The 110,813-nt window shown below is 73.1% G+C and carries 107 protein-coding genes, 2 tRNA genes and 1 pseudogene (2 of these 110 cut by a window edge); 53 read left to right on the forward strand and 57 right to left on the reverse strand.

Translation table 11 applies throughout. The features are described 5' to 3' along the window. Together purM and purN are read left to right on the forward strand one after the other, a co-directional pair. Window positions 1–668, forward strand: partial view of a phosphoribosylformylglycinamidine cyclo-ligase gene (gene purM / locus QA634_RS25975; protein WP_012334875.1) — the 3' portion only. It extends 400 nt beyond the left edge of the window; the window shows 668 of its 1,068 coding nt (coding positions 401–1,068); the start codon falls outside the window, past its left edge; it ends in the stop codon at window positions 666–668. Next, window positions 665–1,321: a phosphoribosylglycinamide formyltransferase gene (gene purN, locus QA634_RS25980; protein ID WP_012334876.1), complete on the forward strand. Its 657-nt coding sequence runs from the start codon at window positions 665–667 to the stop codon at window positions 1,319–1,321. Before purM ends, purN begins: the two co-directional genes overlap by 4 nt. 59 nt (window positions 1,322–1,380) lie before the next feature. Here purN and QA634_RS25985 read toward each other — a convergent pair whose 3' ends face one another. Together QA634_RS25985 and QA634_RS25990 are read right to left on the reverse strand one after the other, a co-directional pair. Continuing rightward, window positions 1,381–2,628, reverse strand: a complete 1,248-nt coding sequence (locus QA634_RS25985) for an adenosylmethionine--8-amino-7-oxononanoate transaminase (RefSeq protein WP_012334877.1) — start codon at window positions 2,626–2,628, stop codon at window positions 1,381–1,383. A 30-nt stretch (window positions 2,629–2,658) separates the two neighbouring features. After that, window positions 2,659–3,603 (reverse strand): bifunctional helix-turn-helix transcriptional regulator/GNAT family N-acetyltransferase, encoded by a 945-nt coding sequence (locus tag QA634_RS25990; RefSeq protein ID WP_012334878.1) that lies wholly within the window; start codon window positions 3,601–3,603, stop codon window positions 2,659–2,661. Window positions 3,604–3,796: 193 nt separating this feature from the next. Between QA634_RS25990 and QA634_RS25995 the strand changes: the two genes are divergently transcribed. Beyond that, window positions 3,797–4,936, forward strand: coding sequence for an aminotransferase class I/II-fold pyridoxal phosphate-dependent enzyme (locus tag QA634_RS25995; protein ID WP_012334879.1), 1,140 nt, complete (start codon window positions 3,797–3,799; stop codon window positions 4,934–4,936). Next, entirely contained in the window at window positions 4,933–5,610 is a 678-nt protein-coding gene (gene bioD, locus QA634_RS26000; protein WP_012334880.1) for a dethiobiotin synthase, read from the forward strand. The genes QA634_RS25995 and bioD overlap by 4 nt, the downstream gene beginning before the upstream one ends. A gap of 135 nt (window positions 5,611–5,745) precedes the next feature. Here the strand turns inward: bioD and QA634_RS26005 are convergent, their stop codons facing one another. The 6 genes from QA634_RS26005 to QA634_RS26030 form a co-directional block, all read right to left on the reverse strand. Further along, window positions 5,746–7,812 (reverse strand): response regulator, encoded by a 2,067-nt coding sequence (locus tag QA634_RS26005; RefSeq protein WP_012334881.1) that lies wholly within the window; start codon window positions 7,810–7,812, stop codon window positions 5,746–5,748. 38 nt (window positions 7,813–7,850) lie between these two features. Continuing rightward, entirely contained in the window at window positions 7,851–13,277 is a 5,427-nt protein-coding gene (locus QA634_RS26010) for a HAMP domain-containing protein (RefSeq protein WP_236728901.1), read from the reverse strand. Between the two features lie 364 nt (window positions 13,278–13,641). Continuing rightward, window positions 13,642–14,031 (reverse strand): response regulator, encoded by a 390-nt coding sequence (locus QA634_RS26015; RefSeq protein WP_012334883.1) that lies wholly within the window; start codon window positions 14,029–14,031, stop codon window positions 13,642–13,644. 4 nt (window positions 14,032–14,035) lie between these two features. After that, window positions 14,036–15,541, reverse strand: coding sequence for an RAD55 family ATPase (locus QA634_RS26020; RefSeq protein WP_012334884.1), 1,506 nt, complete (start codon window positions 15,539–15,541; stop codon window positions 14,036–14,038). An 18-nt stretch (window positions 15,542–15,559) separates the two neighbouring features. Further along, on the reverse strand, window positions 15,560–16,381 hold the full coding sequence (locus QA634_RS26025) for a sensor histidine kinase (protein ID WP_012334885.1): 822 nt from the start codon (window positions 16,379–16,381) through the stop codon (window positions 15,560–15,562). A gap of 219 nt (window positions 16,382–16,600) precedes the next feature. Further along, window positions 16,601–17,212 carry a hypothetical protein gene (locus QA634_RS26030; protein ID WP_012334886.1) on the reverse strand — a complete coding sequence of 204 codons (612 nt, stop codon included), beginning with the start codon at window positions 17,210–17,212 and terminating at the stop codon, window positions 16,601–16,603. Between the two features lie 349 nt (window positions 17,213–17,561). Here QA634_RS26030 and QA634_RS26035 point away from each other — a divergent pair, with 349 nt between their 5' ends. Continuing rightward, complete coding sequence (locus tag QA634_RS26035) at window positions 17,562–19,490, forward strand: putative bifunctional diguanylate cyclase/phosphodiesterase (protein ID WP_012334887.1); 1,929 nt, start codon at window positions 17,562–17,564, stop codon at window positions 19,488–19,490. Window positions 19,491–19,539: 49 nt separating this feature from the next. Here the strand turns inward: QA634_RS26035 and QA634_RS26040 are convergent, their stop codons facing one another. Further along, window positions 19,540–20,553 carry a class I SAM-dependent methyltransferase gene (locus QA634_RS26040; RefSeq protein WP_150108727.1) on the reverse strand — a complete coding sequence of 338 codons (1,014 nt, stop codon included), beginning with the start codon at window positions 20,551–20,553 and terminating at the stop codon, window positions 19,540–19,542. A 913-nt stretch (window positions 20,554–21,466) separates the two neighbouring features. Here QA634_RS26040 and QA634_RS26045 point away from each other — a divergent pair. The 3 genes from QA634_RS26045 to QA634_RS26055 all read left to right on the forward strand — a co-directional run bounded on the left by QA634_RS26045 (window position 21,467) and on the right by QA634_RS26055 (window position 26,167). Further along, the gene (locus QA634_RS26045; protein WP_012334889.1) at window positions 21,467–23,200 is read left to right on the forward strand and encodes an MFS transporter; all 1,734 of its coding nucleotides are present in this window, start codon (window positions 21,467–21,469) and stop codon (window positions 23,198–23,200) included. Window positions 23,201–23,441: 241 nt separating this feature from the next. Next, on the forward strand, window positions 23,442–24,965 hold the full coding sequence (locus tag QA634_RS26050; RefSeq protein ID WP_012334890.1) for a DUF1800 domain-containing protein: 1,524 nt from the start codon (window positions 23,442–23,444) through the stop codon (window positions 24,963–24,965). A 14-nt stretch (window positions 24,966–24,979) separates the two neighbouring features. Continuing rightward, entirely contained in the window at window positions 24,980–26,167 is a 1,188-nt protein-coding gene (locus QA634_RS26055; protein WP_012334891.1) for a DUF1501 domain-containing protein, read from the forward strand. 3 nt (window positions 26,168–26,170) lie between these two features. Here QA634_RS26055 and QA634_RS26060 read toward each other — a convergent pair whose 3' ends face one another. Next, the gene (locus QA634_RS26060) at window positions 26,171–26,434 is read right to left on the reverse strand and encodes a hypothetical protein (protein WP_012334892.1); all 264 of its coding nucleotides are present in this window, start codon (window positions 26,432–26,434) and stop codon (window positions 26,171–26,173) included. Window positions 26,435–26,844: 410 nt separating this feature from the next. Beyond that, a complete protein-coding gene (locus QA634_RS26065) occupies window positions 26,845–27,117 on the reverse strand; it encodes a hypothetical protein (RefSeq protein WP_012334893.1) in 273 nt (90 codons plus the stop codon). A 223-nt stretch (window positions 27,118–27,340) separates the two neighbouring features. On the opposite strand from QA634_RS26065, the gene QA634_RS26070 reads away from it, so the two are divergent. After that, entirely contained in the window at window positions 27,341–28,030 is a 690-nt protein-coding gene (locus QA634_RS26070; RefSeq protein ID WP_012334894.1) for a DUF4142 domain-containing protein, read from the forward strand. Window positions 28,031–28,127: 97 nt separating this feature from the next. Here the strand turns inward: QA634_RS26070 and QA634_RS26075 are convergent, their stop codons facing one another. Further along, the gene (locus QA634_RS26075; protein ID WP_012334895.1) at window positions 28,128–28,508 is read right to left on the reverse strand and encodes a hypothetical protein; all 381 of its coding nucleotides are present in this window, start codon (window positions 28,506–28,508) and stop codon (window positions 28,128–28,130) included. 254 nt (window positions 28,509–28,762) lie between these two features. Continuing rightward, window positions 28,763–29,320 carry a MucR family transcriptional regulator gene (locus QA634_RS26080; RefSeq protein WP_012334896.1) on the reverse strand — a complete coding sequence of 186 codons (558 nt, stop codon included), beginning with the start codon at window positions 29,318–29,320 and terminating at the stop codon, window positions 28,763–28,765. A 320-nt stretch (window positions 29,321–29,640) separates the two neighbouring features. Here QA634_RS26080 and QA634_RS26085 point away from each other — a divergent pair. Beyond that, window positions 29,641–29,716 (forward strand) — tRNA-Asn (locus QA634_RS26085). A gap of 618 nt (window positions 29,717–30,334) precedes the next feature. On the opposite strand, the gene QA634_RS26090 is transcribed toward QA634_RS26085, so the two are convergent. The 6 genes from QA634_RS26090 to QA634_RS26115 all read right to left on the reverse strand — a co-directional run bounded on the left by QA634_RS26090 (window position 30,335) and on the right by QA634_RS26115 (window position 38,800). Further along, window positions 30,335–31,771: a mannose-1-phosphate guanylyltransferase/mannose-6-phosphate isomerase gene (locus tag QA634_RS26090; RefSeq protein ID WP_012334897.1), complete on the reverse strand. Its 1,437-nt coding sequence runs from the start codon at window positions 31,769–31,771 to the stop codon at window positions 30,335–30,337. Between the two features lie 181 nt (window positions 31,772–31,952). Beyond that, window positions 31,953–33,458 (reverse strand): phosphomannomutase/phosphoglucomutase, encoded by a 1,506-nt coding sequence (locus QA634_RS26095; RefSeq protein ID WP_012334898.1) that lies wholly within the window; start codon window positions 33,456–33,458, stop codon window positions 31,953–31,955. A 274-nt stretch (window positions 33,459–33,732) separates the two neighbouring features. Then, entirely contained in the window at window positions 33,733–34,701 is a 969-nt protein-coding gene (locus QA634_RS26100; RefSeq protein ID WP_012334899.1) for an NAD-dependent epimerase/dehydratase family protein, read from the reverse strand. A 22-nt stretch (window positions 34,702–34,723) separates the two neighbouring features. Continuing rightward, window positions 34,724–35,707, reverse strand: coding sequence for a GDP-mannose 4,6-dehydratase (gmd, locus tag QA634_RS26105; RefSeq protein WP_012334900.1), 984 nt, complete (start codon window positions 35,705–35,707; stop codon window positions 34,724–34,726). A gap of 197 nt (window positions 35,708–35,904) precedes the next feature. Further along, window positions 35,905–37,920 (reverse strand): glycosyltransferase, encoded by a 2,016-nt coding sequence (locus QA634_RS26110; RefSeq protein WP_012334901.1) that lies wholly within the window; start codon window positions 37,918–37,920, stop codon window positions 35,905–35,907. A gap of 43 nt (window positions 37,921–37,963) precedes the next feature. Next, window positions 37,964–38,800, reverse strand: coding sequence for a hypothetical protein (locus tag QA634_RS26115; RefSeq protein WP_012334902.1), 837 nt, complete (start codon window positions 38,798–38,800; stop codon window positions 37,964–37,966). A 478-nt stretch (window positions 38,801–39,278) separates the two neighbouring features. On the opposite strand from QA634_RS26115, the gene QA634_RS26120 reads away from it, so the two are divergent. Then, window positions 39,279–40,601: a UDP-glucose dehydrogenase family protein gene (locus QA634_RS26120; protein ID WP_012334903.1), complete on the forward strand. Its 1,323-nt coding sequence runs from the start codon at window positions 39,279–39,281 to the stop codon at window positions 40,599–40,601. Between the two features lie 24 nt (window positions 40,602–40,625). Here QA634_RS26120 and QA634_RS26125 read toward each other — a convergent pair whose 3' ends face one another. Then, window positions 40,626–41,510: a metallophosphoesterase gene (locus tag QA634_RS26125; protein ID WP_012334904.1), complete on the reverse strand. Its 885-nt coding sequence runs from the start codon at window positions 41,508–41,510 to the stop codon at window positions 40,626–40,628. A 179-nt stretch (window positions 41,511–41,689) separates the two neighbouring features. On the opposite strand from QA634_RS26125, the gene croR reads away from it, so the two are divergent. Then, window positions 41,690–42,154: a 3-hydroxybutyryl-CoA dehydratase gene (gene croR, locus QA634_RS26130; protein ID WP_012334905.1), complete on the forward strand. Its 465-nt coding sequence runs from the start codon at window positions 41,690–41,692 to the stop codon at window positions 42,152–42,154. Between the two features lie 18 nt (window positions 42,155–42,172). Further along, window positions 42,173–42,982 (forward strand): TrmH family RNA methyltransferase, encoded by an 810-nt coding sequence (locus QA634_RS26135; protein ID WP_012334906.1) that lies wholly within the window; start codon window positions 42,173–42,175, stop codon window positions 42,980–42,982. A 111-nt stretch (window positions 42,983–43,093) separates the two neighbouring features. Here QA634_RS26135 and QA634_RS26140 read toward each other — a convergent pair whose 3' ends face one another. After that, window positions 43,094–43,531, reverse strand: a complete 438-nt coding sequence (locus QA634_RS26140) for a hypothetical protein (RefSeq protein ID WP_012334907.1) — start codon at window positions 43,529–43,531, stop codon at window positions 43,094–43,096. Between the two features lie 175 nt (window positions 43,532–43,706). On the opposite strand from QA634_RS26140, the gene crtI reads away from it, so the two are divergent. The 3 genes from crtI to QA634_RS26155 all read left to right on the forward strand — a co-directional run bounded on the left by crtI (window position 43,707) and on the right by QA634_RS26155 (window position 46,503). Next, window positions 43,707–45,284, forward strand: a complete 1,578-nt coding sequence (gene crtI / locus QA634_RS26145; RefSeq protein WP_012334908.1) for a phytoene desaturase family protein — start codon at window positions 43,707–43,709, stop codon at window positions 45,282–45,284. Further along, window positions 45,281–45,727: a DUF2141 domain-containing protein gene (locus QA634_RS26150; protein WP_012334909.1), complete on the forward strand. Its 447-nt coding sequence runs from the start codon at window positions 45,281–45,283 to the stop codon at window positions 45,725–45,727. The genes crtI and QA634_RS26150 overlap by 4 nt, the downstream gene beginning before the upstream one ends. Window positions 45,728–45,798: 71 nt before the next feature. Then, the gene (locus QA634_RS26155; protein WP_012334910.1) at window positions 45,799–46,503 is read left to right on the forward strand and encodes a Uma2 family endonuclease; all 705 of its coding nucleotides are present in this window, start codon (window positions 45,799–45,801) and stop codon (window positions 46,501–46,503) included. 114 nt (window positions 46,504–46,617) lie between these two features. On the opposite strand, the gene QA634_RS26160 is transcribed toward QA634_RS26155, so the two are convergent. The 3 genes from QA634_RS26160 to QA634_RS26170 all read right to left on the reverse strand — a co-directional run bounded on the left by QA634_RS26160 (window position 46,618) and on the right by QA634_RS26170 (window position 48,269). Beyond that, the gene (locus QA634_RS26160) at window positions 46,618–46,884 is read right to left on the reverse strand and encodes a DUF2312 domain-containing protein (RefSeq protein WP_012334911.1); all 267 of its coding nucleotides are present in this window, start codon (window positions 46,882–46,884) and stop codon (window positions 46,618–46,620) included. 120 nt (window positions 46,885–47,004) lie between these two features. Further along, complete coding sequence (locus QA634_RS26165; RefSeq protein ID WP_012334912.1) at window positions 47,005–47,310, reverse strand: DUF1244 domain-containing protein; 306 nt, start codon at window positions 47,308–47,310, stop codon at window positions 47,005–47,007. A gap of 206 nt (window positions 47,311–47,516) precedes the next feature. After that, on the reverse strand, window positions 47,517–48,269 hold the full coding sequence (locus QA634_RS26170) for an N-formylglutamate amidohydrolase (RefSeq protein ID WP_012334913.1): 753 nt from the start codon (window positions 48,267–48,269) through the stop codon (window positions 47,517–47,519). A 219-nt stretch (window positions 48,270–48,488) separates the two neighbouring features. On the opposite strand from QA634_RS26170, the gene QA634_RS26175 reads away from it, so the two are divergent. The 5 genes from QA634_RS26175 (at window position 48,489) to pyk (ending at window position 53,732) form a co-directional block, all read left to right on the forward strand. Further along, entirely contained in the window at window positions 48,489–49,283 is a 795-nt protein-coding gene (locus QA634_RS26175; RefSeq protein ID WP_012334914.1) for a fumarylacetoacetate hydrolase family protein, read from the forward strand. 142 nt (window positions 49,284–49,425) lie between these two features. Further along, a complete protein-coding gene (locus tag QA634_RS26180) occupies window positions 49,426–50,403 on the forward strand; it encodes a DMT family transporter (RefSeq protein WP_012334915.1) in 978 nt (325 codons plus the stop codon). A gap of 62 nt (window positions 50,404–50,465) precedes the next feature. Beyond that, the gene (locus tag QA634_RS26185; protein WP_283027523.1) at window positions 50,466–51,731 is read left to right on the forward strand and encodes a glycerate kinase type-2 family protein; all 1,266 of its coding nucleotides are present in this window, start codon (window positions 50,466–50,468) and stop codon (window positions 51,729–51,731) included. Continuing rightward, window positions 51,703–52,155, forward strand: a complete 453-nt coding sequence (locus QA634_RS26190; protein ID WP_083784733.1) for a DUF1036 domain-containing protein — start codon at window positions 51,703–51,705, stop codon at window positions 52,153–52,155. The genes QA634_RS26185 and QA634_RS26190 overlap by 29 nt, the downstream gene beginning before the upstream one ends. A 140-nt stretch (window positions 52,156–52,295) precedes the next feature. Beyond that, entirely contained in the window at window positions 52,296–53,732 is a 1,437-nt protein-coding gene (gene pyk / locus QA634_RS26195) for a pyruvate kinase (protein WP_012334918.1), read from the forward strand. A gap of 48 nt (window positions 53,733–53,780) precedes the next feature. Here the strand turns inward: pyk and QA634_RS26200 are convergent, their stop codons facing one another. The 4 genes from QA634_RS26200 to QA634_RS26215 all read right to left on the reverse strand — a co-directional run bounded on the left by QA634_RS26200 (window position 53,781) and on the right by QA634_RS26215 (window position 57,287). Then, window positions 53,781–54,821 (reverse strand): alpha/beta fold hydrolase, encoded by a 1,041-nt coding sequence (locus QA634_RS26200; RefSeq protein ID WP_012334919.1) that lies wholly within the window; start codon window positions 54,819–54,821, stop codon window positions 53,781–53,783. A gap of 78 nt (window positions 54,822–54,899) precedes the next feature. Beyond that, entirely contained in the window at window positions 54,900–55,502 is a 603-nt protein-coding gene (locus tag QA634_RS26205) for a tetratricopeptide repeat protein (RefSeq protein ID WP_012334920.1), read from the reverse strand. 135 nt (window positions 55,503–55,637) lie between these two features. Continuing rightward, window positions 55,638–55,763 carry a type B 50S ribosomal protein L36 gene (gene ykgO, locus QA634_RS26210; protein WP_012334921.1) on the reverse strand — a complete coding sequence of 42 codons (126 nt, stop codon included), beginning with the start codon at window positions 55,761–55,763 and terminating at the stop codon, window positions 55,638–55,640. Between the two features lie 204 nt (window positions 55,764–55,967). Continuing rightward, window positions 55,968–57,287 carry a globin-coupled sensor protein gene (locus QA634_RS26215; RefSeq protein WP_018261107.1) on the reverse strand — a complete coding sequence of 440 codons (1,320 nt, stop codon included), beginning with the start codon at window positions 57,285–57,287 and terminating at the stop codon, window positions 55,968–55,970. Window positions 57,288–57,650: 363 nt separating this feature from the next. On the opposite strand from QA634_RS26215, the gene QA634_RS26220 reads away from it, so the two are divergent. Together QA634_RS26220 and QA634_RS26225 are read left to right on the forward strand one after the other, a co-directional pair. Next, complete coding sequence (locus tag QA634_RS26220) at window positions 57,651–58,232, forward strand: YqaA family protein (protein WP_012334923.1); 582 nt, start codon at window positions 57,651–57,653, stop codon at window positions 58,230–58,232. A 28-nt stretch (window positions 58,233–58,260) separates the two neighbouring features. Beyond that, the gene (locus QA634_RS26225; protein ID WP_283026913.1) at window positions 58,261–58,863 is read left to right on the forward strand and encodes a disulfide bond formation protein B; all 603 of its coding nucleotides are present in this window, start codon (window positions 58,261–58,263) and stop codon (window positions 58,861–58,863) included. A 40-nt stretch (window positions 58,864–58,903) separates the two neighbouring features. Here QA634_RS26225 and QA634_RS26230 read toward each other — a convergent pair whose 3' ends face one another. The 4 genes from QA634_RS26230 to cpdR form a co-directional block, all read right to left on the reverse strand. Continuing rightward, window positions 58,904–59,380 carry a DUF1178 family protein gene (locus QA634_RS26230; RefSeq protein WP_012334925.1) on the reverse strand — a complete coding sequence of 159 codons (477 nt, stop codon included), beginning with the start codon at window positions 59,378–59,380 and terminating at the stop codon, window positions 58,904–58,906. A gap of 94 nt (window positions 59,381–59,474) precedes the next feature. Further along, a complete protein-coding gene (locus QA634_RS26235) occupies window positions 59,475–60,323 on the reverse strand; it encodes a carbon-nitrogen hydrolase family protein (RefSeq protein ID WP_012334926.1) in 849 nt (282 codons plus the stop codon). Between the two features lie 69 nt (window positions 60,324–60,392). Continuing rightward, window positions 60,393–60,650, reverse strand: coding sequence for a glutaredoxin 3 (gene grxC / locus QA634_RS26240; protein WP_012334927.1), 258 nt, complete (start codon window positions 60,648–60,650; stop codon window positions 60,393–60,395). Between the two features lie 70 nt (window positions 60,651–60,720). After that, window positions 60,721–61,077: a cell cycle two-component system response regulator CpdR gene (gene cpdR, locus QA634_RS26245; protein ID WP_012334928.1), complete on the reverse strand. Its 357-nt coding sequence runs from the start codon at window positions 61,075–61,077 to the stop codon at window positions 60,721–60,723. A gap of 181 nt (window positions 61,078–61,258) precedes the next feature. Between cpdR and QA634_RS26250 the strand changes: the two genes are divergently transcribed. The 4 genes from QA634_RS26250 to QA634_RS26265 all read left to right on the forward strand — a co-directional run bounded on the left by QA634_RS26250 (window position 61,259) and on the right by QA634_RS26265 (window position 64,676). After that, entirely contained in the window at window positions 61,259–62,176 is a 918-nt protein-coding gene (locus QA634_RS26250; RefSeq protein WP_012334929.1) for a rhamnosyltransferase, read from the forward strand. Between the two features lie 120 nt (window positions 62,177–62,296). Further along, entirely contained in the window at window positions 62,297–63,187 is an 891-nt protein-coding gene (locus tag QA634_RS26255) for an N-formylglutamate amidohydrolase (protein WP_012334930.1), read from the forward strand. A 129-nt stretch (window positions 63,188–63,316) separates the two neighbouring features. After that, entirely contained in the window at window positions 63,317–64,201 is an 885-nt protein-coding gene (locus QA634_RS26260) for an HpcH/HpaI aldolase/citrate lyase family protein (protein ID WP_012334931.1), read from the forward strand. Window positions 64,202–64,328: 127 nt separating this feature from the next. After that, window positions 64,329–64,676 carry a hypothetical protein gene (locus QA634_RS26265; protein ID WP_012334932.1) on the forward strand — a complete coding sequence of 116 codons (348 nt, stop codon included), beginning with the start codon at window positions 64,329–64,331 and terminating at the stop codon, window positions 64,674–64,676. Window positions 64,677–64,728: 52 nt separating this feature from the next. Here QA634_RS26265 and QA634_RS26270 read toward each other — a convergent pair whose 3' ends face one another. Next, window positions 64,729–65,130 (reverse strand): hypothetical protein, encoded by a 402-nt coding sequence (locus QA634_RS26270; RefSeq protein WP_012334933.1) that lies wholly within the window; start codon window positions 65,128–65,130, stop codon window positions 64,729–64,731. 402 nt (window positions 65,131–65,532) lie between these two features. Here QA634_RS26270 and QA634_RS26275 point away from each other — a divergent pair, with 402 nt between their 5' ends. Further along, on the forward strand, window positions 65,533–65,991 hold the full coding sequence (locus tag QA634_RS26275) for a hypothetical protein (RefSeq protein WP_043701614.1): 459 nt from the start codon (window positions 65,533–65,535) through the stop codon (window positions 65,989–65,991). A gap of 232 nt (window positions 65,992–66,223) precedes the next feature. On the opposite strand, the gene QA634_RS26280 is transcribed toward QA634_RS26275, so the two are convergent. The 10 genes from QA634_RS26280 to QA634_RS26325 all read right to left on the reverse strand — a co-directional run bounded on the left by QA634_RS26280 (window position 66,224) and on the right by QA634_RS26325 (window position 75,622). After that, window positions 66,224–67,660 (reverse strand): pilus assembly protein TadG-related protein, encoded by a 1,437-nt coding sequence (locus QA634_RS26280; RefSeq protein ID WP_012334934.1) that lies wholly within the window; start codon window positions 67,658–67,660, stop codon window positions 66,224–66,226. Beyond that, the gene (locus QA634_RS26285) at window positions 67,645–68,367 is read right to left on the reverse strand and encodes a TadE/TadG family type IV pilus assembly protein (protein WP_012334935.1); all 723 of its coding nucleotides are present in this window, start codon (window positions 68,365–68,367) and stop codon (window positions 67,645–67,647) included. The genes QA634_RS26280 and QA634_RS26285 overlap by 16 nt, the downstream gene beginning before the upstream one ends. Before the next feature lie 229 nt (window positions 68,368–68,596). Further along, window positions 68,597–69,922 (reverse strand): TRAP transporter large permease, encoded by a 1,326-nt coding sequence (locus tag QA634_RS26290; RefSeq protein ID WP_012334936.1) that lies wholly within the window; start codon window positions 69,920–69,922, stop codon window positions 68,597–68,599. Beyond that, window positions 69,919–70,506 carry a TRAP transporter small permease gene (locus QA634_RS26295; protein ID WP_012334937.1) on the reverse strand — a complete coding sequence of 196 codons (588 nt, stop codon included), beginning with the start codon at window positions 70,504–70,506 and terminating at the stop codon, window positions 69,919–69,921. Before QA634_RS26295 ends, QA634_RS26290 begins: the two co-directional genes overlap by 4 nt. Window positions 70,507–70,796: 290 nt before the next feature. Beyond that, a complete protein-coding gene (locus tag QA634_RS26300) occupies window positions 70,797–71,837 on the reverse strand; it encodes a TRAP transporter substrate-binding protein (RefSeq protein WP_012334938.1) in 1,041 nt (346 codons plus the stop codon). A 102-nt stretch (window positions 71,838–71,939) separates the two neighbouring features. Then, a complete protein-coding gene (locus QA634_RS26305; protein WP_012334939.1) occupies window positions 71,940–72,779 on the reverse strand; it encodes an FAS1-like dehydratase domain-containing protein in 840 nt (279 codons plus the stop codon). Then, window positions 72,779–73,933 carry an acyl-CoA dehydrogenase family protein gene (locus QA634_RS26310; protein ID WP_012334940.1) on the reverse strand — a complete coding sequence of 385 codons (1,155 nt, stop codon included), beginning with the start codon at window positions 73,931–73,933 and terminating at the stop codon, window positions 72,779–72,781. Before QA634_RS26310 ends, QA634_RS26305 begins: the two co-directional genes overlap by 1 nt. A 28-nt stretch (window positions 73,934–73,961) precedes the next feature. Continuing rightward, window positions 73,962–75,164 carry a CaiB/BaiF CoA transferase family protein gene (locus QA634_RS26315; protein WP_012334941.1) on the reverse strand — a complete coding sequence of 401 codons (1,203 nt, stop codon included), beginning with the start codon at window positions 75,162–75,164 and terminating at the stop codon, window positions 73,962–73,964. Between the two features lie 61 nt (window positions 75,165–75,225). Continuing rightward, window positions 75,226–75,423: a hypothetical protein gene (locus QA634_RS26320; RefSeq protein ID WP_012334942.1), complete on the reverse strand. Its 198-nt coding sequence runs from the start codon at window positions 75,421–75,423 to the stop codon at window positions 75,226–75,228. Window positions 75,424–75,448: 25 nt separating this feature from the next. Further along, window positions 75,449–75,622, reverse strand: coding sequence for a hypothetical protein (locus tag QA634_RS26325; protein WP_283026916.1), 174 nt, complete (start codon window positions 75,620–75,622; stop codon window positions 75,449–75,451). A 433-nt stretch (window positions 75,623–76,055) separates the two neighbouring features. Between QA634_RS26325 and QA634_RS26330 the strand changes: the two genes are divergently transcribed. Next, window positions 76,056–78,092, forward strand: a complete 2,037-nt coding sequence (locus QA634_RS26330; protein WP_012334944.1) for an elongation factor G — start codon at window positions 76,056–76,058, stop codon at window positions 78,090–78,092. Between the two features lie 115 nt (window positions 78,093–78,207). Beyond that, the gene (locus QA634_RS26335; protein ID WP_150108730.1) at window positions 78,208–78,525 is read left to right on the forward strand and encodes a hypothetical protein; all 318 of its coding nucleotides are present in this window, start codon (window positions 78,208–78,210) and stop codon (window positions 78,523–78,525) included. A gap of 245 nt (window positions 78,526–78,770) precedes the next feature. Here QA634_RS26335 and QA634_RS26340 read toward each other — a convergent pair whose 3' ends face one another. The 4 genes from QA634_RS26340 to QA634_RS26355 all read right to left on the reverse strand — a co-directional run bounded on the left by QA634_RS26340 (window position 78,771) and on the right by QA634_RS26355 (window position 81,202). Continuing rightward, window positions 78,771–79,031, reverse strand: coding sequence for a hypothetical protein (locus tag QA634_RS26340; protein ID WP_012334946.1), 261 nt, complete (start codon window positions 79,029–79,031; stop codon window positions 78,771–78,773). An 11-nt stretch (window positions 79,032–79,042) separates the two neighbouring features. After that, window positions 79,043–79,666, reverse strand: a complete 624-nt coding sequence (locus QA634_RS26345) for a phasin family protein (RefSeq protein ID WP_043701617.1) — start codon at window positions 79,664–79,666, stop codon at window positions 79,043–79,045. Window positions 79,667–79,970: 304 nt separating this feature from the next. Then, complete coding sequence (locus QA634_RS26350; RefSeq protein ID WP_012334948.1) at window positions 79,971–80,342, reverse strand: phasin family protein; 372 nt, start codon at window positions 80,340–80,342, stop codon at window positions 79,971–79,973. A 200-nt stretch (window positions 80,343–80,542) separates the two neighbouring features. Beyond that, a complete protein-coding gene (locus tag QA634_RS26355; protein ID WP_012334949.1) occupies window positions 80,543–81,202 on the reverse strand; it encodes a hypothetical protein in 660 nt (219 codons plus the stop codon). Between the two features lie 177 nt (window positions 81,203–81,379). On the opposite strand from QA634_RS26355, the gene QA634_RS26360 reads away from it, so the two are divergent. Both QA634_RS26360 and QA634_RS26365 read left to right on the forward strand, forming a co-directional pair. Then, entirely contained in the window at window positions 81,380–81,679 is a 300-nt protein-coding gene (locus QA634_RS26360; RefSeq protein WP_012334950.1) for a hypothetical protein, read from the forward strand. Window positions 81,680–81,810: 131 nt separating this feature from the next. Further along, a complete protein-coding gene (locus QA634_RS26365) occupies window positions 81,811–82,002 on the forward strand; it encodes a hypothetical protein (RefSeq protein WP_012334951.1) in 192 nt (63 codons plus the stop codon). 22 nt (window positions 82,003–82,024) lie between these two features. Here QA634_RS26365 and QA634_RS26370 read toward each other — a convergent pair whose 3' ends face one another. From QA634_RS26370 to QA634_RS26385, 4 genes are all read right to left on the reverse strand, one after another. Then, on the reverse strand, window positions 82,025–82,378 hold the full coding sequence (locus tag QA634_RS26370) for a hypothetical protein (RefSeq protein WP_012334952.1): 354 nt from the start codon (window positions 82,376–82,378) through the stop codon (window positions 82,025–82,027). Further along, window positions 82,375–82,560, reverse strand: a complete 186-nt coding sequence (locus QA634_RS26375; protein WP_012334953.1) for a hypothetical protein — start codon at window positions 82,558–82,560, stop codon at window positions 82,375–82,377. The genes QA634_RS26370 and QA634_RS26375 overlap by 4 nt, the downstream gene beginning before the upstream one ends. A gap of 116 nt (window positions 82,561–82,676) precedes the next feature. Continuing rightward, window positions 82,677–83,306, reverse strand: a complete 630-nt coding sequence (locus QA634_RS26380; protein WP_265576423.1) for a hypothetical protein — start codon at window positions 83,304–83,306, stop codon at window positions 82,677–82,679. Window positions 83,307–83,446: 140 nt separating this feature from the next. Further along, window positions 83,447–83,523: transfer RNA gene (locus QA634_RS26385), tRNA-His, on the reverse strand. Between the two features lie 194 nt (window positions 83,524–83,717). On the opposite strand from QA634_RS26385, the gene QA634_RS26390 reads away from it, so the two are divergent. Together QA634_RS26390 and QA634_RS26395 are read left to right on the forward strand one after the other, a co-directional pair. Continuing rightward, on the forward strand, window positions 83,718–85,538 hold the full coding sequence (locus tag QA634_RS26390; RefSeq protein ID WP_012334955.1) for a chloride channel protein: 1,821 nt from the start codon (window positions 83,718–83,720) through the stop codon (window positions 85,536–85,538). A gap of 73 nt (window positions 85,539–85,611) precedes the next feature. Then, entirely contained in the window at window positions 85,612–86,691 is a 1,080-nt protein-coding gene (locus tag QA634_RS26395) for a tartrate dehydrogenase (RefSeq protein WP_012334956.1), read from the forward strand. A 131-nt stretch (window positions 86,692–86,822) separates the two neighbouring features. Here the strand turns inward: QA634_RS26395 and rnhA are convergent, their stop codons facing one another. After that, window positions 86,823–87,494, reverse strand: coding sequence for a ribonuclease HI (gene rnhA / locus QA634_RS26400; RefSeq protein WP_012334957.1), 672 nt, complete (start codon window positions 87,492–87,494; stop codon window positions 86,823–86,825). Window positions 87,495–87,654: 160 nt separating this feature from the next. On the opposite strand from rnhA, the gene QA634_RS26405 reads away from it, so the two are divergent. The 7 genes from QA634_RS26405 to QA634_RS26435 all read left to right on the forward strand — a co-directional run bounded on the left by QA634_RS26405 (window position 87,655) and on the right by QA634_RS26435 (window position 94,579). Next, window positions 87,655–89,055, forward strand: a complete 1,401-nt coding sequence (locus tag QA634_RS26405; protein ID WP_012334958.1) for a nucleobase:cation symporter-2 family protein — start codon at window positions 87,655–87,657, stop codon at window positions 89,053–89,055. Between the two features lie 150 nt (window positions 89,056–89,205). After that, window positions 89,206–90,045: a factor-independent urate hydroxylase gene (gene pucL / locus QA634_RS26410; RefSeq protein WP_012334959.1), complete on the forward strand. Its 840-nt coding sequence runs from the start codon at window positions 89,206–89,208 to the stop codon at window positions 90,043–90,045. Window positions 90,046–90,166: 121 nt separating this feature from the next. Further along, window positions 90,167–90,910 carry a 2-oxo-4-hydroxy-4-carboxy-5-ureidoimidazoline decarboxylase gene (uraD, locus tag QA634_RS26415; protein ID WP_283026918.1) on the forward strand — a complete coding sequence of 248 codons (744 nt, stop codon included), beginning with the start codon at window positions 90,167–90,169 and terminating at the stop codon, window positions 90,908–90,910. Window positions 90,911–91,174: 264 nt separating this feature from the next. Continuing rightward, window positions 91,175–91,570: a VOC family protein gene (locus QA634_RS26420; RefSeq protein WP_012334961.1), complete on the forward strand. Its 396-nt coding sequence runs from the start codon at window positions 91,175–91,177 to the stop codon at window positions 91,568–91,570. Between the two features lie 39 nt (window positions 91,571–91,609). Next, the gene (locus QA634_RS26425; RefSeq protein WP_012334962.1) at window positions 91,610–92,158 is read left to right on the forward strand and encodes a twin-arginine translocation signal domain-containing protein; all 549 of its coding nucleotides are present in this window, start codon (window positions 91,610–91,612) and stop codon (window positions 92,156–92,158) included. 90 nt (window positions 92,159–92,248) lie between these two features. Then, window positions 92,249–93,817 carry a GMC family oxidoreductase gene (locus tag QA634_RS26430; RefSeq protein ID WP_012334963.1) on the forward strand — a complete coding sequence of 523 codons (1,569 nt, stop codon included), beginning with the start codon at window positions 92,249–92,251 and terminating at the stop codon, window positions 93,815–93,817. Window positions 93,818–94,060: 243 nt separating this feature from the next. Next, entirely contained in the window at window positions 94,061–94,579 is a 519-nt protein-coding gene (locus QA634_RS26435; RefSeq protein WP_012334964.1) for a phenolic acid decarboxylase, read from the forward strand. 10 nt (window positions 94,580–94,589) lie between these two features. Here QA634_RS26435 and QA634_RS26440 read toward each other — a convergent pair whose 3' ends face one another. Together QA634_RS26440 and QA634_RS26445 are read right to left on the reverse strand one after the other, a co-directional pair. Beyond that, window positions 94,590–95,486: a LysR family transcriptional regulator gene (locus tag QA634_RS26440; RefSeq protein WP_012334965.1), complete on the reverse strand. Its 897-nt coding sequence runs from the start codon at window positions 95,484–95,486 to the stop codon at window positions 94,590–94,592. 133 nt (window positions 95,487–95,619) lie between these two features. Then, complete coding sequence (locus tag QA634_RS26445) at window positions 95,620–95,922, reverse strand: ribbon-helix-helix domain-containing protein (RefSeq protein WP_012334966.1); 303 nt, start codon at window positions 95,920–95,922, stop codon at window positions 95,620–95,622. A gap of 207 nt (window positions 95,923–96,129) precedes the next feature. Here QA634_RS26445 and hisC point away from each other — a divergent pair, with 207 nt between their 5' ends. From hisC to QA634_RS26485, 8 genes and pseudogenes are all read left to right on the forward strand, one after another. After that, entirely contained in the window at window positions 96,130–97,242 is a 1,113-nt protein-coding gene (gene hisC / locus QA634_RS26450) for a histidinol-phosphate transaminase (protein WP_012334967.1), read from the forward strand. Then, window positions 97,235–98,158 (forward strand): prephenate/arogenate dehydrogenase family protein, encoded by a 924-nt coding sequence (locus QA634_RS26455; RefSeq protein ID WP_012334968.1) that lies wholly within the window; start codon window positions 97,235–97,237, stop codon window positions 98,156–98,158. Before hisC ends, QA634_RS26455 begins: the two co-directional genes overlap by 8 nt. 175 nt (window positions 98,159–98,333) lie before the next feature. Then, complete coding sequence (locus QA634_RS26460; RefSeq protein ID WP_012334969.1) at window positions 98,334–99,521, forward strand: patatin-like phospholipase family protein; 1,188 nt, start codon at window positions 98,334–98,336, stop codon at window positions 99,519–99,521. Between the two features lie 63 nt (window positions 99,522–99,584). Continuing rightward, window positions 99,585–99,851 carry a hypothetical protein gene (locus tag QA634_RS26465; RefSeq protein ID WP_012334970.1) on the forward strand — a complete coding sequence of 89 codons (267 nt, stop codon included), beginning with the start codon at window positions 99,585–99,587 and terminating at the stop codon, window positions 99,849–99,851. 87 nt (window positions 99,852–99,938) lie between these two features. Further along, on the forward strand, window positions 99,939–102,632 hold the full coding sequence (gene mdeB, locus QA634_RS26470) for an alpha-ketoglutarate dehydrogenase (protein ID WP_012334971.1): 2,694 nt from the start codon (window positions 99,939–99,941) through the stop codon (window positions 102,630–102,632). 196 nt (window positions 102,633–102,828) lie between these two features. Then, window positions 102,829–104,120 (forward strand): annotated as a pseudogene (locus QA634_RS26475) (2-oxo acid dehydrogenase subunit E2). A 9-nt stretch (window positions 104,121–104,129) separates the two neighbouring features. After that, window positions 104,130–104,978, forward strand: coding sequence for a 23S rRNA (adenine(2030)-N(6))-methyltransferase RlmJ (locus tag QA634_RS26480; RefSeq protein ID WP_012334973.1), 849 nt, complete (start codon window positions 104,130–104,132; stop codon window positions 104,976–104,978). A 234-nt stretch (window positions 104,979–105,212) separates the two neighbouring features. Further along, window positions 105,213–105,434, forward strand: coding sequence for a hypothetical protein (locus tag QA634_RS26485; protein WP_012334974.1), 222 nt, complete (start codon window positions 105,213–105,215; stop codon window positions 105,432–105,434). Window positions 105,435–105,606: 172 nt separating this feature from the next. On the opposite strand, the gene oxlT is transcribed toward QA634_RS26485, so the two are convergent. Then, window positions 105,607–106,815, reverse strand: coding sequence for an oxalate/formate MFS antiporter (gene oxlT, locus QA634_RS26490; protein ID WP_026190573.1), 1,209 nt, complete (start codon window positions 106,813–106,815; stop codon window positions 105,607–105,609). Between the two features lie 332 nt (window positions 106,816–107,147). On the opposite strand from oxlT, the gene QA634_RS26495 reads away from it, so the two are divergent. Beyond that, on the forward strand, window positions 107,148–107,939 hold the full coding sequence (locus QA634_RS26495; RefSeq protein ID WP_012334975.1) for a class II glutamine amidotransferase: 792 nt from the start codon (window positions 107,148–107,150) through the stop codon (window positions 107,937–107,939). A 48-nt stretch (window positions 107,940–107,987) separates the two neighbouring features. Here the strand turns inward: QA634_RS26495 and QA634_RS26500 are convergent, their stop codons facing one another. Continuing rightward, complete coding sequence (locus QA634_RS26500; RefSeq protein WP_012334976.1) at window positions 107,988–108,206, reverse strand: hypothetical protein; 219 nt, start codon at window positions 108,204–108,206, stop codon at window positions 107,988–107,990. A 117-nt stretch (window positions 108,207–108,323) separates the two neighbouring features. Next, the gene (locus QA634_RS26505; RefSeq protein WP_012334977.1) at window positions 108,324–109,001 is read right to left on the reverse strand and encodes an HD domain-containing protein; all 678 of its coding nucleotides are present in this window, start codon (window positions 108,999–109,001) and stop codon (window positions 108,324–108,326) included. 182 nt (window positions 109,002–109,183) lie between these two features. On the opposite strand from QA634_RS26505, the gene QA634_RS26510 reads away from it, so the two are divergent. From QA634_RS26510 to QA634_RS26520, 3 genes are all read left to right on the forward strand, one after another. Then, entirely contained in the window at window positions 109,184–109,903 is a 720-nt protein-coding gene (locus QA634_RS26510) for a sigma-70 family RNA polymerase sigma factor (protein WP_018261163.1), read from the forward strand. A 151-nt stretch (window positions 109,904–110,054) separates the two neighbouring features. After that, entirely contained in the window at window positions 110,055–110,468 is a 414-nt protein-coding gene (locus QA634_RS26515) for a DUF1236 domain-containing protein (RefSeq protein ID WP_012334979.1), read from the forward strand. 133 nt (window positions 110,469–110,601) lie between these two features. Next, window positions 110,602–110,813, forward strand: the 5' portion of a protein-coding gene (locus QA634_RS26520; protein ID WP_012334980.1) for a hypothetical protein. 190 nt of this gene lie beyond the right edge of the window; the window shows 212 of its 402 coding nt (coding positions 1–212); its start codon is at window positions 110,602–110,604; the stop codon falls past the right edge of the window.

Consider the following 110,813-nt stretch of genomic DNA (forward strand, 5'->3'; position numbering starts at 1 on the left):
CGGGCTGCGCGCTGATCGGCGGCGAGACCGCCGAGATGCCCGGCCTCTACGACGGGTCCGACTACGACCTCGCGGGCTTCGCGGTCGGCGCGGCCGAGCGCGGGGCGCTGCTGCCGACCGACGGCGTCGCCCCCGGCGACCTCGTGCTCGGGCTCCCCTCCTCGGGCGTGCACTCGAACGGCTTCTCGCTGGTGCGCCGGATCGTCTCGGCCTCGGGCCTGCCCTGGGACGCGCCCGCGCCCTTCGCGCCGGGCCGGAGCCTCGGCGAGGCGCTGCTGACCCCGACCCGGATCTACGTGCGCCCGCTCCTCGCGGCGCTGCGGGCGACCGGCCGCGGGGCGATCAAGGCGCTCGCCCACATCACGGGCGGGGGCTTCCCCGACAACCTTCCCCGGGTGCTGCCGGAGGCGGTCGGCATCGCCCTCGACCTCGACGCGGTGGCGGTGCCGCCGGTCTTCGGCTGGCTCGCCCGCACCGGCGGCGTCGCGGTGCCGGAGATGCTGCGCACCTTCAATTGCGGCATCGGCATGGTGGTGGTGGTGGCGCCGGAGCGGATCGAGGCCGTCGAGGCGGCGCTCCGCGCGGCCGGCGAGGCGCCGGTCCGGCTCGGGACGGTCACGCCCCGGGGCGAGGCCCCCGTCAGCTTCGCGGGCAGGCTCGGCCTGTGACGGCGCGCCCCCGCACCGCGATCCTGATCTCGGGGCGCGGCTCCAACATGGTCTCGCTGCTGCGGGCGGCGGAGGATCCGGCCTATCCGGCGCAGTTCGTGCTCGCGGCCTCGAACCGGCCCGACGCGCCCGGCCTCGCCCACGCGGCGGCGGCCGGCCTCGCGACGCTCGCCCTCGACCACCGGGCCCATCCGGACCGGGCGGGCTTCGACGCCGCCCTCGACGCGGGGCTGCGCGCCCACGGGATCGAGCTCGTGGTGCTGGCGGGCTTCATGCGCGTGCTGACCCCCGGCTTCGTCGAGGCCTGGGCGGGCCGGATGGTCAACATCCATCCCTCCCTGCTGCCGCTCTTCCGCGGCACACACACCCACGCGCAGGCGCTGGCGGCCGGGGTGCGGCTCCACGGCTGCACGGTGCATTTCGTGGTGCCCGAACTCGATGCGGGCCCGATCATCGCGCAGGCCGCCGTGCCGGTGCGCCCGGACGACGACGCCGACAGCCTCGCGGCCCGGGTCCTGGTGCAGGAGCACCGGCTCTACCCGGCGGCGGTCGCGCTCGTCGCCGCGGGCCGGGCGCGGCTCGACGGCGACCGGGTGGCGTTCGCGCAGGGGAGCGCCCCGCCCGAAGGGGCGCTGCTGTCGCTGGCATCCTGAAGGGTCGCGGCGCGGGACCGGGCGGCCGACCCGGTCGCGCCCCCGCCGCGGCCGGCCCCTCAGCGGGCGCCCAGCACCTCCCGCATCGCGGCGAGGAGGAGGCCGAGATCCTCCTCGCCGATGGTGAGGCACGGGGTGAGGTAGACGATGTCGCCGAAGGGCCGCACCCAGACGCCCCGCTCCAGGAAGGCGGCCTTGAGGCCCGCGAGGTCGAGGGGCGGCGCGAGCTGCACCGCCCCGATCGCCCCCAGCACCCGCACGTCCACGATGCCGGGCCGGCCCCGCAGCGGGGCGAGCCCCTCCTCCAGCCGCGCCGCCAGGGCCCGCGCCTGGGCGAGGCGGGGCTCGCGGGCGAAGAGGTCGAGGCTCGCATTCGCCGCCGCGCAGGCGAGCGGGTTCGCCATGAAGGTCGGCCCGTGCATCAGCGCGGCGGCGGGATCGTCGGACCAGAAGGCGGAGAAGATCTCGGTGGTCGCCACCGTGGCGGCGAGCGGCATCGTGCCGCCCGTGAGCGCCTTCGAGAGGCAGATCAGGTCCGGCACCACCCCCGCCTGCTCGCAGGCGAACAGGCTGCCGGTGCGGCCGAAGCCGGTGAAGACCTCGTCCAGGATCAGGATCAGGCCGTGGCGGCGAGCGAGCCGCGCGATCCGCGCCAGCACCTCGGGCGGATGCATGCGCATGCCGCCGGCCCCCTGCACCAGCGGCTCCACGATCACCCCGGCGAGCCCGTCGCGGTGGCGCGCCAGCCCGGCATCGAGGGCGGCCTCCCGCGCGCGCGTGTCGGGGAGGTCGAAGAAGACCTGCTCGGGCAGGTAGCGGCCGAAGCGGCGATGCATCCCCTCCTCGGGGTCGCAGACCGACATCGCCCCCATCGTGTCGCCGTGATAGCCGCCTCGGAAGGCGGCGAAGCGGGAGCGGCCCGCGACGCCGCGGTTGAGCCAGACCTGGGCCGCCGCCTTCAGGGCGACTTCGACCGCCACCGAGCCCGAATCCGAGAAGAAGACGTGGTCGAGATCCCCCGGCAGGAGGCCGGCGAGGCGCCGCGCCAGGGTCTCGGCCGGGGCGTGGGTCAGGCCGCCGAACATCACGTGCGGCATCGCGTCGAGCTGCGCGGCCACCGCCCGGGCAATCTCCGGGTGGTTGTAGCCGTGGCAGGCCGTCCACCAGGAGGCGATGCCGTCGACCAGGGAGCGGCCGTCCTCGAGCAGGATGCGGCTGCCCTGCGTGCGGGCGGCCCGCAGGGGCGGGGCGGCCGTCTTCATCTGCGTGTAGGGGCGCCAGAGGGCGTGGTCGCGTGGCTCGCTCATGCGGCCAGTCGGCGCGCGGGCGCGCCGGTGTCAAGCGGCGCGATCGCGGCCCGCGAGATCGAGGCTCCAGGTCTCGCCGACGAGGTCCCGCCCGAAGGAGCGGTGCGGCGCCCGCTCGGCGAGGCGGAACCCCGCCCGCTCGTAGAGGCGCCGGGCCGGGGCGAGCACGTCGTTCGTCCACAGCGTCACCTGCCGGTAGCCCGCGCCGCGCGCGAAGGCGAGGCAGGTCTCGACGAGCCGCCGGCCGGTGCCCGAGCCCCGCGCCGCCGCCTCGACGTAGAGGAGCCGCAGCTTCGCCACCGCCTCCGATTGCCGGACCAGGAAGACGCTGCCGACCGGCGAGCCGCCGCTCTCCGCCACCCAGCCGCCCTCGCGGGCGGGATCGTGCCCCGCCACGAAACCCGCGAGGATGCCCGCGACGAGGCCCTCGAAGCTGTCGTCGAAGCCGTATTCCTCGGCGTAGAGGCGGCCCTGGCGGTGGATGATCCAGCCGGTATCGCCCGCCCGGAAGGGGCGGATCGCCACCGGAGCGGGGGCCGGGGCCGGGGTGAGGAGGCCCTGGACCCGCTCCATCGCCCGCACCAGCTCCGCCCGGTCCGGCGGCGCGAGCCGCGCCAGCATCGCCTCGACCTCGCCCCGCGAGGCCGCGTCGAGGGGGGCGAAGGCCGCCCGCCCGGCCGCCGTCAGCGTCAGTTCGTGGCGCCGCGCGTCGCGCGCCGAGGGCGTCCTGGCGACGAGGCCCCGGGCGACGAAGCGCTTGAGCAGGCGGCTGAGATAGCCCGCGTCGAGGCTGAGATCCTGGCCGAGCTCCGCCGCATTGGGCCGGTCGCGATGCGCCAGTTCGTAGAGCACCCGCGCCTCGGTGAGCGAGTAGGGGCTGCGGTGCAGGCCCTCGTCGAGGAGGCCGATCTGGCGCGTGTAGAAGCGGTTGAACGCGCGCACCGCGGCGACCGCGTCGGATGGGGGCTCTGCCATGGCTCCTCCTGAACGCGCGGAGCTTGGCGCAATCACTTGACTGAGTCAATTAATTCGAGGCGGGCACCGCGGCGTACCGGCGCGGCGGCCGCACCGGCCGAGGCGGCCGTCCGGCCCCGTCCCGGCGGGCGCGCGGTCGGTCGCAGATTCGTCCGGCTTGACACCCTGCCGGCCGCGGGCCCACAGCCCCGCCATGCCGGTTCCTCCCACCCTCAGCCTCGACGCCTTCGCGGCCGCCAAGCTCGCCGGGCTCGACGCGGCGGGCCTGCGCCGCCGCCTCGTGCCGACCGCCCGCACCGGCGGCGCCCGGGCCGAGCGGGACGGCCGGGCGGTCGTCTCCTTCTCCTGTAACGACTATCTGGGCCTCGCGACCCATCCCGAGGTGGTGGCCGCGGCGCACGCCGCCCTCGACCGCTACGGGGCGGGCAGCGGCGGCTCGCGCCTCGTCACCGGGAGCCACCCGATCCTCGCCGAACTCGAAGCGGCCCTCGCCGCCCGGAAGGGCCACGAGGCGGCGCTGGTCTTCGGCAGCGGCTACCTCGCTAATCTGGGCGTCACCCCGGCCCTCGTCGGGGCGGGCGACCTGATCCTGATCGACGAACTCGGCCATTCCTGCATGTGGGCGGGGACGCGCCTCGCGGGCGCCCGCGCCCTGCCCTTCCGCCACAACGACCTCGGCCACCTCGAGGACCTGCTGGCGCGCGAGCGCGCGCGCGCCCGCCGCGCGCTCATCCTCACCGAGCGGGTCTTCTCGATGGACGGCGACCGCGCCCCGGTCGCGGAGATCCTCGGCCTCGCCCGGGCCTTCGACGCCTGGACCCTGGTCGACGACGCGCACGGGCTCGGCGTCGTCGGGCCGGACGCGACCGCGCCGCTGGAGATGGGCACCCTGTCGAAGGCGCTCGGCAGCTACGGCGGCTATCTCTGCGCCTCGCGGCCGGTGATCGACCTCCTGACCTCGCGGGCGCGCAGCTTCGTCTACACGACCGGCCTGCCCCCGGCCTCCGCGGCCGCGGCCCTGGCCGCCCTCCGGCTGATCGAGGCCGAGCCGGCCCGCGCCGCCCGGCCGCTCGCGCTCGCCCGCCGCTTCACCGCCCGGCTCGGCCTGCCGGAGGCGCAGAGCGCCGTGGTACCCGTCCTCGTCGGCGAGGCCGAGGCCGCGCTCGCCCTGTCGCGGGCGCTGGAGGCGCGGGGCTTCCTGGTGGTGGCGATCCGGCCCCCGACCGTGCCGCCCGGCACCGCCCGCCTGCGCGTCGCCTTCTCGGCGGCGCACGAGGAGGCGGAGGTCGACGCCCTGGCCCAGGCCCTCCTCGATCTCGGGGCCGCGGCGTGAGCGCCCTGTTCGTCGCGGGCGCCGGCACCGAGATCGGCAAGACCTACGTCACCGCGGCGCTGACCCGGGCGCTGCGGCAGGACGGCCGGCGCGTCCTCGCCCTCAAGCCCGTCGCGAGCGGCGTGCCGCGCCTCGCCGATCCGGATTTCGCGGAGAGCGACACGGCCCGGCTCCTGGCGGCCCAGGACCTGCCGGTGACGCCCGAGACCGTGGCGGCCACGACGCCCTGGCGCTTCGCCGCGCCCCTGGCGCCGGACCTCGCGGCCGCCCGCGAGGGCCGCCGCCTCGCCCTCGACGACCTCGCGGCGTGGTGCCGGACCGTGATCGCGGCGGCCGCGCCGGGGACGGCCGTGCTCGTCGAGGGCGTCGGCGGGCTGATGAGCCCGCTCACCGCGGAGGCGACGGGCCTCGCCTGGCTGAAGGCCCTCGGGCTCCCGACGCTCCTCGTGTCCGGCAGCTATCTCGGGGCGATCAGCCACGCGCTCACCGCGGTCGAGACCCTGCGCCACCACGCGGTCGCGCTGCGGGCCGTGGTGGTGAGCGAGACGCCAGGGGCCCCGACCCCGCCCGAGACCGTCGCGGAGGCGATCGGCCGGCACGCGGGCGCGCGGGTGCTCTGCGTGCGGCGCGGCGGCGGCTTCCCGGCCGAGGGGCTCTCGGTGGTGCCGGGCTGATCCGGAGGTCCGCTGACCGGTGCGGCCTCGCAGCGGGGCGTGGCCGCGATCGGCGGCACGGATCATCCGCTGTCCGGACGATCACTTCCCGTCAGCGGATGATCCGGGATCCACTTCGATCAACCGGATCCCGGATCAGGCCGCCGTCACCACCGCCAGCACCGCCGCGAGCTGCAGCGCCAGCTCATCCTGGCTGAAGGGCTTGGCGAGGCGGGGCAGCGCCAGCTCGTCCTCGCTCGGCAGTTCCGCGTAGCCGGTGGCCAGGATCACCGGCAGGCCGGGATGCGCCGCGCGCAGGGCGCGGGCGAGGTCGAGGCCCGTCATGCCCGGCATGGCGTGGTCCGTCACCACGGCGTCGATGCCGGCCCTCCCCTCGATCAGGGCCAGCGCCTCGGCGGCCGAGGCCGCCTCCAGGGCGACGTGGCCGAGATCCTCCAGCATCGCCGCGGTGCCGAGCCGCACCAGCGGATCGTCGTCCACCACCAGAACCGTCGAGGGCGGGATCTCGGCCAGACCCGGCAGCGCCGCCCGCGCCGGGTTCTCCCGCGCCTCGACCGGGGCGGCGGCGGGCAGCCAGAGGGCGACCGTGGTCCCCTGCCCCGGCGCGCTCGACACCCGCAGCGTCCCGCCCGACTGCGCCATCAGCCCCTGCACCATCGACAGGCCGAGCCCGGTGCCCTTGCCCGGCCCCTTGGTGGTGAAGAAGGGCTCGGTCGCCTTGGCCAGGGTGGCCGCATCCATGCCCGTGCCGGTATCGGCGAGGGCGACCCGCACGTAGGCGCCGGGGGGCAGGCCCGGCGCCGCCGCGACGCTGCCGCCCTCGAGCGTGATCGTGCCGCCGGTCGGCATGGCGTCGCGGGCATTCACCGCGAGGTTGAGGAGCGCGAGTTCGAACTGGTTGGCGTCGATGCGCACCGGCGGCAGGTCGGCCGGCAGGCGGGTCTCCAGGGCGACGCTCGGCCCGAGCGCCCGCTCCAGCAGGCCCCGCATCCCCTCGACGAGGTCGGCCACCGCCACGGTCTCGGGGCGCAGCTCCTGGCGCCGGGCGAAGGCGAGGAGCCGCTGCGTCAGGGCGGCGCCGCGCTGCGCCCCCTGCACGGCGTTGCCGAGGAGGCGCCGGGCGAGGTCGTCCTGCGGGTCGAGGCGCTTCTCCAGGAGTTCGAGCGAGCCCAGCACCGCCATCAGCAGGTTGTTGAAATCGTGCGCCACGCCACCGGTGAGCTGGCCGATCGTGTCGAGCTTCTGCGCCTCGAAGAGCTGGGCGAGGGCCGCCTCCCGCTCGCGCGTGCGCTCCTCGATCCGCCCCTCCAGCTCGCGGTTGAGGTCGATCAGCGCCTCCTCGGCGCGCTTGCGCGCCGTGATGTCGTAGGTGACGCCGCTGAGCCGCCGCCCGGCGGCGTCGAGGGTCGTCGCCGCGGAGGCCGCGCACCAGCGCGTCTCCCCGTCCGGCCGCAGGATCCGGAATTCCGCGTCGAAGGGCTCGCCCGTGCGCGCCGCGTGGCGGCCGAGCGCCCGCAGGCGCTCCCGGTCCTCCGGGTGGATCAGCGCCTCGACCGCCTCCGGCGTCGGCACGAAGGCCGCCGGATCGACCCCGAACAGCCGGTACTGGCCCGCGTCCCAGCTGTAGCTGCGGGTCGCCGGGTCCCAGTCCCAGGCGCCCATGCGGCCGGCGGCCAGCGCGAGGCTGCGCCGCTGCTCGCTCTCGCGCAGGCGCGCCGTCGAGGCCTCCAGGGCGGCCGTGCGCTCGGCCACGTGCTGCTCCAGCTCGGCGTTCAGCCGCTCCAGCTGCCGGGTCTTGCGGTAGAGTTCGGCGAAGATCCGGACCTTCGCGCGCAGCACCGCCGGCACCACCGGCACCGGCACGTAATCGACCGCCCCCGCCTCGTAGCCGCGCAGGTGGTCGAGGTCGCTGATCTGGATCGCCGAGACGAAGATGATCGCCACGTGCTGGTAGCGCGGGTGCTCGCGGATCATCGTGGCGAGCTCGATCCCGTCGAGTTCGGGCATGCAGACGTCGATCAGCACCACGGCGATCTCGGTGCGCAGCAGGTGCTCCAGCGCCTCCCGGGCCGAGCTGGCCTTGATCAGCCGGTCCCCCAGCTCGCTCAGGATGACCTCGTAGCTGAGCAGCTTGGCCGGCTGGTCGTCGACCAGCAGGATGTTGACGCGCTCCTCCTCCGGCCGCGGGGACGGGGCGGCCATCGGGGGGGCGACGCCCTGGGGAGCGCCGGGCAGGGAGGTCACCGGTGGAGCCATAGGCGGAGCGCCGAGAGGAGCTGTTCGGTGTTGACGGGCTTGGCGAGGTAGTCGGAGGCGCCGGCCTCCAGGCACTTCTCCCGGTCGCCCTTCATCGCCTTGGCGGTCAGCGCCACGATCGGCAGGCGCCGGAAGGCCGGGTTGGCGCGGATGACCTGCATGGTCTCGTAGCCGTCCATCTCCGGCATCATGATGTCCATGAGCACGATGGCGATGTCGGCGCGCGCCTCGATGATCGAGATCGCCTCGCGCCCCGTCGTCGCGGTCAGGACCCGCATGCCGCGCCGCTCCAGCACGCTCGACAGGGCGAAGATGTTGCGCGCGTCGTCGTCGACGAGGAGCACGGTGCGCCCGACCAGGTCCTCGTCGGAGCGGTGCAGGCGCTCCAGCATCCGCTGCTTCTCGGGGGGCAGGTCCGCCACCACCCGGTGCAGGAACAGGGCGGTCTCGTCGAGGAGGCGCTCGGGCGATTCCACCCCCTTGACCACCACGGAGCGGGCGAGCGCGTGCAGCCGCGCATCCTCCTCCGGCGAGAGGGCGCGGCCGGTGAAGACCACGACCGGCAGGTCGGCCAGCGCGTGGTCCTCGCGCAGGCGCTCCAGCACCTCGAAGCCCGACATGTCGGGGAGCTTCAGGTCGAGGACGACGCAGTCGAAGGCGCCGGCCCTGAGGGCCGCCAGCGCCTCCTCGCCGGTCTCGGCGGTGACGATGGCGATGTCCTCGTGGCCGAGCAGCGTCGCCACGCTCATGCGCTCGGCCGGGTTGTCCTCGACGATCAGGAGCCGCCGCTGCCGCGGCTCGGCGAAGCGCTTGATGCGCCGCAGCGCCGCGCCGAGATCCTCCGAGGTCGTCGGCTTCGACAGGAACGCGTAGGCGCCGCGCGCGAGGCCGTGGCGGCGATCCTCGTCGAGGGTGACGATCTGCACCGGGATGTGGCGCGTCGCCGGATCCTGCTTGAGGTGGCTCAGCACCGTCCAGCCCAGCATGTCGGGCAGGAAGACGTCGAGGGAGATCGCGGTCGGGCGGTGGCGCCGCGCCAGCGCCAGCGCGTCGGCGCCCCGGCTCGCGATCAGCACCTTGAAGCCGCCGTCGCGGGCGAGCTGGGCCAGGACGCGGGCGTAGTGGGGGTCGTCCTCGACGATGAGCAGCACCGCGTCGCCCGGCTGCAGGCTCTCGCGGTCGTCGCCCTGTCCGCCCTCGACCACCGCCAGCGTCCACTCGCCCGCCCTGGCGGCCAAACCCGCTCCGGCGGCCAAACCCGTCCCGGCTGACAAGCCCGTTCCGGCGGACAGGCCCGTTCCGGCGGGCGCCGCCGGGACGGGCGCCGGGGACGGGGAGGCCGCCGGGATCGTGCTCGCCGCGCCCCCGTAGGCGAGGGGCAGGTAGAGGGTGAAGGTGCTCCCCACCCCGGAGGCGCTGCGCAGCTGGATCTCGCCGCCGAGCAGGTTGGCGAGTTCGCGGCTGATGGCGAGGCCGAGGCCGGTGCCGCCGTACTTGCGGCTCGTTCCGGCATCGGCCTGCTGGAAGGCCTCGAAGATGATCTTCTGCTTCTCGGGCGGGATGCCGATGCCCGTATCCGAGACCTCGAAGGCGACGACGGCCGGCGCGTTCTTGAGCACCGGGTGGTCGGCGCTCCAGCCGCCGGCGGCGGGCGCCACGCGCAGGCGCACGCCGCCCTGCTCGGTGAACTTGAAGGCGTTCGACAGGAGGTTCTTGAGCACCTGCTGCAGGCGCTTCGAATCGGTGACGAGGGTGCCGAGCTCCGGCGCCATCTCGACGTCGAAGGACAGGCGCCGGTTCTCCGCCTCGTGCCGGAACGGGCGGGCCGTGGTGGCCAGCAGGTTGGCGAACGAGATCTCCTCGGCCTCCACCGAGACCGTGCCGGACTCGATCTTCGACAGATCGAGGATGTCGCTGATCAGGTTCAGCAGGTCGGTGCCGGCGCCGTGGATCGTGCGGGCGAACTCCACCTGCCGTTCCGACAGGTTGCCGTCCGGGTTCTCGCTCAGCTGCTGGCCGAGGATCAGGATAGAGTTGAGCGGCGTGCGCAGCTCGTGGCTCATGTTGGCCAGGAACTCGGACTTGTACTTGGAGGTGAGCGCGAGCTCCGCCGCCTTCTCCTCCAGCGCGCGGCGGGCCTGCTCGATTTCCTGGTTCTTCGCCTCGACCTCGTCGTTGCGGTCGGCGAGCTGCTGGGCCTTCTGCTCCAGCTGCTCGTTGGTCTGCTGCAATTCCCGCTGGCGGATCTGCAATTCGCTGGCGAGCTGCTGGGATTGCGTGAGCAGCCCCTCGGTCTGCATCGTCGCCTCGATCGAGTTGAGCACGATGCCGATGCCGCTGGTGAGCTGCTCCAGGAAGGAGATCTGCAGGTCCGTGAACGCGGTGAGCGAGGCGAGTTCGATCACCGCCTTCACCTGCCCCTCGAACAGGACCGGGAGCACGATGGCGGTGCGCGGCACCGCCCGGAACAGGCCGGAGACGACCGGGGTCGCGGTCGCGGGCACCTCGGTGACGAGCAGGCGCCGCGCGTCCCGGGCGCATTGCCCGATCAGCCCCTCGCCGAGCGCGAGGCGCTCCTTGTGGCCCACGATGGCGTCGTCCGCGTAGGCCGAGAGCAGGCGCAGGGAGCCGGCGCCGGCCTCCCCGGTCTCGACCCGGTAGATCACGCCCTGCTGCGCCTCGACCAGCACGGCGAGTTCGGACAGGAGCGTGCGCCCCACCGTGGTCAGGTCGCGCTGTCCCTGCAGCATGTTGGTGAAGCGGGCGAGATTGGTCTTGAGCCAGTCCTGCTCGGTGTTGCGCTCCGTCGTGAGACGGAGATTGCCGATCATCGTGTTGATGTTGTCCTTGAGCTCGGCGACCTCGCCGCGGGCCTCGACCTGGATCGAGCGGGTGAGGTCGCCCTTGGTGACGGCGGTGGCGACCTCCGCGATGGCGCGCACCTGGGTGGTCAGGTTGGCGGCGAGCAGGTTCACGTTGCCGGTGAGGTCCTTCCAGGTGCCGGCGGCGCCCGGCACGTTGGCCTGACCGCCGAGGCGGCCCTCGACGCCGACCTCGCGCGCCACCGTGGTGACCTGGTCGGCGAAGGTCGCCAGCGTCCGGGTCATGTTGTTGATCGTCTCGGCGAGGGCCGCGACCTCGCCCTTCGAGGCGACGGTGAGGTTCTGGGTCAGGTCGCCGTCCGCCACCGCGGTGACGACCTTGACGATGCCGCGCACCTGCTCGGTGAGGTTGGCCGCCATCACGTTCACGGTGTCGGTGAGGTCCTTCCAGGTTCCCGCCACGCCGGGAACCTGCGCCTGGCCGCCGAGCTTGCCCTCGGTGCCGACCTCGCGGGCGACGCGCGTCACCTCCCCGGCGAAGGCGTTCAGCTGGTCCACCATCGTGTTGATGGTGTTCTTGAGTTCCAGCATCTCGCCCTTCACGTCGACCGCGATCTTGCGCGAGAGGTCGCCGCGGGCCACCGCCGTGGTGACCTCCGCGATGTTGCGCACCTGCGCGGTGAGGTTGCCGGCCATCGAGTTGACGTTGTCGGTGAGGTCCTTCCAGGTTCCCGCCACGCCCGGCACCTGGGCCTGGCCGCCGAGCTTGCCCTCGGTGCCGACCTCGCGGGCGACCCGGGTCACCTCGCTGGCGAAGCGGTTGAGCTGGTCGACCATCGTGTTGAGGGTCTCCTTCAGCTCCAGGATCTCGCCGCGCACGTCGACCGTGATCTTGCGCGACAGGTCCCCGTTGGCGATGGCGGTCGAGACCTCGGCGATGTTGCGCACCTGGGCGGTGAGGTTGCCGGCCATCGAGTTGACGTTGTCGGTGAGGTCCTTCCAGGTTCCCGCGACGCCCGGCACCTGCGCCTGGCCGCCGAGGCGGCCCTCGGTGCCGACCTCGCGGGCGACGCGCGTCACCTCCCCGGCGAAGGAGCGCAGCTGATCGACCATCGTGTTGATGGTCTCCTTCAGCTGCAGGATCTCGCCCGAGACGTTGACGGTGATCTTCTTCGACAGGTCGCCCTGCGCCACCGCGGTCGCGACCTCGGCGATGTTGCGCACCTGGGCGGTGAGGTTCGAGGCCATCGAGTTGACGTTGTCGGTGAGGTCCTTCCAGGTCCCGGCGACGCCCCGCACGGTCGCCTGGCCGCCGAGCTTGCCCTCGGTGCCGACCTCGCGGGCGACGCGCGTCACCTCGCTGGCGAAGGCGTTGAGCTGGTCGACCATCGTGTTGATGGTCTCCTTCAGCTCCAGGATCTCGCCCGAGACGTTGACGGTGATCTTCTTCGAGAGGTCGCCGCTGGCGATGGCGGTCGAGACCTCGGCGATGTTGCGCACCTGCGCGGTCAGGTTCGAGGCCATCGAGTTGACGTTGTCGGTGAGGTCCTTCCAGGTGCCGGCGGCGCCCGGCACCTGGGCCTGGCCGCCGAGGCGGCCCTCGGTGCCGACCTCGCGGGCGACGCGCGTCACCTCCCCGGCGAAGGCGTTCAGCTGGTCCACCATCGTGTTGATGGTGTTCTTGAGTTCGAGGATCTCGCCCGAGACGTCGACCGTGATCTTGCGCGAGAGGTCGCCGCGGGCCACCGCGGTCGTCACCTGGGCGATGTTGCGCACCTGGGCGGTCAGGTTGCCGCACATGGCGTTGACCGAGTCGGTGAGGTCCTTCCAGGTTCCGGCAACGCCCGGCACGATGGCCTGGCCGCCGAGCTGCCCCTCGGTGCCGACCTCGCGGGCGACCCGGGTCACCTCCGAGGCGAAGGAGCGCAGCTGGTCGACCATCGTGTTGATGGCCTCCTTGAGCTGCAGGATCTCGCCGCGGACGTCGACGGTGATCTTCTTCGAGAGGTCGCCGTTGGCGACCGCGATCGTCACCTCGGCGATGTTGCGCACCTGGGCGGTGAGGTTCGAGGCCATCGAGTTGACGCTCTCGGTGAGGTCCTTCCAGACCCCGGTCACCTCGCGCACCTGGGCCTGACCGCCGAGCTTGCCGTCGGTGCCGACCTCGCGGGCGACGCGGGTCACCTCCGAGGTGAACACGCTGAGCTGCTTGATCATCGCGTTGACGATGGTGGCCGAGCGCAGGAACTCGCCCTGGAGCGCGCGCCCGTCGACGTCGAGGGGCACGGTCTGCAGGAGGTCGCCGCGGGCCACCGCGGTGATCGCCCGCGTCACCGCGGTGGTCGGCCAGAGCAGGTCGTCGATCAGGGTGTTGACGGAGGATTCCATCTCGCCCCAGGCGCCCTGGGTGAGGTCGAAGCGCACGCGGGTGCGGGTGCGGCCCTCGCGGCCGACCACCTGCCCGACCCGCTCCAGCTGCCCGGCCATGCGCTCGTTGGCGGCCACGATCTCGTTGAAGGTGTCGGCAACCTTGCCGGAGCGGCCCGTCAGGTTGCCGGGCAGACGCACGCTGAAATCCCCCGCCCGCATCGCCTGGAGGGCGGCGAGCAGCTGGTCGAGGTCGAGCTCCGCGGCGGAGGCCCCGCCCTCCGCCGCGGTCCGCCGCGCGAACAGGGCCGGTTCCGCCGCGGCGATCCCGTCCCCGTCCTGCCGCGCGGCGCTGCCTTCCGGCTCCATGGCTAAGCTCCCCGGGGGTATGTTCCGAGGGAACCATATCCGCCGAGCCCGCAAAGGTCTAACGCGCGGGGGGCTCACGCGCGGGTTCTCACGCGCGCGTGAGGTGGCGCTGTGGAAAGCGCGGCCGTCGGCGCCGTCGGATCCTCCGCGCGCCGATCCCGGCGCAGGGTCCGGGCGGGACGCCGGCCCTGCCCGCCGCCGGAAGCGGGGCGGGACCTTAACCGTCGCGGCCGGGCGGGTCTCCCCCCGCCCCCGCCAGGGCCGCCGCCACCGCCGCGCGCGCCTCCTTGAGCCGGAAGGGCTTGCGCAGGAAGGCGGTGTAGCCGCGGCAGCGCTCCCGCACGGCGGTCTCGGGCATCGAGCTCATCAGCACGACCGGGATGCGGGCCGTGGCGGCGTCCTCGGCGAGCGCCCGCAGCATCGCCGGCCCGTCCATCACCGGCATCATGAAGTCGAGGAGGATCAGGTCGGGCCGCGCCTCGGCGAGGCGCGCGAGGCCGTGGCGGCCGTTGGCCGCGGTGAGCACCGTGTGACCCTCATCCGTGAGAACCGAATCCAGGAGCTCGGCGATGCCGAACTCGTCGTCCACGATGAGCACCGTCGCCACGCGCTCACTCCCCGCCGCGCCGTCCCGCGGGGGACTGGAGCTCGGCCAGGATGGCCTCGGCGCGGTCGGGTCCGTCCTCGACGACGAGGCCGCCGGCCCGGATGGCGAAGCAGCGCAGGCGCTGGTCGATGGCGCTGTCCCGTGCCTTGATCACCGACACCATGCGGTGGAGCGCGGAGCGCTGCTCGACGAAGCGCATGAGCAGGATGTTCTCGGTGATGGCGGAGGCCCCCCTGAGCGACACGCCGCTGAGCGGGAAGCCGGCGGCGAGCCCGGTGAGATCGGTCTCCATCGTGACGATGCTGGTCACGTTGAGGGCCCGCAGCTCCGCCGTCAGGGCGGCGACGATGCGGATGATCCGGTCCCCGTCCTCGGCCAGACGGCTCATCGCGTCGAGTCCGTCGAGGAACACGCGCCGCACGCCGCGGTTCCGCACGGTCGCGAGGAGCTGGTCGCAGACCTCGTCGATCAGTCCCTCGGTCGCCGGCTGCCACATCAGCCCGACCTCCCCGGCGGCGATCGCCGCCGCCGCGGCCAGCCCGAGGGCTTCCGCCTTGGCCTTGAGCGATTCCGCGCTCTCGTGGAAGCCCACGAGGAGGCCCGGCTCCGCCCCGGACCCCAGGAATTGCAGGCCCAACGTGGTCTTGCCGATGCCGGAGGGGCCCGCCAGGAGCGTCGTCGAGTGGAGCGGCAGGCCGCCGTCGAGCATCCCGTCGAGGGCGGGTACGCCGAGCGGAACCTTGGGCCCGCGCAGGTGGTCGCGCCGGCTCGGCTCGCGCAGGCGGGCCTCGGTGCGGGGATAGACCGCCACCCCCGCATCCGTGATGCGGAAGACGTGGCGCCCGCGCAGGAATCCGCTGCCGCGGAACTTGCGCACCTCGAGGTCCCGCTCGGACCGGCGGCCGTAGGGGCGGCTCGACAACTCGATCAGCCCGTCCACCATCGTGTGCTCGGCCGCCACCATCTCGGCGCCCGTGGCCGCGCTGGTGAGCAGCAGGATCGTGGCGCCGGTGGCCGCCGCCTGGGTCTGCAATTCGTGGATGAACTTCTTGAATTCGATGGCCGAATCCGCGGTTTCCTCCGCCGCCATCACGCCGTCGAGGACGATCAGGCTCGCCTCCCGCCCGGCCGCCTCCCGGCGCAGCAGCGTCAGGAGCCCGGACAGGCCCTCGTCCTGCAGGGTGCGGAAGGCCGACAGGTAGGTCAGGCGATCGGGGATGGCGCCGGAATCGAAGAAGCCCAGGGGCGCGATGTGCCCGAGCATCCGGGCGTGACTCTCGGCCAGGAGGGTCACGTAGAGCGCCCGCCTGCCGCCCGCCGCCGCGTGGGTGAAGCAGACTTGGTTGGCCAGGATGGTCTTGCCGCTGCCCGGCGTGCCCTGGACGATGTAGACGCCGCCCTCGAACAGGCCGCCGCCCAGGATCTCGTCGAGCCCGGCGATCCCCGTCGGGACGCGCTCCAGCCCGCCGTAGCCGCCGACCCGCGTCGTGCTCGCACCCGCCCCGGTCATCGTGGTCTCGGTATCCGTCTAGAGATAGAGGGGGAGAGTTACCGTGAAGGTCGCGCCTTCACCAGCCCCGCTCCGCACGCTCACGCTCCCCTCCATCGCCTCGGCGAGGCGGCGCACCAGCCAGAGCCCGACCCCGAAGCCGCTGCGCAGCTCGGGATCCGGCAGCGCCGCCCGCTCGAAGCGCTCGAAGATCCGCTCCTGGTCGGCCTGCGGGATGCCGTGCCCCTCGTCGCGGACGCGGATCGCCGCCCGCGCCCCGATCCGCTCGGCCTCGATCGCGATCGGCTTGGAATCCCCGTACTTGATCGCGTTCGTGACGAGGTTGTCGAGGATCTGGTCGAGGGCGACCCGCTCGCAGCGCAGGACGAGCTCCTCCGGCACCGCCACCGTGAGGCGGCTCCCCGCATGGGCCGCGAGGGGCTCGACGCCCCGCGCCACCTCGCGCACCACCTCGGCGAGGACCACCGGGGCGGGATCGAGGACGAGGCGCCCGGCCTGGGCGCGCGAGACGTCGAGGACCGTCGTCGCCCGCCGCACGTAGCGCTCCACGAGCCAGTGCAGGCGGGACAAGCCTTGAGCGAGGCGCGGCCCCGCCGCCTCGTCCTCGGCCGCGTCCCGCAGGCGCTCGACCTGGCCGAGGATCGGGGTCATCGGGTTGCGCAGCTCGTGCGCCATGGCCGCCAGGAACGCGTCGCGCTCGTGCAGGGCCGCCTGCAGGGCCGCAACCTCGCGGCGCAGGGCCGCCGTCTCGGCCAGGAGGGGGCCGGTGAGGTCGGTCCCGGGTTCGGGCGGCGCGGCGTCGCGCCGGACGCCGCCTCGCCGGGTCTCCGGCTCGCTCATCGGATCTCCCCGCGAACGGGGTCCCTGCGGACGGGCACGGGGTCCGGATCCCGGCGCCGGAGAGGACCGCCCCGGAGCCGGACCGTATCTAGAGGCTGCACGGAGCGCAGACAGGTCCCGGGCCGGGTCGGCGACGTCCGGCCAGGAGGCCCGGCAGGAGGCCCGTGTCGGGCGCCGGGTGCGGCGCCGAGCTCGGCCGATTGCGTGGGGCGGTTCCGCTCAGCGCCGCGGCACCGCGATCTCCACCACGCGGGCGCCGCCCGCGCGCCGGGCCGCGGGGCGCTCGACCGTCCCGGCCGCCAGCCAGGACCCGTCCCGGCCGCGGCGATAGACGGCCGGCCCGGCCGCACCGGGCTCGCCGGCCCGCGGTCGCGCCGCCCCGACCCCGTCGATGACGTAGACGACCGGCTCGGCCCGCGGCGGGCTCGGAATGCCCGCCACCGTGGGAACGCCGTAGGTGCCGTAGCCCCAGGCGGTCGGCACGAGTTCGGCGGGCCGCGGCAGGGTGAGGAGCGGCCCCTCCGTGACGATGGGCGGAACGGCCTCGCCGCCGGCCACCACGCCGCCCGCGAAACCGTAGGGGTCGGCCGCGAAGCGGCCGCCGCGGTGTCCGGCCCGGCCGTCATGCCGCGGCGCGCGCGGCGACGCCGCAGGCCCGTAGGCGCCCCCCCGGGGCGGCCCGTAGGCGGACCGCTGCGGCGGTCCGTAGGCGGACCGCTGCGGCGGTCCGTAGCCGGCACCCTGGATCGGGGCGGAGGGCCGCGCCGCGGCGGGCCCGGCGAGGAGACCCGCCAGGGCGGCGAGCCCGAGGCCGATCAGGTCACGACGCATAATCCCACGCTCCCGCTCACATCCGCTCGTCAATCGCACATGCCGCATGGTCGTTCCCGCCCGGCAGCCGCGCCAGCCGTGGCAGAGTGCGTAATGCCCCGGCGGATCCCCGCCCCGCCTCCTCCGGCGCGCAGAATTCGCAAGCTCTCGTTCTCGCTCTCGCGCCCGCGGGCCCGTGCACCTGCCCTCGCGTCAGAGGTCGAGCCAAGATGCAAAGCTTGTCGCTCGATCGTTAACGGTTTCGGAGATCGGCACTGCTATCGTGCAGGCGATGATGGGTCACGCAATGCAAGCAGACTTCGCCAAGTTGCTCGATGCAGAGATCGCAAAGACTTGGAGCGATCGACGGATGAGCGTGCTCAAGCGGCTGTACGAGGCGCAGCAGCGGCAGGCGCAGCGGCAGGATGCGCGCAGCGCGATCTGGTTCGTCGGCGCGCTCTACATCCTGTTCTCGATCACGGACGCGATCCTGATCGGCGACGTGATCGTGTACGCAGTCCTGCTGCGGCTCGCCATCGGCACCGTCTACATCGCCTGCATCGGCCTGCAGATCAGGCGCGACGTCGACGCCCGCCTGATTGAGCTGCAATGCGCCCTCGGCGTCGTCGTCGGCTACGCATCCTGGTTGCTGCTGACCTACTTCAGCGACCACAGCGCCAACGTTTCCTACTATCTTGCCTACGGCACCGTCTTCATGATGGTGGCCAATCTGTTCTTCAACTTCCGCTTCCGAGTCGCGCTGCTCACCTCCGGCCTGATCACTCTGATCTTCTTCGTCTCGGCCTTTCTGTGTTTCGATTTCCCGTTCCACTATTACGCCGCGATCGGGTCGCTCTACGTCCTGAGCTTCGTTCTGACGATCTTTATCAACTGGAAATTGAACCTGGAGCGTTATCGCGTGTTCCTCAACGCGATGCGGGCGGAGATTCGCCAGCGGCAGGCGGCGGAGCGCGGCGAGGAACTGCTGAAACTGTCGACGACCGACGCGCTCACGGGTCTCGCCAACCGGCGGGCCATCGACCAGGAGCTGCACAGCCTGTGGAAGGCATGGCGGGAGGGGGGCGCGGCCTTCGGGGTGGTCCTCATCGACATCGACTATTTCCGGATGTTCAACGACTATTACGGTCACCAGCGGGGCGATGCCGGCCTGGTCTCGATGGCGCGCGCCATGGCGGCCGTGGCGAGGCGGCACGGCGGGCGGATCGGCCGCTTCGGGGGCGAGGACTTCATCCTGCTCCTGCGCTGCGAGGAGCCGGAGGCGGTCGCCGCCGTCGCCGAGGAGGTGCGGCGGGAGGTGGAGGCGCTGGCGATCCCTCACGAGGCGCGGATGGACCACCTCGCCGCCGTGACGGCCAGCATCGGGGCGGCCTTCTGCCGGGGGATCGCGGCCGACAAGCCGGAGCGCATCGTCACCGCCGCCGAGCGCGCCCTGCTGCTCGCCAAGGACAGCAACCGCAACTGCGTCAAGCTGTTCGACGGCCGGCTGTTCGACCGCGTCAGCAGCCAGGACAGCGTCGCCGAGGCGGTGCGCACCGCGGTGGAGCGGGGGCGGGTGTCGCTGGTCTTCCAGCCGATCTGGGACGTGTCGGCCGGCCGGATCCTGGCGGCCGAGGCCCTGATGCGGCTCACCGCCCCGGACGGCACCGCGCTCTCGCCCGCGACCTTCATCCCGGTGGCCGAGCGGACCGGGGCGATCGTGGAGCTCGGCGCCTTCGCGTTCCGGGAGGCCTGCCGCCAGCTCGCCGCGACCGAGGCGATCCCGATGGTCAGCGTGAACGTCTCGGCGGTGCAGCTCGGCCGCCCCGACTTCGTCGAGACGGTCGCGGCCCTGCTGCGCGAGACCGGCGTCGCGCCGGCCCGCCTCGCCGTCGAGATCACCGAGGGGCTGGAGATCGACACCGATTCCCGCGTCGCCGAGGCGATCGGCGCGCTCTCGCGGCTCGGCGTGCAGATCTGGCTCGACGATTTCGGCACCGGCTTCGCCGGCCTGTCCTGCATCAGCCGGATCAGCTTCGACACGATCAAGGTCGACAGGCTCTTCGTCCAGGCCAGCGACACGCCCCGCGGCGCCAAGATGCTCAAGGACATCGTGACGCTGGTGCAGAATTCCGGGCAGCGGATCGTGGTCGAGGGCGTCGAGACGGCCGACCAGGTCGAGCTCCTGAAGCAGTACGGGGTGGCCCTGCTCCAGGGCTACTACTTCAACCGGCCGATGTCGGCGGAGGCGCTGCGGATGCTGGCGGCCAAGGGCGGACGGCTGGCGTCGTCCGCCGGCTGAGCGGCGCGCCTGGCGCGGGCGGCGCCTCGCGCGCCGCCGGCCGGGCCGCTCAGCGGCGCTCGATCTCCAGGTAGCCGATCAGGCCGCTCTCGTCCTCGAAGTAGCGGAATTGCGCGACCTCCTCGGGAGGGATCTCGGAGGCGAAGGCCTCGATCTCCGCCCGGGAGCGGTAGAGGAGGTGCCAGTCCATGTAGGCCTCCATGTAGGCCTCCTCCCGGACCCCGGTGCGGAAGTTCGGCACCAGCAGCCGCCCGCCGGGCCTGAGCCGCGCGAACAGGGCGCGGGTGAGCCGCGCCGCGAGCCTTTCCTCCAGGTAATCGTAGAGGCCCGCCGCGTAGACGAGGTCGAAGAGGCCGAGATCGTGCCGGGCGGCCAGGACCTGGCGCACGCTGAGCGGGCGGGTCTCGATCGCCGCCGAGACGGTCTCCCGGTAACCCGCGACGGTCCCCAGGCTGACCGGATCCTGGTCGGTGGCGACGAGGCGGCCGATGCGCCCCTCCCGCAGGGCGAGGCTGCTCTCCGCCTCCCGCAGGTGGCCGCAGGCGATGGCCAGCACCTCCGCCCCCGGGCGGCGGCGGGCGGCCTCGTCGATCCGCCCCGCCAGGATCTCCCGGCGCTGGCGCACCGCCTCGCAGGCCGTGACGTTGACCGTGTGGGCCATCACGGCCCGCCCGCCCGCCGTGGCGGCCTCCTCCGCGGCGCGCGCGGCCGGATGCCGGTAGACGAAGTCGAGCAGCCCCGCATCGCCCGGATAGCCCCGCGGCCGGGCGAAGGAGTGACGGGTGAACGGGTCCTCGTGCACGAGGGCCGCCACCCCGTGGCCGCGCGCCGCCGGCACGACCGCCTCCCGCCACGTCCCGTCGCGGAAGGAATCCCGCATCACGCCGAGGAAGTCGATGAGCTCGGCGATGAAGGGATCGTAGCCGTCCGCCAGCGCGATGGCGTGGACTTGGTCGAGGGCGCGCCTCACGTCGCGCGCGACGTCGGCGTAGTGCCGTTCCCGCGATCGGACCGGCAGCCGGTGGGAGGCGGAGCCCGACGGGGCGGCCCGTCCCGGCGCCACCGCGGCGATCGACGCGGCCGGAGCCCGCGACGTCTTCCGCGTCGTCCGGGTTGTATCCCGCCAGGCTGAGGAGGATGTGCGGCTCATGCGATCAAATCCCGCGTCGTGCTGTCTTCGTCGGCAGGATCGCCCCCGCATCCGCCGACGGAGGAAAGTTAACGGGCGTTTAATCGGAACGCACCAATTCGAATGGTTAACGTCCTGTGAAAAGCGGGTATAAATCCTGGCCGGAAATGTTGCCGAGACATAAAATTCAGAAACGGAGTGAAACGATCTGCGATCGAATGTTGACCGATCGCGTCACAAATAACGTGCGAATAGCCTGGACATCGGAACTGGTCGAGGCGCGTGATTCAACTCAAAGTCGCAAAATACAACTTGTGATACGGGATTCCGGCGAGCTGCGAATCGGGGCCGGAAGCTCGGCGCGGAGGAGTGGGCCGGCGATCCGCCACGATCGGAAAGTCGCGCGGAGCAGAGAGCCGGGCGCCGGATTGCCGGAATGCTTGCCGGGCGGAGGATCGTCTCTCCCTCCGGCGCTCGGACCGCGGCGGATCCCCGGCACTGCCGGGTTCGCCCCGCGGACCGCCTGCTTCGCTTCACGAGCCGCCCGGTTCGCCCCGCGAGCCGCCCGGTTCGCCCCGCGAGCCGCACGGTTCGCCCCGCGAGCCGCACGGTTCGCGCCGCGAGCCGCAGGATGATCCGAAAGTCTGACGACGAACGGAGCATTGGGTTCGGTCCCCGGCCGGGCTAACCCTAAGGCTGCGGCCGTGACGGGACGCGCAGCGGAGGCCGGAGCGCACCGGCCCCGACCGCGCCCGCTCGGATCGAGATCGCGCGGCGACAGAGCCGCCCGGCGGGACGCGCAGGCGCCCCGGCGGATAGGCGGCTCGCACGACAGAGGAACGCCCCCATGGCAACAGCAACCGCGGTCGGTCAGGCGGTCGATGCCGCCCGTCCGATGAGCCGGGAGGAGAAGCGGGTCATCCTGGCTTCGTCCCTCGGCACCGTCTTCGAGTGGTACGATTTCTATCTCTACGGCTCGCTCGCCGCGGTGATCGGCGCGCAGTTCTTCTCCGCCTACCCGGAGGCGACGCGCAACATCTTCGCGCTGCTCGCCTTCGCGGCGGGCTTCCTGGTGCGGCCCTTCGGCGCCCTGGTGTTCGGGCGGCTCGGCGACATGGTCGGGCGCAAGCACACCTTCCTCATCACCATCCTGATCATGGGCCTGTCGACCTTCTGCGTCGGCCTCCTGCCCTCCTACGGCGCGCTCGCCGCCTACGGCATCGGCTGGCTCGCCCCGGTGACGCTGCTCGCCCTGCGCATGCTGCAGGGCCTGGCGCTCGGCGGCGAGTACGGGGGCGCGGCCGTCTACGTGGCCGAGCACGCGCCCCGCAACCGGCGCGGCTTCTACACCTCCTTCATCCAGACGACGGCGACGCTCGGGCTGCTGCTCTCGCTGATCATCATCCTGTCGACCCAGGGCTACGTGAACGCGGCCTACCCGCCGACCGTGACGCAGAACCCGGACGGCACCACGACGACGCTCACCGCCTTCCAGGTCTGGGGCTGGCGCATTCCCTTCCTGGTCTCGGTGGTGCTGCTCGCCATCTCGGTCTGGATCCGCCTGCAGATGCAGGAGAGCCCCGCCTTCAAGAAGATGAAGGAGGAGGGCACCCACTCGAAGGCCCCGCTCTCGGAGGCGTTCGGCCAGTGGCGCAACGCCAAGTGGGCGCTCCTCGCCCTGCTCGGCCTCACCGCCGGCCAGGCCGTGGTCTGGTACACGGGCCAGTTCTACGCCCTCTTCTTCCTCCAGAGCATCCTCAAGGTCGACCAGTACACGGCGAACGTGCTGATCGCCTGGTCGCTGGTTCTGGGCACCGGCGGCTTCCTGTTCTTCGGCGCGCTGTCCGACCGGGTCGGCCGCAAGCCGATCATCCTGGGCGGCTGCCTGATCGCGGCGATGACCTACTTCCCGCTCTTCAAGGTGCTGACCGCCAACGCCAACCCGAAGCTCTACGCGGCGCAATCCAGCGTCGAGGTCGTGGTCAGGACGAACCCGGACGAGTGCTCGTTCCAGTTCAACCCGGTCGGCACGGCCAAGTTCACCAAGGAGTGCGACGTCGCCAAGGCGCTGCTCGCCCGCAACGCGGTGAACTACCGGACCGAGGCGGTGCCGGCGGGCACGCCCACCAGCGTGACCGTGGCCGGCAAGTCCTTCGCGGTGAGCGACCCGGCCTTCGCCAAGGCAGTGCCGGCCGCCCTCGCGGAGGCGGGCTATCCGGGCGCCAACAACCCCGAGATCGTGAGGGCCCAGCACCCGGTCGACATCTTCTCGGGCCAGAAGCTGACCGTGGTGGCGGTGCTGACCGTCCTCGTCCTCTACGTGACGATGGTCTACGGCCCGATCGCCGCCGCCCTGGTCGAGCTGTTCCCGACCCGGATCCGCTACACCTCGATGTCCCTGCCCTACCACATCGGCAACGGCTGGTTCGGCGGCCTCCTGCCCGCCACCGCCTTCGCCATGGTGGCCCAGACCGGCGACATCTATTACGGCCTCTGGTACCCGATCGTGATCGCCATGATGACCTTCGTCATCGGCCTCCTGTTCGTGCCCGAGACCAAGGACCGCGACATCCTGGCCTGACGCGCCCCGGCGCGGAGAGCCCCGCCCCCGCGAGGGGGCGGGGCTCTCGTCGTTGCCATGCGCCGCGGCGGCCGGGGATCGAGGGGAGGCGGGGATCCTCCGCCGCGTCCGGCGCGGGGCCGTCCCCGCGCACACGGGATCGTGAGGATCGCGGCGGCCGGATGCCGCAATGTGACCGTTCTTTGCCTCAGGGTCAGGATCTCGGGCCGCCCCCGGGCGGCCGGCCGCGCGGAGGATGGCCATGGTGCGGGCGGGGCAGCGGAACCGGGTCGCGGCGGGCCTCTGCGTCGCTCTCCTCCTCCTCGCCGGGGCGGCGCCCGCGCGCGCCGCCTCCCCGGACGAGGACGCGGCCTTCCTCAACGCGCTCACCTGGGGCGTGACCCCGTCCGGCTTCGCGGAGCTGCGCGCCCTCGGCCGGGCCCGCTGGCTCGCCGCGCAGCTGCACCCACGGGCGGAGCCCCGGCTGCCGCCGGCCGCCCAGGCGCAGGTTGAGGCCCTCACCCCGCGGCAGCCGCTGCGCGAGCGGATCGTCGCCCTCGACGCGCAGCAGAGGGCGGCGGGCGCCCTGCCGGACGCGGAAGCCCGCAAGGCGGCGCTGCAGGCCTACCAGGAGGCGCTGAACGCGGCCCTGCGCGACGCCGTCGCGGCGACGCTGCTGCGCGCCCTCTCCAGCCCGGACCAGCTGCGCGAGCGGCTGACCTGGATCTGGTTCAACCGCTTCAACGTCCACCAGGGCAAGGCGAACCTGCGCGCCATGGTGGGCGACTACCTCGACACCGCGATCCGCCCCCACGCCCTCGGCCGCTTCCGCGACCTCCTCGGGGCGACGCTGCGCCACCCGGCCATGCTGCGCTACCTCGACAATGCCGAGAACGCCGCCGGCCGCCTCAACGAGAACTACGCGCGCGAGCTGATGGAACTCCACACGATGGGCGTCGGCTCCGGCTACACGCAGGCGGACGTGGAGGCCCTCGCCCGCATCCTCACCGGAATCGGCCTCGACGCGCGCCCCGAGGACCCGAAGCTGCCGCCCGAGCGCCGCGCCGACCTGATCCGGGACGGAGTGTTCATCTTCAACCCGGCGCGGCACGATTACGGCGACAAGGTCCTGCTCGGCCACACCATCCGGGGCCGCGGCTTCGCCGAGGTGGAGGAGGCCCTCGACCTCCTGGCGGCTCAGCCGGCGACGGCCCGCCACGTCTCGCGGATGCTCGCCGCCGCCCTGACCGGGGCGGAGCCGCCCGACGCCCTGGTGGAGCGCCTCGCCGCCGTGTTCGTCCGGACGCGGGGCGACATCGCCGCGACGGTCGCGGCCCTGGCCGAGTCGCCCGACCTCACCCGCGCGGCCGCGCCCTTCAAGGACCCGATGCGCTACGTGCTCTCGGCCCTGCGCCTCGCCTACGACACCCGGGTGATCCTCAATACCGGCCCCGTCCAGGGCTGGCTCACCCGCCTCGGCGAGGGCCTGTTCAACCGCTCGACGCCGGACGGCTACCCGCTGGCGGCCGCGGCCTGGAACGGGCCGGGCCAGCTCGTCGCCCGATTCGAGGTCGCGCGCCAGATCGGCTCCGGCCCGGCCGGGCTGTTCCGGCCGCCCGGCCCGGACGCGACCGAGGAGCCGGCCTTCCCCCTCGTGCAGAACGCCCTCTACTTCTCGACGCTCGCCGGGATGCTCGGCGAGCCGACCCGCGCGGCGCTGGCCCGGGCCGTCTCGCCCCAGGAGTGGAACACCCTGTTCCTGTCCTCCCCCGAATTCATGCGCTGAGCCGGGAGCCGCCCATGCACCGCCGCGACCTCCTGCGCGCCGCCCTGGCCCTCGGCACCGCGACCGTCGCCGGCCGGGTCTGGGCGGCGCCGAGGGCCGATGCGCGCCTGCTCGTCGTCTTCCTGCGCGGAGCCTACGACGCCGCCGGCGTGGTGATCCCGACCGGCAGCGACTTCTACTACCGGGCCCGGCCGACGCTCGCCCTCGCCCGGCCCTCGGCCGCGGATCCCGCCGCCGCGCTCCCCCTCGACGCGGAGTGGAGCCTGCACCCGGCCCTGCGCGACACGATCCTGCCGCTCTTCGCCAGGGGGCAGGCCGCCTTCGTGCCCTTCGCGGGCACGGACGACGTCACGCGCAGCCATTTCGAGACCCAGGACACGATCGAGATGGGCCAGGCGGCCGGGGCGGCGCGGGACTACACTTCGGGCTTCATGGCCCGGCTCGCCGCCGAGCTGACGCGGGCGCGGCCGGTCGCCTTCGCGGAGCAGATGCCGCTGATCTTCCGGGGCGGCGAGCCGGTGCCCAACGTCGCCATCCACCAGGTCGGCAAGCCCGGCATCGATGAGCGCCAAGCGCGGCTGATCGCGTCGATGTACCGGGAGAGCCCGCTCGCCGGCGCCATCGAGGAGGGTTTCCGCGTGCGCGACGCCGTCTACCAGACGGTCTCGGAGCACGCCATGCAGGCGGACCGGGGCGCCGTCTCGCCCAAAGGCTTCGAACGGGCGGCGCGGCGCATCGGCCGGCTGATGCGCGACCAGTTCACCCTCGGCTTCGTCGATGTCGGCGGCTGGGACACGCACGTGAACCAGGGCGGGGCGAGCGGCTACCTCGCCGACCGGCTCGGCGAGCTCGGGCGCGGGCTGGCGGGCTTCGCCCAGGAGATCGGCCCGGGCTGGGCCGACACGGTGGTCGTGGTGCTGTCGGAATTCGGCCGCACCTTCCGGGAGAACGGCAACCGCGGCACCGATCACGGCCACGGCAGCGTCTACTGGGTCCTGGGCGGCGCCGTGCGGGGCGGGCGGATCGCCGGCCCGCAGGTGCCGGCCGACGAGGCGCACCTGTTCCAGAACCGGGACTACCCGGTGCTCACCGATTACCGGGCGCTGCTGGCGGGCCTGCTCGCCCGCCTCTACGGGCTCGACCAGGCCGCCCTGCGCCGGGTCTTCGCGGGGGTCGCGCCGGCCGATCTCGGCCTGCTCTAACCCTCAGCGGCAGGTCGTGACCCGGCGGACGATCCAGCCCTCGCCCTCGACGAACAGGCGCTTGCGCGAGGTCGTGCAGGTGGCGTCGTCCGCGCCCTCCTCGGGAGCGGTCGCGGTGACGGTCACGTCGCGCACCGCCGCGCTGCGGCCCTGGGCCTTCGGCGCCTTGTCGACGGCGGGGGCCGCGAGTCCCGGACCGGCGCCGAGACACGCACCGGCGATCAGGGCGGCGAGCAGGGTCAGCCGGGCGCCGAGGAGCGCGCGCATGGGAGGCATCCTGTTCCTGAGAGGGTGTCGGCGCGGCGAGCAGCTTCGCCGCCGCACCGCGCTCCTGCCATAGATAAGTCGCGAGGGTCCGAAGGGTTGCCGCGGGCCAAGCGTGTCCGTTCGAATTTCGGTAAACCGCCGGACGCGCCGGCCGCTGTGCGCTGTCGCACGCGGCGCGCCGAAGGGCGAGGCCCTTTCGCTCCCGTCAACAGCGATCAACAGCGGGCGGCCGTGCGCGGTTCCGGACCTGTGCGGAGCGGCGGGCCGCAATCTCGCACGGGCTCTTGCCCGCACGGGCTCTTGCCCCCACGGGCTCTTGCCCCCACGGGCTCTTGCCCCCGCATCCTACCTGCCGGCGAGCCCGCGATCGCTTCGGCGCATGGTGCCGGGCGGCGGAACGGCGGGACGCGTCACCGGCCCGCGCCCGGAACCAGCCGCAGGCCCTGCCGGGCCAGCTGATCCGGGACGCCGCGGCGCACCAGGCGGGTGCGCCGCTCCTGCTGCGTCCGCCAGGTGCGGCAGGCGTCCTGCGCCTCCAGGACGGCCCGCATCCAGGCGTCGAGCCACGCCGCCTGGAGCGCGACGCCGAGCAGCACCGAGTGCTGGGCGAGCGCCACGGAGGCCGCCAGCACGCGCTGGACCTGCTCCTCCACCGGGGCGAAAGGCGACGTCCGATCCCTCATCGCCGCATGTCTCCCGCTCTGCTGCGCGCCCGCTCCCGGTCCGCCACGGGGCCGAGCCGGCCCCTCCGGCCCGGTCGACCGCGATGCAAGATCCGGGCACCCGGCCCGGATCGCCGTCGCGATGCGAGGAACAGGCGCGACCCCGGCAAGATTATGTCGGCGAACGCTCGGCCCCGGACAACCGGCTGGGAGCACGGAAGCGTCGCCCCATCCCGGAGGTTCCATGCACCGCCGCGACGTCCTGGTCAGCCTGCTGTCGGCGACCGCCGCCCTCGCCGTCACCCGCACCGCCCTCGCCCAGCCCCTCCCGGGGGGCGCCGTCCCCACGGGGGCCTACCTGGCCATGGCGACGAAGGGCGGCCTGTTCCTGGAGAGCACCGCCCGCGACGCCTTCGCCAAGACCGGCAACCCGCGGGTCAGGAAATTCGCCCGGGCCGAGGTGGTCGAGCAGGTGAACCTCGCCAACCGGATCGACGCCTACACGGGTGGCGCCGGGGCCGCCGTCGCGGCCGGCGGTCCGCCGCCCGGGCCGGGCGGCCTCGTCGGCGGCCTCGTGGCGGCCCCGCTCGCGGTGGCGGGCGCGGCGACGGGGGCCGCGGCCGGCGTGGCCGCGGGCGTCCTCGGGGCGCCGGGCGCGGGCGGGGCGGCCGGCGCCCCGATGACCAGCGACGCCCAGAAGGCCGCCATCCAGGCGCAGCTCGCCGGCATGCAGGGCGGGCCGCAATACGACGCGGCCTTCGTCGGCGCCTCCCTCCAGGGCCACCGCGAGGCCTTCGCGATCCACGGCTCCTACGCCGAGGCCGGCGAGGATCCGGCCCTGCGCCGCATCGCCCGCGGCGCCCTGCCGCTGATCCGCCTGCACATCGCGCAGCTCACCCAGATGCAGGCGATGATGGGCGGCCCGCAGGGCTGAGCCGCTCCGGGCCGGCGCCCCGGTGTCGGCCCGGCCATTCGGCCCCCATGGGTCCCCCGCGGCCCCGCATGGGTCCCCGGCCCTCGCCGGGCCCGCCTCAGCGGTCGGTGGTGGGCCAGGACGGTTCCTCGGGCAGGCAGCCGGCGCGGCAGCGCATCTGCTCGACCTTGATCACCTGCGGCTTGCTGCCGACGGTCTCGATCTCGATCTGGGTCTGGTTCTTGTTCCAGAGGAAGAGGCAGCGCGAGGGCGTGGTGCGCTGGCAGCTGATCGTCTCGGCGTAGGTCTCGCAGATCCGGGTCCGGCCGCTCACGCATTTCTCGCGCGCCTTGGCCTGCCGGTCGGGCTTCCAGCCTTGCAGCGCCAGGGCGATGCGGAATTCCGAGTAATCCGTGCGCGACTCGACCGCGGGCAGCGGTTCGGTCGCGGCGGCGCCATGCGTCCAGAGGACGAGGATCGGAAGGATCGCGGCGCGCATCGCCCCCCTCGGACGCCGCCACCCCGCATCGCGGCGACCACGTTGTCGGCCAAAGCCGCAGCGGCCGTCAAGGTGGAAGCGGGCGGCCGGTCCAGTCCTGCCGAGGAGAGATCAAGGTCGGCGCGGCCGATGATCAGTCGAGCCTGCGGGGATACAGGGCCGCGGGGGGGGTCCGCGTGCAGTCCCGCCTCCCGGGCCCGCTCTCTCGGACGCGCCCGAGACGGCGGCGCGGCGCACCCGCCGCGCGCCGGGTGCTACTCGGCCGCCGCCTTGGCGGCGCGGGCGCGCCGGGGCTTCTTCCCCGAAGCCTCCGCGGCGGAATCCGGGTTCGCGGGCGCGACGTCCTGCGGCGCCTCGACCGGGTCCGGCGCGGGCGCCTCGGCCTTCGCCCGGGCCGCGCGGTCGCGCCGGATCTGGCCGAGGCCCAGGGTGCGGGCGAGTTCCGAGCGCTGCTTGGCGTAGCTCTCGGCGACCATGGGGTAGTCGCGCGGCAGACCGTACTTGACCCGGTACTCCTCCGGCGTGAGCCCGTGCTTCGTCAGGTGCCGCTTCAGGGACTTGTAAGGTTTGCCGTCGACGAAGCTCACGAGATGATCGTAGCTGATCGATTTGCGAATCTGCGCGGGCGTCGCTTTCGCGCTCTCCTGGGTGCTCGGTGCCGGCGCCTTCCCCGTACTGACGAGGGCGTCGTAGATGCTGCGGATCAGCGCCGGCAGCTCCGCGCTCGGAACGCTGTTCCTCGACACGTAGGCCGACACGATATCGCTCGTCAGGCCGCTGAGGTCGATGGCTGCTGCCCCGGTCTCGCTCATGAATCTGTTCCTGTGCTTGCGCCCGACACAGCAGTGTAGTGTTTGTCGCGGAACGTCAACAGGAATTCTCGCATATTCACATCGGAGCGCAGCAGAGCGATACGGCTGTTCCAAATCGCTGGCGGCTTCGGACAGGTTTCCGTGTCAATCACCGGCCCCGCGCGGGGCAATGACGGGCGGACGCGACCCGTTATTGGTGACCGGGTGGGAGGAGTACAGGGGCATCCCGGCGGCCAGGGGGCGGGGCGGATGGGGCGCTCCGACCGCGGGATCGATTTGACGGGGCCGCGTGTTTCGCCTACAGAGGCGCCCCGGCGTGATCCCCGATAGCTCAGCTGGTAGAGCAGGCGACTGTTAATCGCCTTGTCGCAGGTTCGAGTCCTGCTCGGGGAGCCATCCTTCCCTCCGCGCCGCATCCCCCCGATCCGCAGCCAGGCGCTCCGCGCCGCCGGTCGAGGCGTCGATCCCGTCCGGCCATGTGGGCGCCTGTCATCCTCTGTCCGCACGTGATCGTCCGGACAGCGGATGACAGGCCCGCGCGGCGCGTGAGCGACGCCGGCATCCGCATATTGCGACGCAATCCGTCGGACGCCGTACGACGCGGGCCGGGCGTCCGGCACCCGGCGAGCCCGTGGAGAGCGACGCGCGGACCAAGGCAGGCCCGCGCGACGCCGCGACCCGGCGGGCCCGCGGCGAGGTCGGACCCGCGCGGAGCCGGGCGGGGGCGGGCCCGATCAGCGCGGCGGCGCGATCTCGATCCTGGCCAGCGTCTCGCCCTGCCGGAGGATCAGCACCGTCCCGGTGATGGTCAGGCAGGCGGCGCTGTCCCTCCGCCGCGCGACGCCGCGCAACGTCTCGTGCCGAGCGGACCGGCATGGTGGGCGGATCCGCTCGGCCTCTCATCCCCCATCCGCCAGATCCCTTCGGGATGGCGGCTGGGGGCCTCGCTCACGCGCCGCGCGGGCGCGTGATCCGGTCCGCGGCCCGGCCGGTGACCGGTTTCGCGCGTGCCGCTCAGCTCTGGCGGCCGTAGACATCCTCGATGCGGATGATGTCGTCCTCGCCCGTGTAGCTGCCGACCTGCACCTCGATCAGTTCGAGCGGGATCTTGCCCGGATTGACGAGGCGATGGACGCAGCCGATCGGCAGGTAGATGGCCTCGTTCTCGTGGACGAGGGTCACGGCGTCGTCCACGGTCACCTCGGCGGTGCCGTGCACCACGATCCAGTGCTCGGCCCTGTGGTAGTGCTTCTGCAGCGACAGGCGCCCGCCCGGCTTCACGGTGATCCGCTTCACCTGGAAGCGGTCGCCGATGTCGATGCGCTGGTAGGAGCCCCAGGGCCGGTACATCAGGCGATGCGCGTCGGCCTCGGGCGCGCCCTTGGCCCGCAGATCCTCCACCAGGGCCTTGACCCCGGCGCCGGCCTCGCGGGAGGTCACCAGCACCGCGTCCGGGGTCGCCACCACCACGACGTCGTCGAGGCCCACCACCGTGGTCAGGATCTCCTCGGGGCTGTGCACGAGGCTGTTGCGGGTGTCGCGCACCGCCACGCGGCCGCGCAGGGCGTTGCCGGAGGCGTCCCGCTCCGACACGTCCCAGAGGGCGCCCCAGGTGCCGATGTCCGACCAGGGGAAGCGCACCGGCAGCACGCCCGAGCGGGCCGTGTGCTCCATCACCGCGTAGTCGATCGAGATCTGCGGCGCCTGCCCGAAGGCCTCCGGGTCGAGGCGGATGAAGTCGAGGTCGCGGCGGGCCTTCTCCAGGGCCTGCTCGGCGGCCTCCAGGACGGCCGGGGCGTGGGCGCGCAGCTCCTCGATCATCACGTCGGCCCGGAACAGGAAGTAGCCGCTGTTCCAGAGGGCTCCCTCGGCGATCAGGCCGGCGGCCCGGGACGCGTCGGGCTTCTCCAGGAAGCGGGCCACGTGGCAGGCCCCCTGCGCCCCGGCCTCGCCGGGCAGCCTCTCGCCGGGCTGGACGTAGCCGTAGGCGGTGGCGGGCGCGGTCGGCGTGATGCCGAGGGTCATGATGTAGCCCGCCCGCGCCGCCACGGCGGCGGCCTTGGCGGCGGCGACGAAGGCCGGGGTGTCGCCGATCACGTGGTCGGCCGCAAGGATCAGCACCAGCGCCTCGGGCTCGCTCTGCGCGGCGCTGAGCGCCGCCACCGCCACGGCGGCGGCCGAATCCCGGCGCTGCGGCTCGAGCAGGATCTCGGCCGAGAGGCCGACGGCGGCGAGTTGCTCGCCGACGATGAAGCGCGCGTCCTGCGCGGTGATGACCGTCGGCCGCGCGAAGACCGCGCCGTCGGCGACGCGCAGGGCGGTGGCCTGGAAGGACGAGCGCTCGGCCTCGGCCAGGGGGATGAACTGCTTGGGATGGCTCTCGCGGGAGGCGGGCCACAGCCGTGTGCCCGATCCACCGCAGAGGATCACCGGATGGATGAGGGTGGTCATGGCGTCACCGTCTCCGTATCGATCAAGGGAAGGGCCCGCGGCGCGGTGGGCGCCGACGGGTCGATGTCTCGCGGGCTTGCGGCCTTCATAGGTCGGAAGCGCGCGCCGAGGAACCTGCCGGCCCGCATGCGGGCCCGCGCCGGCGCGCGAGACCGCCGCCGGCGCGGGCCCGGACGCGGCGTCAGATGGTCTGATTGTAGGCGCCGACCTCCGGATTCTCGCGCAGCACCCCGTCGACGCCCTCGAACATCGCGCGCAGGCGCGCCTCCGAGACGGGGCTCTCCACCACGACGACGAGTTCCGGCTTGTTCGACGAGGCCCGCACCAGGCCCCAGGTGCCGTCCTCCGTCACCACGCGCACGCCGTTCACGGTCACGAGGTCGGTGATGCGCGCGCCCCCGATCGGCTCGCCGCGCTCCATCATGGCCCGCACCCGGGCCGTCACCTTCTCGACCACCCCGTACTTCACCTCGTCGGCGCAGTGCGGCGACATCGTCGGCGAGCCCCAGGTCTTCGGCAGCGCCCGGTACAGGTCGGCGAGGCTGCGGCCCGGATTGCGGTCCAGCATCTCGATGACCGTGATCGCCGTCATCAGCCCGTCGTCGTAGCCGCGGCCGATCGGCGCGTTGAAGAAGAAGTGTCCCGACTTCTCGAACCCGGCCAGCGCGCCCAGCTCGTTCACCCGCCGCTTGATGTAGGAATGGCCGGTCTTCCAGTAATCCGCCTTGACGTCGCGCGCCCGCAGCTCCGGATCCGAGGCGAACAGGCCCGTCGACTTGACGTCCACGACGAAGGTCGCGCCCGGGTGCAGTTGCGAGAGGTCGCGGGCGAGCAGCACGCCGACCTTGTCGGCGAAGATCTCGTGGCCCTCGTTGTCGACCACCCCGCAGCGGTCGCCGTCGCCGTCGAAGCCCAGCCCCACATCGGCGCCGGTCTCGCGCACCGTGTCGGCGATCGCGTGCAGCATCGCCATGTCCTCGGGGTTGGGGTTGTAGCGCGGGAAGGTCGCGTCGGCCTCGGTGTCGAGGGGCACGACCTCGCAGCCGAGCGCCTCCAGCACCGCCGGCGCGAAGGCGCCCGCCGTGCCGTTGCCGCAGGCGGCCACGACCTTGAGCTTGCGGCCGATCGTCTTGGTCCGCGAGAGCAGGTCGGCCTGGTAGCGGGCGGCGAAGTCCGGCACGAAGGCGTAGGCGCCGCCGTCGCGGTACTTGAAGGCGCCCGCCAGCACGATCTCCTTCAGGCGGCCCATCTCGGCGGGGCCGAAGGTCATGGGCCGCTCGGCGCCCATCTTCACGCCGGTCCAGCCATTGTCGTTGTGGGAGGCCGTGACCATGGCCACGCAGGGGCAATCGAGGGCGAACTGCCCGAAATAGGCCATGGGCGAGAGGGCGAGCCCGATATCCTTCACGCGCAAGCCCCCCGCCATCATGCCGGCGATGAGGGCGAGCTTGATCGAGGCCGAGTAGGCGCGGAAATCGTGGCCGGTGACGATGTCGGGCCGCACGCCCATCTCGTGGATGAGCGTCCCGAGGCCCAGCCCCAGCGCCTGCACCCCCATGAGGTTGAGGTCCTTGGGAAAGAGCCACCGCGCGTCGTACTCGCGAAAGCCGGTGGGGGCCACGAGCGGAAGCGACTCGAACGCGAAGCTGTTCGGGGCCAGCGATGCATGCGGCTTCGGAAACGTCATCACTCTCATCCTGCCGTTCAAGGGCGGGCCCGAGGGCCCTGCCGGTGAGCCGATTCCCCGGGAGGCTCCCGTTCGTCGTAAGGTAATTGAAGGGTTCATTCCGGCGAAGCGGATTTCGGTTCGCCGGAAAGCGCTTGCAAATCAGAGGCCTGGTCCGATCCAGGGACTCTCCCGCGAGGGCGGTTCGGGCGCCGCTCCCGCTCCATCGTCTCCGGCGATCCGTCCCGCCGGATCCACTCCTCGCCCGCGGCGCCGCCCCGTCGGCCCGCGATGCTCAGCCGTGGCGGACCTCCGCCCGCGCGTGGTCGAGAACGGAGGCGAGCGTCTCGGTGAGGGAGCGCTTCGGGGCCCAGCCGGTGCGGGCGGCCAGCGCCGAGGCGTCCCCGCAGGCGGTCGGGATCTCGGAGGGGCGCAGCCGCTCCTGCGCCACCCGCACCTCGAAGGGCCTGCGCGAGAGGGATGCCAGCGTCTCCAGCAGGCTGCCGATCGACCGCGCCTGGCCGGAGGCGATGTTGAAGATGCTGCATCGGTCGAGCGTGTCGGCGGCCGCGACCAGACCCGCATAGGCCTCGACGACGTCGCGGACGTCCAGGAAGTCGCGACGGGCCGAGAGGTCCCCGACCTCCAGCACGGGCGGAACCAGCTGCGCCTCGATGCGGGCGATCTGCGCGGCGAACGAGGCGACCACGAACCGCTCGCTCTGGCCCGGGCCGATGTGGTTGAGCGGCCTCAGGATCACCAGGCGCGACCCCGCCCGGCCCAGCACGTCCGTCAGGATCTGCTCGCCGACGAGCTTCGTCTTGGCGTAGGTGCTCGCCGGCTCCGGCCGGACCGCCTCGCCGACGGGCTGTCCCGACAGGAAGGCCCGACCGTACACCTCCCCGGAACTCACGAAGAACAGGTTCGTCCCGGGCAGGTGGTCGACCAGCGCCGATGCGAGGCTCAGCACCGTGCCGACGTTCTCGCTCCAGGCCCGGACCGGCCGCGCGGCGGCGTCCGAGACGGAGGAGAGGGCGGCGAGGTGGAGGATGTCCGTCGGCGCGACCTCGCGCAGGCACTCCGCCGTGCGGCGACCGTCCGACAGGTCGGCCGCGACGTAGCCGATCCCGGCGGAAAGCGCCGCCGGCCTGGCCTCGCGGCCGAGACCGACGATCTCCGCGCCGGCGCCGAACCGGTCGAGGAAGGCGGCGGCCGCGTGGCGGCCGACGAAACCCGTCGCGCCGGTGATCAGGATGCGCTTCACGCCAGAGCCTCGGCAGGGCGGCTCAGACGGAGGCGCGCAGGCGGGCGAGGTCCGCGTCGACCATCTCGGTGATCATCTCCTCGAGCGAGATCTCCGGCTTCCAGCCCAGAATGCGCTCGGCCTTGGCAGGGTTGCCGAGGAGCACGTCGACCTCGGCCGGGCGGAACAGCTTCTCGTCGATCCGGAGGTGGTCGTCCATGGTCAGGCCCACGTGGTCGAAGGCGATCCGGCACATGTCGCGCACGGTGGTGGTGCGCCCGGTCGCCACCACGTAGTCGTCCGGCGCGTCCTGCTGCAGCATGAGCCACATCGCCCGGACGTAGTCCTTGGCGTGGCCCCAGTCCCGCTTCGCGTCGATGTTGCCGAGCCGCAGTTCCGTCTCGAGGCCGAGCTTGATGCGCGCGACGCCGTCCGTGACCTTGCGGGTCACGAACTCGACCCCGCGCAGCGGGGATTCGTGGTTGAACAGGATGCCGTTCGAGGCGTGCAGGCCGAAACTCTCCCGGTAGTTGATCGTCATCCAGTGCGCGTAGAGCTTGGCGACGCCGTACGGGGAGCGCGGGTAGAAGGGGGTCTGCTCGCTCTGCACCTGCTCCTGGATCAGGCCGAACATCTCCGACGAGGAGGCCTGGTAGTAGCGCGCCTGCGGGGCCATGATGCGGACCGCTTCGAGCAGGTTGGTCGCCCCGAGGCCGGTCACCTGCCCGGTGAGGATCGGCTGCTGCCAGGACGAGGTGACGAACGACTGTGCGGCGAGGTTGTAAACCTCATCGGGCCGGACCTGCTGGACGATGCGCAGCAGGCTCGACAGATCGATCAGATTGCCGTCGATGAGGTGAACGTCCTTGGCAACGCCGAGCCACTTCAGCCTGTGATCATAAACACCAGCATGGCTCGACCGACGGACAATACCGTAGACTTCGTAGTCTTTTTCAAGCAGAAGCTGCGCCAGGTAGGCCCCATCCTGGCCGGTAATTCCGGTGATCAAGGCACGTCTGCGTGTCATCTCAGTTCCCCTTGCCGCTATTCGGGCCCTCGGTATGGAGGGCTCCCGATGAAGTCAAGTGCAATGGCTAAGCTCGTCTGCGGGCTTGCCGCGGCCGTCATCTCGTCCTCGTACCGGCCCCGCAAGAGCGCCGGCCTCTGCGTCAGAGGCCCCTTGCCCCGGTCGGGACCAATGCGCGACCCGCCCGCTGCGGCCCGTCACGAGGCGGCCAGGCGGCGAGCGGGCGCGGCGCGGATCTCCTCCAGCCGCGCGCCGTAGCGCTTCGCGATCGCCGGGATGCTGAAACGCGCCTTGACGAGACGGGCCGCGCTCACGCCCTTGGCGCGCGCCGCGGCCTGGTCGGTCGCGACGTGGCGCATGGCGGCGGCGGCCTGCCGGAGGTCGGCATCGGCCCAGACGCTGCCGCGCTCGACGAAGATGTACTCGTCCCTCTGCACCCCGACGAGGTCGTACCCGATCAGGTAGGCGCTCTCCTCGCTGCAGAAATCCATGTTGCCGCCATAGGCCGTCGCGATCACCGGCCGCTCGAGCTGCATGGCCTCGATCATGCCGAAGCCCCAGCCCTCGGACCGATGCAGCGAGACGTAGCAGTCGCAGGCCTTCTTGAGGGCGAGGAGGTCCCTGTACTTGAGCGTCTCGTCGACGATCAGGATCCGCGGGTCCGCCCTGCAGGCGTCGTCGATCTTCCTCCAGATCGCCACTTGGTGCGGATCGCCGACCCGGGTCCTGTTCTGGGTCTTGATGACGAGGGCGACCGCCTCGGTGCCGAGCGGAAAGGCCTGCCGGAACGCCTCGACGGCGGCCAGCGGGTTCTTGCGCTCGATGAAGGAGAAGGAGTCGAAGGTGGTGAGGAAGATTGTCGCGTCGCGCTCCAGCCCGAGGCTGCCGAGGTCCATCGCCTCCACCTCGGGCAGCGGCTCGACCGCCATGCCCACGTTCACCACCGGCTTGTCGGTGAACCGGGCGTAGATCTCGCGGTTGTACTCCGAAGAGACCCAGATCTCATCGAGCAGATCGAGCGCCAGATTATGGCACTTCGGGATCTGATTCAGCTCCCAGAAGAAATATCCGATATTGTAACTGTTGGCCACGATCTCGCGCTGCTCGAACGCGTAGACCAGGGGAATCGATTCGGCGTTGAGGTGGATGAGGTTGATCTCGCGCGGAGCGGTGAAGGTCTCGAAGTTCAGCTCGGTGGCGAAGCCGATGGGCGCCGGGTTGTCGAGGCCGAAGGGCAGCGCGGTGGGACGCACGCGCTCGGCGGCCGTCAGGATCTCGTAGGAGATGCGCGTCGCCTGGCCGAGGCCCGACGTCTGGAGGAGCGGACCGATCAGGGCGACGCCGGGTTCGGGGTGGGAGCGCGGGAAATCCCGCTTCGGCAGCAGGAACTCGCCGTAATCCCGAACCTCGGCCGTGCTCTCGCCGGCCCCCTGCCTCGCCAGCTTGGCCGCGAGGGCCTCCGCCTGCCCGCGCAGGGCCGCCACGCGGGAGGGCGGCGCGCCCGGCGGCAGGGCGACGGCCGCGATGATCTCGTCGAAGAGCGAGGCGGCCTCCGCCCTCGCCCGCAGCAGCTGCCGGACCTGACTGCCCGGCAGGAAGCTCCTGAGGTAGGGCCGCGTGTAGCTCGACAGGATCAGGTAGCAGAGATAGGCGGCGCGGTCCGAGGCCTTGTCCCTGGTCAGGTCGAGCTTGGCCCGGTCGCGCTCGAACTGGATCTCCATGAAGATGTTGAAGGGGAAGTCGGCGTACGGCGCGCTCGACGGCGCCTGCAGGACCGCGATCTGCTCCCGCGTCACGAGCGCGCGATGCAGCTTGGCGTCGATCGTCCGCTCGAAGCACCACCAGTAGACGGCTTCGCGCAGCACGCGCACATCGGCCAGGTTGAGGTGGCTCGGCAGTTCCCGCACGACGGAATTGTAGAGGGCGACGGTCACGGCCGGCGACAGGCCGGCGAGCGGCATCGGCCGGTTCAGGAACGCCACCTGCGCGCGCGACAGCGGCATCTCGAAGCGCGTGCCCTGCGCCTTGCGGTGCGCCTGATAGTCCGTCAGGTACCACATCAGGACCTTGAGCCGATCCTGCAGCGAGCCGGTCATGTCGTCGAGGTGGTGGTCCCGCACGAGGCGGAAGCTCTCGAACTGAACGTACTTCGTGATGAGACCTTCCGGGTCGCGCTCCGGATTGGCGACCTGGAGGATGGGGGAGCTGCTCATCGGGTGCCTGCGGGTTGATCGGTCGTCGGAGGGCGGCGGGGGCTCAGTCGCGGGACGCCGCGGTCTCGATGCCGTGGTCTCGCGCGAGCGCGGCGATCTCGACGAGCGCCATCCGCAGCTGCACCTTCATCTGGTCCGAGATCCCGCCGCTCTTGACGACCGCGACGGCGCTCGTCGGAATCGGCGCGGGGGTGAGGGGCTCGCCCGTCTCGGCGATGAGGAGGGTGACGGCGTTCCGCGCGCCGACCTCGGCGAGGTTGACCTCGAAGCCGTGGCGGCCGTCGCCGATCCCGGCCTCCTCCAGGTCGGCGCGGTAAAGGTCGGCCGTGATCAGGACCGACCTGCCGGTCTCCCCGAGGGCCTGCAGCAGGACGGCGCCGGAAGGGCTGCGCGTGTCCTGGATCCAGCCCAGGACCGACCGCGAATCGACCCGGTCGATGTTCCACCGCCAGCGGGACGCCGGCGCGGACTCCTCCCGCCGGGCGGGCGAGGCGGGAAGCGGGCCCGTGTCGAAGGGGAAGACGCCGAGGACGTCCTGCGTCTCCACCACCCGGACGGTCACCTCGCCCGCCTCCTGCGTCCACCCGCCGAGGTCGATCTCGAAGCAATGGGCACCGTTGCCGATGCCGGCCTCCCGCAGATCCTGCCGGAAGATGTCGGCGGTGGCGCGCGCCCGCTGGCCCGCGGAGGAGGTCGCCTCGACGGTCAGGGCGGCGTGGGCGCGCGAGCTGTCATAGGCCCAGCCCGCGATGCGCCGGCCCTCGACGACGTCGATATTCGACCTGACGGCCGATTTCGGCGTCCTGCCGCGCGCGTAGACGGTGGTGACCCAGCCGGCGACGCGCTTGCGCTGAGGGGGAGCGGTGTCGTTCGTCGTCATGTCTGGCCTCGGGAGGGAATCGCGACGGGGCTGGCGGGGCTCGCCCGGATCGAACCGGGTCCCGCGATGGCAGCCGTCAGGCGGCCGGGAGGGCGCGCGCCGGCAGGAGCATCGCTCGAGCGGCGTCGCCCGGCCGGCCCGCCGCGTCGCTCCGGGATCGACAAGTTGCGAGGCCGGCACGCCGTGTGACCGGATCCTGAAGGACCCGGATGCGAGGGGTGCGCCGGGGCGTCCCATTCGGTCGTTGCTGCATTGCGTCGGACGATTTCCTTGCGTCGCGCGACGGGCTGACTTCGGTGCAGGGGGCCGGTCAGCGAGGAGCGCGGCCGTCTCCTTAGCCGAGTTGATCCGGCGCGCCAATTCGCCGGGCCCCGATGATCGCCCCGCCCCGCGCGGCGGCCGCCGGGCCGCCAGCCTTGAGTCGGACCCGGGAGGGCTGCTATCCGGCGTCTGCAACGCCTACCAAAGGAATGGGGCCATGCGGGTCGCGATGGTTGGGTCCGGCTATGTCGGGCTGGTCTCGGGGGCCTGTTTCGCCGATTTCGGCCACGCGGTCGTCTGCGTCGACAAGGATCCCGACAAGATCGCCGCACTCAACGCCGGCCGCATCCCGATCTTCGAGCCCGGCCTCGACGCCCTGGTGGCCGAGAACGTCCGCCAGGGCCGCCTCTCCTTCACCACCGACCTCGCCCAGGGCGTCGCGGGCGCCGACGCCGTCTTCATCGCCGTCGGCACCCCCTCGCGCCGCGGCGACGGCTTCGCCGACCTCACCTACGTGCATCAGGCGGCCCGCGACATCGCCCGAGCCCTCGACGGCTACGCGGTCGTGGTGACGAAATCGACCGTCCCGGTCGGCACCGGCGACGAGGTCGAGCGCATCATCCGCGAGACCCGGCCCGAGGCCGATTTCGCCGTGGTCTCCAACCCGGAATTCCTGCGCGAGGGCGCCGCCATCGCGGATTTCAAGCGGCCCGACCGCATCGTCATCGGGGCCGAGGAGCCCCGCGCGGCCGAGGTGATCAGCGAGCTCTACCGCCCGCTCTACCTCAACCAGGCCCCCATCCTGGTCACCTCCCGGCGCACCGCCGAGCTCACCAAGTACGCGGCCAACGCCTTCCTGGCCACCAAGATCACCTTCATCAACGAGATGGCGGACCTGTGCGAGAGGGTCGGGGCCGACGTGCAGCAGGTGGCGCGCGGAATCGGGCTCGACAACCGCATCGGCGCGAAGTTCCTGCATGCCGGCCCGGGCTACGGCGGCTCGTGCTTCCCCAAGGATACGCTGGCGCTGGTCAAGACGGCGCAGGATGCGGGCAGCCCGGTGCGCCTCGTCGAGACCGTGGTGGCGGTCAACGACCAGCGCAAGCGCGCGATGGCGCGCAAGGTGGTGGCGGCCTGCGGGGGCTCGGTGCGGGGCAGGACGATCGCGGTGCTGGGTCTGACCTTCAAGCCCAACACCGACGACATGCGCGACGCGCCCTCGCTCTCGATCATCGCGGGGCTGCAGGATGCCGGGGCGCGGGTGCGGGCCTACGACCCGGAGGGGATGGAGCAGGCGCGCCCGCTTCTCACGGACGTGGATTACGCGAGCGACCCCTACGGCTGCGCCGACGGCGCGGACGCGCTGGTGCTGGTGACCGAGTGGGACGCGTTCCGGGCGCTCGACCTCGCGCGGCTGCGCGGGGTGATGGCGGTGCCGGTGCTGGTGGACCTGCGCAACGTCTACCGGCCGGAGGACGCGCGCAAGCACGGCTTTTCCTACACCAGCGTCGGACGGGCCGGGCAGCCGCTCCCCGCCTGACCCGGCCGGGGCGGCGGCCCCCGCTCACACGGCGACGACCGTGCGGGGATCGAAGGTCCCGCCCTCGACCGGATTGGCCACGCAGCGCGTGCCGTAGAGGGCGAGGTCGTGGCCGGCATGGAAATGGCCGGAGACCCAGAGCGCCGGGCGATGGGCGGGCGCGAGGTCGGCCAGCACCGTCGTGGCGTAGAAGGCTGGCACCCACCAGGGCACGCCCGGCGCGTCGCGGTAGCGGTCGGCGGCCTCGGCGATCGGCGGGTGATGGGTGACCGCGACGGTCGGCCCCGCATGCGGCCGCGCGAGGGCGGCCGCCAGCAGGGCGCGGTCCCGCGCGTGGGCCTCCATCGCCGCGGCGGGCGTCCAGGCCGCCCCGTCCGCGAGCCGAATCGCCCGGAACTCGCGCGAGCCGGTGAGCGGGTCGGTCATGCGCGCCGCCGCGTAGGCGGCCGGGTCGGCGGGCCGGCCCGGCGCGTCGGGGGCGAGCCAGCGCCCGGCCAGCGCCCAGTCGCTCCACAGGGTCGCGCCCACGAAGCGCACGCCCGCGATCACCGCGGCCTCCCCGGCCCGCAGCAGCGCGATGCGGGTCCGCCCGGCCGCGGCGTTGATCCGCTCCACCTCGGCGGCGAGGGCGGCGAGGAGCGCCGGGGCGGTGCGCGGATCGCCCGCCGGGGCGTAGTGCTCATGGTTGCCGGGCACCAGCACCGCGGGGCGCTCCCCCGCGAGGCCGAGCAGCACCGCGAGCCCCCGCTCCGGCTGACCCTCCCAGACGTCCCCCGCGCAGACGAGCACGTCGAAGGGCTCCGCCGGGGGCGGGATGGCGGCGGGGTCGCGCCGCTCCAGGTGCAGGTCGGAGAGCACGAACAGGCGCAGCGGCCCGGGCGCGTCGTCGGCGGTGGCGTGGCGCGGCATCGCGTGGCTCCGTCGCGGGATCGGGCCGCGTCTATGCCCCGCGCCCGACCGCCGCGCCAAGCCCGCCGCACCAAGCCCGCGGCGGCGGGCCCGGCCCCGACCTTCGGGCACTGGATTCGGGTCGGATCCTGTGCGAGGCCGCAGCGGGCGCAAACCTTGCGCGAGTGGGAGAGACGCCGATGCTGCCCGAACTGCGCGTTCTGTACTTCGAGGATCTCGCCGTCGGGATGTCCGAGACGCTGTCGAAGACGATCTCGTCCTCCGACGTGGTCGGCTTCGCGGAGATCACCGGCGATCGCAACCCGATCCACCTCTCCGAGCACTTCGCCGCCCGCACGCCGTTCGGCACCCGCATCGCCCACGGCCTCTACACGGCCGGGTTGATCTCGGCCGTGCTCGGCACGCGCCTCCCCGGGCCGGGGGCGGTCTACATCAGCCAGAGCCTGAACTTTCGCGCGCCCGTGCGCATCGGCGACACGGTCGAGGTCACGGTCGAGGTGGCCGAGCTCGTCCCCGAGCGCCGCCGCGCCCGGCTCACCTGCACCTGCAGCGTCGGCGGCGAGACCGTGCTGGACGGCGAGGCGCTCGTGAAGGTGCCGACCCGGGCCGAGGCCGATCCGCTCGCGGCCCGCGCCAAGGGCTGACCGGCGCGAGCCGACCGCGTGCCCGAGCCCATCCCGATCGAGGATCCGGCCGACCCGCGGCTCAGCGCCTTCGCGGCGATCCGCGAGCGCGACCTCGTCGGGCGCCGGGGCCGCTTCGTCGCCGAGGGCGAGGTGGTGCTGCGGGTCCTGCTCTCGGGCCGCGCCCGGTTCCGGATCGAGTCGGTCCTGCTCTCGCCCGAGCGCCTGGCCTCCCTGCGGCCGGCCCTCGCCGCCTTGACCGACGCCCCGGTCTACCTCGCGCCGCGCGCGGTGATGAGCGCGCTCGCCGGCTTCCCGATCCACCGCGGCGTGCTGGCGATCGGGCGATCGGGCGAGACCCCGCCGGCCGAGTCGCTGGTGCCGCCGGGGCCCGCCCTGCTGCTCGGGCTGGTGGGCCTTGCCAACCACGACAATGTCGGGGGGCTGTTCCGCAACGCCGCCGCCTTCGGGGCCGACGCGGTGCTGCTCGACGCGGCCACCTGCGACCCTCTCTACCGCAAGGCGATCCGGGTCTCGGCCGGCACCTGCCTGACCCTTCCCTTCGCCCGGCTGCCGGACGGCGAGGCCCTGCTCGCCCTCTGCGAGCGGCACGGGATCGTGCCGCTGGCCCTCACCCCCGGCGGCGGGGAGGAGATCGCGCAGCTGCCGCCCCTCCCCCGCGCGATGCTCCTGCTCGGCACCGAGGGGACCGGGCTCCCGGACGCCCTGATGGCGCGGGCCCGGCGGGTGCGGATCGCGATGGCGCCGGGCGTCGATTCGCTCAACGTGGCGGCGGCGGGAGCGGTGGCGCTGCACCGGATCGCGGCGCCGCGCCTCTCCGGTCCCTGACGGGCCTCACACGACATCCGACGGATTGCGTCGCCGTGCGGATGTCGGCCGCGCTCACGCGCCGCGCGGGCTTGGCATCCGCTGTCCGGACGTGATTGTCCGGACAGCGGATCACCGCCCCGGCAGCGCCTCCGGGACGGTCTCGGCGTCGGCGGCGTCGCCGTAGACCGCCTCGCGGATCAGCCGCTCGGTGGTCTCCTCGAAGAAGGCCAGCATCTCCTCGTGCAGGGCGGTGAACTGCGCCCAGACCACCGCGTCGAAGACGGAGCGCGGGGCCCGCACCATCACGGTGGTGCGGCGCTGGCGCGGATAGCGGTAGGGGCGCAGGCCGTAGCGCCGGCACAGGGCGATGAGCAGCCGGGCCGACCACGCGTCCGGCACCGTGAGCTTCAGCTCGATGGGCGGCTCCGCCCGCGCGGTCTCGGCGAGCCGCACCCGCAGCCGCCGCACCGCCGCCTCGGCGGCATCCCGCTCGCCGGAGGTGGCCGCCCCCGCGAACAGGCTCTCGGCCTTGCGCAGCCGCTCGCGCAGCCTCTCCTCGATGTCCATCGCCGCCCCGCCGGTCCCCGGAGGCGATGATGCGCCCCGGCCACTGGCGCGCAATCCTGTCACGCCCCCAGCATGCGCGACAAAGAGCGGCAATTGCCGCGCTCGTCCGGCGCGCCAAACTAGGCCGTAGGGGAAACGGCCGGTGCATCCGGACCAGACGCTCAGGAGCGAAGGATTGCTTCAGCCGCGTGAAGGCTACCGCACCCTGTCGGGGCGGCGTGCGGTGGTGGTGGGGGCGGGGCCGGGCGGACTCGCGGTGGCGCTGCTCCTCGCCCGGGAGGGCGTCCACGTCACCGTCGTGGAGAAGGACGACTGCGTCGGCGGGCGCACCCGCACCGTGACGGCGCCGGGCGGCTACCGATTCGACATCGGGCCGACCTTCTTCCTCTACCCGCGCATCCTCGCCGACATCTTCGCCTCCTGCGGCGAGCGGCTGGAGGACCACGTCCGGCTGGAGCGGCTCGATCCGCTCTACCACCTCGTCTTCGAGGGCGGCGGCGAGATCCGCGCCACCTCGGACGTAACCCGGCTCCAGGCCGAGATCGCCCGCATGGCGCCGGCCGACGCCGCCAACGTGCCGCGCTACCTCGCGGACAACCGCGCCAAGCTCGAGGCCTTCCGGCCGGTGCTGGAACAGCCCTTCGACAGCCTGCGCAGCCTGGTCTCGGCGCCGATGCTGAGGGCGCTGCCGCTCCTGCGCCCGCACGCCACCGTGGACCGCGACCTGCAGCGCTACTTCGCCGACCCGCGGGTGCGCCTCGCCTTCTCGTTCCAGACCAAGTACCTCGGGATGTCGCCGTTCCGCTGCCCGAGCCTGTTCACCATCCTGAGCTTCCTCGAATACGAGCACGGGGTCTTCCATCCCGTGGGCGGCTGCGGCGCGGTCTCGGAGGCGATGGCGGGGCTCGCCCGGCGGCTCGGCGTCGACATCCGCCTGGGCACCGCCGTCGACCGGGTGCTGTTCGAGGGAGACCGCGCGGTCGGGGTCGAGGCCGGGGGCGAGCGCCTGCCGGCCGATTCGGTGGTGGTGAACGGCGATTTCGCCAAGGTGGTGCGCGCCCTGGTGCCCGAGCGGCACCGGCCGCGCTGGCGCGACGCCAAGCTCGACCGGGCGCGCCTCTCCTGCTCGACCTTCATGCTCTATCTGGGCCTGGAGGGGCGGATGCCGGAGGGCCTCGGCCACCACACGATCCTGCTCGCCGAGGAGTACCGGCGCAACATCGCGGAGATCTCGACCGGTATCCTGCCGCGCCAGCCCTCGCTCTACGTGCAGCATGCCGGCTTCACGGATGGCGGCATGGCGCCGCCCGGCCATACCAGCCTCTACGTGCTGGTCCCGGTGCCGAACCTGCGCGCCGACATCGACTGGGCGACGGTGCGGCCCCAGTATCGCCGCCTCGTCCTCGACCGGCTGAAGCTGCTCGGCCTGACCGACATCGAGCGGCGCATCCGCTACGAGCGCATCGTCGATCCGACCGACTGGCGCGACGCGTTCGCGGTCAACGAGGGGGCGACGTTCAACCTGTCGCACGATCTCGGGCAGATGCTGTATTTCCGGCCGCACAACCGCTTCGGCCGCGGCCTGTACCTGGTCGGCGGCGGCACCCATCCGGGCTCGGGCCTGCCGGTGATCTACGAGGGCGCGCGCATCACCGCCCGGCTCCTGCTGGAGGACCTCGCCCGGCAGGGCCGGCGCTCCCTGCCCGACCTCGCGCCGCCGCTCGAAGTCGCGCCGAGCGGGAAGGCGACGTGAGGGCGGGCGCGCCGCGCGCGGCCCTCGCCGCCCTGCTCGCGGCCCTCGTCCTGCCGTCGGGGGGCGCGGCCGCGGCCGAGCTCACGGTGGACGTCGAGGGGGTGCAGCCGGGGGCCGGGGAGGTCTACGTCGCCCTGTGCACCGGCGGGCTCTCGGAGGGCTCGTGCCGCATCGGCCAGAACGCTCCGGCGCGGGCGCCCGCCCTGCGCTTCGCCTTCACGCAGGTGCCGCCCGGGACCTACGCGGTCGCGGTGTTCCAGGACCTCGACGGCGACGGGCGGCTCGCCCGCACCCCGCTCGGCCTGCCGCGCGAGCCCTACGGCTTCTCGAACGGGGCGGGCCGCGGTGGCCGGCCGGATTTCGCCGCGGCGGCCTTCCCGCTGGCCGAGCCGGGGGCGGCGATCCGCGTGCGGCTGCAGCGGGCGCTGCCGGCGGCGCGGTGATCATCGGGGGGGCAGCGCCCGCCTTGGGGCATGGCCGCGGAATGGGGTAGCCTGGACCCGTGGAGGGCACCATGGCCGACGCGGCTCACCGATTCCCGGCGCTGACGATCGCCGACTACGACGCGTTCGTGGCGGCGCAACGCGACGAGCGCGAGTGGGAACTCGTCGCCGGCGAATTCGTGATGATGAGCAACCCGACGGAGGATCACGAGCAGATCGCCGGGAATATCGGGGCCTCTCTCAAGCTCGCCATGGATGCCGCAGGATGCCGCAGCTATCAGGGCGGCATGCGCGTGCAGCGCTCCGACGACGGACGCGGCCGCGACAAGACCAGGCCCGACATCGTCGTCCGATTGGGGCCGCGCCAGAACCAGACCTACGTGACCGATCCCCTCGTCGTGGTGGAGGTGCTGTCGCCCTCGACGATGGACCACGACTGCGGCGGCAAGCTCGCGTTCCACAAGTCGCTGCCCACCCTGCGGCACCTCGCGCTGGTCTACCAGGACCAGATGCGCGTCGAACATTATCAGCGCACCGAGGAGGGTTGGCGCCTGGAGGTGCTGATCACGCCGCAGGACGTGCTGCGCTTCGACGCGGTCGATTTCGAGATCGACCTCGACCGGATCTATTTCGGCGTGCCGGTGTCGCGGCCGCTCGCCCGGAGCGGGCCGGATCTCCGAGCCGCACGCGCCGACGCGCAGACCGCTTCGGCGCCGGACGCAACGCCGGGACGCCCCCTCGGTGGAATGGCCGCGGGCGTGTCCGGCGAGGGGTGACCGCGCCGCGGCTCCGGGTCGCCCGCGCCGTGCGGGACGCGGCTGGCGAACCCGACGCCGTTGCCGGGCCGTCCATCCGTCCGGAGAACCGGCGCTCGCGCCTCCCGGACCTTTCTAGACCATGCCGAGGGCCTGCATGTAGAGTTCGAGGATCGCCTCCTCCTCCTGGCGCTCCTCGTGGTCGCGCTTGCGGATCGAGATGATCTTGCGCAGGACCTTGGTATCGAAGCCGTTCGCCTTGGCCTCGGCGTAGACGTCCTTGATGTCGCCCGCCAGCCCGGCCTTCTCTTCCTCCAGGCGCTCGATGCGCTCGATGATGCTCTTGAGCTGGTCGGCGGCGACCGACGAGTTGTCGACCGCGAGCACGGGGGATGCAGCCATGGCTCGAATTCCTCTGCCGGATCGGCGCTCCGCGAGGCGCGCCCTCGCCAGGGTTGATAGTCTCTCAACCTTACCGAGTTCTTGCCGCGGGCTCGCCCGGCCGGGGCCGGGCGAGGCGCCTCAATGCCCCGGGTTGCGCGCCGAAAAGGCGGCCTGCTGCTCGGCGCTCGCCTCCTTCTGGTGCTTGGCCTTCCATTCCTCGTAGGGCATGCCGTAGACCTGCTCCCGGCTCTCGTCCTTGCTGAGGGGCAGGCCGCGGGCATCCGCCTCCTCCTTCATCCAGTTCGACAGGCAGTTGCGGCAGAAGCCGGCGAGGTTCATCAGGTCGATGTTCTGCACGTCGGTGCGCCCCCGCAGGTGCGCCACGAGCCGGCGGAACACCGCGGCTTCGAGTTCGGTGCGGGCGGTCTCGTCGATCTGCGTCATGTCCCGGATCCCTGGCGGCGTGGCCCTCGCGGCGGGATGTAGGCGCGCCGGGCCCGCCGCCCAAGCCCATCCGGCGATCCGCCATCGGCGCAGGGAACGTCCCGCGGCGTCGCGGCGGGCTCCGAGGCGCCGTCGAAGGCCGTGCCGGGATCGCGGGAGGCGTCCGGGGCGCGGGCCGCCGGGCCGTCGCCGCGCCCCGCATCGCCTCACCGGGCGATCAGCGGCGCCAGCAGCCGGGCGAAGCGCCCGGCCCATTCCGCCTGGCCCGCCTCGTCGGCGATCAGGTCCTGGCGGATCTCGATGAGGGCGTTCGGCAGGCCCCGCGCGCCGGCGTGGCGGTCGAGCGTGTCGCCCGGCAGGCCCCCCGCGTAGGGCTCGTTGTCGCCGACCGTCAGCCCGGCCGGGTCCGCCCGCAGACCGTCGAGGAGCGGCCGCGCGACGCGCCCGTCGCGCCCGTCCCACAGGATCCCGACCTGCCAGGGGCGCGGCACCCCGCGCCAGGCCGGCGTGAAGCTGTGCACCGCGACCAGGGCGGGTGGGCGCCCCGCATCGCGCCCGGCCGCCACCGCCGCCGCGATGGCCCGGTCGTAGGGGTCGTAGAAGCGGGCGATCCGGGCTGCGACGCCCTCCGGCGTGATCCGGGCGTTGCCCGGCACCACGGTGCCGTCGGAGAGGCGCATGACCAGGGTCGGGTCGTCGCGGCCCCGGTTCGGATCGATGATCAGGCGCGAGAAGGTGGTGAGCAGCGCCGGCGCCCCGAGGCGGCGGCTGAGCGCGCGCGTCACCGCGGCGGCGCCGATGTCGTAGCCGATGTGCCGCTCGAAATGCGGGGCGTCGAGCCCGAGGGAGCCGAGATCCTCCGGCACGGCGTTCGAGGCGTGGTCGCAGAGGAGGATGAGCCCGCAGGCGGCATCCCCCGCAAGGCTCTCGACGGGCTGGCTCGGGACGGGATCGGGCATGGCGGCTCGGGGCGGTGGCGGGAAGGCGCGCGCGCTGCCGCGACCGGTACCACCCCTCGGGCCCGACCTCCATCCTCTCGCGTGTCCGCCGGGGGGAATGCGCGCGGAGCGCGGCGGGGTTGAGCCGCGGCCCGTTTCGGGCGATGCCCGGACCGGAACGCGCGGAGGGCGCGCGGGGTTGGCCGCGATCGGGCCGGATCGGCCTCGGGGAGACGGACGATGACGCACAACCGGCGGGACGCTCTCCGGGTCACGGCCGCCGCGGCGCTCGGCGCGGCGTCGGGATCGGCTGCCGCGCAGGATTCCGCCGCGCCGCTGTTTCCCCTGCCGCAGGCGCGCCTGCCGATCGCCGGCATGGCCGAGGTGTTCCCGGTGCGCCGGGTCTACTGCATCGGCCGCAACTACGCCGCCCATGCCCGCGAGATGGGCTCGGATCCGGCCCGCGAGCCGCCCTTCTTCTTCCAGAAGCCGGCCGACGCGGTCCAGATCGTGCCCGCCGGGGCGGTCGTCGATCACCCCTACCCGTCCCTGACCCGGAACTACCACCACGAGATCGAACTCGTCGCCGCGCTGCGATCGGGCGGGCGCAACCTGTCGAAGGAGAGCGCCCTCGACCACGTCTTCGGCTACGCGGTCGGGCTCGACATGACCCGGCGCGACCTCCAGCGCGGCATGGGCGACCAGAAGAAACCGTGGGAGATCGGCAAGAGCTTCGATCGCTCGGCGCCGATCGGGCCGCTCCACCCGGTCGCCGCGGTCGGGCACCTCACGCGCGGCGCGATCCGGCTCACGGTCAATGGACAGGTCAGGCAGGAGGCCGACCTGTCGCAGATGATCTGGTCGGTCGCCGAGCAGATCGCCCACCTGTCGGAGGCGTTCGAGCTCAAGGCCGGGGACCTGATCTATTCCGGCACACCGGAGAATGTCGGGCCGGTGGTGCCGGGCGACCTGCTGGTCGGCCGCGTCGCGGGCCTGCCCGAGCTCTCGATCCGCATCGTCGACGGCGCGCGCTGAGGCGCCGGGAGCGGACGGCGGACCCCCTCCCCCAAAAGAGCCGAGCCCCCTTCGTCGCCCGCGGCCCCGCCGCCAGGGTGACGGGCGCGCCGACATGCCATAGTGCTTCGCGGACCCCGTTCCGGCCGGAGCCCCTCGCCCGATGACCTGCCCCTCCCCCGATCTCGCCGCGGCCGCGCGGACGGCGCCCCCGGGCGCCGGGCCGGGCGCGGCGGAGGGCACGGCGGAGGGCGCGGGCCTGGCGGTCGCGGCCCTGTTCCTCGGCGCCCTCGCCATGGGCGTGTCGCCGATCCTGGTGCGGCTCGTCAGCCCCGAGGTCGGGCCCTTCGCCAGCGCCTTCTGGCGCGTCGCCCTGGCGCTGCCCGCCCTCTACGGCTGGATGCGCGCCGAGGAGGCGGGCCGCCCGCGCCTGCGCCGCCAGGCCCTCGCCCCGGCCGCCCTCCTGGCCGGCCTCGCCTTCACGGGCGATCTCGTCTTCTGGCACCGGGCGATCCTCGGCACCACGGTGGCGAACGCCACCTTCTTCGCCACCACCGCCCCGGTCTTCGTCCTGCTCTTCGCCTGGCTCGGCCTCGGCCGCCGCCCGGCGCGGGCGACCCTGGCGGGCCTCGCCCTCTGCCTCGCCGGGGGCGCCGCCCTCGTCGGGCAATCGATCCGGATCGATCCCGGGCGACTCGCCGGAGACCGGGACGGCGTGCTGACGGCCGTCTTCTTCGGCCTCTACTTCCTCGCCGTCGAGCGCGCCCGGGCGCGGGGGCTCGGCGCCGCCCGCGTCACCTTCGTGGCCTCCGCGGTCACCGCCGCGCTGCTCCTCGGCGTCGTGCTCCTCGCCGAGACGCGGCCCATCCTGCCCCGCTCGCCGGGCGCCGCCGCCGGCCTCGTCGCCCTGGCGCTGCTCAGCCACGCCGCCGGCCAGGGGCTGCTCTCCGTCGCCCTCGGGCGGCTGTCCTCCGCCTTCTCCTCGCTGGTGATCTTCCTCGAGGCGGTGGCGGCGGCGGCCCTCGGCTGGGTCGTCCTCGGCGAGGCCCTGAGCGGGCCGCAAGTGCTGGGCGGCGGCCTCATCCTCATCGGCATCGCGGTCGCCCGCCCCCGGGACCGCCGACCGCCTCCGCCACGATGACGCAGAACGAGCGAGGATCCGCCCCGTGACCGCCTCCCCTCCCCGCCGACGCGCGCCGCGCGCTGCTGCTGCGTCTCCTCGACGACGCCGTCACGGCGGCCCATCCCCGCGGCTGCCTGGTGCCCGAGCTGCCGCCGCCGCCCGCCGGCCGCCTGATCATCCTGGGCGCCGGCAAGGCGGGGGCCAGCATGGCGGCGGTGGCCGAGCGGCATTACCGCGAGGCCCACGGCCTCGGCCCCGACCGGCTCCTCGGCCAGGCCGTGGCGCGCCACGGCTACGGCGAGCCCGCCGGCCTGATCGCGGTGGTGGAGGCCGGCCACCCGGTGCCGGACCAGGCGGGGATCGACGCCACCCGCCGCAGCCTCGCCCTCGCGGCCTCCGCGGGCCCGGACGACCTCGTGCTGGTGCTGCTCTCCGGCGGCGGCTCGGCGAACTGGATCGCGCCCGCGGGCGACCTGACGCTCGCCGAGAAGCAGGGGATCACCAAGGCGCTCCTGCGCTCGGGCGCCGCGATCGACGAGATCAACTGCGTCCGCAAGCACCTCTCGCGCATCAAGGGCGGGCGCCTCGCCCTGGCGGCCCGCAAGGCCGGCAAGCTGCTGACGCTGGCGATCTCCGACGTGCCCCGGGACGACCCCGCGGTGATCGCCTCCGGCCCGACCGTGCCCGATCCCTCGACCCTGGCCGAGGCCCGCGCGATCTGCGAGCGGCGCGGCATCCCGCTGCCGCCTGCCGCGGCGGCGCTCCTCGCCGATCCGGCCAACGAGAGCCCCAAGCCCGGGGACCCGCTCTTCGCCCGCAGCGAGTACCGCATCATCGCCCGGCCGATCGACGCCCTGCGGGCCGCCGCGGCCGCCGCGCAGGAGGCGGGCTACGAACCCGTGATGCTGGGCGCCGACCTGGAGGGCGAGGCGCGCGAGGTCGCGGCCGAGCACGCGGCGCTCGCCCGCCGGATGGCCGCGGAGGGGCGCAGGGTCGCGCTGATCTCCGGCGGCGAACTCACCGTGACGATCCGCGGCGAGGGCCAGGGCGGGCCGAACCAGGAATACATGCTGGCCATGGCGGTCGCCCTCGACGGGGCGCCCGGCATCGCCGGCCTCTCGGCCGATACCGACGGCACCGATGGCGGGCGCGGCGAGGCCACCGACCCGGCGGGCGCCATCGTGGACGAGACGACCCTCGCCCGTGCGGCCGCGCTGGGGCTGGACCCGCGGGCCAGTCTGGCCGAGAACGACTCGACCCCGTTCTTCGACCGGCTCGGCGACCTCGTCCGGCCCGGGCCGACGCGCACCAACGTCAATGATTGCCGCATCATCCTGGTGGGATAGGACGACCCGCACGACGGCCCTGGGGGCCGCCGCGCTGCTTCTCGGCGCGGCGCCCGCCCGCGCGGACCTGCGCATGTGCAACATGACCGGCAGCCGCGTCGGCGTCGCCCTCGGCTACCGGGATGCCGGGGGCTGGGTCACGGAGGGCTGGTGGAACCTCTCCGGCAAGGCCTGCGAGACCCTGCTCAAGGGGGCGCTCGCCGCCCGCTACTACTACGTCTTCGCGGTCGATTACGACCGCGGCGGCGAGTGGAGCGGCCGCTCCCTGATGTGCACCCGCGACCGCGAATTCACCATCCGGGGCGTCGAGGATTGCCTCGCCCGCGGCTTCGACCGCAACGGCTTCTTCGAGGTCGACACGGGCGAGCAGAAGAGCTGGACCATCCAGCTCACCGATCCGGGGCGGCCCGGGGCGGGGCCGTGAGCGGCGCCTCCCCATAACGGCCGGGGAGGCGCCCGGCGCGGAACTGGTATACTTGCGCCTCGCCGGGCCGGCCGCGTCGCGCCCGCCGGCGCCCAGGGGACACTCCCCGCCGCCCCGCCCGCACCTTCTCCGGACCTGCCATGAAGCGCGCCCGCCGCACCAAGATCGTCGCCACCCTCGGCCCGGCCTCCGAGGATCCGGAGGTGATCGAGAAGCTGTTCGAGGCCGGGGCCGACGTCTTCCGCCTCAACATGAGCCACCTGCCCCGCGAGCGGCTGGCCGAGCGCGTCGCCGTCATCCGCTCGATCGAGCAGCGCCTGCGCCGCCCCATCGCCATCCTGCTCGACCTGCAGGGGCCCAAGCTCCGGGTCGGCAAGTTCGCGGGCGACGCCGCGATCCTGGAGAAGGGCCAGAGCTTCGTGCTGGACGGCGAGGAGGCGCTGGGCGACGCGACCCGGGTCCACCTGCCGCATCCCGAGATCCTCTCCTCCCTGGAGCCCGGCCACACGGTCCTCATCGACGACGGCAAGCTGCGCCTCCAGGTCGTCGAGGTGGCGCCCCGGCGGGCCGTCACCCGCGTCCTCGTCGGCGGGCGCATCTCGAACCGCAAGGGCGTCTCGCTGCCCGACACCACCATCCCGGTCGCCGCCATGACCGAGAAGGACCACCTCGACCTGGAAGCCGGGCTCGCCGCCAACATCGACTGGATCGCCGTCTCCTTCGTGCAGCGGCCCGAGGACGTGGCCGAGGTGAAGGAGATCGCCGGACACCGCGCCCTGGTGATGGCCAAGATCGAGAAGCCCCAGGCGCTCGCCCATCTCGACGGGATCATGGAGGTGTCGGACGGGCTGATGGTCGCCCGCGGCGACCTCGGCGTCGAGATGCCCCTGGAACAGGTGCCGGGCGTGCAGAAGCGCATCACCCGCGGGGCGCGCCGCCTCGGCAAGCCCGTCGTGGTCGCGACCCAGATGCTCGAATCGATGATCAGCGCCCCGGTCCCGACCCGCGCCGAGGTCTCGGACGTCGCCACCGCGGTCTACGAGGGGGCCGATGCCGTGATGCTCTCCGCCGAGAGCGCCTCGGGCAGTTTCCCGGTCGAGTCCGTCGCCACCATGAACCGCATCGCCGAGCAGGTGGAGCGGGACGCGATCTACTGGTCGATCATCGCCGCGCAGCGCTCCGTGCCGGAGGCCACCGCCTCCGACGCCATCGCGCTCGCCGCCCACCAGATCGTCGACACGCTCGGCCTCGACGCCATCATGGCCTGGACCGCCTCCGGCTCGACGGCTCTGCGCCTCGCCCGCGCCCGCCCCAACGCCTCGGTGATCGCGCTCACCCCCAAGCGCGAGACCGCGCGGCGCCTCGCCATGGCCTGGGGCACCCACCCAATCGTCACCAACGACGCCAGCGACATCGACGACATGTCGTTCCGCGCCTGCAAATTCGCCGTGCGCGAGCGCTTCGCCAAGGTCGGCGACCGGGTCATCGTCGTGGCGGGCCTGCCCTTCGGCACGCCCGGCGCCACCAACCTGATCCGCATCGCGCAGGTGACCCGCGAGCACGCGGCCAAGGCCTGAGCAGGGGCCGCCCCGGGCGGGGGAACCCCGCCCCTCCGGGCGCCCCGCCTAATCCGCCGCGACCCGGCCGCGCGCCGCCACCGCCTCGATCTCGGCGACCACCGCGTCGGTCGCCGTGTAGTGGAGCATGTGGCCGATGCCCGGCAGCACCACCAGCCGCGCCCCGGGCACCGCGCGCGCCATCGGCTCGGCATGGACCGGGGTGCGCACGACCGGGTCGGCGTCGCCGGCCACGATCGTGGTCGGCACCGCGATCTCCGGGTAGCGCGGGCTCTGGGCCGCCAGGAAGCCGTACAGGCCGTCGAGATCCTGCAGGTTCGCCAGGAAGGTGGCGGGCCGCAGCACCAGCGGCACGCGCGCCTCGTCGACGTAGCCCGGCGGCAGCGGGTCCGGGCGGAACACCGCCGCGGCGAAGCGGTCGAGATAGCTCAGCCCGAGGGGCGCCGCGACCGTGTGGGTGGCGAGCGCCAGGAGCGCCCGGCCCGGCACCGACCGGTACCAGCCCGCATAGCCCGGCACCGCGCCGCCCGGCCAGGGATAGAGGGCGGGGGCGAGGAGGACGAGGCCGGAGACCCGCTCCGGATGGTCGAGGGCGAGCGTCGCCGCGAGCGCGCCGGACCAGGAATGGCCGACGATCGTGGCCGGGCCCACCGCCAGCGCCCCGAGCGCCTCGGCGATCAGCCGGGCCTGCACGGCCGGCGAGGCGGCGGCGCTCCCGGCGATGCGGTCGCTCCAGCCGAAGCCCGGCCGGTCGAAGGCGAGCACCCGGAACCCGTCCCCGGCGAGCCGCCGGCCGAAGGCCTGCATCGGGTCCATGCCGTTGGCGGAGGCGCCGTGCAGGAGCACCACGGTGCCGCGGCTCGGGCGCCCCTCCCCCGGGCCGGCCTCCAGCACCGCGAGCGCGCCGCCGGCCAGGGCGACGCGCCGGCCGGCGGGCGGGTAGCGCGCCTCCACCTGCCGGGTGATGAACCAGGTCGCGGCGAAGCCGGCGGCGAGCAGGGCTGCGACGATGGCCAGCAGCGCACCGACCAGCCCGATCAGCACGCGGCGCACCCGCGTCCGGCGCCGCCCGTCATCGCCGGGACGCATGCGGCGCGACCCATCGGCGCCCCGCACGCCCGCGCGACGCCGCACTTCGCGTCGCGACGCGGTCGACCGATGCTCGGATCACAGGTCGCGGCCGTCGATGGCGGGGGCGAGGTGCTCGATCGCCTCGCGCAGCTTGCCCATCCGGGGATAGATCGCCTCGGCCCTCCGGAAGGCCGCGAGCGCCCGCTCCTTGTCGTCGCTCGCCATGTAGAGGTGGGCGAGCGCCGACCACGCCTCGAAGTGCCGCGGCTCCAGCTGCAGCGCCCGGTGCAGGTCGGCGAGCGCGCTCGCCTGATCGTCGAGGAGGTAGAAGGCGGTCGCGCGCCGGCTCCAGCCCTCGGCCCAGCCGGGTTCGAGGGTCACGACGCGGTCGAGGAGTTCGACCGCGAGCGCGGCGTCCTTGTCCTTCAGGGCCTGCCCGGCGCGGCTGGCCAGCAGGTCGACCGTGTCGCTGCCGGAGCGGTCGAGGCGGCGCTCGATGAGCTGCGCGACGCCGCGCGCCTCCGCGTCGTCCTTGGCGGCCTTCAGCCGGGCGAAGAGATCGTCGAGGGTGGCGGGCGGGCGGGGCGCCTCCTTGGCCGGGGCGCCGGGCTCGGGCGGAGCCGCAGCCACTGCGCCGGCCGGCGCGAGCCCGCAGAGGAGGAAGGCCGAGAGGCAAGTCGCGAGAACGGGGCGCTGCATGACGCCATGCTCCGGCGCCGGGGCCGGATGGTCAACGCGATGGCTTGCCGCGGCCTCTCCGAGGCCGTGCGCCTCTCCGAGGCCGGCGCTCTCCGGGCCGTGCGGCCCCGCCCGGAGGCGGGGCCGGCAGGACGCTCAGCCCTGGCGGGCCTTGTAGCGCTTCTGGGTCTTGTTGATGACGTAGACGCGGCCCTTGCGGCGCACGAGCTGGTTGTCGCGATGCCGGCCGCGCAGCGACTTCAGCGAATTGCGGATCTTCATCGGTCTGGTCTCACGGTGACGCGCCGGCTCCGGCCGGCCGCGGTATCGAGGGGTGACGGATTCGCGGCGCGGCCCGAGACCAAGCGCCAAGGCCGGGCGACGCGTGGCGCCGTCCGGCGAGGGCTGCCTGTGTACCGGCAGGGGGCGGAAAGTCAATCCGCCCCGGCCGCCGCAGCGGCATTTTCGGCCAGCGTCGCGGCGCGTTCAGGCCGCGCGGGCGGTCTCCAGGAAGCTCGCGATGTCGCTGCGCAGCCGGGAGAGCTGGCGGTCGAGGGTGTCGCGCGCCTGCTCGACCTCCAGGGCCGCCGCCGCGGCGCGGGCCGTGCGGTCGCGCAGCGTGGCGGTGCTGCCGACCGCGACCTGCGCGTGCGAGGCGGTCTGGTGGACGTTCTGGGCGATTTCGGAGGTCACCGCCGTCTGCTCCTCGACCGCGGAGGCGATGGCGGTGGCGATGGTGCTCACCTCGCCGATGATGCGCACGACGTCCTCGATGGTCGACGCGCTGCGCCGCGTCGCCTCCTGGATGGCGCCGATGCGCGTCCCGATATCGGTCGTCGCCTTGGCGGTCTGCCCGGCGAGGCTCTTCACCTCGGCGGCGACGACCGCGAAGCCGCGGCCCGCCTCGCCGGCCCGCGCCGCCTCGATCGTGGCGTTGAGCGCCAGCAGGTTCGTCTGCTCGGCGATCTGGCTGATCAGGTCGATCACCTGCCCGATGGCGTGGGCCTGCTCGGCGAGGCCCGACACGGTCTCCTCGGTGGAGCGGGCGCTGTCGACCGCCCGGCGGGCCACCTCCGCGGAGCGGCCGGCCTGCTCGCCGATCTCCCGGATCGAGGCGGCGAGCTCCTCGGCCGCCGCCGCGCCCGACTGCATGTTCGACGCGGTCTGGCTCGCGGCGCCCGTCATCTCGTCGGCGAGGCTGCTGGCCTCCGCGGCGGTCGTCGTCAGGGTGTCGGCGTTGCGCGCCAGCGCGGCGCCAGCCTCGGCCGAGACGGAGAGGCTCGACGTCACCGCCCCCGAGAAATGCGCGATCGCCCCGGCCAGCGCCTCGCCCTTGCGCTGCCGCTCCTCCAGGAGCACGTCCTGATAGACCGAGATGGCGAAGTCCATGTCGAGCATCACCGCCTTGTTGAGGGCGGCGATCCGCGCCGGCAGGCCGCCGCGCCCCAGGAGCCCGGCCCGCTCGACCAGGACTTGCACCAGGGCGTTCAGCACGAAGGCGTAGCCGCCGATGTACCAGCGCGGCTCCAGGCCGATCTTGTGGTGGACGCGCCCGATCCGCCGGATGCTGTCCACGTAGCCGGCGTCGAAGCGCCCGCTGAACAGCTGCTCCCAATGCGCCGACTGGGCCGCGACGAGGCGCGTCTGCTGCGTCCCGATCATCCCGGCGAGGTGCGGCGTCCGCAGCATCTTGTCGTAGAAACGCGCCATGATCCGCGGCAATTCGGGGGCGATCGCCGGCCACAGTCGCGGCAGCATCGCCGCCGTGGCGGCGTCGATCTCGAGAAACGTCAGGCGACCGTCCAAATCGGCATCGCTCCGCACAGCGAAACCCTCCCCTTTCCGCTCAACTTGAACGAACCTGCCACCGGTTCATTAACGATCCATGTCTGCCGCGCCGGTAGGGCCGGGATGGACTGGATGTGTTGGCAGCGCAGCCAGAAGGCGGCAACGGAGAACAGTCTAGTAGATTGTCTTTGTCAGCAAGTGCAGAATCTGACCCTTCGGAATAGAGGTGCGATCTGCTCCATCGGGATGGCGGGCGGGTGCGGGAGGAGCCGGGGGGGCCGACGCGCAGGCGTCCTCGCCAGCGCCGCGCGGGCGCCCTCGCCAGCGCCGCAATCCTGTGCTGAAAGGGCGCTCCCGCACCCTCAGCAGGCTCACCGATCGATGCTCCGCCGCCTCTACGAGTGGATCCTCGCGCTCGCCGCGCGCCCCTCCGCGCCCTACGCGCTCGGGGCGGTCTCCTTCGCGGAGAGTTCCTTCTTCCCGATCCCGCCGGACGTGATGCTGGTGCCGATGGTGGTCAGCCGGCCGGACCGGGCCTGGACCTACGCGCTCGTCGCGACGCTGACCTCGGTGGTGGGGGGGCTCGCGGGCTACGCCATCGGGGCGCTCCTGTACGATTCCCTCGGCCAGTGGCTGTTCAAGCTCTACGGGCTGTCCCAGGGTGCCGAGGCCTTCCGCGAGGCCTATGCCCGGCACGGCCACTGGGTGATCCTGCTCAAGGGCCTCACCCCGATCCCCTACAAGCTCGTCACCATCACGTCGGGCTTCGCGGGCTACGACCTGTTCTGGTTCACGCTCCTGTCCCTGCTGACCCGGGGCGCACGGTTCTTCATCCTGGCCGGGCTGGTGAGCCGCTACGGCGTCGGGATCCGCGCGGTGCTCGACCGGCACCTGAACGCGGTGGCCGCCACGGTCGTGGCGGTCGGCGTGATCGGCTTCGTCGGCTTCCGCTACCTGTTCTGAGGACGAATCCATGTCCGAAGGAGGATCCATGTCCGGGGACGGCGCGGCGGCGCTCGCCGCGAGGCTCACCGCACCGCGGCCGGCGGCGCTCCTCGTCCTGGCCGGGGCGGCGGCAGCGGTCGGGGGCGCGCTGCTCTTCCAGCACGGCTTCGGCTACGTGCCCTGCAAGCTCTGCCTGATCGAGCGCCAGCCCTACTACCTCGCGCTCCCGCTCGCGGCGGCGGCGCTCCTCGTGCCCGCGCGCCTCGCCCGCTGGCTCCTCGGCGGGCTCGCGCTGCTGTTCCTGGTGAGCGCCGGCCTCGGCGCCTACCACGCCGGCGCCGAGTGGGGCTTCTGGCCGGGTCCGAGCGATTGCGGCGGCGGCAGCGGCCCGGGCCCCGCCGACGTCAAGGACTTTCTCAAGAGCCTCGACGGGATCCGGGTGGTCAGCTGCACGGAGGCGGCGTGGCGCTTCCTCGGCCTCTCCTTCGCGGGCTGGAACGCCCTGATCTCGGTCGGCCTCGCGGCGCTCGCCGGGGCGGCGGCCCTGCGGGCCGTGCGGGCGGGGCGCCCCTCAGGGGCTGAGCAGGGTCGCGGGGGGCCACTCCGCCCGATTCCCGTTCCTGCATCGTCTTCGCCGCCGAACCGGTGACCGCCTCGGCACCGGCCGGTCCCGGCCGGCCGAATGAGGCTCAGTTCCGCTCGTCCGGCAGCGGCGGCAGCGGCTGGACCGCGATGCCCTCCTCCAGGAGGGCGCGGGCCTCGGCGAGGCTCGCCTCGCCGTGGATCGCCCGGTGCTCGACCTCGCCGTAATGCATCCGCCTCGCCTCCTCGGCGAAGCGGGGCCCGACATGGTCGGAGGTGCGGGCGACGTGCTCGTGCAGCGCCCGGATCATGGCGCGCAGCTGCGCCTCGGGCTCGGACGTCAGCCGGACCGGCTCCGGGGCGGCGGGGGCGCGCTCCGCCGGGAGGACTGCCGGGACACCCGCCGCGTCGCGGTTGCCGCGCCGGCCGAGGGCCGGGGCCATCAGCTGCTTGGCCACCCTGGGGCTGCCGCAGACCGGGCAGGTCACGAGGCCGCGGGCGACCTGCTCGTCGTAGGAATCGCCGGAGGGGAACCAGCTCTCGAAGGCGTGGCCGGTCTCGCAGGAGAGGGCGTAACGGATCATGACCACAATATCGGGATGAGGGCCCGCGCGCGCGAGGGGCCGCGCCCGGAAATCGCCGGCCATTCGCGCGAGACTGGGTCGAATTTTCAACGCGTCAACCGCGGCGCGGCGCCGCGACCTCGACCGTGAAGGGCTTGGCGTGCCGCAGGGCCGGGATGCGGGCGCGGGCCTCCGCCACCAGGGCGAGGTCGATCTCCGCCAGGATCACGCCCGGCTCCGCCCCCTCGGCCTCCGCCAGGATGCGGCCCCAGGGATCGACGATGAGCGAGTGGCCGTAGGTCTCGCGGCCGTCCTCGTGGCGTCCGCCCTGGGCGGCCGAGATCATGAAGGAGCCGGTCTCGATCGCGCGGGCGCGCTGGAGCACGTGCCAATGCGCCTCGCCGGTCTGGCGCGTGAAGGCCGCGGGGGCGGTCAGGATCTCGGCCCCCGCCTCGGCGAGCGCCCGGTAGAGGGCGGGGAAGCGCAGGTCGTAGCAGATCGCGATGCCGAGCCGCGCCCAGGGCAGGTCGGCGACGACGGCGCAGCTCCCCCCCGTGTAGGTCGCCGATTCCCGCCAGCTCTCGCCGTTCGGCAGGTCGACGTCGTAGAGGTGGAGCTTGTCGTAGGCCGCCAGGATTTCGCCCTCGGGCCCGATCAGGAAGGCGCGGTTGGCCACCTTGTCGCCGCTGCGCACGGCGAGCGACCCGACCTGGACCACGATCCCGTGCGCCCGCGCCGTCTCGCGCAGCGCCGCCAGGGTGACGTCCTCCTCGGGCGCCGTGATCTTGGCGAAGAGGTTCTCGCGGCCGCGCTCCAGCAGCGAGGTCATCTCGGGCGTCTGGACGAAGTGCGCGCCGCGCGAGGCCGCCTCGCGCAATCCCGCCACGGCCGCGTCGCGGTTCCGCGCCGGGTCGCGGCCCGAGCGCATCTGGACGCAGGCGGCGACGAAGCGGGGAGCGGTCATGGGGGGCTCGCGCGGAGGGGGGATCGGGCCCCCACCCTAGACCCGCGCGCCCGGTCGGCTCAACCGCGCTCAGCCGGCGAGGAGCGGCTCCAGGCGGCCGGCCCGGTCGAGGGCGTAGAGGTCGTCGCAGCCGCCCACATGGGTCGCGCCGACGAAGATCTGCGGCACGCTGGTGCGCCCGCCGGCCCGGTCGATCATCTCGCGCCGCGCCCCGGCCCTCGCCTCCACGTCGATCTCCGTGAAGGCGGCGCCCTTCTCGCGCAGGAGGGACTTCGCCGCCGCGCAGTAGGGGCACCAGCTGGTCGTGTAGATCGTGACGGGCTGCATCCGGCGGCTCTCGGGCTCTTCCTCAGCGGCCGGATATAGAGATTTCCCGCGCCGGCGGAAGCCGCCCGCCTCAGGCGGCCATCAGTTTCTCGACTTCGTTGACGAGTTCGCGCAGGTGGAAGGGCTTCGAGAGCACCTTGGCGTCCTTGGGCGCCTTGGAATCGGGGTTGAGCGCCACCGCGGCGAAGCCGGTGATGAACATCACCTTGATGTCCGGGTCGAGTTCCGTGGCGCGGCGGGCGAGCTCGATGCCGTCCATCTCGGGCATGACAATGTCGGTCAGGAGGAGTTCGAACGGCTCCTCGCGCAGCCGGTTGTAGGCGGACAGGCCATTGTCGAAGGACGCGACGTCGTACCCGGCATTCTGCAGGGCCTTGGCGAGGAAGCGACGCATGTCGTTGTCGTCTTCCGCGAGGAGGATCTTCATCGAGCTTGGTCCCGGCTGCCGATTCGAGGGTTTCTTTCCATAAAGAGGCGCCTTGGTAAACACGGGGTTGATGCGCGGGACCGGCCGTGCCAGGCCGCCCGCGGCGTCCCGGGCGCCGCGACGCGCCCCCGGGGCGCCACGACCGCGCCCCCCGGGCGCCACTGGAGGGGCGGAGAGGACAGTGGACGCGACGCCGACGGTGCTGGCCGGGATCGTGGCCTTCCATCCCGATCCGGCGCAGCTGCGCCGCCTCGTCGCGGCCGTGGCGCCCGGCCTCGGGGCGCTGGCCGTGGTGGCGAACTCCCCCCTGGCCCCGGAGGAGGAGGCCTCCCTGCGCCGGGAGGCGGGCGGCACGCCCCTCCTGGTCCTGCGGCCGGCGGGCAACGAGGGGGTCGGGGCGGCCTATAACCGGCTCCTCGCCGAGGCCGAGGCGAGGGCCTGCGCCTTCGTCTTCCTGCTCGACCAGGACAGCCTGCCCGCGCCCGGGGCGGTCGCGGCCCTGGCGGCGCGCTGGCGGCGCCTCGCCGAGGCGGGCGAGCGGCCCGCCATCGTGGCGGCCCAGCCGGTCGCGCCGGGAGGGCGCCCCCTCGGGACCGCCGCCGCGCCCGATCCGCGCTTCCCCGACACGCCGCTGCGGCGGGCCGGCTTCGCCTTCTCGTCGGGCTCCCTGGTGGCCTGCGCGGCGGCGCGGGCCGTCGGTCCGTTCCGGGCGGACTTCTTCATCGACGCGATCGACGTCGAGTGGGGCATGCGGGCGCGGGCCGGCGGCTTCTCGGTCTGGGTGGCCTCCGACGTGCCGATGCAGCACGCCCTCGGCCGGGGCGTGATCCGGCTGCCCCTCGGCCTCACCCTCACGGACCAGCCGCCGCTGCGGCTCTACACCTTCCTGCGCAACCAGCTCGCCATGCTGCGCCTGCCGCACGTGCCGCGCGCCCACAAGGCCAGGACCCTGCTGCTGCTGCCTGCCCGGATCGGCATCTACCTCGCGCATCACCGCCTCGCGCCGGAGGTGCGCCGCGCGGTCGCCCGCGGCCTGCTCGACGGGCTGCGGCACCGGCTCGGCTCGCCCGAGCGGGTGTTTCCGCCCCGGGCGCCCTGAGCGCCCCGGACCCGGCGCGCGGCCCGCCGCACCAGTGGACAGGCCGGACCCTGAGCGTCACATTAGCCGGATGAGGTTGTGCCCCCCTTCCCTCCCCGTTGCGCGGGCCCGGGCGGCCGGATGAGCGGCCCGGGTCCCGAGAGCCTCTTCGCGCCGCCCTTCGTCGTCGACGAGCCGGAGCGGCACAGCCTGTCCTACGTGTTCAACACGGGGCATTCGGGAGCGGTCTACCCGCCCTCCTTCCTGGCCGCCTCGCGCCTGGACGCGGTCTCGCTGCGCCGCTCGGAGGACGCCTTCGTCGACCGCCTGTTCGCGCCGGTGGTCGCGCTCGGGGCGCCGCTGATGCGGGCCTGCTTCCCGCGCGCCTACCTGGACGTGAACCGCGAGCCCTACGAGCTCGACCCGCGCATGTTCGACGGGCGCCTGCCGCCCTTCGCGAACGTGCGCTCGATGCGCGTCGCGGGCGGGCTCGGCACGGTGCCGCGGGTCGTGGCGGACGGCCAGGAGATCTACCGCGCCCGCCTGCCGGTCGAGGAGGCGACCGCCCGGATCGAGACCCTCTACAAGCCCTATCACCGCACCCTGCGCGGCCTCCTCGCCCGCACGGCGGCCCGCTTCGGCCACGTCGTGCTGATCGACTGCCACTCGATGCCCTCGACGAGCCTGGGGCGCGAGGAGGGGCCGCGGGTCGACGTGGTGCTGGGCGACCGCTTCGGCACCGCCTGCGCCCACGTCCTGACCGATTGCGTCGAGGCGGCCTTCCGCGCGCAGGGCTTCCGGGTGGTGCGCAACAAGCCCTACGCGGGCGGCTTCATCACCGAGCATTACGGCGAGCCGGCGCTCGGCCGCCACGCCCTCCAGGTCGAGATCAACCGCGCCCTCTACATGGACGAGCGCACGCTGACCCCGCGGCCGGGCTTCGAGGCCCTGGTGGCCAGCCTCGCCGCCGTGTTCGGCGGCGTCGCGGCGCTCCCCCTCGACCTCGCGCCCGCCCGGATCGCCGCCGAGTAGGGCCGGGCGCACCCGGTCGGCGGAGGGCTGCCGGGACGGATCCCGCCGGGCGGGGCCCGGGCGAGGGCGGCCGGTGTGCAGCGCACAATTTTTCCGCTAGGTAGCGCGCAACCGAGGAGGATTCACGCCATGACCGATCTCCGCCTGCGCCGCAGCGTGCTCTACATGCCGGGCTCGAATCCCCGGGCCCTGGAGAAGGCCAGGACCCTGCCGGCGGACGCGCTGATCCTCGACCTGGAGGACGCGGTGGCGCCGGACGCCAAGGACGTCGCCCGCGAGCAGGTCTGCGCCGCCGTGCGCGGCCGGTCCTACGGCGAGCGCGAGCTGATCATCCGGGTGAACGCCCCCCAGACGCCCTGGGGCGAGGCCGACCTGAAGGCCGCGATCGAGGCGGGCCCCGACGCCATCCTGATGCCGAAAGTGTCCTCGCCGGCCGTGCTGGAGAGCATCGCCGACCGGCTCGAAGCCCTCGACGCGCCGGCCCACATCAAGGTCTGGGCGATGATCGAGACGCCCGCCGCCATCCTGAACATCCAGGCGATCGCGGCGGCCCGGCGCAATCCCGGCACGCGGCTCGCCTGCTTCGTGCTCGGCACCAACGACCTCGCCAAGGACACCTGGACCCAGATCGTCCCCGGCCGCGCCCCGATGATGCCCTGGCTGATGATGGCCCTCGCCGCCGCCCGCGCCGAAGGCCTCTCGATCCTGGACGGGGTGTTCAACGACTTCGCGGATGTCGAGGGGCTGCGCGAGGAGTGCCGCCAGGCCCGCATCCTCGGCTTCGACGGCAAGACGCTGATCCACCCGAACCAGGTCGAGCCGGCCAACCTCGCCTTCACGCCGACCGACCCCGAGGTGGAGATCGCCCGCAGCGTGATCGCGGCCTTCGAGCGGCCGGAGAACGCCAAGCGCGGCGCGATCCAGATCAACGGCCGCATGTTCGAGCGCCAGCACATCGGCATGGCCCGCCGCGCCGTCGCCTGGGCCGACGCCATCGCGTCCCGGGGCCGCTGAGGCGCTCCCGAGGCTGCGCAAAGTCCGCCGGGAGCGGCCGCTTGACTCGGTTCTGCTGCGGTGCACAACTCGTCCGGCCGCGTTCGGCCGGTCGGGCTCGGCCCGCAGCAATGGAGGGCGCATCACCATGGATCGTGGGCTGCCCGATTTCCCGAGCATCTTCCGGATCCCGGCGGATCACCGGCTCGAATCTGCCGGGGCGCTGAGCCGCGGCGGCCGCGTCTACGGCCAGTGCTGGTTCCACTGCGAGTACGACCGGGACGACCGGCTCGTGGCGCGCTACGAGACCTACGACGAGGTCGGGGCCGAGGGCGGGCCGCGCTGCGGCTGGCGCCGCTACGACAGCGAGGGCCGGCTGACGCTCTTCCACGAGGTCGCGATGCGCTGGGCCGCCCTCGTCGCCTCCGCCGCGTCGCGCGGCGCGGCCGAGGCCGCCCTCCAGGGTCCCGTGGCGGAACTGGCCGCGCCGGCGTGACCGGCCCGCGGCGCCCCATCGGCGCGCCGCCCCGGCCGGCCGCGGCGCCGGATCAGCGGCTCGGCTTCTTCGCCGGCTCCGCCGCCGGGATGCTCCCCGTCTGCGACACCTTGTCGCGAGCCTGATCCAGGCGCTTGGTGAGGGCCGCGAGGTCCCGCTGCGTCGCCGCGAACTGCGCCTTGGCCTTGTCGCGGGCGGCGGCGACCTGGGCGATCTCCTCGCGGGTGGCGGCGACCTTGCCCTGCACCTCGCGCAGCTCCGCCTCGGCGTCCCGGAACTGCCTCTGCCACGCCTGGAGGGCGTCGCGCTCGCCCTGCACCTCTGCGAGCTGGGCCTCGAGGCCGCGCTGGCGCGACGCGGTGAGCCCGAAGGCCCCCCAGCCGAACAGGGCGAGGCCGCCGAGGGCCACGGCGAGCAGGCCGGTGGGGGACGGGCGGAAGCGCAGGAGGGGCATCGGATCCTCGTCAGGAAGCGGGGCTCGGGCCGGGGCCGGGAGCCCGGAGCGTCCCGATCGGGCGGTCGGGCACGGCGGCAACGATGGCAAAGTTTCCTTAACGCGCCCTTGACGAGGCGTCGGAGCCGCCGAACCCCGCTCACCATGATTCGCTTGCGCCCGGCGCCTCCGCCCTCGCGCCCGGCGGGAGATCGGGATCCATCAATGCTTCATAGCTGATGATTAGTTAATCCAGATCCTGTCCTGGTCGATTGCCGTTGAACTGAATCATTAACGTCTGAGTTATACAATATACTTGTCTGACTTAGGGTAATACGCGGCGGGTGCGATGAGACGTCGTCCCTGTCGCCGATCGTCCCGCTGACCACCGACTACGCCGCCCTCAACACGGCGATCGACGGCATGACGGCGGGCGGCAACACCAACGTGGGCATCGGGGTGGCCTGGGGCATGGAGGCGCTGACGCCCGCCGGTCCGCTCTCCTCCGCCGTCTCCCTCACGGACAGCCGCGTCCAGAAGGTCCTGATCGTGCTGACGGACGGGCTCAACACCGAGAACCGCTGGGAGAAGAGCGGCCAGTCCTGCACCACGACCTGGTTCTTCTTCTTCCCCGTCACCAGCTGCACCACCACCGCGACCAACGTCGCCACCATCGATGCGCGCACGCTGGCCGCCTGCAGCGCCGCCAAGGCGGCCGGGATCATCGTCTACACGGTGCGGGTGATCGACGGGAACGCCGACATGCTGAAATCCTGCGCGACGGACGGGCGCTTCTTCTACAACGTCCTGACCGCCGACGACCTCAAGCCGGCCTTCCAGGCGATCGGCAACTCGCTCTCCAAGTTCCGGCTGACGCAGTAATCGGGAGGGCGCGTCGCCGGGGCCTCGGCGGCCGAGGCGAGCTTCGTGGCGGCAGCGCCCGGCGGCCGCGTCGGGCCGGGAGGAAGCGGTCCTCGGGGTCGAGGTTCTTGCACCTCCGGGAGCGGCGGGAGCGAGGGGATGCGCGGCGTGCCGCGCTTCGCCGGCATCGCGCGCGGCGGCATGGCGGCCTGCGCCCGCCCCCGCCCGACCGCGCCGTGGGGCGCGGGCCGGATCACCGCGTCAGGCGGGCGACCCGCAGCGCCTGGTCGAACATCGCGTTGAGCGACGCCGTGATGTCGGCCGGCGTGTTGGCCGTGGCGAAGAAGCCCGGCGAGGCGCAGGCCTTCAGGGGCGTCGCCAGCGTCGGGCTGAAGCCGCTGACGCGGTTGTTCTCCCAGGCGACGCCGCCCCCGTTGTTGACGAAGGTGATGAGGTTGTACGGAATGGAGAGGATGGAGATGGTGGCGCCGGCGCTCTTGAGTCCGGCGCACACGGTCGGGTCGATCTGGGAGGGCTGCGACCCGTCCCACCAGGCATCCGCGTAGCCCCAGAACGACGAGGGATTGCCCGGATAGGCGTATGTCCCGTTCGCCGGCGCGCCGTAGTGCTGGCCGTTCTGCATGCCGTCGGTGATCAGGAACACGAAGGGCTTCGGCGAGGTCGAGGACGAGCCGTCCCCGAAGGCCTTGATGGCCGCCTGCAGCTGCGGCATCACCACCTCGAAATGGGTGCCGCCGCTGGCGGTGCCGGTGGTCGGATCGCCGTAGGCGAACAGCTGCGTCGTGCCCGTATCGAGCAGGTTGGTGAAGGCGAGCGGCCAGGACAGGGCGCACTGGGCGGCGGCGTTGAGGCTGGCGACGCTGCCGGTGATCCCCACGAGCGTCGCCATCTGGTTGATGAACGGGTAGATCCCGACCCGGTACTGGTTCGGCACCGCGGGTGTGGAGGCGCGCTGGATCAGCGAGCAGACGGCCGCGTTGACGGCGTCCGAGCGCAGCTGGATCTTGCCCGCGGCCAAGCCCCATCCGGTGAAGCCCGGGAAGTGGCAGGCGAACTGGCATCCCTGCTGATAGTCCGACCACATGTCCTTGTTGACGCTCGCCAGCTGGGTCATGCCGCCCGGCGTCGCGGGCAGGCCCATCGAGCCCGACACGTCCACGAGCAGGTAGAAGTCGAGGTAGCTCGGCAGATCCGCCGAGGCGGTCACGGAATTGCCGAGCAGCGTGGTCGGGGTGCCGAGCAGCTTGCCGAAGCTGTTCTGGATGGTCGCGCCGTAGCTGACCGTCGCGGTCAGGGTCTGGCCGGAGCGGACGAGCTGCGGGGGCTGGAGCGTGACCTGCGCGAACGGCACGCTGCCGGCATTCACCGCGAAGACGTTGGCGGCCTGGGCGAGGCCGGCCGCGATCGCGTTGGCGGTCAGGTTCGCCTGCCCCTGGTTGGCGGCGATGTAGCTCTTGGCGGTGACCACGGCCGCGAGGGCGGCCGTGTCGGCCGCGTGGTCGAGGGTGGTCTTGTCCGCCGCCGCCAGCCCGTAATCGACGGCGAGGCCGACGAGGCCCAGCACGGGGATCAGGCTCAGCGCGAACAGGATGTTGACGCTGCCGTCCGGCCGCCGGGCGCGGGCGGCCCAGCGCCCGAGGCGGCGCAGCGCGCTCAGTAGCCGGGACATGTCTCGGCGATCCCGTCGGTGTTGGTGGGGTCGTAGCTCACCAGCGCGGCGTAGCGGGGCTGGACGTAGACCGAGTGGGCGATCCGCGCGGACGGGACGTAGGTCGCCCCGAAGGTCGGCCGGAACGTGAACACCACGTCGACGACGACCAGCGAGGCCGGGCCGAAGACGGAGCGCGGCAGGGTCGTCGGGCTCGGCGGCGCCGCGTTGCCGGCGGGCTGCTGCGCCACCAGGCAGGGCCGGTAGCTCGCGCCCCCCGTCCCGCTGCTCGTCCAGACCACGTTGGCCACGTAGCAGGCGCTCTGGTCGGTGGGGTCGCTGCAGCCCGACGCCACTTTGGTGAAGGCGATGCCGGCGGCGTTGATCGCGATGTTGCTCTGCCAGGGAATGCCCTGCCGCGCGGCGTCCGCCAGGACGTAGGGGAACAGGACGATGGCCGCGTCGAAGCCGAAGCGGATGTCCGCCGCGTTCACGGTCGCCGTGGCGGCGCCGGCGGGCGGCACCGCCTGCGAGATCATCTGGCTGATCGTGCGCGCGAGGCGCTCGACGCTCCGCTTGGCGTTGACGTAGAGCGCGACCTGCAGCCCGACCGCCATGACGACGAGCAGGACGGGCAGCGCCGCGGCGAACTCGATCGCCGCGACGCCGGCTGCGTCGCCCCAGAGGCGGGTGCCGGGGCGCCCCGCGCCTGCGCGACCCCGCCGCATCGTACTGCTCGTTGCGGAACGCGGCCGTCGCCACGGCCGCGGAGGCGGGGGCCCCGTTGTAGGAAACGCCCCCGCTCAGCAGCGCGGCGAACACGGACGGTATCGGGGTGAACGGGTAGATCACCTGAAGGTACTGATAATCGCCCCTGCCGCCGAGGTTGTAGTGGCCGGACCCCGGGGCCAGCGCCGGCAGCGCCAGTCCGCTCTGGCTCGCATTCCGGATCCCGGATCACAGCATCCCGAGCAGCCGCGGCAGCCCCAGCGACAGGGCCGGCACGTAGGTGACGATGACGAGGAAGACCAGCATCGTCAGCAGCCAGGGCCAGACCGCGACGGTGAGTTCGGTGATGCCCATCTTGGTGATGCCCGAGGCCACGTAGAGGTTCAGCCCCACCGGCGGGTGGCACATGCCGACCTCCATGTTGACCACGATCAGGATGCCGAAATGGACCGGGTCGATGCCGAGCTTGGCGGCGATCGGGAACAGGATCGGCGCCATGATCAGCACGATGGAGGAGGGCTCCATCACGTTCCCGGCGACGAGCAGCAGCACGTTCACGATGAGCAGGAACACCACCCAGCCGAGGCCGGCCTGGGTGATCCAGCCGGCCATGGCCTGCGGGATCTGCTCGCTCGTCATCAGGAACGAGAACAGCACCGCGTTGGTGATGATGTAGAGCAGCATCGCGCTCATGTTGGCGGAATCGAGCAGCACCCGCGGCACGTCGCGCCAGGTCAGGTCGCGGTAGACGAAGACCGCGATCACGAAGGCGTAGACGGCGCTGACCGCCGCCGCCTCGGTGGGCGTGAAGGCGCCCGTGTAGATGCCGCCGAGCACCAGCACGATGAGCAGCAGCCCCCAGAGGGACTTGCGGAAGGCCACGAAGCGCTCGCGCCAGGAGGCGCGGGGCAGGCGCGGGTAGTCGTTCCGGCGGGCGCGGTACCACGTGGTGAGGCCGAGCAGGCCCGCCAGCATCAGCCCCGGCACCACGCCGGCCACGAACAGCGTCGAGATCGAGGCCGAGGAGACCCGGTTGCCGTCCGGCCCGAACACCACGGCGCCGCTCGTCGCCACCGAGTACATCACCATGACGATCGAGGGCGGGATCAGGATGCCGAGCGCCCCCGAGGTGGTGATCACGCCCGCGCCGAACTTCTTGGGGAATCCCTGCGCCACCATGGCGGGCAGGATGATCGAGCCGATCGCCACCACGGTCGCGGGGCTCGATCCCGAGATCGCCGCGAAGAGCGCGCAGGCCATCACGCCCGCGAGGCCGAGCCCCCCGTACCAGTGGCCGACCATCGCGGTGGCGAAGTTGATCATCCGCCGGGCGACGCCGCCATGGGTGAGGAAGTTGCCCGACAGGATGAAGAACGGGATCGCCATGATCTCGAAGTTCTCGATCCCGGTGAACAGCTTGAGCGCCACCGCCTCGATCGGCACGCTCGTCATCACGAACAGGAAGGTGAGCACCGAGAGGCCGAGCGCGATCGAGATCGGCATGCCGGTGAGCATCAGGGCGACGAGGAGCCCGAAGATGATGGCGGCGTTCATCGCGCGCGCTCCTCGGCGGCGAGGTCGCGGGCGGCCTGCGGGCTCTCGACCACGCCCTCGACGTGCCCCGGATCGTGGTGGGGCAATTCGCCCGTGCGCCCGAAGTGCCACGCCACCTGCAGGAAGCGGAAGCACATCAGGTAGGAGCCGAGCGGGATGGCGAGGTAGACGATCCAGCTCGGGATCTCGAGATCGGGCGAGGTCTGGTCGGTGTCGACGAGGCCGAGCACGAATTTCAGGCCCATCGTGCCGATGGTCGCGGTGAACAGCGCCCCGCAGAGCAGCCCGAACAGGATCACCCGGTGGCGCAGGCCCGGGGCGAGCCGGTTGACCAGGACGTCGACCCCGACGTGGATCCCGGTGCGCACGCCGTAGGCGGCGCCGAACTTCGCCATCCACACGAACATGTAGATGCAGAGTTCCTGCGCCCAGGAGAGGTGGATCGCCGAGGTGAGCGGGAACAGGGCCGGGATTCCGGAGGCGTAGCGGTGGACGACGGCGACGAAGATGAGCAGCGTCGCGGCGGCCATCAGGCTCGCGATCAGGATCTCTTCCAGGCGGTCGAGGACGCGCAGCAGGATCATGCGGGGGTACCGGGGCGGGGCGTCCGGCGCGGGACCTCCCCGGAGGAGAGGCCCCGCGCCGCGCGGGAGGGAGCGCGGAGGGCGGCGAGAGCAGGCTTCGCTCGGAGCGAGACCGGAAGCCCGCTCCAGGTCTTGGCGTGTGCCGCATTTCCTAGGCTGAACCGGCATCCACGTCAGCGGGAAATGCTCTGGAGCAGCGCCCGATCACGGTGCCATCGGACGCGGCTCTCGGTCTTTGATTTCGGCGCACCGTCTTCGACGAACCGGCATCCGCTTCGTCGGACAATGCTCTACTGCGTGCGCGCCTCGCGCTGGAACTCCTCGATCACGTCCTTGCCGACGCGCTTGGTCATCTCGGCCGTGACCGGCTCGAGGGCCTTGCGCCAGGCCGCCTTCTCCTCGTCGGTCAGGGTCAGGAAGGTGATCTTGCCGGACTTCCGCATCTCCTCCAGGGCATCGGCATTGTCCCGGCCCGCGACCTCGTTGGCGTAGGCCGTCGCCTCCGCCATCGCCTTCTCGAGCTGGCCGCGCACCTCCGGCGGCAGGCCGTCCCAGAATTTCTTGTTCGTGATCACCGCGTAGCCGATATAGCCGTGGTCGGAGAGGGTCGCGTATTTCTGCACCTCGTGGTGCTTCTGCGTGTACATGTTCGAGGGCGTGTTCTCGGACCCGTCCACCACGCCGGTCTGCAGGCCCTGATAGACTTCCGAGAAGGCCATCACCTGGGGAATCGCCCCGAGCGCGCGGAACTGCGCCTCCAGCACCTTGGAGGACTGGATGCGCATCTTGAGGCCGCGGAAATCCGCGGGGAGCCGCAGCGGCTTGTTGGCGCTCATGATCTTGAAGCCGTTGTCCCAGTAGGCGAGGCCGGTGATGCCCTTGGTCTCGAGCTTCTCGAACAGGCGCCGGCCGAGCGGCCCCTCGGTCACGCGCCGCAGGGCCGCCTTGTCAGGCAGGATGTAGGGCAGGTCGAAGACCTCGAACTCCTTCGCGCCGAGCGGCCCGAACTTCGCCAGCGAGGGCGCCAGCATCTGCACGGCGCCGAGCTGCAGCGCCTCGACCTCCTCCTTGTCCTTGAACAGCTGCGAGTTCGGGTAGACTTCGACCTTGACCTTTCCGCCGGTATATTTCTCGGCCAGTTCCTTGAACTTGTCGGCGCCGCGACCCTTGGGCGTGTCGGGAGCGGTGACGTGGCTGAACTTGAGGACGATCGGGCCCTGCGCGAGGGCTTGCCCCCCGAGCAGGGTTTGGCCCCCGAGCAGCGCGAGCGCGGCCGCGGCGCAGAGCGCGCGACGGGAGAGGGGCCGCAGGCGGCCGTCGGTGCGGGACATGGCGTTTCCTCGTCGATCGGCCGATTTCCGGCCTGTTCTGGCGCCCGACCCTGGCAGGGGCGGTGCGACGACGCAATGCGACGATCGCTCAAGGCCACCGCGTCAGGCGGAGGCCTCCATGCAGGGGCGGCCGTCCGCGTCGGCGGTGAGGCCGGAGAAGCCCCCCACCGCGCGGCGCCCCTCCACCCGGAAGGTCCGGCCGGCGATCAGGGGCGCCACGCCGCGGTAGCGGAAGCGGCCCGGCACCCGCCCGAGCAGCGTCGCCGCGAGGTTGAGGAGCAGACTCGCCTGCAGCGGCCCGTGCACGACGAGGCCCGGATAGCCCTCGACCCGCGTCGCGTAGGGGTGATCGTAGTGGAAGCGGTGACCGTTGAAGGTCATGGCCGAGTAGCGGAACAGCAGCACCGGCGAGGCCTCGACCGCCCAGGCGAGGTCGGGCGGGGGCAGCGCCGGAGCGGGCGGCGGCGCGGCCGGCTCGCCGGGCCGGGCCGCCTCCCGGTAGACGATGTCCTGCCGCTCGCGGATCGCCACGCCGCTCGGCGTCTCGTAATCGTGCCGCACGGTGACGAAGCAGAGGCCCCCGCTGCGGCCCTCCTTGAAGGCGACGTCCGCCACCGTCTCGCGGCGGACCACGCGGTCGCCGAGGCGCAGGGGCGCCAGCGTCTCGACCTCGCCCCCCGCCCACATCCGGCGCGGCAGCGGCACCGGGGGCAGGAAGCCGCCCTTGGCGGCGTGGCCGTCCGGCCCGAGCGTGCCGGCCTCCGGCGTCTCGGGGGCGAGGCACCAGTGCAGGGCGAGGGGTGCCTCCCCCTCCCCCACCGCGGCGAGGTGCGGCGCGAGGGTCGCCCGGTACTCCGCCGCGAGGCGGGGCGTGACGAGGTCCTCGACGACCCGGGTGCGGCCGATCCAGCCGCGCAGGTGATCGAGGGCGGCGGCGTCCATCAGTAGGACCGCGGCAGGCCGAGCACGTGCTCGGCGAGGTAGGACAGGATCAGGTTCGTGGAGATCGGCGCCACTTGGTAGAGGCGCGTCTCGCGGAACTTGCGCTCGACGTCATACTCCTCCGCGAAGCCGAAGCCGCCATGGGTCTGGATACAGGCATTCGCGGCCTCGAAGGAGGCGTCGGCCGCCAGCATCTTGGCCATGTTCGCCTCCGGACCCGGATTGGCGCCGGCCTCGTAGAGCCGCAGGGCCTCGCGCACCATCAGCTCGGCGGCCCGCATGCGGGCGTAGGCGGCGGCGATCGGGAACTGCACGCCCTGGTTCTGGCCGATCGGCCGGCCGAACACCCGCCGCTCCCGCGCGTAGGCGCCGGCCTTGGCGATGAACCACTTGGCGTCGCCGACGCATTCGGCCGCGATCAGGATCCGCTCCGCGTTCATGCCCGAGAGGATGTAGCGGAAGCCCCGGCCCTCCTCGCCGACCAAATTCTCGGCCGGCACGCGCAGGTCGTCGAAGAAGACCTCCGTGGTGGCGTGGTTCATCATCGTGCGGATGGGCCGGATGGTGAGGCCGCGCCCGAGCGCCTCGCGCATGTCGACGAGGAGGACGGAGAGCCCCTCGGTGCGCTTGCCGCCCTCGGGCACCGGGGCGGTGCGGGCAAGGAGCAGCATCAGGTCCGAGTGCTCGGCCCGGCTCGTCCAGATCTTCTGGCCGTTGACGACGAAGTGGTCGCCCTCGCGCCGCGCCGTGGTCTTGAGGGCCGCCGTGTCGGTGCCGCTCGTCGGCTCGGTGACGCCGAAGGCCTGCAGCCGCAGGCGGCCCTCGGCGATGCCCGGCAGGGTGCGCCGCTTCTGCGCCTCGGAGCCGTGCCGCAGCAGCGTGCCCATCGTGTACATCTGGGCGTGGCAGGCGCCGCCGTTGCAGCCGGCGCGCTGGATCTCCTCCAGCACCGCCGCGGCGGCCGAGAGCGGCAGCCCCGCGCCGCCATACTCCTCGGGGATCAGCACCGAGAGGTAGCCGGCCTCGGTCAGCGCGGCCACGAACTCGGTCGGATAGGCCATCTCCCGGTCCAGGGCGCGCCAGTACTCGCCGGGGAAGCGGGCGCAGAGCTTGGCGACCGCCTCGCGGATCTCCGGATAGGTCTCCTCGGTCATCGGCACTCCCGCGGGGTGATGGGCCAGTTCATGGGCCAGTTTCCGGGCGCCCGATCCCGGTCGCGCCGGGGCCGGGACGGCCGCGGGCGGCGGCGCCGAACGCGGCCCGGATGGCGGCCCCGTGGGCGCCGATCGCCGGCACCGGCCCGAGGGGCCGGGCGCGGCCGTCGATCAGCGCCGGGGGCGCCACGATCAGGGCCGTCCCCGCCGGCGTCTCGACCGCGACGCGCCGCAGGGCCGGGTGGGCGACGAGGTCGGCGAGTTCGTTGACGAAGCCGTAGGCGGTGCCGCTCGCGCGCAGCCGCGCCGCCGCCTCGTCGCGGGTGAGGGCCGCGAAGGCCCGCGCCACCCTCGCATCCACCGCCGGCCGGTTCGCGACCCGGACCGTGTTCGACTGGAAGCCCTCCCGGCCCGGCAGGTCCGGCTCCCCGAGCAGGCCGGCGCAGAAGGCGGCCCACTCGCGCTCGTTCTGGATCGAGATCAGCACCAGGCCGTCATCGGCGGTGCGGAACGCCCCGTAGGGGCAGATCGACGGATGGGCGAGGCCGACCCGCTGCGGCGCCCGGCCGGTGCCCTCGTAGTAGAGGAGCGGCACGTTCATCCAGTCGGCTATGCCGTCGAACAGGCTCACTTCGAGCGCCGCGCCGCGCCCGCTGCGCTCGCGGCCGATCAGCGCCTCCAGCACGGCGGCGTGGGCGGCCATGCCGCAGGCGATGTCGCAGACCGAGACGCCGACCCGGCCGGGCCCGGCCGGGTGGCCCGTGATGGCGGCGAGCCCGCTCTCGGCCTGGACCAGGAGGTCGTAGGCCTTCATCTGCGCGTAGGCGTGGCCGCTGCCGTAGCCGGTGATGTCGAGGGTGATCAGGCGGGGATGGCGCGCCCGCAGGGCGCCCGCGCCGAACCCGGCCCGGGCCGCGGCGCCCGGGGCGAGGTTCTGGATGAACACGTCCGCCTCGGCCAGGATGGCGTGCAGGAGCGCGGCGTCGTCCGGGGCCTTGATGTCGGCGACGAGGCTCTCCTTGCCCCGGTTGAGCCAGACGAAGTAGGTCGAGAGCCCGTTCACGGCGTCGTCGTAGCCGCGGGCGAAGTCGCCCTCCGGCCGCTCGACCTTGATCACCCGGGCGCCGGCATCCGCCAGCCGCGACGAGCAGTAGGGCGCCGCCACCGCCTGTTCGAGCGCCAGCACCGTGATCCCGGTGAGCGGGCGGGCGCCCGTTCCGTCCTCCGTCATCGCGCCTCCCGCCGCGTCGTGGGGCGGGACCATGCGACGGCGCGCGGCGCCTGTCCAATCCTCAGCGGCAGGAGGCGATGTCGCCGGTCGGCAGGATCTCGCAGGGGTCGGGCGCCTCCGCCCGGGGCGGGAGCCGGGCGGGGCCGCCGCGGGGATGCGGCGCGCCGAGCCCGCGGGCGCTGGAGAAGCCGATCGCCAGCGCGATCAGCGCCAGGCAGGCGAGCCATCCGAGGCGGAACACGAACATCATGTTGGGCATGACGGGTCTCCGGGTCGGGACAGGGCTACTCGGCGGGGACGGCGGCCGCGCCGGCGGCCCGCGGCAGGGCGGGGCGGGCGGGCGCGAGGCCGTGGCAGGGCCGGGGCAGGCGGCCGGGAGCGCCCGCCGCCGCGAGGCCCCGCAGGGCGTCGGGGGCGGGGTGGCGGTCCGGTTCGCTCGGCCCGTGGGCCGCATCCATCGACATCCCGTCTCCTCCCGGTCGGGGCGGCGTCGCTGGAATCCTCCCTGGTGACCGTCGAGCGACCGCGATACCTGCAATCTTGCCTCGCAAAGCAAGATCTATTGCGCAATACCCTTGCGAAAGAGACCAGATCGACCCGAGAATGATCAGTTCAACTGGGATTCGAAGTGGCAGGCGCGATCGCTCGGCGGTCTTTATCGGTGTTGTGCGGAGTTATAGAGAAATGTGACTGCTATTCCATCCTCCGAATGGAGGAGGGTCCGGCGGGGCGGGTCCGGGCACCGCCGGCCCCGCCCGAACGCCCGCCCGATGCCCGAGCGAAGCGCCGCCGCATCATTTCGTCGCCGAACCGGTGACCCCTTCGGCGAATGATGCTTAACTCCGATCCAAGTGCTCGCCGAGAGGGCACACTCAGACGAGGAGGCGTCACGTGGCTGGGCAGACCCGGTGCATCGCGATCGTCGGACCCTTCCAGAGCGGCAAGACCGCGCTCCTGGAAGCCATCCTCCACCGCACGGGCGCGATCGACCGCCCCGGCCGCGCCGCCTCGGGCAACCGGGTCGGCGACACCTCCGCGGAGGCCAAGGCGCACGGCATGAGCGTGGAGCCGGCCGTCGCCAGCGTCGAGTTCCTCGGCGACAGCTTCACCTTCGTGGATTGCCCGGGCTCGGTGGAATTCGCCCACGACGTGCGGGCCGTGCTGCCGGTCTGCGACGCGGCGGTGGTGGTCTGCGAGGCGGACGAGCGCAAGCGCCCGGCCCTGGAACTGTGCCTGCGCGACCTCGAAGCCGCCGGCATCCCGCGGCTCCTGTTCATCAACAAGGCGGATGCGGCGCCGGGCTCGCTGCGCGACGCGCTGGCCCTGCTCCAGCCCGCCTCGCGGGTGCCCCTGCTCCTGCGCCAGATCCCGCTCTGGCAGGGCGAGACCGCGGTCGGCTTCATCGACCTCGCCCTGGAGCGGGCCTTCATCTACCGCGAGCAGGCGCCGAGCGAGGTGGTCGACCTGCCCGAGGGCGAGTGGCCGCGCGAGAAGGCCGAGCGCTTCACCATGCTGGAGCGCCTCGCCGACCACGACGACGCGCTGATGGAGGACCTGATCTCCGAGATCGAGCCCGCCCGCGACCGGGTCTTCGCCGACCTCTCGCGGGAGTTGCGCGAGGGGCAGGTTGTCTCGGTCCTGTTCGGCGCGGCCGAGCACGGCAACGGGGTCACGCGCCTGCTCAAGGCCCTGCGCCACGAGGCGCCGGGGCTGACCGAGACGCGCGCCCGCCTCGGGGTGGCGGAGACGGGGCCGGCCCTCGCCCAGGTGATCAAGACCCTGCATTCGGGCTTCGGCGGCAAGCTCTCGGTGGCGCGGGTGCTGCGCGGGAGCCTGCGCGAGGGCGACGCGGTCACCGGGAGCGGGGGCCAGGGCGGGCGCATCGCCGGCCTCACGGCGCTCACCGGCGCGGCCGGGGCCCGGGTGGCCGAGGCCCGCGACGGCGAGGTGGCGGGCCTCGCCAAGCTCGACGCCGTCGCGACCGCCGAGACGCTGCAGGCGGGCGGCGAGGTGCCGCCGGCCCTGGTGGCGCTGCCGCGGCCCGAGCCGGTCCACGCCGTCGCCCTGCGCATCCGCGACCGCAAGGACGACGTGCGCCTCGCCGGGGCGCTGGCCAAGGTGCTGGAGGAGGATCCGGCCCTGGCGCTGGAGCAGCACGCCGATCTCGGCGAGATGCGCCTGACCGGCCAGGGCGAGATGCACCTGCGGGTGGCGGTGGAGCGGCTCGCCTCGCGCTTCGGCATCGGGGTCGACACGGACCGCGCCAAGGTCGGCTACCGCGAGACGATCCGGGGCACGGCCGCGGCCCGGGCGCGCCACAAGAAGCAGACCGGCGGCCACGGCCAGTTCGCCGACGTGGCGATCACGGTACGGCCGACGCCGCGGGGCGCGGGGTTCCTCTTCGAGGACGAGGTCGTGGGCGGCGCCGTGCCGCGGCAATATATCGGCTCGGTCGAGGCGGGGGCCCGGGCCTGCATGGCGCGCGGGCCCCTGGGCTTTCCGGTGGTCGACGTCGCCGTGACCCTCACGGACGGGGCGGCGCACGCGGTCGATTCCTCCGACGCCGCCTTCCAGGCCGCGACGCGCCTCGCCCTCGAGGAGGCCCTGCCCAAGGCCGGCCCGGTGCTGCTGGAGCCGATCCTCGCGGTCGCGCTCGCGGTGCCGTCCACCGCGACCGCGAAGGCGACCGGGCTCGTCACGGCGCGGCGGGGGCAGATCCTCGGCTTCGACGCACGGCCCGGCTGGCCGGGCTGGGACCAGGTCGAGGCGCTGATCCCGGAGGCGGAGATGAGCGGGCTCATCGTGGAGCTGCGCTCGATCACCGCGGGGGTCGGCAGCTACACGGCCCGGTTCGACCACCGGGCCGAGCTGACCGGGCGGCCGGCCGACGCGGTCCTGGCCGCCCAGCCGGTGCGCAAGGCGGGCTGAGCGCCGGCGCGGGCCTTGCCCACGCGGCGCCCGGAATCGCGCGAAATCGCGCGATCTCCGCGAGCCCGCGTTAAGACCTCCGGGGCATCCTGGCGGGGACGTTCAGGAGGGGATGATGCGCGGAGCATTCCTCATCGCGGTCGCGGTGGCGGCGGGCTGCCTGCCGGCGGCGGCGCAGGCCAAGGTGCGGCGCGGCGGTTTCGGAATCTATCACCTCGGCCGGGCGGAGAGCCCCGCGCCGGCGCCGCGGCCGGCGAGCCCGGCGCCGCCGATCCGCACGGCCGCCGCGGATGACGGGGGCCCGGTTCCGATGACCACCGGCACCACGGTGCCGGTGCCTGCCCCCGCCGCCGCCCCCGCCAAGCCCGCCCGTCCCTGGTGCCCGGGCGGGCGCGTGTTCGGCAGCGGCACGGGGTTCTGCGAGATCAACTGAGCGCGGCGGCGACGCCCGGCGGGATCCCGTCTCGCGGGCGGCGTCGCCCTCCCTGCGCACGCCTGTCTCCGCCGGGGAACGGCCCTGGAGGCCTCACGCCTGCGGGGCGGTGGGACCGCCGGGGCGGTTCCGCCGGGCTGCTCTCGGGAGGGCCGCGTTCGTCGCCGCCGGCGCCGCGAGGGGCGCGCCGGCGCGCGCGGATTGCGGCCCGGGCCCCGCGGGGCCCGGCGCGTCCCGGGCGACGCTCACCCCGCGGTGGCTTCTCCGCGCAGCCGCTCGGCGTTGGCCTGGACGTGCTCCCGGTAGCGGGCGATCACCGCGTCGGGGGATCCGCCGCCCAGGAGGGTGTCGGCGGCCTCCACCGCGGCACCGATCTTCTCGGTAATCATCCGCTCCACCTCGACCCGGGCGGCCGGGCCGCCCGCCGCGATGGCGGCGAGGCGCAGGGCGATCACCGTCTGCGACTCGATGGCGAGCAGCACGGCCGCGTGCCACGGCGGAAGCATCGCGGGGTCCCTCAGGCCGCGCGCCGGTCGAGCACGCTGCGGACCGCGTACTGGGCGAGGTCGTTCCAGAAGGCCAGCATCGACGCGAAGCTGCGGCTGGCCTCGTCGATCTGCAGCCGCACCGCCTCGCCAGGGTTCTGGGCCTCGCGGAGCGCGTTCCAGAAGGCGAAGGTCGCCGTCAATTCCCCGCGCACGAAGACGAGAACGCGGGCGTTCACCGCCTCGAACGCGGCGAAGCCGGCCGGCTCGGCCGCTTCCGGTTCGGCTTTCGGTCCCGGTTCCGCGATGGCCTCCGCCTCCGCGGCGGTCTCAGCCAGCGCGGCGGAGACCGCCGCAACGGGTTCCTCCGCGGCGGGTTCTTCCGCGGCGGGTTCTTCGGCGAAGGGCTCTTCCTCCGCGCCCGCGCCGGGAGCGGCGGCCTCGATCACCGGAAGGTCGGCGGCCTCATCCTCGGCGGCCAGTTCGGGAGCGGCGGCGACCGCCTCGGGCGCCAGCGGCGCCGTCGCGGCCTCCGCCTCGGGCGCCGGAGGCGTCTCGGCCAACGAGGTCGTCTCGGCCAACGAGGGCATCTCGGCGACCGGCGCCGGTTCCGCGACGGGCGTATCCGCGGCCGGGACTTCCTCGAAGGGAGTCATCCTGCTCTCCGTGTCGGCCACCGACGCGGAGGGCGCGACGATCTGCGCGTCGGCGGGGGCGGATTGGGCGGTCTGGTGCCCCTGCAGGCCCGTGGCCGCGGCCTTGCTCCGCGTCCGTCCAGGAGGCTTGCCAAGGAGCTTGCCAAGGGGCTTGCCAGGGGGCCTGGCGGATCGGTCCTTGCGTCCGGTCGTCATCGCGGATCTCACGCTCGTTCACACCCCTGCCCCGGCCGACGGCCGGAGCACCCGACCGGCGGCCGGCGCCCGACCCCAGCGCATGGCGCCGCGGGGTCCGGCTGGCCGGTTACGCTTTCTCGGAGGAGGGCTTGGCCGCATCCTCGGTCAGATTCGTAAATTCCTTCGCCTGCGTCTGCAGCGCGGCGATCTGATTGCGCATGTACTCGCCCTGGAGGTCCATCGCCTCCTTGAGGTTCTTCGACCGCACGAGCTTCTCGGCGAGTTCGAAGGTGGCGGCGAGGTGCTGCTCGGTGTAATCGAAACCTTTGGTCACCGCGGCGCCGGTCTTGGTCTGCGCGGTCTCGGTCGAGGTCTGCACCGACTCGGCGACCTTGCGCGCCGTCCCGAGCAGGTTGCCGAGCGCCGTCTTGGCCTGCTGAAGCCCCTTCTCGGCCGTTTCCCGCATCTCGTTGGGGATCTCGAAGCCCTTGTTGCTCATGGTCGTTTCCCCGAAAGGTCCTGCGTCCGGCGAGAAGCGGCTTACCGCAGCGCAGCAGGACTATGTTGCAGTGCAGCGCGAGAGTCAACCGGCCGGTGGTGGCCGGCCGCGCGCCCGGGACGGGATCCTGCCGGCAGGATCCCGCCGGGACCGGCATGGTCCCGGCGGGACGCTACCGGTCCCGCCCCGCGCGATCAATCTCAGCGGGTCTGGACCTCGTCCAGCGCGGCGCGGGCGGCGTCGCGCGCGTCCGGGACGGTGCGGGTGAAGCCGGCGCGCTCGGGGTCCGGCGCGGCGCCGCGCACCGTGACCGCCATGTAGCCGTGGAAGGCGACGTCGACGGCGAGCAGGACGACGATGGCCGCGAGGAGCCCGGCGATGATCGCCTGCCCGCGGGAATCGAAGAGCGGCGCCGCCACCGGGAGGTGCGCCGGCGGGAGCGGCGGCGCCGGGATCGGGATCACCGGCAGGGGCGGCCCCTCCGGTGCGCCCGCGGCGCGCTCGCGCACCTCGAAGACCGGCCGGTAGCCGCCCACCGGCACGTGGATGCGCAAGGGCCGCTCCCCGCCATCCTCGGCCTGGGCCTCCTCCAGCGCCCGGCGCAGGCGGCCCGCCTCGACCCTGACGCTGGGATCGTTGGCCGGGTCAAAGCTGGTCGCGCGGTTCAGGGCCCGGGTGGCGATCGTGTAGGCCTTGATCGCCTCGCCCCGCCCGGCCAGTTCCTCCTCGACGATGAAGGTCAGGAAGGCGGCGAGCTTGGGGGAGCGCCGGAAGGTCTGGCTGTGCAGGCACTCCGCGAGGGCGCGGCGGATCTCCGCCTCGCTCGCGCCGCGCCGGTTGACAGTCTCGGCATCAATCATTCTGCCTCGCCACCGTATCGGCCCGGACGCCAACCTTCCGTATTTACTTACGTTGTTGATGGCCTCTTCGCGACCCAAGGTCAAGTACCGAGGCGGTCAGGCAAGACGGCATTCGTCTTAACCTGCAGGTAACCATATTGGCCGACGCTGGCATCTCCGATTCGCTGGAGGTGGCCCATGGCGCACAATCAGGTCCGGCCTATGCCCAAGGCCTTCGCGCATTACCCGATCCCGCTGGAATTGCTGGCGGCGCTGCACCGGGCGAGCGACCGCGACGTGGAGGCCCTGGTGGCGCAGATGCCGGAGACGGGCCGCGCCCGGCTGGCCGCCTACTGCTCCGACAAGGGCCACCTGCACCGGCTCGGCCTGCGGATCGCCGGGACCTGCGACGAGGCGACGCTGGTGCGGGTGGTCGGCCCGGATGCCGGGGCGAGCCTCTACGCCCAATCCCGTCCCTCCGCCGCGCTCCCCTCCTGAGCGGCGCGGCGTCGCGTCGCATCCCGCGCCCGGAGCGGGGGCGGCGTGGGCCGGCGGGAGCAAGCGGGCGCGTCGGCCGTTCTCCCGGCAGCGGCCGGGACGGATCGTCGCGGCCCGACGAGGGGGAATCCATGCGCTCCCGGACACCCGAGGAAGCCCGCGCCCAGATCGAGTACGCCCTGACGGCGAAGCGGGTCTCGCTGCGCGCGGCGCGGGACGCGGCGGAGGCCGCGCCCGCCGACGCCGCGGCGCGCCGGGATCTCGACCGTCTGCGCGAGGACGTCGCGCGACTGGAGATGCAGCTGCGCAGCGTCGGACCGTGAGCCGCCCGCGGGGGCGCATCCCTCAGGGCGCGTCCCGGGTCAGGGTGGCGAGGGCGGCGAGCGCCTCCTCGCAGGCGGTCGGCGGAAGCTGCGCGGCGAGGCTGGCCGCGTCGTTGAAGGCGGGCAGGAACCGGTCCTGCCAGGGCCCCTGCCCGACGGCGCGGCGCATGCGCTCCGCGGCGAGGCGGGCGGCGCGCTGCGTCTGCGCCTCCGGCGCCCCGCAGGCGACGGCCCGGCCCACGATGGTGCCCTGCCGCTCGCCCTCCAGGTGGGGCAGCACGAGGGAGCGCTCCTGGGCGGCGGCCGCCGCCGCGGCCGTCGCGCCCGCGCCGAGGAGCGCGGCGCGGAGCGCGGCGCAAGGCCGGTCGCGCCTCATCCGCGCGGGGCCCCCTTCAGGTAGCCCTTCAGGCGCAGGTAATCGGCGAGGATGGTGCAGATCGCCTGCCCCCGGCTCAGCTGCTCGACGGCCGCGAACTCGGTGAGCGCGGCGGCGACCTCGTCGGGGATCTGGAAGGCTTCCTCCTGCGTCATCTCGTCGGCCGGCTCGGACTCAGGCATCGCATCTCTCCCGGGGCCTGGGCGAATCGCGGCCGCGGGGGAATCGTTCCCGGGGCGCGGGTTCGTCCGCCCGAGGGGTGGCACAGGGGCCGCGGCGGCGCCAGTCCCGGCTTTCCTCACTCGGCCGCGGCCGCCGGGGCGGGGCGGAGCGCTGCGCGAGGGTGCGGAACGCCACCGCGGTCGCGAAGGTCACGGCTGCGACGGCGCCGGCCGCGGCCAGCACCAGCCGGAAGCCGCCCGACGAGATGATGCAGGAGCGCGGTCATCGGCACGGCGAAGCCGCTGACGATGAAGCCGAGAAAGTCGCGCAGGCTGTAGGCCCGCGCCGGTGCCGCGGCGAGATGGAGCGCGCCACCATGGCGTCGCTGACGACCACCTTCCCGTCGAGCGCCGCGCGGACGGGGACGAGCCCGGCGAGGAGCGGCAGGCGAGGTGAGGGCGCAGAGGCCGAAGGCCACGACGCTGCCGGTGGCGAGCCCGATCAGCGCGCCGTAGCTCAGGTCCGTGGCGGCCGCGATCCCGGTCACGGCGGTGGGGTCGATCAGCAGCACGAAGTGGTCGAGCGCGTGCGCGATGTTGACGAAGAGCAGGATGCGCCGGGCGCGGAGGCTGGGCTCATGGCGGGCCTCTCGGATGGCGGGCGCTCGGGAAGGGCGCTCGGGAAGGGCTCTCGGGACGCGTCCCGGATTGCGCCGATCCTCGCTCGACCCGCCCGCGCGATCGGGCCCGGGGCCCAGCCGGGCCACGCGACGCCGCGGGTGCGAGGGTCGTTACCCGGCGCAGCCTCGGTGAAGGGCGGAGCAGGCAGGTGGGGCAGCATCGCGGCTGACCGCCCCAACCGTTCACGCGCAACGGTCGTCGGATGATCAGTGCTGCGGGAGATCCGTGGTACCGCCACCCCGGCTCGAACGGGGGACCTCTAGATCCACAATCTAGCGCTCTAACCAACTGAGCTATGGCGGCCGACGTGGGGCGCTGTGTAATCCGGGCGGAGGCCGCTGACAAGCGGGCGCGGGCGATTCCGGTCCGGAAATGCGGCCGCCCGCGGTCGCAGGGCGCGGCGCGAAAACCCGTCGACCTCGGCGCCGCATCCCCCTAAACACCCGGTGCCGTCCCGCCCCGCGGCCCGGACGCCCGCCACCCGCCCCCACGGCCCGATGACGGCGAAGCCCGAGACCCTCCGACGCTCCCTCACCGACGGCCCCGTCGTCCAGGCCCCCGGCGGCCTGCGCGCCCTGGTGCGCGGCAGCGAGGTCGGGCTCGTCGGCCTCGCGATCCTGGTCGGCTGCCTCGCCGGGCTCGCGGTCAGCGCCATGGCCTTCGCCACGCAGGGGCTCCACCGCCTGATCTTCGGCCTCTCCGCGGACGGGAGGCTCAGCGCCGCGCCCGCCCTGCCGGCTCTCCTCGTCCTCACCGCGCCGGCCCTCGGCGGCCTGCTGCTCGGCCTCGTCCTCCGCTTCGGCAACCGGCTCCGGCGCGGGCCGGGGCGGCCGGTGGTCGACCCGATCGAGGCCAACGCCCTGCATGGCGGGCGCCTCAGCCTGCGGGATTCCGTGCTCGTCGCGCTCCAGAACCTGATCTCGAACGGCTGCGGCGCCTCGGTCGGCCTGGAGGCCGGCTACACCCAGCTCTCGGCCGGGCTCGCCTCCCGCCTCGGGCTCGGCTTCGAGTTGCGGCGCTCCGACATGCGGGTGCTCGTCGGCTGCGGGGCGGCCGCCGCCATCGCGGCGGCCTTCGATGCCCCCCTCACCGGCGCCTTCTACGCCTTCGAACTGATCATCGGCACCTACGCGGTCGCCTCCCTCACCCCGGTCGTGGTCTCGGCCCTGGTCGGCGCCCTGGTGGCCGGCTCCGTCCTGCCGCATCCGCCCGCCATCACCCTCGACCCGACCCCGCCGGTAACCCCCGCCGACTACCTGCCGACGCTCGGGCTCGGCCTCCTCTGCGCCGGCCTCGGCATCCTGATCATGCAGGGGGTGACCCTGATCGAGGCCAGCGTGCGCCGCAGCGGCGTGCCGACCATCGCCCGCCCGGCCCTCGGCGGCGTCCTGGTCGGGCTCCTGGCGCTCGCCGCCTCGCCGCAGGTGCTCTCGGCCGGGCACGGGGCGCTCCACCTCAACCTCGCGCAGGACGGGCCCGTCCTCGGCGCGGGCGCGCTGATCGGGCTGTTCTGCGCCAAGGCCCTCGCCTCCGCGGTCTCGATCGGCACCGGCTTCCGGGGCGGGCTGTTCTTCGCCTCGCTCTTCCTCGGCGCCGTCGCCGGCAAGGCCTACGCGATCCTGATGCCGCCGCTCATCGCCACGGCGCTGCCGCCCACCACCTACGCCATCGTCGGGATGAGCGCGCTCGCGGTCGCGGTGATCGGCGGGCCGCTCACCATGACCTTCCTGGCCCTGGAGATGACCGGGGACTTCGCCGTGACCGCGCTGGTGCTGGCGGCGGTGATCGCCTCCTCCCTCACGGTGCGCAAGACCTTCGGCTACTCCTTCGCCACCTGGCGCTTCCACCTGCGGGGCGAGAGCATCCGCAGCGCCCACGACATCGGCTGGATCCGCAGCCTCACGGTCGGCCAGATGATGCGCCGGGAGGTGCGCACCGTCCGGGCCGACACCACGCTGGCGGCCTTCCGGCGCGCCTTCCCGCTCGGCTCCGTGAGCCAGGTCGTCGCCACCGACGAGGCCGGGCTCTATGCCGGGATCGTGCTCGTGCCCGAGGCGCACGCCGCCCCGATCGACGAGAAGGCCGGCACCATGCGGGTCGCCGACATCCTGCGCTGCCACACCGACGTGCTGCTGCCGCAGATGAACGCCAAGGAGGCCGCCGCGCTGTTCGACAGTTCGGAGAGCGAGGCCCTGGCGGTGGTCGAGAGCCCGCAGCACGCCCGCGTGATCGGCCTGCTCACCGAGAAGCACACCCTGCGCCGCTACAGCGAGGAACTCGACCGCCAGCGGGCCGCCACGGTCGGCGAGGTGGGCTGAGCCCGCGGCTTGCGATTGACCGGCGCGCCCGGATGCGCGACGCCGGGGAGCAAACCGATCCGGGAGACATGCCATGTCCGCCACGCCCCGCCGCTACCGCATCGCCGTGATCCCCGGGGACGGGATCGGCAAGGAGACGGTGCCGGAGGGGATCCGCGTGCTGGAGCAGGCGGCCAAGCGCCACGGCTTCACCCTCGAGCAGAGCTGGTTCGACTTCTCCTCCTACGATTACTACGCCAAGCACGGCCGCATGATGCCGGAGGATTGGCGCGCGCAGGTCGAGGGACACGACGCGATCTTCTTCGGCGCGGTCGGCTGGCCGGAGAAGATCCCGGACCACGTCTCGCTGTGGGGCTCGCTGATCCTGTTCCGCCGCGACTTCGACCAGTACGTGAACCTGCGCCCGGTGCGGCTGATGCCCGGCGTTCCCTGCCCGCTCGCCAACCGCAAGCCCGGCAACATCGACTTCTGGGTCGTGCGCGAGAACACGGAGGGCGAGTATTCCAACGCGGGCGGGCGCATGTTCGCCGGCACGGAGCGGGAATTCGCCGTGCAGGAATCGATCTTCACCCGCCACGGCACCGACCGGGTGCTGCGCTTCGCCTTCGAGCTGGCGCAGTCGCGGCCGAAGAAGCACCTGACCTCGGCCACCAAGTCGAACGGCATCTCGATCACGATGCCCTACTGGGACGAGCGGGTGGAGGCGATGGCGGCCCGCTACCCGCAGGTGCGCTGGGACAAGTACCACATCGACATCCTGACGGCGCATTTCGTGCTGAACCCGGACCGGTTCGACGTCGTGGTGGCCTCGAACCTGTTCGGCGACATCCTGTCGGATCTCGGGCCGGCCTGCACGGGCACGATCGGCATCGCGCCCTCCGGCAACATCAACCCGGACCGCCGCTTCCCGTCGCTGTTCGAGCCGGTCCACGGCTCGGCCCCGGACATCGCCGGCCAGGGCATCGCCAACCCGATCGGCCAGATCTGGTCGGGCGCGATGATGCTGGAGCATCTCGGCGAGCGGGAGGCCGCCGCCGAGATCGTGGCGGGGATCGAGCGCGTCCTGTCCGAGCGCACCCTGCGCACCCGCGATCTCGGCGGCAACGCCGACACGGGGGCCTGCGGGCAGGCGGTGGCGGAGGCGCTGGGCTGAGCGGCGACAGCGGCCGCTTGCCTCATCCCGCGACCCGGCGGGGCCCTCGGCACCGCTCAACGGGCCGGGGCGGGGCCCCCGGCGCGGCCGGTCACCCCGTCGCCGCCGAAGCGCTCACGCCGCGGGCGCCTTCACGCCGCGGGCGCCTTGCGGGCCCGCAAGTCCGACCGCACGCGCGCCACGCCCTCCGGCCCGAGATCGAGGGCGAGCCGCACCGCCTCCTCCATGAGCGCCTGGGGCGTCACGCCCGCCTGCTTCGCCGCGCGGCTGAGCAGCAGCCCGAGGGCGCCGTCGATCGGGAGCGAGGGGCCGCGGGGCGCCTCGGGCCTCGGGGCCGGCGCCGGGGCGGCGGGCGCGTCCTCGCGGGGCGGCAGCCCGAGGCCCCGGCGGCGGCCCTCGGCGGCGAGCCGGTCGGCCCGCTCGTTGCCTTCCTCGCCCGCGTGGCCCCGCACCCAGACCCAGCGCACGTCCCGGCGCGCGTTGAGCGCGTCCAGGCGCTCCATCAGGTCGCGGTTCTTCACCTCGCCGGTCGTGGTCCGCCAGCCCTTGGCTTTCCAGCCGCGCAGCCACTCGGTGACGGATTTCACCACGTACTGGCTGTCGCAGCGCATCTCGATCGCGGCGCCCTCGGGAAAATGCTCGAGCGCGCTGATCGCCGCCGTCAGCTCCATGCGGTTGTTGGTGCTGCGCGGGTCCCCGCCGCAGAGCTCGACCGGGCCCTCCGGCGCCAGGATCACGACGCCCCAGCCGCCCGGGCCGGGATTGGGGTCGCAGCCGCCGTCGGCGTAGACGATGGTTCGCATGGGCACTCGACTCTTTCACCGTGACTCGGGCGTCGCATCTTGCCACGAGACGCTGAACGAATCCGCCACCGCGCGGCCCCATCCCTGGCACGCTCCTTGCCGGCGCTTCCGTAAGGAGACCGGCGCCACCGGCCGGTCGATTGCCGAGAGGGGTGCTGTCATGACGACACGGACGGCCGATGCGGTGGAGGAGCGGCTGCCGCTGGCCAGGCTCGTCCCCCTCGGGCTGCAGCACGTGCTGGTGATGTATGCGGGCGCCGTCGCGGTGCCGCTCATCATCGGCCGCGCCCTCGCCCTGCGGCCCGAGGAGGTCGCCTTCCTGATCAGCGCCGATCTCTTCGCCTGCGGCCTCGCCACCCTGGTGCAATGCGTCGGGCTCCCGGGCATCGGCATCCGGCTGCCGGTGATGATGGGCGTGACCTTCGCGTCGGTCGGCCCGATGCTGGCGATGGCCGCCACCCCGGAGATCGGGCTCCTCGGCATCTACGGCGCGGTGATCGGGGCGGGGATCTTCGGCCTCCTGGTCGCCCCCCATGTCGGCCGGCTCCTGCCCCTGTTCCCGCCGGTGGTCACCGGCACCGTCATCCTGGTGATCGGCATCTCGCTGATGCGGGTCGGCATCAACTGGGCCGGCGGCGGCCTGCCGACGCTCACCCGCGTGGTCGACGGCGTGCCGGGCAGCTTCCCCAACCCGGCCTACGGCCAGCTCGCCGGGCTCGGCATCGCCCTGTTCGTCCTCCTCGTCATCCTCGCCCTCATCAGGTGGGGCGAGGGCTTCCTCGCCAACGTCGCGGTGCTGGTCGGCATCGTGGCGGGCTCGCTCCTCGCGGCCGCCCTCGGCCTGATGCACCTCGACAAGGTGGCGGCGGCGCCCTGGTTCGGCCTCGTCCTGCCCTTCCATTTCGGCCTGCCGACCTTCCGCCTCGTGCCCGTCGCCACGATGTGCGTGGTGATGGTGGTGGTGATGATCGAGTCGCTCGGCATGTTCCTGGCGCTCGGCGAGATGACGGGCCGGCCGGTCGACCGGGAGGACCTCGCGCGCGGCCTGCGGGCGGACGGGCTCGGCACCCTGCTCGGGGGCCTGTTCAACACCTTCCCGTACACGTCCTTCTCTCAGAATGTCGGCCTCGTCGGGGTCACCGGGGTGCGCTCGCGCTTCGTCACCGTGGCGGGCGGGCTGATCATGGTCGGGCTCGGGCTGCTGCCCAAGATGGCGGCCCTGGTCGAGGCCGTGCCGCAGGTGGTGCTCGGCGGCGCCGGCCTCGTGATGTTCGGCATGGTCGCGGCGACCGGCGCGCGCATCCTCACGGCGGTCGATTTCCGCACCCGGCCCAGGAACCAGTTCGTGGTGGCGATCGCGGTCGGCTTCGGCATGATCCCGCTCGTGGCGCCCAGCTTCTTCCGCAACCTGCCGCACGCGCTGCACCCGCTCCTCGAATCGGGCATCCTGCTCTCCGCCATCGCGGCGGTGCTGCTCAACGCCTTCTTCAACGGGCTCGGCGGCGCCGAGGCCGCGCGCCGCGACGCCGCCGCGGTGGCGGCCGTCGCCGAGCACGTCTGATCCGGGATCCGCTTGATCGCAGCGGATCCCGGATCACAAGCCTGCGCGGCGCCTGAGCGCGGCGCCTGAGCGAAGCCGACATCCGCATGGCGAAGCCATCAGTCGGATGTCGTATGACCCGCCCGAGCGACCCGGGAGACCGAGCGAGCCATGACCCTCCTGCACAAGACCTACGGCAAGGGCCGCGTCCGCGTGATGCGGGTGCACCGGGACGGGGCGCGCCACGAGGTGCGCGAACTCACCGTCCAGGCCATGCTGACCGGCGGCTTCGACCCGGCCTTCACCCGGGCGGACAACTCGACCACGGTCTCCACCGACACGGTCAAGAACGTCGTGAACATCGTGGCCCGCGAGAGCATGACCCTGGCGCCGGAGGAGTTCTGCCGGGCGGTGGCCCGGCGCCTGATCGACGCCTACGCGATGGTCGAGACCGCGACCGTCACCGCCCACGAGACCCGCTGGTCCAGGCTCGCGGTCGACGGGGAGCCCCACCCGCACGCCTTCACCCTGGACGGCAACGGCACCTCCGTCGCCAAGGTGACGATGGCCCGGGGCGGCGCGCTCACCATCGAATCCGGCCTCTCGGGCTTCACCTTCCTGAAGACCACGGAATCGGGCTGGGCCAACTACGTCAAGGACCCCTACACGACGCTCTCCGAGACGCACGACCGGCTCGCCGCCACCAGCATGGAGGCGTCCTGGCTGTGGGGCCGCCCGCCGGCGGATTACCCGGCCGCCAATGCGCGGATCCTGGACAGCCTGCTCAAGGTCTTCGCCACCACCTACAGCCACAGCATCCAGGACAGCCTCTACCGGATGGGCCGGGCGGCGCTGGCGGCGGTGCCCGAGATCGAGACGATCAGCATGGCCTGCCCGAACAAGCATTACCTGCTGGTCGACCTCGCGCGCTTCGGCCTCGACAACGACAATCAGGTCTTCGTGGCGACGGACGAGCCGCACGGCCAGATCGAGTGCACGGTGGGCCGATGAGGACGACGCTCGACGTCCTCAACGCCGCCCCGCCGGAGGTCTTCGCCGCCTTCGCGGGGGACCTGTTCGAGGGGGCGTCCTGGGTGGGGAGCGGGCCGCGGCGGCCCGCCCCTTCGCGACGGTGGCGGCCCTGGACGCCGCCCTGGCGCAGGCCATCCGCGCCGCCGACCCGGAGGCGCAGCGCGCCCTGGTGCGCGGCTTCCCCGACCTCGCCGGGTCCGGGGCGCTCGCGCCCGAGTCCGCCGCCGAGCACGCGGGGGCGGGCCTCGACCGGCTGGCAGGGGCGGAGGCCGAGGCCTTCGCGCGCCTCAACGCCGCCTACCGGGCGCGGTTCGGCTTCCCCTTCGTGCTCTGCGTCCGCCGCCGCAGCCTCGACGCCATCCTGGACGGGTTCGAGGCGCGGCTCGCCCGCGCGCCGGAGGCGGAACTCGCCGCGGCGCTGACCGAGATCGGCCACATCGCGCGGCTGCGCCTCGTGGACCGGGTCGACGGGCCGGGCCCGCCCCCGACCACCGGCAAGCTCTCGACCCACGTCCTCGACACGCATGGCGGGCGGCCCGCCGCCGGGGTCGCCCTGCGCTTCTACGCGCTCGGCCGCGCCGGCCGCACCCTGCTCGACACCCGCACCACCAACGCGGACGGCCGCACCGACACGCCGCTCCTCTCGGGGGCGCCCCTGCGGGTCGGGCGCTACGAGATCGAGTTCGACATCGGCCCCTATTTCCGGGAGCGGGTCGCCCGCTCCGTGGACACCCTCTTCCTGGAGACGGTGCCGATCCGCTTCGGCATCGACGAGCCGGAGGGCCATTACCACGTGGCGATGATCGCGACGCCGTGGAGCTACACGGTGTATCGCGGCAGCTGATCCGGACTCCGCGCGACCGAAGCGGATCTCACCTCGGCAAGGCGCGATCCCGAAGGCGCCGTCCCGGCGGATCGGGCGGGCCCGGCGCTGGCATCCGCTCGAGAGAAGCGCGGAGGCGCTCGCCGCCCGAGGGCGCGCATCCGCCGGCGCCCCGCGCGCCGCCCCTCCCCGCCACAGCCGGCTACCACCACGGGCCGCGGCGCCGCGCTACTCTCCCGCCCAGCGCCGGCCGGCAGGGCCGGTTCCCTCAGGAGAGGTCCCCGGATGGCCAAGCCCGTTCACTCGATGATCCGCGTGCGCGACGAGGCCCGCTCGCGCGACTACTACGCCAAGGCCTTCGGGCTCGACGTCGCGGACCGGTTCGAGTTCGACACCTTCGCCCTCGTCTACCTGCGCGACCCGGCCTCGCCCTTCGAACTCGAACTCACCGTCAATTTCGACCGGCAGGAGCCCTACGAGATCGGCAACGGCTACGGCCACCTCGCGGTGGTGGTCGACGACGTCGAGGCCGAGCATGCGCGCTTCGTGCGCGAGGGCCTGCCCGCGACCCCCGTGAAGGACTTCCAGCACCAGGGCCGCACGCTCGCCCGGTTCTTCTTCGCGACCGACCCGGACGGCTACCGGATCGAGGTCATCCAGAAGGGCGGGCGCTTCGGCTGAGCCGCCGATTCCAAACAACACTACATCCGGAGGAAACCCATGAGAGAAGTCGATCCGCGCCGGCGCGTGAGCCGGCGCAGCTTCCTGCAATCCGCCGCCGCGGCGGCCCCGGCCGCCGCCATCGCCTCCGGCGCGGGCCTCTGCGTCGAGGAGGCCTGGGCCGAGGGCGGCGCCGCCCTGACCCCCTCCGACCTCAAGACGCTGGTGAAGATCGCCCGGGACATCTACCCGCACGATTTCCTCGCCGACAGCTCCTACATCGCGGCCGTGAAGCCCTGGGACGCCAAGTCCGCCGCCGACCCGGCGACGCGGCAGCTCCTCACCGAGGGGATCCGCCGCCTCGACGAGGACGCCCGCACCCGCCACAAGGTGCCCTACGCGCAGGTCGGCTGGGAGGCCGACCGGGTCGTCCTGCTCCAGGCCGTCGCGCACACGCCCTTCTTCAAGGCGCTCAGGGCCGACCTCGTCGTCTCGCTCTACAACCAGCCCGACCTGTGGGCGAAGTTCGGCTACGAGGGCTCCTCGGCCGACAAGGGCGGCTACATCGCCCGCGGCTTCAACGACATCGACTGGCTGCCGAAGGTCTGAGGACCGGCCGCCCGACGCCAACGAAGAACGAGGCGCGCCCGGGCGCGAGACCGCGGACGACGCGGCCCGCCGGCGCCAGCGGAGGAAACCATGGCCGGATTCGACCTGAACGACGACGGGCTCGTCGTCATCGTGGGCTCGGGCGCGGGCGGCGGCACGCTCGGCACCGAATTGGCGCTCAAGGGCATCAGGACCGTGATCCTGGAGGCCGGCGCCCGGCACAACATGGAGGATTTCGTCAACGACGAGTGGGCGAGCTTCGCCCAGCTCGCCTGGACGGACATGCGCACCACCTCCGGCTCCTGGCGGGTGGCGCGGGACTTCCCCAACCTGCCGGCCTGGATCGTCAAGGCGGTGGGCGGCTCGACCGTGCACTGGGCCGGCGCCTCGCTGCGCTTCGAGGAGCACGAGTTCCGCATCCGCGACCATTACGGCGCGATCCCGGGCGCCAACCTGCTCGACTGGCCGATCACCCGGGCCGAACTCGACCCCTGGTACGAGAAGGCCGAGGACCGGATGGGCGTGACCCGCACCAACGGCATCCCGGGCCTGCCCGGCAACAACAACTACAAGGTGCTTGAGGCCGGCGCCCGCCGCCTCGGCTACCGGGAGGTCCATACCGGCCGGATGGCGATCAACAGCCAGGAGCGCCACGACCGCGGCGCCTGCCAGCAGATCGGCTTCTGCTTCCAGGGCTGCAAGTCGGGGGCGAAGTGGTCGACGCTGATCGCCGAGATCCCCCGCGGCGAGGCGACCGGCAACCTGGAGGTCCGCCCGGGCTGCATGGCGATCCGCATCGAGCACGATGCCTCCGGCAAGGTGACGGGCGTCGTCTACGCGGACGAGACCGGAACGCTGCAGCGCCAGAAGGCCCGCATCGTCGCGGTGGCCGGCAACTCGATCGAGAGCCCGCGCCTCCTCCTCAACAGCGCCTCGTCCCTGTTCCCGGACGGGCTCGCCAATTCCTCCGGGCAGGTCGGCCGCAACTACATGCGGCACATGACCGGCAGCGTCTACGGCGTGTTCGAGAAGTCGGTCCACATGTACCGCGGCACCACCATGGCGGGCATCATCCGCGACGAGGCGCGCCACGACCCGTCGCGCGGCTTCGCGGGCGGCTACGAGATGGAGACGCTCTCCCTCGGCCTGCCCTTCATGGCGGCCTTCCTCAACCCGGGCGCCTGGGGGCGCAGCTTCACCAGCGCCATGGAGCAGTATCCGCGCATGGCCGGGATGTGGCTCGTCGGCGAGGACATGCCCCAGGAGACGAACCGCATCACCCTCGACCCGGTGCAGAAGGACGCGCACGGGATGCCGGTCGCGCACGTCCACTTCGACGACCACCCGAACGACATCGCGATGCGCGACCACGCCTACCGGCAGGGCGCGGCGGTCTACGAGGCGGTGGGCGCGACCGTCACCTACCCGACCCCGCCCTATCCGAGCACCCACAACATGGGCACCAACCGCATGAGCGCGCGGCCGCGCGACGGCGTCGTGAACAAGTTCGGCCAGACCCACGACGTCGGGAACCTGTTCGTCTCGGACGGCAGCCAGTTCACCAGCGGCGCGGCCTGCAACCCGACGCTGACCATCGTGGCCCTGGCGCTGCGGCAGGCGGACCACATCGCGGGCGCGATGCAGCGGCGGGAGATCTGATCCGGGCCGCGCCGCGCGAGCGGGCCCGGGCTGGCGATCGCACCGCCCGGGCCGGATCGGCCGCGTCGCGGCCGGCGCCGATCCGCGCGAGGAGGAGCGTCGCCGAGGCCCCCGGGCGCGTCGGCCCGCCATCATCGGATTTCCCGATAAGAAACCGCCGGAAATTGCGCTTTTGACCCGACAATCCCGATGGTAGCCCTCTCCCCAGCGATGCCCGTGTCGGGCCGAGCCGAGGAGATTGCGATGTCGGACCTGTTTGCCTCCACCAGGAGAGAAGAAATTGCCCCCTTCCTGGGCAAGCATTTCATCTATACCTATGAGAACGGCTGGCAGTACGAGATGTATATCAAGAACGAGCGGACGATCGATTACCGCATCCACAGCGGCATCGTCGGCGGCCGCTGGGTTCGCGATCAGGTCGCCCATATCGTCCGACTCTCCGACGAGGTGGTGAAGATCTCCTGGGATGAGCCGACCGGGACGACGGTGAGCGTCGCCGTGAACTTCGAGGAGCGCCGCATCCACGGCGTGATCTTCTTCCCGCAATGGATCGCCCAGGATCCGAAGCGGACCGTCTGCTTTCAAAACGAGCATCTCGACAGGATGCGCCAGTACCGCGATGCCGGCCCGACCTACCCGAAGCTGGTGGTCGACGAGTTCGCCTCGGTCACGTTCCTGGAGGATTGCGGCATCGACAACCAGGAGGTGATCGCCTGCGCGCCGGCCGACCTGCCGGACGGGTACGCCGCGCGGCAGAACTGACGATCGGCGATCAGTCGCGCATCAGCAGGCCGGCGAGGTCACGGGTCGCCGGGCCGGCCTGCTCCTCGTCGGCGTGGATCAGGCCGAGCGGGATCAGCCGCGTGCTGCCGGCCGCGAGCCGCAGGGGCAGGAGACGCCCCGCGGCGATGTCCTCGGCCACCAGATGGCGCGGCAGCCAGCCGTAGCAGAGCCCGCGGCACACCACCGCCACGGCCGCCTCCACCGTGTCGACGTGCCAGATCTGCCGCTCGGCGGGGGCGGGCCCCTCCGTGGCGCGGCCCCGGCCCTGCCCCGGCCAGCCCTGCCCCTGGATGAACACGAGCCAGTGGCGGGACAGGGTGGCCTGGGTCAGCGGGCCGCCCCCCCGCGCGTGCAGCGGGTGGTCGCGATGGGCGACGGCCAAGAGCTCGACGGTGAGGAAGCGCCGGCAGGCCCGCGCGCGCGGATCCCAGACCGTGACGGCGAGGTCGAAGGGCGCGTCGAGCGGGTCGGGGGCGGTCTGCCGCACGAGTTCCCGCAGGTCGACGCGGACATGCGGGTGCGCGTCGCGGAACGCCGCGAGGGCGTCGCACAGACGCTGCCGCGGGAAGAGGCTGTCGATCAGCAGCCGGATTTCGGCCTGGTGCCCGGCGGCGAGGAAGCGGCTGCGCTCCTCCAGCCGGACCAGGTCGTCGATCAGCGGCGCGGCCTCGGCCAGCAGGGCGCGGCCGGCCTCCGTCAGGATCGCGCGGCGCCCCTCGCTCTCCAGGAGCGCGAGGCCGAGGCGCTCCTGCAGCTGGGCGACGGCGTAGCTCACCGAGGATTGACTGCGATGCAGGTGCTCCGCCGCCCGCGCGAAGCTGCCCGCCTCGACCACGGCGCGCAGCACGGCCCATTGCTCGACGCTGGTTCTCGGGACGGACCTCATGCGGGAAGGACCGCCATGGGGCCGCGCCGCCGCTCCCGCGCCGGAGAGGCGAGCCCGTCCGGCCGCCCGGCGCAGAGGGGGCCGGATGGCGCGCAGGCCCGCGCGGCGACCCGGACGGGGGCGGCCGCCCCCGTCACTCCGCCGCCATCAGCACCGGCGCCCCGAACCGCCCGGTCCCGCCCCGGGCGAGGGCGATCAGGCAGCAGCAGCGCAGCAGGGAGGCGAAGTTCCGCACCTCGCCGTGGCGCTCCATCACCTCGTCGTGCAGCTTGGTGGCGAACTTGGCCACGCTGAGATTCTCCTGCCGGGCGATGTCCTCCAGGATGGTCCAGAAGGCGGTTTCCAGCCGCAGCGAGGTGCAGTGGCCGCCGATGCGCAGCGAGCGGGTCTCGCAGGCGTAGTTCTCCGGCGGCTGCTCCGCGAAGATGCGGCACATGGGCGTCCTCCCGAGTTCGGAGGAAGCCTAGCCAACCCCGTGGCCGCCGGGCAAGCCGCCGCGGCTGCGGCCCTGCCGCAGCGTCGCGGCCCTGCCGCAGCGTCGCGGCCGGCTCCGGCGTCCGGGGAGGCCCGCCGCCGCGGCTGTTCCCCTGGCTGCCGACATGTTCTAGACGGGCGGCTTCCGTCGAAGCTGCCGAGACCCGTCATGTCCGCCGCCCTCCGCCCCGTCCCGCGCCCCGGTGTCCTCGCGATCGAGGCCTACGTGCCGGGCAAGAGCGCGGCGCCGGCCGGGGTGAAGCTCCACAAGCTGTCCTCGAACGAGACGCCGCTCGGGCCGAGCCCCGCCGCGGTCGCGGCGATGCGGGAGACCGCGTCCCACCTCGAACTCTACCCCGACGGCAGCGCGGCGGCCCTGCGCCGCGCCATCGCGGGCAAGTACGGGCTCGACCCGGCGCGCATCGTCTGCGGGGCGGGCTCGGACGAATTGCTGTCGCTCCTCACCTACGCCTTCATGGGGCCGGGCGACGAGGGGATCTACTCGGAATACGGGTTCCTGGTCTACCGCATCGCCATCCTGGCGGCGGGCGGCACGCCGGTCGTCGCCCCCGAGCGCGACCACACCGCGGACGTCGACGCGATCCTCGCCGCGGTCACGCCGCGCACCCGCATCGTCTACCTCGCCAACCCGAACAACCCGACCGGCACCTACCTGCCCTTCGACGAGGTGCGCCGGCTCCACGCCGGGCTGCCCGGCGACGTGCTGCTGGTGCTCGACGCGGCCTATGCCGAGTACGTGCGCCGCAACGACTACGCGGCCGGGCTCGAACTCGTGGCCGAATCCGAGAACGTAGTCATGACCCGCACCTTCTCGAAGGCCTACGGGCTCGCGGCCCTGCGGATCGGCTGGATGGTGGCCCCGCCGGCCGTGGCGGACGCGGTCAACCGCATCCGCGGCCCCTTCAACCTCGGCAGCCCCGCCATCGCGGCGGGCGCCGCCGCGGTGGCGGACGACGCCCACATCGCGGCGGCCGTGGCCCACAACGAGGAATGGCTGCCGAAGGTGACCCGCGCGCTCACCGAGATCGGCCTGTCCGTGACGCCGAGCGTCGGCAACTTCGTGCTGATCCACTTCCCCGACGCGCCGGGACGCGGCGCCGCCGAGGCCGACGCCTTCCTCACCGCCCGCGGCCTGATCCTGCGCCGCGTCGCCGCCTACGGCCTGCCTCACGCGCTTCGCATGACGATCGGCTCGGCCGAGGCGAACGAGGCGGTGATCGCGGCCCTGCGCGCCTTCGTGAAGGACCACCCCGATGCGTGAGGCCCCCCAGCGGATCGGCCGGCTCGCCCTGGTCGGGCTCGGGCTGATCGGCTCCTCGATCGCCCGCGCGGCGCGCCAGTACGGCCTCGCGGAGACCATCGTGGCCATCGACCGCGACCTGGCGGTGCTGGAGCGCGTCCGCGCGCTCGGCCTCGCGGATCACGCCACGGACGACCCCGCGGAGGGCGCGGCCGGGGCCGATCTCGTCATCCTGTGCGTGCCGGTCGGCGCGGTCGGGCCCGTCGCGGCGGCGCTGGCGGGCGCCCTGCGGCCGGGCGCGATCCTGTCGGACGTCGGCTCGGTGAAGGGCGCGGTGGTGGCCGCCGCGACGCCGCACCTGCCCGAGGGCGTCGCCTTCGTGCCGGCCCACCCGGTGGCGGGCACCGAGCAATCCGGGCCCGATGCGGGCTTCGCCACCCTCTTCCAGGGCCGCTGGTGCATCCTCACCCCGCCCGAGGGCACGGATCCGGCGGCGGTGGCGCGGGTGCGGGCATTCTGGGAAGGGATGGGCTCGGTGGTCGAGACGATGAGCGCGGCCCATCACGACCTCGTGCTCGCCATCACCAGCCACGTCCCGCACCTCATCGCCTACAACATCGTCGGCACGGCGGCGGATCTCGAGACCGTGACCCAGTCCGAGGTGATCAAGTTCTCGGCCGGCGGGTTTCGCGACTTCACCCGCATCGCCGCCTCCGACCCGACCATGTGGCGCGACGTCTTCCTGACCAACAAGGAGGCGGTGCTGGAGATGCTCGGCCGCTTCAACGAGGACCTCGCGGCGCTGGCGCGGGCCATCCGCTGGGACGACGGCGACGCGCTGCACGCCCTGTTCACCCGCACCCGCGCCATCCGCCGCGGCATCGTGGCGATGGGCCAGGAGACGGCGGAGCCGGATTTCGGGCGCCGGAAGGGCTGAGGGCCGGCCTCGCGGAGGGGCGCTCGTCCGCCCCCGCCCGCCGATGCATCGCCGCCACGCCCCGGCCCGAGGGAACCCTTTCCGTCCTCAAGCTTTGCCATAAGCGTTGCCATTCCGGGCCGGCTCCCCCAGAGTCCGGCCGGGGCGGCGCACGAGCCTGACGGCGGAGTTCCCGGTGTTCCATCGATCGCATCCGGTGCGCGGGCTCCTCGCCGCGCTGGTCGCCGCGCCGATCGCGGCCTGCTCCTCGATCCCGCGGGCGCCCTACACGGCCGCGGAGGCCGCGGTCGCCACGGTGCCGGGCCAGGCGCCGACGATCCGCTACTGGGCCGACGCCCCGGCCTCCGCCTTCGCGGAGGTGAGCCGGGCGGCCGTCGCCCAGAAGGAGCCCTTCACCTACCTCGCCCTCTCGGGCGGCGGCGGGGACGGCGCCTACGGGGCGGGCGTGCTCAACGGCTGGAGCGAGACCGGCCGGCGGCCGGTCTTCACCCTCGTCTCGGGGGTCTCGACCGGCGCCCTCATCGCACCCTTCGCCTTCCTGGGACCGGCCTACGACCCGACCCTGCGGGAGATCTACACCAGCGGCATCGCCTCGACCCTGGTCCAGTCCCCGAACCCGCTCAACATCCTGCTCGGCGACGGGCTCTTCGCGGACCAGCGCCTGCGCGACCTCGTCGGGCGCTACGTCACGCCCGAGATCCTCGCCCAGGTGGCCGAGGAGCACCGCAAGGGCCGCCGGCTCCTCGTCGTGACGACGAATCTCGACGCGCAGCGCGCCGTGATCTGGGACATGGGCGCGATCGCCGCGAGCGGCCAGCCGAACGCCGTCGCCCTGTTCCGCGACGTGCTCGCGGCCTCCGCCAGCGTGCCGGCGGTCTTCCCGCCGATGCTGATCGACGCCCAGGCGGGCAGCCACGGCTTCCAGGAGATGCACGTCGACGGCGCCGTGGCGACGCCGGTCTTCACCCTGCCGGAATCCTTCCTGTCGCAGGATTCCCGCATCGTCCGCGGCCGCGGCAAGCCCAACATCTACGTGGTGATCAACGGCCGCATCGAGCCGAGCTTCGACCTCGTCCAGAACCGGACCCTCTCCATCGCGTCCCGCACCCTCTCGACGGTGGGCCGCGCCCGCTCGCGGGCGACGCTCGCCAGCACCGCGGCCTTCGCCCGCCGCAACGGGATCGGCTTCAACCTGACCTACATCGACCGGGGCATCCCGGAGGTCGCGGCCGACCAGGGCTTCGACACCGCCTACATGCGCAGCCTGTTCGAGGACGGCTACGCGAAGGCCCGCTCCGGGTCGCTGTGGGAGACGACTCTGCCGCGGGACGCGCAGGTGGAGAGGCAGGCGGAGCTGCGGTAGCGATCAGGCGCGGACCCGCGGCGATCCCGCCGCGGATCCTTGCCGAGCCGAGCCCCGCGCGCATTGGACGAGACGACGCGCCGCCGCGGGCGGCCGAGAGGACGAGATGCGCCGTCCCTCTCGGAGACGACCCAGGTCGGGATCGACGCCCTGGCCTGCGGAACGGGGGACGTTCAGGTCGGTTTCCGCTCGCGGCTGGATCTCGTGGCGGCATCGAACCTCTCGGCGGCCGTCGAGAGCCCGATGCGGGGCATGGCGATCTCCAACCTGGTCGGCTTCGCCGTGCCGAGACTGGCCGTCGCGCGGCTCGGCCCCGAGATCCGCGCCTGACGCGCCGGCCGCGGTCCGGCGCTTGCAGTTCGCCCCCGCATGCGCAATGCCGTTTTTCAAGATGCGAAGATCCCGGGAGGAGAGCCGATGAGCGCCAGCGCCAAGCCCAACCCGACGCCGATCGTGGGGCCCCGCGGCGTCGCCGACCCGGATCCGGGCGAGACCGCCGATTGGCTCGCCTCCCTCGAATCGGTGGTGCGCCATGCCGGGCCCGAGCGGGCCCGCTTCCTCCTCGACCGGCTGGAGGAGAAGGCCAAGGCGATCGGCCTCGTCGACGAGGCGCCGCCCTACTCGCCCTACCGGAACACGATCCCGCTCGAGAAGCAGCCGCCCTATCCGGGCGACCTCGCCCTCGAGGAGCGCCTGACCTCGATCATGCGCTGGAACGCCCTCGCCATGGTGGTGCGGGCCAACATGGCCTACGGCGAACTCGGCGGCCACGTGGCGAGCTACGCCTCCGCGGCCGAGCTCTTCGAGCTCGGCTTCAACCACTTCTTCAAGGCGGGCGACGCGACCGGGGCGGGCGCCGACCTCGTCTTCTTCCAGCCCCACTCGGCCCCGGGCGTCTACGCCCGCGCCTTCCTGGAGGGGCGGCTCTCGGAGGAGAACCTGCGGCACTACCGGCAGGAGATCGCCGGGTCGGGCCTCTGCTCCTACCCGCATCCCTGGCTGATGCCGGATTTCTGGCAGGTGCCGACCGGCTCGATGGGGATCGGGCCGATCAACGCCGTCTATCAGGCGCGGTTCATGCGCTACCTGCGCGACCGCGGCTTGGCCGACACCGAGGGCCGCCACGTCTGGGGCGTGTTCGGCGACGGCGAGATGGACGAGCCGGAATCGATCGCCGGCCTCGCCCTGGCGGCCCGCGAGAAGCTCGACAACCTCACCTTCGTGATCAACTGCAACCTGCAGCGCCTGGACGGGCCGGTGCGCGGCAACGGCCAGATCATCCAGGAGCTGGAGAGCACCTTCCGGGGCGCCGGCTGGCACGTCATCAAGGTGCTGTGGGGCTCGGAGTGGGACGCGATCTTCGCCCGCGACACCAACCACGCCCTGCTGCGCCGCTTCGCCGCCACCGTCGACGGCAAGTACCAGACCCTCGGGGCCAAGGACGGGGCCTACAACCTCGCGCACTTCTTCGGCGAGGACGAGGAGGTGAAGGCGCTGGTCTCGCACATGTCGGACGCGGACGTGGACCGGCTCAAGCGCGGCGGCCACGATTTCCGCAAGCTCTACGCCGCCTTCGCGGCGGCCAAGGCCACGAAGGGCCGCCCGACCGTGATCCTGGCCAAGACCAAGAAGGGCTACGGCATGGGCGGGGCGGGCGAGTCGCGCATGACCGCCCACCAGGCCAAGAAGCTCGACACCGACGCGCTCAAGGCCTTCCGCGACCGCTTCGCGCTGCCGCTCTCGGACGCGGAGGTCGAGCGCCTCGACTTCTACCGGCCGCCGGAGGAGAGCGCGGAGCTGCGCTACCTGCGCGCGCGCCGGCAGGCCCTGGGCGGCGTCCTGCCGAAGCGCCGCCGCACCGCCGACCCGGTCGCGGTGCCTGGCCTTGCCGCGACCAGCGCCTTCGCGCTGGAGGCGGACGGCAAGGAGATGTCGACCACGATGGCGGCGGTGCGCATCCTCGGCGGCCTGCTGCGCCACAAGGAGCTCGGGCCGCGGGTGGTGCCGATCGTCGCCGACGAGGCCCGCACCTTCGGCATGGCCAACCTGTTCCGGCAGGTCGGCATCTACTCGCCGCAGGGCCAGCTCTACGAGCCCGAGGATGCGGGCTCGATGCTGTACTACAAGGAGTCCCGCGACGGGCAGCTCCTGGAGGAGGGCATCACCGAGGCGGGGGCGATCTCGTCCTGGGTGGCGGCGGCGACGTCCTACAGCGTGCACGGGCTGGCGATGCTGCCCTTCTACATCTACTACTCGATGTTCGGCTTCCAGCGGGTCGGCGACCTGATCTGGGCGGCGGCGGACCAGCGGGCGCGGGGCTTCCTGATCGGGGCGACGGCCGGCCGCACCACGCTCGGCGGCGAGGGGCTGCAGCACCAGGACGGGTCGAGCCTGCTGGTGGCCTCGACCATCCCGAATTGCCGCGCCTACGACCCCGCCTTCGCGTACGAGATGGCGGTGATCCTCGACCACGGCACCCGGCGGATGATGGCCGAGGGGCAGGACGAGTTCTACTACGTCACCGCCATGAACGAGAACTACGCCCAGCCCTCGATGCCGGCGGGGGTCGAGGCGGGCATCCTGCGCGGCCTCTACCGCTGCGCCGCCTTCGGGCAGGAGGGCGAGGTGCGGCTCCTCGGCGCGGGTGCGATCCTGCCCGAGGTGATCGCGGCGGCCCGGATGCTCGCCGAGGAATGGGGGATCGGGGCGACGGTGTTCAGTGCCACGAGCTTCAGCGAACTTGCCCGGGACGCGCAGGCGGCCGCGCGGGCGGCGCGGCTGAAGCCGGAGGCGCCGGCCCCGCGCAGCCACGTGGCCGAACTCCTGCCGGGCCGCGCCCCGGTGATCGCGGCGACCGACTACGTGCGGGCCTATCCGCAGCTGATCGCGCCCTACGTCGAGGGCCGCTTCGTGGCGCTCGGCACGGACGGGTTCGGCCGCAGCGACACCCGCAACCGGCTGCGCCGCTTCTTCGAGGTCGACCGGCAGCACGTGGTCGTGGCGGCGCTGACGGCGCTGGCCGACGAGGGCGCGCTGCCGCGCGCGAAGGTGGCCGAGGCGGTGGCCCGCTACGGGCTCGATCCCGAGGCCCCGCCGCCCTGGACGGTGTGATCCGCTCACGACCAGCTTTCCGCAACCCGCTCGCCGGCATCGCCGCGGGGTCCCTCCCCGGAGGGGACCCCAGGGCCCCTCCCCGGAGGGGGACCCCAGGGCTCCTCCCCGGAGTGGGACCCCAGGGCTCCTCCCCGGAGGGGGACCCCGCGGCCGCGTCGTCGGCCTCCCGCGCCTCTCACCCGAACCCCGCCGCATGAGCACCCGCCTGCCCGTCACCGTCCCCGACATCGGCGACTTCGCCGACGTGCCCATCGTCGAGATCCTGGTGAAGCCCGGCGACCGCATCGCCGTGGACGACCGGCTGATCAGCCTCGAATCCGACAAGGCCACGATGGAGGTGCCCTCGCCGGTGGCGGGCGTGGTGGCCGAACTCCTCGTCGCGATCGGCAGCAAGGTCTCGGCCGGCACGCCGATCCTGACCCTGGACACCTCCGGCGAGGCCCCCGCCCCCGCGCCGCGCGAATCGCCCGCGGCGGCCCCCGCCGCGCCGCGCCCCGCTTCCCCGAGCCGCCCAGCCCGCCCGAGCCGCCCAAGCCGCCCGCCGCCGACCCGCTGCCCGCCGACGGCGCGGCCTCGATTCACGCCACCCCGGCGGTGCGCGCCTACGCGCGGGAACTCGGCGTGCCCCTCGACGCGGTGCCGGCGACCGGCCCCGCCGGCCGGGTCCTGCGCGAGGACGTCCAGGCCTACGTGCGCGGGAGCCTCGCCCGCCCGCCGGCCCCGCCCGCGCCGGTCCCGGTTACCGGCATCGGGGCCGGCCTGCCGGCCTGGCCGCAGGTGGCCTACGAGAAGTTCGGGCCGGTGCGGCGGGAGCCGCTCTCGCGGCTCCAGCAGCTCTCGGGGCCGAACCTCGCGCGCAACTGGCTCACCATCCCGCACGTCACCAATTTCGACCACGCGGACGTGACCGAGAGCGAGGCCTTCCGGCGCGAGCTCAACGGCGAGCCCCGCCAGCCTGCCGTCAAGGTCACCATGACGGCCTTCCTGCTGAAGGCGGCGGCGGCGGCCCTGCGGGCTCATCCCCGCTTCAACGCCGCCCTGGACGGCGGCGACCTGATCCTCAGGGACTACGTCCATGTCGGCTTCGCGGCCGACACCCCGCGCGGCCTCGTCGTGCCGGTGGTGCGCGACTGCGACCGCAAGGGCATCGTCGCCATCGCGGCCGAGATGGCGGAGCTCGCCGCGCAGGCCCGCGCCGGCACCCTGAAGGCCGAGGCAATGCAGGGGGGCTGCTTCTCGGTCTCCTCCCTCGGCGGCGTCGGCGGGGACGGGTTCACGCCGATCATCAACGCGCCCGAGGTCGCGATCCTGGGGGCGGCGCCGGCCCGGATCGAGCCGGTCTGGGACGGCGCGCTCTTCCAGCCCCGGCTGATCCTGCCCCTGACGCTGTCCTGGGACCACCGGGTGGTGGACGGCGTCGCGGCGGCCCGCTTCCTGCGCCACGTGGCCGAGACCCTCGCCGACATCCGCCGGGCGATCCTGTAGGATCGCCGGGTGAATTACCGCCACGTCTTCCACGCCGGCAACCACGCCGACGTTCTCAAGCATTGCGTGCTCGCCCGGGTGCTGGCCTACCTGCTGCGCAAGGACACGCCGTTCCGGGCCGTCGACACCCATGCGGGGATCGGCTGGTACGACCTCGCCGCCGACGAGGCCGCGCGCACGGGCGAGTGGCAGGACGGCTGGGGCCGCCTCGCCGCGCCGTTCCCGGACGCCGTCGAGGCCCTGCTGGCCCCCTACCGGGAGGCGGTGGCGGCGGTGCGGGCGCGGCACGGGGCCGACGCCTATCCGGGCTCGCCGGCCCTGATCCGCCACTTCCTGCGCCCGGGCGACCGGGGCGTGTTCGTGGAACTCCACCCGGCGGACGGCGCCCTGCTGCGGGAGCGCTTCGCCCGCGACGGGCGCAGCAAGGTGATGGCGCTCGACGGCTGGACCGCCCTGCCCGCGCTCATTCCCCCGAAGGAGCGGCGGGGGCTCGTGCTGATCGATCCGCCTTACGAGGTGCCGGGCGAGATCGACCGGCTCGGGCGCGACCTCGCCAAGGCGGTCGCGAAATGGCCGACCGGGCTCTACCTCGCGTGGTACCCGATCAAGGATATCGGCGCGGTCGACCGGATGGCGGCCGCCCTGGCCGCGGCGCTCGACCGCCCGGCCCTGCGCATCGACCTCCTGATCGACCGCCCCGATGACCCGACGCGGCTCTCGGGCAGCGGCCTGATCGCCGTGAACCCGCCCTTCACGCTCGCCGCCGAGATGGAGACCGTGCTGCCGGCCCTGGCCGAGCGCCTCGCCCGGGCCGGCTACGGCGCCTTCCGCTGCGCGCCGCTCGGTCGGGCGGGCTGATACCGCCGGTCATTCGACATGACCGGTGGCGCTGCTCTCGAATTTTCGCCAAGCCTCTGGCTCACCAAGCCTCTGGTTCGCCAAGCCTTTGTCCTGAGAGCGAAAATTCGGGACGGAGCAAAGGCTCGATGCGTCGGCATCCTGAGCCGTCGGCATGATTCGGCGGATCCGCGCGTTCCGGTTACCGAGCGTTAGGGGCGGCGTGCTTGGCTCAGCGGCGAGGGGAGCCCGCCCATGATCGACGCCGTCGCCACCGCCACGTCCGGCCTTCTCGCCGCGACCCGACGCGCCGACGCGGCCGCCGCGCAGGTCGCCACCGCCCCGGCCGGCGAGTCCGGCGGCGTGCTTCCGGCCGCCGTGACGCTCGCGACCGCCGGGACCGAGATCTCGGTCGGGGTCGCAATCCTGCGCCAGGCCAACGAGATGCAGAAGCAGGTGCTCGACCTCCTGGTGTGACACGGGATCCGCTTGATCGACGCGGATCCCGGATCACGCGCCCGCGCGGCGCCTGAGCGACGCCGACATCCGCATGGCCGAAATCGGAGATGGCGACGCCATCAACCGGATGTCGGATGATGACGCGGCGTCCGGCCGGGCGCCGCCCCGGACGTCCGGGGCGGCGCGGGCCTCAATGGGCGGCCTCGGGCAGCACGACCCCGTTGGCGGCGTGGTGGCGCCTGAGCATCGGGCGCAGCACCGCGAGCGCCAGCGTCGCGGCGATCAGGTCCAGGATCGCCACCGTGTACAGCACCGTCGCCCAGGTCCCGGTCGCCTGCATCAGCAGGTTGCCCACCGGCACCAGCAGCGCGGCCAGACCCTTGGCGCAGTACAGCACCCCGTAGATCTTCCCGATGTGCTTCGACCCGAACGTGTCCGCCGCCGTCGCGCTGAACAGGCTGTAGACCTCCCCCCAGGCCAGGAACACGATCCCGCTCAGGATCACGAACGCCCACGGGTTCGAGCCGAAATACCCCAGCGCCACGATGCCGAGCCCCTCCAGCGAGAACGCGATGAACATCGTCTTCTCGCGCCCGATCCGGTCCGAGATCCAGCCGAAGAACGGCCGCGAGATCCCGTTCATGATCCGGTCCAGCATCAGCGCGAAGGGCAGCGCCGCCATGGTCACGAAGTACAGGTTGACCTGGAAGTTCTTGACGCCGAGATCTTGCGCGATCACCCCGAGCTGGGCCACCGCCATCAGCCCGCCGGTCACCGTGCAGGTGAACATCAGCAGCATCACCCAGAACACCGGGGTGCGCAGGGCCTCCGGCAGGGTGTAGTCGCGCCGGCTCTGCAGCACGCTCGCCGAGTAGGTGACCTCGCTCCGGCCCGGGGCGCGCAGGCCGACCGAGGCCAGGATGATCAGGGCGCCCTGGATCAGGCCGAAGACGAAGAAGGCCTGCTGGAAGCCGCCCTCGGCGATCATGCTGGCGATGGGCAGGATGGTGAGGGCCGAGCCGGCGCCGTAGCCGCCCGCGGTGAGGCCGACGGCCAGGCCGCGCCGGTCGGGGAACCACTTGAGGGCGTTGGCGATGCAGGTGGCGTAGACGCAGCCGACGCCGATGCCGCCGACCACGGCGCCGAGGTAGTAGCCGCTGAGGGACGTGGCGTAGGAGTTGATGATCCAGGCCAGGCCGGTGAAGAGGCCGCCGGCCATGACGACGCGGCTGGGCCCGTAGCGGTCGATGAAGTGGCCCTCGACCGGGGTGAGCCAGGTCTGGGTGACCACGAAGAGGGTGAAGGCGACCTGGATGGCGGCGCGGTCCCAGCCGAAGGTCTTCTGGATCTCGGGGACGAACAGGGTCCAGGCGTACTGGATGTTGGCGGCGGCGACCATGCAGATCACCCCGAGGGTCAGCTGGAGCCAGCGGCCCGCGATCGCGGGGGCCTGGGCCCGGGTGGCGGCAACGGACGTCATCTGCGGCGTCTCTCCCTGGGATCCGGTGGTTGGGGGAACGGGTCGCGCGGGGTGCCCGCGCGCCGCGGCGGCGCGCATCGCACCCGCCCGTCATTCAGTATTTTTCGCTTGATCACGAATGCAAAAAGATTTTTTTTGATGTACTTTGAAATTTCGATGAAGCGGGACCGGCCGGGATTGCGCGCGTCATCGGCTTCGGGGAGAGTGCGCACCCTTTGCCCGGTGCCCCCCTCCCTCGTCAGGTCCGCGCGATGTGCGAATTGCTCGGCATGAGCGCGAACGTGCCCACCGACATCCGCTTCAGCTTCGCGGGCCTCGCCCGGCGCGGGGGCGAGACCGGGCCGCACGGGGACGGCTGGGGCATCGCCTTCTACGAGGGGCGCGGCTGCCGCAGCTTCCACGACCCGCAGGCGAGCGCCCGCTCGGAGATCGCCCGGCTGATCCGCCAATACCCGATCAAGAGCCGCATCGTGGTGGCGCATGTGCGCCGGGCCAATCGCGGCCGGGTCTCCCTGGAGAACACCCACCCGTTCAGCCGGGAATTGTGGGGCCGCACCTTCACGTTCGCGCATAACGGGCAACTGAAGGGCGTGAAGCGGCTGCCGCTCGGGCGGTTCAAGCCGGTCGGCACCACGGACAGCGAGCACGCCTTCTGCTGGATGCTGGGGCGGCTCGAAGCGCGCTGGAAGACGCTGCCGAGGCCGACCCTGCTCGACGGCGCCGTGCGCGCCCTCTCGGCGGAGCTGCACGGGCTCGGCGTGTTCAACATGCTGCTCACCGACAGCCGCACGCTCTACGCGCATTGCGGCAAGCGTCTCTGCTACCTCACCCGCCGGGCGCCGTTCGGCACCGCCACGCTGATCGACGAGGATTGGTGCGTGAACTTCTCCGAGGAGACCACGCCCGACGACATCGTGACGGTGGTGGCGACCCAGCCGCTCACCCGCGACGAGCGCTGGATCGACCTCGCGCCCGGCACCGTGCTGGCCTTCCGCCTCGGCGTGCCGGACGGGGACGAGACGGGAGCGGGCGTCGGAGGCTGAGCCGGATCGGCGGGGGCGGGCGGGCGGCGGGCTTTTCGGCGCGGCCCCTCACCCGCGCCGCGTTCCCTGTCCGCCGAAGTTCGGCGATGCGGTCGCGGAGGGGTCCTGGGCTTCGGGAGGGGCCGCGAAGCCGAAGCCGGCCGCGACTTCGTCGAGTTCGTCGAAGGACAAGTCCTCCTTGGCCGCCTCCTCGATGACGTCGAGGCTGTTGATCTGCTCGGCCGAGAGCGGCTCCGTGGCGCGCCGCTTGAAGAATCTGATGCCCATGATGGGCTCTCCCTCGCCCTGCCGGTCGTCAAGCGGGTGCAGCCTGCCCGGGGGCGCGGCGCGCGACCGTGCGGTGGCGCACAGCCCAGCCCGGCCCGGGTCGCGCGCCGTGCCCGATCACGCTCCCGCCACGCCGATCTCCGCCCGGAAGGCAGCGAGGAAGCGCGCGATCTCCGCGTGCCGGGCCGCCGCCATGCTCCGTCCGGTCGCGGTCTGGAAGCCGGTAGCCAGGCGCAGGAGCTTCGTCTCGAAGTGATCGAGCGCGAAGCGCCGGTCGTCGCGCGGCCGGCGACGCGCGTCCGGATCGGCGCTGTCGTACAGGGCGGAGCCGATCCGGCCCGCGACGTAGAAGCAGCGCGCGACGCCGACCGCCCCGAGCGCGTCGAGGCGGTCGGCGTCCTGCAGGATCATCGCCTCGATCGTGGCCGGCGGGATCCCGGCCGAGAAGCTGTGGGCCTCGACCGCGTGGGCGACCGCCCCGATCCGCGGCGCGGGCCAGCCCCGCGTCGCGAGCAGGGCCGAGGCCCGCGCGGCCGCGCGGCGCGAGGCGTCGGCGCGGTCCGGCGCGTCCTTCTCGACGGCGACGCAATCGTGCAGGAGGCAGGCCGCCGCCAGGATCTCGGGATCGCCGCCCTCCCGCTCCCGGATCCGCCGCAGGTTGCGCCAGACCCGGACCAGGTGCGCGAGGTCGTGCGACCCGTCGCGGCACTCGGGCAGGTGCGGCGCGAGCGCGGCCGCGAGATCCGCGAAGGGCGACAAAGCGGCCGCGAAGGCGGCGTGGTCGGCGCGGGTCATGCGGTCCGTCGGGCGATGGCGCCGGGAGGATGCCCGGCGCTCCCGCAGGGAGGCGCGGCGGGAGGGCGCCGTCCAGGCGTCGTCTCCCCGCGCGCCCGGGCTTTCCACAGCCGCCGCGCGACCCATCTGTCGAAGGGTGCGGGCGTGCCCCGCCCGCCGTGCCGAACCCGATGCGGAGGCCCATGACGCAGGACAGCGCGCACGACCGCCAGAGCGAGTCGCGGCCCGGCCTCTCGGCCAGCATCCGCAGCCATCTCGGAAACCAGCTGCGGGTCGCCTACGAGACGCTCGGGGCGGAGGATCCGAGCGGGCGCTTCGCGGAGCTGGTCGCCCGGCTGGAGGCGGCCCTCGCCGCCGAGGGCCAGGTGGTCCGGCCCGAGTTCCGCGACGGGCTGCTGCAGGCGGTGCCCTCCCTGCGCGCCTTCGCCCTGTCGCTCACCAGCAACGCCGCGCGGGCCGACGACCTCGTGCAGGACACGCTGCTGAAGGGCTGGCAGCACCGGGCGCGGTTCCAGCCCGGCACCAACCTCAATGCCTGGCTGTTCACCATCCTGCGCAACATCTTCTACTCGGATCACCGCAAGCGGGTGCGCGAGGTCGAGGACCAGGACGGCTCCTACGCGGCCCGCCTCGCCACGGCGCCCCACCAGGGCGACCGGCTCGACGTGGAGGACCTGCAGAGCGCGCTGGCCAAGCTGCCGCCGGACCAGCGCGAGGCGCTGGTGCTGGTGGGGGCGGAGGGCGTCTCCTACGAGGAGGCAGCGGCGATCATGAACTGCAAGGTCGGCACCGTGAAGAGCCGGGTCAGCCGCGCGCGCAGCCGGCTCGCCGAACTTCTCGGCTACGACGAAGAGGATCTGGGCACCGACCGCCTGATCCAGTCGGCCATGCCCAAGGAGTAGCGCCCGGCCCCGCGCAGGCGCGCAAAACGCCCGCCCTTCCCGCAGCGGTGCCGCGATTTTCCACTGAACCGTTCCGCGCGTCGCCGCGTTACCCCGGCCGAATCCCGCCCCGCTCGACCGGGGTGGACTGGACCGAAACGGAGAATTTCCCATGAAGACCAAGACGCTTCTGGCGGCGGCCGCCCTGGCCTTCACCCTGCCGATGGCCGCCCAGGCCCAGGGCCTCGTGCGCGGGGCCGAGCGCGGCGCCGAGGAAGGCGCGGACGCGGCCGGTCCGATCGGCGGCATCGTCGGCGGCGCGGTCGGGGCGGCCACCGGCGCGGTCGGCGGCCTGCTCGGCATCGACGAGCGTCCGCGGTTCCGCGAATACGTCACCAACCGCCGCGTGCGCTCCTACGATTACGACGGCGACGTGCGCGTCGGCGCCGTGCTGCCCTCCTCGGGCGTGACCTATTACGAGGTCCCCTCCGAGTACGGCGTGCGCGGCCGGCGCTACACGGTGGTCAACGACCGCGTCGTCCTGGTCGATCCGGGTTCGCGCCGCGTCGTCCAGATCCTCGACTGACGGCCCGACCGCCGACCGAGCGCGCCGCCCCCGGGCGGCGCCGAAGCCCCGGCCCTCCCCGGCGGGCCGGGGCTTCCCGTTTCGCGCCCCCGCCGGTGCGGGTGTCCCGGACCGGCTCCACGGAGGAACCAGGATGACCTCGAGCGAAGAGGGCGATCCCGGCAGGGCCCGGGAGAGCGACGCGCAGGACGACCGGCCCGTCCTGCCTCCCCGGGTGCGCGATCACCTCGCCCGGCAATTGCGCGCCTCCTATCACCGCGACGGGGACAAGCCGGACTACCTCGGCGACCCCGTGCTGCCCCCGCATCTCGACCCGCAGCTGCGCCGCCTGGAGCGCCGCCTGAA

This window comes from Methylobacterium sp. CB376 (assembly GCF_029714205.1).
In the GTDB taxonomy this organism is placed as follows: domain Bacteria; phylum Pseudomonadota; class Alphaproteobacteria; order Rhizobiales; family Beijerinckiaceae; genus Methylobacterium.

Bases quoted from the DNA above. Each gene is read 5' to 3' on its own strand.
- QA634_RS25990 (WP_012334878.1), bottom strand. From the start codon at position 3,603: ATGGCAGAGCCCCCATCCGACGCGGTCGCCGCGGTGCGCGCGTTCAAC.
- ykgO (WP_012334921.1), bottom strand. From the start codon at position 55,763: ATGAAGATCCGCAATTCGCTGAAGTCGCTGCGCGGCCGGCATCGCGAC.
- QA634_RS26395 (WP_012334956.1), top strand. From the start codon at position 85,612: ATGTCCGCCACGCCCCGCCGCTACCGCATCGCCGTGATCCCCGGGGAC.
- hisC (WP_012334967.1), top strand. From the start codon at position 96,130: ATGTCCGCCGCCCTCCGCCCCGTCCCGCGCCCCGGTGTCCTCGCGATC.
- QA634_RS26340 (WP_012334946.1), bottom strand. From the start codon at position 79,031: ATGCTTCCGCCGTGGCACGCGGCCGTGCTGCTCGCCATCGAGTCGCAG.
- grxC (WP_012334927.1), bottom strand. From the start codon at position 60,650: ATGCAGCCCGTCACGATCTACACGACCAGCTGGTGCCCCTACTGCGCG.
- QA634_RS26260 (WP_012334931.1), top strand. From the start codon at position 63,317: ATGACCGATCTCCGCCTGCGCCGCAGCGTGCTCTACATGCCGGGCTCG.
- QA634_RS25985 (WP_012334877.1), bottom strand. From the start codon at position 2,628: ATGAGCGAGCCACGCGACCACGCCCTCTGGCGCCCCTACACGCAGATG.
- QA634_RS26080 (WP_012334896.1), bottom strand. From the start codon at position 29,320: ATGAGCGAGACCGGGGCAGCAGCCATCGACCTCAGCGGCCTGACGAGC.
- QA634_RS26505 (WP_012334977.1), bottom strand. From the start codon at position 109,001: ATGACCCGCGCCGACCACGCCGCCTTCGCGGCCGCTTTGTCGCCCTTC.
- QA634_RS26405 (WP_012334958.1), top strand. From the start codon at position 87,655: ATGACGACACGGACGGCCGATGCGGTGGAGGAGCGGCTGCCGCTGGCC.
- QA634_RS26315 (WP_012334941.1), bottom strand. From the start codon at position 75,164: ATGACGGAGGACGGAACGGGCGCCCGCCCGCTCACCGGGATCACGGTG.
- QA634_RS26455 (WP_012334968.1), top strand. From the start codon at position 97,235: ATGCGTGAGGCCCCCCAGCGGATCGGCCGGCTCGCCCTGGTCGGGCTC.
- QA634_RS26065 (WP_012334893.1), bottom strand. From the start codon at position 27,117: ATGAGGGATCGGACGTCGCCTTTCGCCCCGGTGGAGGAGCAGGTCCAG.
- QA634_RS26235 (WP_012334926.1), bottom strand. From the start codon at position 60,323: ATGACCGCTCCCCGCTTCGTCGCCGCCTGCGTCCAGATGCGCTCGGGC.
- QA634_RS26070 (WP_012334894.1), top strand. From the start codon at position 27,341: ATGCACCGCCGCGACGTCCTGGTCAGCCTGCTGTCGGCGACCGCCGCC.
- QA634_RS26050 (WP_012334890.1), top strand. From the start codon at position 23,442: ATGGTGCGGGCGGGGCAGCGGAACCGGGTCGCGGCGGGCCTCTGCGTC.
- pyk (WP_012334918.1), top strand. From the start codon at position 52,296: ATGAAGCGCGCCCGCCGCACCAAGATCGTCGCCACCCTCGGCCCGGCC.
- croR (WP_012334905.1), top strand. From the start codon at position 41,690: ATGCTGCCCGAACTGCGCGTTCTGTACTTCGAGGATCTCGCCGTCGGG.
- QA634_RS26160 (WP_012334911.1), bottom strand. From the start codon at position 46,884: ATGGCTGCATCCCCCGTGCTCGCGGTCGACAACTCGTCGGTCGCCGCC.
- QA634_RS26310 (WP_012334940.1), bottom strand. From the start codon at position 73,933: ATGACCGAGGAGACCTATCCGGAGATCCGCGAGGCGGTCGCCAAGCTC.
- QA634_RS26005 (WP_012334881.1), bottom strand. From the start codon at position 7,812: ATGGCCGCCCCGTCCCCGCGGCCGGAGGAGGAGCGCGTCAACATCCTG.
- QA634_RS26270 (WP_012334933.1), bottom strand. From the start codon at position 65,130: ATGCCCCTCCTGCGCTTCCGCCCGTCCCCCACCGGCCTGCTCGCCGTG.
- QA634_RS26045 (WP_012334889.1), top strand. From the start codon at position 21,467: ATGGCAACAGCAACCGCGGTCGGTCAGGCGGTCGATGCCGCCCGTCCG.
- QA634_RS26485 (WP_012334974.1), top strand. From the start codon at position 105,213: ATGATCGACGCCGTCGCCACCGCCACGTCCGGCCTTCTCGCCGCGACC.
- QA634_RS26295 (WP_012334937.1), bottom strand. From the start codon at position 70,506: ATGATCCTGCTGCGCGTCCTCGACCGCCTGGAAGAGATCCTGATCGCG.
- QA634_RS26370 (WP_012334952.1), bottom strand. From the start codon at position 82,378: ATGAGGCGCGACCGGCCTTGCGCCGCGCTCCGCGCCGCGCTCCTCGGC.
- QA634_RS26500 (WP_012334976.1), bottom strand. From the start codon at position 108,206: ATGGGCATCAGATTCTTCAAGCGGCGCGCCACGGAGCCGCTCTCGGCC.
- QA634_RS26300 (WP_012334938.1), bottom strand. From the start codon at position 71,837: ATGTCCCGCACCGACGGCCGCCTGCGGCCCCTCTCCCGTCGCGCGCTC.
- QA634_RS26390 (WP_012334955.1), top strand. From the start codon at position 83,718: ATGACGGCGAAGCCCGAGACCCTCCGACGCTCCCTCACCGACGGCCCC.
- cpdR (WP_012334928.1), bottom strand. From the start codon at position 61,077: ATGAAGATCCTCCTCGCGGAAGACGACAACGACATGCGTCGCTTCCTC.
- QA634_RS26255 (WP_012334930.1), top strand. From the start codon at position 62,297: ATGAGCGGCCCGGGTCCCGAGAGCCTCTTCGCGCCGCCCTTCGTCGTC.
- QA634_RS26095 (WP_012334898.1), bottom strand. From the start codon at position 33,458: ATGACGTTTCCGAAGCCGCATGCATCGCTGGCCCCGAACAGCTTCGCG.
- QA634_RS26200 (WP_012334919.1), bottom strand. From the start codon at position 54,821: ATGCGTCCCGGCGATGACGGGCGGCGCCGGACGCGGGTGCGCCGCGTG.
- QA634_RS26420 (WP_012334961.1), top strand. From the start codon at position 91,175: ATGGCCAAGCCCGTTCACTCGATGATCCGCGTGCGCGACGAGGCCCGC.
- QA634_RS26030 (WP_012334886.1), bottom strand. From the start codon at position 17,212: ATGCGTCGTGACCTGATCGGCCTCGGGCTCGCCGCCCTGGCGGGTCTC.
- QA634_RS26430 (WP_012334963.1), top strand. From the start codon at position 92,249: ATGGCCGGATTCGACCTGAACGACGACGGGCTCGTCGTCATCGTGGGC.
- QA634_RS26425 (WP_012334962.1), top strand. From the start codon at position 91,610: ATGAGAGAAGTCGATCCGCGCCGGCGCGTGAGCCGGCGCAGCTTCCTG.
- QA634_RS26365 (WP_012334951.1), top strand. From the start codon at position 81,811: ATGCGCTCCCGGACACCCGAGGAAGCCCGCGCCCAGATCGAGTACGCC.
- rnhA (WP_012334957.1), bottom strand. From the start codon at position 87,494: ATGCGAACCATCGTCTACGCCGACGGCGGCTGCGACCCCAATCCCGGC.
- QA634_RS26375 (WP_012334953.1), bottom strand. From the start codon at position 82,560: ATGCCTGAGTCCGAGCCGGCCGACGAGATGACGCAGGAGGAAGCCTTC.
- QA634_RS26025 (WP_012334885.1), bottom strand. From the start codon at position 16,381: ATGAGCGAGCCGGAGACCCGGCGAGGCGGCGTCCGGCGCGACGCCGCG.
- QA634_RS26075 (WP_012334895.1), bottom strand. From the start codon at position 28,508: ATGCGCGCCGCGATCCTTCCGATCCTCGTCCTCTGGACGCATGGCGCC.
- QA634_RS26190 (WP_083784733.1), top strand. From the start codon at position 51,703: ATGATTGCCGCATCATCCTGGTGGGATAGGACGACCCGCACGACGGCC.
- QA634_RS26445 (WP_012334966.1), bottom strand. From the start codon at position 95,922: ATGTGCCGCATCTTCGCGGAGCAGCCGCCGGAGAACTACGCCTGCGAG.
- QA634_RS26155 (WP_012334910.1), top strand. From the start codon at position 45,799: ATGGCCGACGCGGCTCACCGATTCCCGGCGCTGACGATCGCCGACTAC.
- QA634_RS26010 (WP_236728901.1), bottom strand. From the start codon at position 13,277: ATGCGGGCGGGGGATTTCAGCGTGCGTCTGCCCGGCAACCTGACGGGC.
- QA634_RS26115 (WP_012334902.1), bottom strand. From the start codon at position 38,800: ATGACGACGAACGACACCGCTCCCCCTCAGCGCAAGCGCGTCGCCGGC.
- QA634_RS26230 (WP_012334925.1), bottom strand. From the start codon at position 59,380: ATGATCCGTTACGCCCTCTCCTGCGAGACCGGCCACGCCTTCGAGAGC.
- QA634_RS26510 (WP_018261163.1), top strand. From the start codon at position 109,184: ATGACGCAGGACAGCGCGCACGACCGCCAGAGCGAGTCGCGGCCCGGC.
- QA634_RS26275 (WP_043701614.1), top strand. From the start codon at position 65,533: ATGACGGCGGGCGGCAACACCAACGTGGGCATCGGGGTGGCCTGGGGC.
- QA634_RS26125 (WP_012334904.1), bottom strand. From the start codon at position 41,510: ATGCCGCGCCACGCCACCGCCGACGACGCGCCCGGGCCGCTGCGCCTG.
- QA634_RS26220 (WP_012334923.1), top strand. From the start codon at position 57,651: ATGCTCCGCCGCCTCTACGAGTGGATCCTCGCGCTCGCCGCGCGCCCC.
- QA634_RS26060 (WP_012334892.1), bottom strand. From the start codon at position 26,434: ATGCGCGCGCTCCTCGGCGCCCGGCTGACCCTGCTCGCCGCCCTGATC.
- QA634_RS26345 (WP_043701617.1), bottom strand. From the start codon at position 79,666: ATGACTCCCTTCGAGGAAGTCCCGGCCGCGGATACGCCCGTCGCGGAA.
- QA634_RS26285 (WP_012334935.1), bottom strand. From the start codon at position 68,367: ATGCGGCGGGGTCGCGCAGGCGCGGGGCGCCCCGGCACCCGCCTCTGG.
- QA634_RS26165 (WP_012334912.1), bottom strand. From the start codon at position 47,310: ATGACGCAGATCGACGAGACCGCCCGCACCGAACTCGAAGCCGCGGTG.
- QA634_RS26225 (WP_283026913.1), top strand. From the start codon at position 58,261: ATGTCCGGGGACGGCGCGGCGGCGCTCGCCGCGAGGCTCACCGCACCG.
- QA634_RS26335 (WP_150108730.1), top strand. From the start codon at position 78,208: ATGCGCGGAGCATTCCTCATCGCGGTCGCGGTGGCGGCGGGCTGCCTG.
- QA634_RS26350 (WP_012334948.1), bottom strand. From the start codon at position 80,342: ATGAGCAACAAGGGCTTCGAGATCCCCAACGAGATGCGGGAAACGGCC.
- QA634_RS26170 (WP_012334913.1), bottom strand. From the start codon at position 48,269: ATGCCCGATCCCGTCCCGAGCCAGCCCGTCGAGAGCCTTGCGGGGGAT.
- QA634_RS26440 (WP_012334965.1), bottom strand. From the start codon at position 95,486: ATGAGGTCCGTCCCGAGAACCAGCGTCGAGCAATGGGCCGTGCTGCGC.
- pucL (WP_012334959.1), top strand. From the start codon at position 89,206: ATGACCCTCCTGCACAAGACCTACGGCAAGGGCCGCGTCCGCGTGATG.
- QA634_RS26435 (WP_012334964.1), top strand. From the start codon at position 94,061: ATGTCGGACCTGTTTGCCTCCACCAGGAGAGAAGAAATTGCCCCCTTC.
- QA634_RS26515 (WP_012334979.1), top strand. From the start codon at position 110,055: ATGAAGACCAAGACGCTTCTGGCGGCGGCCGCCCTGGCCTTCACCCTG.
- QA634_RS26020 (WP_012334884.1), bottom strand. From the start codon at position 15,541: ATGACCGGGGCGGGTGCGAGCACGACGCGGGTCGGCGGCTACGGCGGG.
- QA634_RS26175 (WP_012334914.1), top strand. From the start codon at position 48,489: ATGACGCACAACCGGCGGGACGCTCTCCGGGTCACGGCCGCCGCGGCG.
- QA634_RS26495 (WP_012334975.1), top strand. From the start codon at position 107,148: ATGTGCGAATTGCTCGGCATGAGCGCGAACGTGCCCACCGACATCCGC.
- QA634_RS26325 (WP_283026916.1), bottom strand. From the start codon at position 75,622: ATGGATGCGGCCCACGGGCCGAGCGAACCGGACCGCCACCCCGCCCCC.
- QA634_RS26140 (WP_012334907.1), bottom strand. From the start codon at position 43,531: ATGGACATCGAGGAGAGGCTGCGCGAGCGGCTGCGCAAGGCCGAGAGC.
- QA634_RS26280 (WP_012334934.1), bottom strand. From the start codon at position 67,660: ATGTCCCGGCTACTGAGCGCGCTGCGCCGCCTCGGGCGCTGGGCCGCC.
- QA634_RS26090 (WP_012334897.1), bottom strand. From the start codon at position 31,771: ATGACCACCCTCATCCATCCGGTGATCCTCTGCGGTGGATCGGGCACA.
- mdeB (WP_012334971.1), top strand. From the start codon at position 99,939: ATGAGCGCCAGCGCCAAGCCCAACCCGACGCCGATCGTGGGGCCCCGC.
- QA634_RS26265 (WP_012334932.1), top strand. From the start codon at position 64,329: ATGGATCGTGGGCTGCCCGATTTCCCGAGCATCTTCCGGATCCCGGCG.
- gmd (WP_012334900.1), bottom strand. From the start codon at position 35,707: ATGACACGCAGACGTGCCTTGATCACCGGAATTACCGGCCAGGATGGG.
- QA634_RS26205 (WP_012334920.1), bottom strand. From the start codon at position 55,502: ATGCAGCGCCCCGTTCTCGCGACTTGCCTCTCGGCCTTCCTCCTCTGC.
- QA634_RS26110 (WP_012334901.1), bottom strand. From the start codon at position 37,920: ATGAGCAGCTCCCCCATCCTCCAGGTCGCCAATCCGGAGCGCGACCCG.
- oxlT (WP_026190573.1), bottom strand. From the start codon at position 106,815: ATGGTCGCCGCCGCCAACATCCAGTACGCCTGGACCCTGTTCGTCCCC.
- QA634_RS26290 (WP_012334936.1), bottom strand. From the start codon at position 69,922: ATGAACGCCGCCATCATCTTCGGGCTCCTCGTCGCCCTGATGCTCACC.
- QA634_RS25995 (WP_012334879.1), top strand. From the start codon at position 3,797: ATGCCGGTTCCTCCCACCCTCAGCCTCGACGCCTTCGCGGCCGCCAAG.
- QA634_RS26035 (WP_012334887.1), top strand. From the start codon at position 17,562: ATGAGCGTGCTCAAGCGGCTGTACGAGGCGCAGCAGCGGCAGGCGCAG.
- QA634_RS26320 (WP_012334942.1), bottom strand. From the start codon at position 75,423: ATGCCCAACATGATGTTCGTGTTCCGCCTCGGATGGCTCGCCTGCCTG.
- QA634_RS26305 (WP_012334939.1), bottom strand. From the start codon at position 72,779: ATGGACGCCGCCGCCCTCGATCACCTGCGCGGCTGGATCGGCCGCACC.
- QA634_RS26055 (WP_012334891.1), top strand. From the start codon at position 24,980: ATGCACCGCCGCGACCTCCTGCGCGCCGCCCTGGCCCTCGGCACCGCG.
- QA634_RS26360 (WP_012334950.1), top strand. From the start codon at position 81,380: ATGGCGCACAATCAGGTCCGGCCTATGCCCAAGGCCTTCGCGCATTAC.
- QA634_RS26355 (WP_012334949.1), bottom strand. From the start codon at position 81,202: ATGATTGATGCCGAGACTGTCAACCGGCGCGGCGCGAGCGAGGCGGAG.
- QA634_RS26180 (WP_012334915.1), top strand. From the start codon at position 49,426: ATGACCTGCCCCTCCCCCGATCTCGCCGCGGCCGCGCGGACGGCGCCC.
- QA634_RS26120 (WP_012334903.1), top strand. From the start codon at position 39,279: ATGCGGGTCGCGATGGTTGGGTCCGGCTATGTCGGGCTGGTCTCGGGG.